Origin of the sequence: Conexibacter sp. W3-3-2 (genome assembly GCF_009707605.1) — a bacterium.
GTDB classification, from domain to species: domain Bacteria; phylum Actinomycetota; class Thermoleophilia; order Solirubrobacterales; family Solirubrobacteraceae; genus Paraconexibacter; species Paraconexibacter algicola.
On sequence record NZ_WLYW01000001.1, the window covers coordinates 3,423,171 to 3,536,952 of the forward strand.

The following is a 113,782-nucleotide window of genomic DNA, read 5'->3' on the forward strand; positions in this document are numbered from 1 at the left end:
ATGACCGTCCTGACGACGGCGGCCGCGGTCACCGAGCGGATCACGGTCGGCACCGCGATCCTCAACCCGACGCTGCGCCCGGTCACGCTGCTCGCCAAGCAGCTGGCCACGGTGCTGGCGCTCGCGCCCGACCGGCTGCTGCTCGGCGTCGGCCTCGGCGGCGAGTACGAGCCCGAGTTCCGCGCGGTCGGCATCGACCGCAAGGAGCGCGGCCGCCGGCTCGACGCGGCGCTGGACCTGCTGCCGCGCCTGCTGTCCGGCGAGGCGGTGAAGGCCGACGGGATCCTGCCGGTCGACTGCGACGGCCTCGCCCCCGTCCCCGCCTCCGGGATGCCGCCCGTGCTGGTCGGCGGCCGCTCCGAGGCGGCGCTGCGGCGCGCCGCGCGCGTCGGCGACGCCTACTTCCCGATGTGGATGGACCCCGCCGACGTCGCGACCGCGCGCGACCGGCTGGCCGAGCTCGCGGCCGAGCACGGCCGTCCCGCACCGGGGGTCTGCCTCGTCGCGTTCGTGAACGTCTGCGAGGACCCGGCGGTCGGCGCCGAGCAGGCCGCCGAGCACATCCGGCGCCAGTACGGCATGCCGTTCCACCTCGTCGAGCAGTGGGCGCTGATCGGCGGCGTGTCGCAGATCGCGCAGCGCGTGCAGGAGTACCGCGACGCCGGCGTCGACGGCTTCTCGCTCTCGCCCGCACACCCCCATCCCCTGACCCAGATCGACGGTGTCGCCGCCGTCCGGGAGGCCCTCGCGTGAAGCGCTCCGTCTACACCGCCGACCACGACGACCTGCGCGAGAGCTTCGGACGCTTCCTCGACGCCGAGGTGGTCCCCCACTACGACACGTGGGAGCGGGAGGGGCGCGTGCCGCGCGAGGTGCTCCGGCGCGTCGGCGAGCTCGGCTTCTACGGGCTCGCCGTGCCGGAGGAGTTCGGGGGCGCGGGCGCGGACGACTTCCGCTTCAACAGCGTCCTCAACGAGGAGGCGACCGTCCGCGGGCTGAACGCGTTCTCGCTGTGCATCACGATGCAGAACGACGTCGCGCTGCCGTACGTGCTGGAGCTGTGCAGCCCCGAGCAGCAGGCGCGGTGGCTGCCGGGGATCGTCTCCGGCGACCTCGTGCTGGGCATCGCGATGACCGAGCCGGGCACCGGCAGCGATCTCGCCGGGATGACGACGAAGGCGCGGATCGACCCGGACGACCCCGACCACTACGTCGTCGACGGGTCCAAGACGTTCATCACCAGCGGCCTCAACGCGGACCTCGTGATCACCGCCGTGCGCACCGGCACGACCGGCACGCACGCCGACATCAGCCTGCTGATGGTCGAGACCGGCGCGACGCCCGGGTTCAGCCGCGGGCGCAACCTCGAGAAGCTCGGCCAGCACGCGCAGGACACCGCCGAGCTGTTCTTCGACGGTGCCCGGGTGCCGCGCGAGAACCTCATCGGCGCCGAGGGCGACGGCTTCCGCCACCTCACGCACAACCTGCCGCAGGAGCGCCTGTCGATCGCGGTCGGCGCGGTCGGCGCCGCGCAGGGCGCGCTGGACCGCACGCTCGAGTACGTGCAGGACCGCACCGCGTTCGGCCGGCCGGTGGGCACGTTCCAGAACTCGCGCTTCACGCTCGCGCACTGCCGCACCGACCTCGACGTGACGCGCGCGTTCGTGGACCGCTGCCTGGAGGCGCACGTCGCCGGCGAGCTGACCGCCGTCGAGGCCGCGCAGGCGAAGTACTGGGCGTCGGAGATGCTCGGTCGCGTCACCGACGAGTGCCTGCAGCTGCACGGCGGCTACGGCTACATGACCGAGTACCCGATCTGCCGCGACTACGCCGACGCCCGCATCCTGCGGATCTACGGCGGCACGACCGAGATCATGAAGGAGATCATCGGCCGCGCGATGGGCCTGGGGGATCCGCGCCCCTGAGCCGCGGGCACATACCGAACGCCTGCTAGGTTCCTCGCGCGATGAGCCCGACGGCCCCGACCCTCGAGACGCCGGACGGCGTCGTCGCCACCCACGGCCTGCCGGAGGTGTCCGAGCTCGACCTGCTGTCGCGGGCGCTGCACGCCGGCTCCGTCGTCAGCGACGTGGCCCTGCGGACCGCGGTCGCCACCGCGGTCACCGCGGCGTCGATCCCCGGCGGCGCGCTCACCTGGGGGCGCAAGGAGCGCGCGAACCTCGCGTTCCACGCCGACCTCGCGCGCACCGCGACCGCCGAGGAGGTGTTCGTGCGGCCGCCGCGCGGCGTGCCGGTGGTCGAGCGGCTGAGCTCCAGCGGCCTGCCCGAGCTGCCCGGCGGGCGCGCGCGCAACCTCCAGTTCACGAGCCCGTACGTCGCGCGCAACCCGGCGATGCGCGCCGACTACGCCCGCCACCGGCGCAACGGCGTCGGCTGGGCGCAGCACTGGCGCCACGACGACGGCCCGCGCCCGACGCTCTGCGTGATCCACGGCTTCGGGGCGGCGCAGTACTGGTTCAACAGCGCGTTCTTCTCGCTGCCGCAGTTCTTCGCGCAGGGCTGGGACATCCTGCTCTACACGCTCCCGTTCCACGGTCCGCGCGGGGCGACGCGCCGCAACCTCATCAACGGCTCCGAGGTCTTCAGCCACGGCTTCGCGACGTTCAACGAGGCGATGATCCACGCGGTCCACGACTTCCGGATCCTCGTCGACCACCTCGAGGCGCTCGGCGCGCCGCGGATCGCGCTCACCGGGCTGTCGCTGGGCGGCTACACGAGCGCGATGGTCGCGACGGTGGAGGACCGCCTCGACGCGGTGATCCCCAACGCCCCGGTGACGAACCTGCCGGTGCTGCTGCGCGAGTGGGTCCCCGCCGGGGTCGGGATCGGCCTGCTCGGCGCGCTGCACGGGGCGGGCCGCGAGCAGCTCGACGCGGCGCTGGCGGTCCACTCGCCGCTGAGCTACCCGCCGGTGATCCCGCGCGAGCGGCTGATGATCATCGGCGGTCTCGGCGACCGGCTCGCCCCGCCGCAGCAGAGCGTCGACCTGTGGGAGCACTGGGGCCACCCGCGCCTGCACTGGTACCGCGGCAGCCACGTCATGCACTTCAGCCGCGGCGCCTACCTCGACGAGATGCGCGAGCTGCTCGGCCCGCCGCTCTCCGTGGCGGCCTGAGCCGGGCGTGCGCGCACGGCCCACCGGGTAGGTCTGCGGCATGTCCTGGACGGTCTACCTCTCCGGCGAGATCCACACCGACTGGCGCGAGCGCATCGAGCGCGGCTGCGCCGACGCCGGCCTCGAGCTCACCTTCTACGGCCCGGTCACCGACCACGCCGCCTCCGACGACTGCGGTGTCGCGATCCTCGGGCCGGAGGGCAAGCCGTTCTGGAAGGACCACCTGGGCGCGGGCGTCAACGCGATCCGCACCCGCTCGCTGCTGGAGGCCTCCGACGTGGTCGTCGTCCGCTTCGGCGAGCAGTACCGGCAGTGGATCGCGGCGTTCGACGCCGGCTACGCGGCCGCGCTGGGCAAGCCGCTGATCACGCTGCACCCGGAGGAGCACGACCACGCGCTCAAGGAGGTCGACCGGGCGGCGCTCGTCGTCGCGCGGGAGCCCGAGCAGGTCGTGGACGTGCTGCGCTACGTCCTGGACGGGACGCTGCCGGCGCGGCCCCAGGCCTAGGTCAGGTCGCCGGTCGCCCGGCGCATCGCGCGCAGCGACCCGGTCAGCTCGCCGACGGTGGTGTCGTCGACCGGGCCGAGGCCGAACCCGGCGGCCGCCGCGTCCTTCGTCGCGCGCTTCAGCAGTGCGCGCCCGCTCCGGGTGAGGACGGCGAGCGTCGTGCGGCGGTCGGTCGGGTGCGGCTCGCGCGTGACGAGCCCGCGCTGCTCGAACTGGTCGACGAGCTGGGTGATCGTCGTCTGGTGGACCATCAGGTAGCGGGACAGGTAGGAGAGCCGGCGGGCGCCGCCCGGTGACAGCTGCAGGGTGACGAGGACGAGGTACTGCGTCCGCGTCAGCTCGTGCGGGCGCAGCGCCGCCTCGAAGCCCTGGACGGCGACGGCGTGGGCGCGCATCAGGGAGGCGGCGGCGGCGAACCGCTCCGCCTCGGGGAGTCCCTGCTCCTCCCAGCGCTCGCGGACCCACTCGACGGGGTCGGGCTCGGGCTCACGCGCCATCGCGAGGGAAGATCGCCCGCAGGCGCTTCTTGTCGGCCTTGCCGGCGTCGGTCATGGGGAGCTCATCATCGCTCAGCCACCAGGCGCTCGGCACGCTGAACGACGCGAGCCGCTCGCGCGCGTACGCGGTGAGCGCCTCGACGTCGGCGGTCGCGCCCGGCCGCAGGCGCACGGCGGCGGCGACCTCCTCCCCGAGGTCGGGGTGCGGCAGGCCGACGACGGCGACGTCGGCGACGTCCGGGTGCTCGTGCAGGACGCTCTCCACGTGCGGGGCGGCGATGTTCTCTCCCCCGCGGATGACGATGTCCTTGGAACGGCCGGTGATCGAGAGGCGCCCGTCGACGAGCCGTCCGAGGTCGCCGGTGTGCACGAAGTGGTCGGCGTCGATGATGCCGGCGGTCGCCTCGTCGTCCCGCCAGTAGCCGAGCATCTGCCCGGGGGTGCGGGCGAGGACCTCGCCGACCCCGTCGGCGTCCGGCTCGGCGATCACGAGCTCCACGAGCGGCAGCGGCGCGCCCGTCGTGCCGGGGTGCTCGGCCATCAGGCGACCGGACGCGGCGGCGAGCGTGCCGCTGGTCTCCGTCATCCCGTACACGTTGGTCACGCGCCGTCGCGTGTTCGGGAACGCCTGCTGGATCCGCTCGAGCAGCTCGGGGGAGACCGGTGCGCCGCCGAGCGGCACCGACCGCATGCTCGACAGGTCGCGCTCGCCGATCGACGGATGCTCCAGGACGCGGATCGTCATCGTGGGGATCGCTCCCCACACCTCGACGCGGTGCCTCTCGATCACCTCGAGCACCTGGCCCGGGTCGAACCGCCCCTCCAGGAAGCAGAGCTTGCCGCCGCCGAGCAGCGCCAGGCCGAGCGCCTGCAGCCCCCCGATGTGGAAGAGGGGGCCGGTGAGCAGTGACACGAAGCCCGCGTCGTCGGGCAGCGTGTGCGGCAGCCGCCGGGACACGGCGAGCGACTGGTGCATCGTGGCGATCCAGGACCGGTGGGCGAGCGTGGCGCCCTTCGGCAGCCCGGTGGTGCCGGCGGTGAAGACGATCAGCGCCGGGTCGGTCTCGTCTCCCTCGAGGGCGAGCTCGCCGAGCGCGGCCGCCCCGCCCGTGGCGCCGTCGACGATCGGCCGCAGCGTCGCGACGTCGATCGTGGGCGTGCCGGCGGCGACCTTCTCGAGCCGGCGCGCGTCGCCGATCACGAGCGTCGGCTCGACCAGGCGCAGCGCGTGCTCGACCTCCTCCTCGCTCCACCAGCCGTTGCCGGGCGCGACGATCGCGCCGACGGCCAGCCCGGCCCACAGCGACACGACCCACTCGGGCGAGTTCGCGGCGAGGATCAGCACGCGGTCCCCCGGGCGCACGCCGTGGTCCTCGCGCAGGTGCCGGGCGACGGCGCCGATCGCCGCGAAGGTGTCGTCGAACGTCAGCTCCCGCTCGCCCTGCACGAGGTGGACCTTCCCGCCCCAGCGGGCGGCGTCGAGCAGCAGCTGCGGCAGCCGCCGACGGCGCTGCGCGTACACGAGGAACGGGTCCTCCCGGACGACCTCGTCGCCCCACTCGAAGCGGCTCATGGCAGAAAGTCTACATGTCATTGGTTGGGCACTAGAGTATTCTCGGGACATGGCCGCTGACACCGAAGCCCGGATGCCCGAAGCCCGCCTGACCGAGGAGCTCATCGAGCGGATGCGCGCCCGTGCCGGCACCGACCTGCGGATCGAGCACTCCACCAACAACGAGGAGGCGACCCGCATCGCGGTCGCGAAGTTCGCCGCCGGCATCGGCGACATCAACCCGCTGTGGACCGACGCGGACTACGCGCGGGCCTCGCCCTACGGCGCGCCCGTCGCCCCGCCGAGCTTCTTCATCGGCTGCTTCAGCGGGATCCAGTTCGGCTGGCCGGGCCTCGGCTCGTTCCACAACCTCACCCGGGTGACCTTCCGCAAGCCGGTCTACATCGGCGACACCGTGCACGCCACGTGCACCTACGAGGGCTTCACCGGCCCGCGACCGTCGAACTTCGCGGGCGACATGGTCACCGACCTCTTCACGAACCGCTACCGCAACCAGGACGGCGAGGAGCTCGCGCAGATCCACTGGGAGGTCGTGAACTTCGAGCGCGCGACCGCGAAGGAGAAGACCGCGGACAAGGCCTCGAAGGGCTCCGGCCCGACGCTGCCGCACGAGTGGGCGCCCGAGGACGTCGAGCGCATCGAGGCGCAGGTCCTCGCCGAGCGGCCCCGCGGCGCCACCCCGCGCTACGCCGAGGACGTCGCGGTCGGCGACCACGTCGACACGCTGACCAAGGGCCCGATCGGCCTCACCGACGAGATCGCGTTCGTCGTCGGCGGGGGCACCCCGATCCCGCGCCTCAGCGCCCACGCGGTCGCGCTGCACTCCTACGCCAAGCACCCCGCGTGGTCGTTCCGCGACCCGGAGACCCACGCGCAGGAGCCGATCTACTCCGTGCACTACAACAAGCACGCGGCCCGCGCGATGGGGGTCGGCTACCCGTACGACGTCGGCTTCCAGCGCCAGGCCTGGCAGATCCACCACCTCAGCCACTGGTGCGGCGACCACGGCTGGATCGTCAGCTGCGAGTCGCGCTACCGCCGCTTCGTGTTCCTCTCCGACGTCGTCGAGCTGTCCGGCACCGTCACGGGCAAGCGCGTCTCCGACGGGGGCGAGCACCTGATCGACATCGAGACCCGCGCGGTCAACCAGCGCGGGGAGGACGTCATGCCCGGGAAGGCCACCGTGGCCCTCCCGAGCCGGGGCGACGCGTCGTCGCCCGCGGCGCGCCGGGCGCGGTGAGTGGGTGGCAGCCCGATGGTAGGCTGCTGCCAGTGCAGACCACGATCGACTCCGCCGGCCGCATCGTCGTCCCGAAGGCCCTCCGGGACGAGCTCGGCCTGACGCCGGGCAGCACGGTGGACATCTCCCGCTACGGCGCCGGTCTGCAGCTCGTCCCGGGGGGACGGACCGCCAGGATCGTCGAGCGCGACGGCGTCCCGGTCGTCACGGGCGAGACGCGCCTGGACGACGAGACGCTGTTCGGCCTGATCGACGCCGGGCGACGCTGAACGTGCTGGCGCTCGACACGAGCGTCGCGATCGCCCTGCTCGTCGAGACCGGGGACGCGCACGCCAGCGCGATGCGGTGGCTCGACGGGCGCGAGGCGTGCCTCTGCGGACACGCCTGGGTGGAGACCTACTCGGTGCTCACCCGACTTCCGGGCGACCTGCGAGTGGCGCCCGCGGACGCCGCGGCACTGCTGCGCCGGCGCTTCGCGGCTCCGCTCACGCTCCGGGCGGCGACCGCGCGCCGCGTCCCCGACCTGCTGGCGCCGCTCGGCCTCGGCGGCGGAGCCGTCTACGACGCCCTCGTGGCGCTCGCGGCGAAGGAGCACGGGATCGTCCTCGCCACGCGTGACGCGCGTGCCCGCCCGACGTACGAGGCGGTCGGCGCCCGCGTGGAGATCGTCGTCTAGTCGAACGTCCCGCCGAGGTACCGCGAGATCGCCTCGGCGCGGTTGACCGCCCCGAGCTTGCGCAGGATGTGCTTGACGTGGGACTTCACGGTCCCCTCCTTGATCACCAGGCGCTCGGCGATCGCGCCGTTGGCCAGGCCGCGCACCATCAGCTGCAGGACCTCGCGCTCGCGCTCGGTCAGCAGCGCGTCGATCTCCGCGCGTGGGACCGGACCGTCCCCGTCCCCGGCGGCGGGCTGCTCCTCGCGGCTGCGGGTCGGGTCGCGGACGAGCTCGAGGTCGGCGGTGGCGAGCGAGGCCATCATCTCCTCGGCGAGGTCGAACGTCTCGTGGATCTGCGAGCGCTGCGCCTGCAGCCGCTCGATCAGCACGGCGCGCTCGTAGAGCCGCCCGAAGCCCTCCGCGAACGCCCAGAGCGCGTAGCGGTCGGTCTCGTCCACGGGGCGCTGGCTGGGCATGTGGTCGGCGTGGAGGAAGCCGACGACCCGACCGGCCGGGATGATCGGGGCGACCACGTAGGAGCGGGTCCGGCCGGCGGCCACGATGCCGGCGTGCACGCGCGGGTCGGCGGTCGCGTCGAGCACGAGCGCGGGGCGGCGCTGCTCGAGCACCTCGCGCTCCAGCGGCGCCTCGTCGAGGTCGATCCGCACGCCGTCCATCCAGGTCGCGAACGTGGCCTCGGCGTCGCGGTCCTCGTCGAAGCGGACCTGCCACGGCTGCCAGGTCGTGCCCTCGACGCGGCTGAGCATCGCGCGACGGAAGCCGCAGGAGCGCACGACCTGCTGGCAGGCGCGGTCCAGCAGCTCGTTCGGCGAGGTGATGCCGCGTAGCTCGGCGAGGCCGCGCTCGACGTCGGCGTCGAGCTGCGCGCGCAGGCCCACGACGCGGGCCTGGGCCTCCGCGGCGAGGTCCTGGGTGGCGAGCGCCGCGCGCAGCAGGCGCTCGGCGCGCTCGTCGAGCGCGGGCCGGTCGGCGAGCGCGGCGCGCAGTGCGGCGACCACCGGCGGGAGCCCGTTGGCGAGCGCCCCCGGGTTGGTGTCGTCGGGCAGCAGCGCGGCGGCGTCGGGGCCGAGCGCGCGGGTCACCAGCCGCCGGACGGTCTCCAGCCGGTCCGCGGCGGCCTGCTCGCCGCGGCTGCGCCCGTCGCGCTCCCGCCGTGTCGGGTCCTGGACGAGGGCCATCAGAGCCCGGCCCGCCGCTCGCGGTGGACCATGTGCAGGTAGCGCGAGACGGCCTCGGCGCGGTTGGCGACCCGCAGCTTGCGCAGGATGTGCTTCACGTGGGACTTCACCGTGCCCTCGCTGATCACGAGCCGTTGCGCGACGCCGGTGTTGGTCGCGCCCGAGGCCATGAGCTCGAGCACCTCGCGCTCGCGCGCGGTGAGCAGCCCGTCGATGCGGGTGGCGGGCCGGGCGGTCGCCGCGGCGCGGGCCCCGCCGGCGCCGGGCGCGGCGATCGGCTCGTGCCGGACCAGGTCGATGTCCTCCGTGCACATCTCGTCGATGCGGCGCGCCGCACGGGCGAGCGCCTCCTGCAGGCGGGTGCGCTGCTCCTCCAGGCGCTGCACGAGCACCGCGCGCTCGAACAGGAGCGCGAAGTTCTCGGTGAAGAGCCACAGCGCGTCGCGGTCCTCGGCGGTGAGCGCCCGGCCCTGGCCGAAGGCGTCGGCGTGGAAGAAGCCGATCACCCGGCGCGTGGAGAGGATCGGTGCGGCGACGTAGGACGGCGAGCGGGAGACGTCGACGATCGCCTTGAACGTGCGTTCGTCGGTGGGCGGGTCCTCGACGATCGTGGGCATCCGGCGGCGCACGAGCTCGGTCTCCATGAGCATGTGCGCGAGCGGGATCTCCGCCTGCTCGATGTAGCTGCGGAACGCGTCGCCGCCCTCGGGGTCCGAGCCCTCGGCGATGTGCAGCACCTCGGGCACCCACATCGATCCGCGTACGCGGGAGATCATCACGCGCGTGAAGCCGCACGCCTCCGCCACGGCGCGCGGCGCGTTCTCGATCAGCGCCTGCGGCGTGTTCGCCTCGTCGCGCAGCCGGCCGAGCGCACGGTGGGTGCGCAGCAGCGCGTCGAAGCGCGCCTCGATGCCCTCCCCGGCGGCGCGCCGCTCGGCCTCGTCGTGCGCCACGAGCGCGTCGAGGCGGGCCAGTGCGTCGGTGACGTCGACCGGCGCGGCGGCGTCGAACGACCCGCGTAGCTCCTCTCGACCCTGATTCCCGGCCGCGGCCGGAACGGCGATGCCCATCCGTCTCTCCCTCCCCGGAGGTACCTCCAGGGGAGCGTACCCGGACAGGCTGTCCGGGCGCCAGTGGGAACCGGCGGCCGCCGTCGCGGCGCGCTGCGCCGAGCCGGCGGCCGCCGCGCCGCTCAGCCGTACAGCCCGGCGATGACGTCCGCGTACTTCTCGTCGATGACCTTGCGCTTCATCTTCATCGTCGGGGTCAGCTCGTCGCCGCCGGGCACCCAGGCGACCGGCAGGACGGTGAACGCCTTGAGCTGCTCGACGCGCGCGAGCTTCGCGTTGCCGCGCTCGACCGCCGCCGCGATCTGCGCGTGGATGTCGGCGTGCTCGGCGAGCGCCGCGATGTCGGTGGTGTCGATGCCGCGGTTGGCCGCGTAGGGCACGACGGTCTCGGGGTCGAGCACGATCAGGGCCGTCACGTACTGGCGGGCGTCGCCGATCGCGACGACCTGGGCGATGAGGTTCGACTCGCCCTTGATCGTCATCTCGATGTGCGCCGGGCTCATGTTCTTGCCGGCAGCGTTGATGATCAGCTCCTTCTTGCGGTCGACGATCCGCAGGTAGCCGTCCTCGTCGGCCTCCGCGATGTCGCCCGAGTGCAGCCACCCGTCGGCGTCGACCGCGTCCGCCGTCTTCTCCGGGTCCTTCCGGTAGCCGCACATGACGTTCGGCCCCTTGACGAGGATCTCCCCGTCGTCGGCCAGCCGCACCTGCACGTTGGGCAGGTGGTAGCCGACGCTGCCGAGCTTGATGCGCCCGTTCGGCGGGTTGGACGTCGAGAGCACGCACTCCGACATGCCCCAGAGCTCGGCGACCCGGACGCCGATCGCGTGGAAGAACTCCAGCACGACGTAGGGGGTCGGGGCGGCGGCGACCGCCGACCACTCGAGCTGGTCCATGCCGAGCTTCGCGCGGAACTTCGACAGCACGAGCTCGTCGGCCTGCTCGAACGCCGCCTGCTGCTCGGCGGTCGGCTCCTCGCCCGCCTGCTCGGCCCGGACCTTCGCGAGTCCGGCGTCGAGCGCGCCCTGCATGCCGGCCTTGCGCCCCGGGTCCTGCTCGCCGTCGATCGCGGCGAGGATCGCGCCGCGCAGCTTCTCGTAGATCCGCGGGACGCCGAAGAACCGCGTCGGGCGGGTCATCGCCAGCGCCGCCGCCAGCTGCGTCGGGTCCGGCACGCACGTGATCGAGTACCCGTACGCCAGCGACGCGTAGTGGCTGATGTACCGCTCGGCGATGTGCGCCATCGGCAGGTACGAGACGACCCGGCCGGCCTCGCTGACCGGGCACAGCAGGTTCATCGAGTCGAGCCCGAACAGCAGGCCCGCGTGCGTGTGCTGCACGCCCTTCGGCGCGCCGGTGGTGCCCGACGTGTAGACGATCGTGCACACCGCGTCGCCGCCGACCGCGCGCCACGAGGCCTCGAAGTCGAAGCCGTCGGGGGCGTCGAGCGCCTCGAGCTCGGCGAGCGTGAGGTCCGCGTCGCCCCCGTCGACGGTGATCACCCGCTGCACGGTCGGCGCGCCCGCGACCGCCTCGCGGACCACCGGCAGGAACGCCTCCTCGGTGACGAACACCGTGGCGTCGGAGTTGTGCAGCAGGCCGGTCGTGACCGCCGCGGGGTTCGTGTTGTACACGGAGAACGGCGTCGCCCCGAGGTGCAGCACGGCGGTGTCGAGCAGGTGGAACTCGGGGCGGTTCGTCAGCTGCAGCGCGACTGTGTCGCCGGGGCCGACGCCGAGGGAGGCGAGGCCGGTGGCGATCGCCTGCACCCGCCGGCCGTAGTCGCCGTAGGTGAGGACGCCGCTGCCGTCGGGGAGCTGCAGGGCCGTGCGGTCCGGGTGTGCGCCGACGCGGTGCTGGAAGGCCGCGCAGAGCGAGTCGAAGCGCAGCGGGGACTCGACGAACGAGGTCGTCGGGGCATCGGTCATGGACATGACGCGACCGTACGTCCCGTCCGCGGCGGCGCGATATGCCTCGCCGGGGGATGCGCGCCCCTCCTTGGGGGGGACGACCGCCCTGCGGCCCGCTTCTAGCGTCCCGCCCGATGAGCACCGACACCGCCGCCGTCGTCCGCGCCACCGTCGAGGACCGGGTCCTCGAGATCGTGCTGGACCGCCCGCCCGCCAACGCGCTCGGCGCCCCGATCGTCGACGGCCTGACCGCCGCGATCGCGCGCCTGGCGGACGACGACGTGCGGGCCGTGCTCGTGCGCTCGGCGGTGCCGGGCTACTTCGCCGCCGGCGCCGACATCAAGCAGATGGGCACCCTGGACGGCCCGTCGTTCGCCGCCTACCGCGACGCGCTGCGCCACCCGCTCGAGGCGCTCGCCGCCTCCCGGGTCCCGTCGGTCGCGGCGATCGACGGGCTCGCGCTCGGCGGCGGGCTGGAGCTGGCGATGGCCTGCACGCTGCGCCTGGCGACGCCCGCGTCGACGCTCGGGCTACCGGAGGTGAAGCTCGGCCTCATCCCCGGCGCGGGCGGCACGCAGCGGCTCACGCGCGTCGCGGGCCGCGGCGTGGCGCTCGACCTCATGCTCACCGGCCGCAGCGTCGACGGGACCGAGGCGCACCGGCTCGGCATCGTCGACCGGCTCGTGGACGGCGATGTCGTCACCGAGGCCCGGGAGCTCGCGCGGGGCCTGGCAGCGTCGAGCGCCCCGGCGGTCGGCTCGATCATCGCCTGCGTCGACGCGGCCGCGGGCGACGCCGCCGCCGGCATGGCGTTCGAGGGCGAGGAGGTCGTGCGGATGATCACCGAGGGGGAGGCCCCCGAGGGCATCGCCGCGTTCCTCGAGAAGCGCCGCCCGGTCTGGGCCTGACGCCGCCCGCGCTCAGCGCAGCGTGATCGCGCGCGTGCTCGCGCGCCCGCCGACGACCACCCGGGCCGTCAGGCGCAGCGGCACGCGGGCCGCGCGGACGAGCCGGCGCCCGGCGGCGGTCAGCGCGAGCAGCCGCCGCCGCTCGCCGCCGCGCGCCAGGCGCACCGTCCCGCGCGCCACCACGGTGCGGCCGCGGCGCAGCGTCACGGTCGCGCGCGCCGCGCCGGGCGCGCGCAGCAGCACGGCGACGCCGCCGCGGGCGAGCACCTGCGCGCGGGTGCGCCGCGGGAAGCCGACGGTCGCCCCGCGCGGGACGGCCGCGACCGGCGCGGCGACCTGCGCCGGGAGGCCGAGCGCGCGGCGGGCGAGCGGCACGTCGTCGGTGATCAGCGCGTCGACGCCGACCGCGGCGGCGGCCCGCACCTGCGCCTCGGTGTTCAGCGTGTAGGGCACGACCTTCAGGCCCAGTGCGCGCGCCTGCGCCATGTAGGCGGCGGTCGGCACCGAGCCGGGGGACACCCAGTCGTAGCCGCGGGCCGCGGCGAGCGCGGGGCCGAGCGCGTCGGCGACCGCGAGCGTCAGCAGCGAGGTCTGCACGCCGGGCAGCACGCGCCGCGCGGTCTCGAGGTTCGACGGGTCGAAGCTCTGGACGATGAGCCGTTCGCCGGGCAGGTCGGCTGCGACGACGTCCGCCATCACCGCTTCGGCGAACGCCTCGCTGCCGGGCACGTAGCCGGGGTCGCCGGGGATGCGCTTGATCTCGAGGTTCACCGACCGTCCCGTCTCGCGCGCGAACGCGAGCACCGCGCGCAGGCGCGGCACCCGGATCGCGGGCGTCGCCGGGGCGGGCACGAGCGTCTCGCTCACCCCGAGCACGTCGACGCGGCACGCCTCGATCTCGACGGCGGTCCGGTCGGGCACGGCACCGGAGCAGTCGGTGGTGCGGTCGAGCGTCGAGTCGTGCAGCACGAACGGCACGCCGTCGCGGCTGACGACCGCGTCGAGCTCGAGCCACGCGTCGGGGTGCACGGCGGCGGTGTGACGGAAGGCCTCGAGCGTGTCCTCCGGGCGGACCGGCACGCCGAGGTCGAGCGCCCCGCCGCGGTGCGCGTGGATCGTCGGGGGCGCGGCGTCCGCGGCGGGCGGGCCGGCGGACCCGGCCCCGGCGAGGCCGAGCGCCAGCCCCGCGGCGAGCGCGGCGCGCCTCACGTGCCCGCCCCGCGCGTGAGCGCGCCGATCCAGATCTCGCCCGCGACGCGGCCGAGCGTCGCGATGTCCTCCTCGCCGGGCTCGCGCGCGGCGAGGCCGAGCCGCGTGTAGGCGAGCTGGTCGAGGACCGCGCCGAGCGCGTCGGCGAGCACGTCGACGTCGGTGGTCCGCAGCTCCCCGGCGGCCTGCAGGCGCCGCAGCCAGCCGGCGATCCGGTCGACGTACTCGCGGCGGCGCTGCAGCCAGATCTCGTCGAGGCCGTCCTCGTGGCTGACGGCGAGCTCGCGCAGCACCCGCAGCGTGCGGCGGTGCGCGGCGTAGACGCGGAAGAACTCGGTGTTGCGCGCGACGATCGCCTCGGGGTCGACGGTGCTGTGCTCGGTCAGCGGGCCGGTGGCGGCGAGCAGCGCGTCCAGCGGCCCGGCGAGCGCCTCCAGCAGGAGCGTGGTCTTGTCGGGGAAGTGCCGGTAGAAGCTCGCCGGTGACATGCCCGCCTCGGCGGTGATGTCGGCGATGCGGGTGGCCGCGTACCCGTCCCGCCCGAAGCAGGTCGCGGCGGCCTCGAGCAGCCGGGCGCGCGAGGCACGGCCGCGCGCGTTCTGCGTGCGGGCGGCAGGGGCGTCGGCGGGGCTCGGCATCGCGGCAGCTTGACAGACCCGCCCGGCTCCTGCGAATGTGACGTCGCATTCGCAAACCGGGGAGCGGGAGAGACGATGACGACGACGGCCAGCGCGATCGACCTGATGGACCTCGACCCGTTCGTGCGCGGCGAGGACGGCGAGCTGTTCCGCCGCCTGCGCGACGAGGACCCCTGCCATTGGAACGACGAGGAGGACGGTCCCGGCTTCTGGTCGCTCACCCGCTACGAGGACGTCAAGGCCGCCGGCTCGGACTGGCAGACGTTCTCCAGCGCGCAGGGCACGCAGATTCAGAGCCGCCGCGCCGAGGGCCACGGCAAGCCCTCGATCCACAACATGGACCCGCCGCGCCACAAGCTCCTGCGCGGCCTGCTCACCTCCGAGTTCGCGCGCCAGAGCGTCGAGCGGATGGAGCAGCGCGCCCGCGACGTCGTCGGCGAGCACCTCGACCGGCTCGTCGCGCACGGCACCGCCGACCTCGTCGAGACCGCCACCATGCAGATCCCGATCCTCGTCTTCGCGACGATGCTCGGCGCCCCGAACGAGGACGCCCACCGCCTCCTGGAGTGGACCAACGTGATGTCGGGACAGACCGACCCCGAGTACGTCGCCGACCCCGGGGTCGTCGAGCGCGTGCGCCACGAGGTCTTCGACTACTTCCACGCCCTCACCGAGGCGCGCCGCGCCGACCCGCAGGACGACCTCATCAGCGTCCTCGTCACCGCCGAGGTCGAGGGGCAGCGCCTCGAGCGCGACGAGCTCGACCCGTACTACCTCGTGCTGCTCGTCGCCGGCAACGAGACGACGCGCAACATGATGACCGGCAGCGTCCTGCTGCTCGACGAGAACCCCGGCGAGTGGGAGCGCCTGAAGTCCGGGCTCGTCCGCCCGCGCGAGGCGATCGAGGAGATCGTCCGGATGGTCTCCCCGATCGTCTGCATGCGCCGCACCGCCACCCGCGACGTCGAGCTGCACGGCCGCCAGGTGCGCGCCGGCGACAAGGTCGTCCTCTGGTTCACCTCCGCCAACCGCGACGAGCGGGTCTTCGACGACCCCGACGCCCTGCGCCTGGACCGCAGCCCCAACAAGCACCTCGGGTTCGGCTGGGGGCCCCACTTCTGCATCGGCTCGCACCTCGCCCGGCTCGAGGGCGAGATCCTGCTGGAGGAGCTCCTGCGCCGCGGCATCGAGATCGACGTCACCGGCGCGCCGACGCGGCTGCGCTCGAACTTCTTCCGCGGCATCAAGAAGCTGCCCGTCGCGGTGTCGGCGTGATCCCCGTCGTGGACCCGAGCACCGAGGAGGTGCTCGGCGAGGTCCCCGAGGCCGGGCCCGCCGGCGTCGACGCCGCCGTCGCGCGGGCGCGCGCCGCCTTCGGGCCGTGGGCGGCCACGCCGCTCCAGCAGCGCCTCGCCACGCTCGATGCGCTCGCCGCGGCGCTCGAGGAGCGCGCCGCGACGATCGGCCACACGCTCGCCCGCGAGATGGGCATGCCCCTCGCGCAGGCGACCGCCGTGCAGGCCGCGCTGCCCGTCGGCGTGCTGCGCGCCACCGTCGCCTCGGCCCGCCGCTTCCCGTTCGAGACCACCGAGGACGGGGCGCTCGTGCTGCGCGAGCCCGCCGGAGTCGTCGCGGCGATCACGCCGTGGAACTTCCCGCTGCACCAGATCGCCGCGAAGCTCGGTCCCGCGCTCGCCGTCGGCTGCACCGTGGTGCTCAAGCCGTCGGAGCTCGCGCCGCTGTGCGTCGGCGAGCTCGTCGCCGCCGCCCGCGACGCGGGCCTCCCCGACGGCGTCCTGGAGGTCGTGCACGGCACCGGCCCGGTCACCGGCCGCGCGCTCGTCGAGCACCCGGACGTCGACGTCGTCTCGTTCACCGGCTCGCTCGCCGCCGGCCGCGAGATCGGGGCCGCCGCGGGCCGCGCGATCCGTCGCGCGTGCCTGGAGCTCGGCGGCAAGTCCCCGCTCGTCGTGCTGCCGGACGCCGACGTCGAGGCCGCCGTGCGCCACGCGGTCACCCGCTGCTGCTTCAACAGCGGGCAGGCCTGCAACGCCCCGACCCGGCTGCTGCTCCCCGCCGAGCGGGCGGCCGACGCGACCGCGCTCGCGGGTGAGGTCGCGCGCGGCCTGCGCGTCGGCCCCGCGCTGCAGGACGGCGTCGACGTCGGCCCCGTGATCAGCGCCGCCGCGCGCGACCGCCTGCGTGGCGTGCTGCGCGCCACCGAGGCGACGCTCGTCGCCGGGGGCCCCGACGACCCGCCCGACGTGCCCGACCGCGGCTTCTGGGTCGCGCCGACCGTGCTCGCCGACGTGCGGCCCGGCATGCGCGTGCACGACGAGGAGCTGTTCGGCCCCATCCTGTCCGTCACGACCTACACCGACGAGGAGGACGCCGTGCGCCTCGCCAACGCCACTCCGTACGGCCTGTCGGCCGAGCTCTACGGGACCGACCCGGACGCGATCGACCGCGTCGCCCGCCGGCTGCGCGCCGGCCAGGTGAAGGTCGGGGGCGTGAGCGCCCGCGCGACGCTCGGCGCCCCGTTCGGCGGCTACGGCCTCTCCGGGCTCGGTCGCGAGCTCGGCACCTTCGGCCTGGAGGAGTTCACCGAGGTCAAGGCGGTGCTCGGTGTCTGAGCCCTACCTCGTCACCGGCTGCGCCTCGGGCATCGGCCGCGAGGTCACGACCGAGCTGCTCGCCGCCGGGCACGCCGTGATCGGCCTCGACGTCGCGGGCGAGGGACCCGACGGCGCCGACGTCCGCGCCTGCGACCTCAGCGACGCGGCCGCGGTCGACGCCGCGGTCGCCGCGCTGCCGGACCGGCTCGCGGGCGTCGCGTCGGTCGCCGGGGTCCCGGGCACGCACCCGCCTGCCCGCGTGCTCGCCGTCAACCTGCTCGCGCCGCGGCGGCTCGGCGCCGCCCTGCTGCCCCGCATCGCGGCCGACGGCGCGATCGTCCACGTCGCCTCCGTCGCGGCGGGCCGCAGCGACCGCGGCGACGACGACGTCCGCACCGTGCTCGGACTGCCGGACGAGGACGCGCAGGCGTGGCTGGCCCGCGAGGCGCTCGCCGGCAGCTCGACCTACGACTTCACGAAGAAGGCGCTCGTCGCGCTCGCCTGCATCCAGGCCCGCGACGGCCTCGCCCACGGGGTGCGGTCGCTGTCGGTCTCGCCCGGCCCGACGCACACGCCGATCCTCGCCGACTTCGAGGCGACGATGGGCGCCGACCGCATGAGCGCGGCCGCGCAGGTCGTCGGCCGTCACGGCCGCCCCGACGACATCGCCCCGCTGATCACGTTCCTGCTCTCGCCCCGCGCCCGCTGGGTCAACGCCGTCGACGTGCGCGCCGACGGCGGCCTGCTGGGCACTCGCAACCTCTGAGGAGATCCCGATGCTCACCGCCGCCGACGAGTGGCACGTCCACCAGACCCCCGAGCCGCTCGCGTCCTCGGGCACCGACCGCAACTTCTACGACCGCTCGTACTTCGGGGCGTTCCGTGCCGAGGACGGCCTGATCGTCGCCGCCGCGTTCGGCATGTACCCGAACCTCAACATCGCCGACGCGCACCTCACGGTCGTGCGCGACGGCGTGCAGCACTGCCTGCACGCGTCCAAGACGCTGCACTCCGACCGGGCGACGCTCGCGGTCGGCCCGGTGTCGATCGAGGTCGTCGAGCCGCTGCAGGAGCTGCGCCTGGTCGTCGACGACGGCACGCTCGCCGCCGATCTGCGCTTCCGCGGCCGCCACTTCCCGATCGAGGAGCCGCGCTTCATCCACCGCTTCGGGCCGCGCGCGTTCATGGACTACACGCGCATGAGCCAGGCCGCGGACGTCACCGGCACCGTGACCGTCGACGGCGAGACGCTGACGCTCGACGGCGTCGACGGGCTGCGCGACCGCTCGTGGGGGATCCGGCCGGTCGGCCTCCCGGACCCGACGCCGTTGATGCCCCCGCGCGACCCGCAGTTCTTCTGGCTGTGGACTCCGGTGCACCTGCCCGACCGCACCCTGTTCTTCCACGTCAACGCCGACGCGGAGGGCCGGGCGTGGAACACGCGCGCGGTGCTCGTCCCGCACGGCGCCGCGCCCGAGGACCACGTGCACGCCCACGGCCGCATGACGCTGGAGCTGCACCCGGGCACGCGGTGGGTCTCCGGGGCGCAGCTCGAGGTGCAGGCCGACGACGGCACCGACCTGCGACTCGCGTACACGCCGCGCGCGCACCTGGAGATGCAGGGCCTGGGCTACCGGCACCCGACCTGGACGCACGGCACCCCGCACGGGGAGTTCGAGCTCGGCCACGAGCGCATCGCGCTCGACCACGAGGAGCACGGCGCGCTGCACCGCTGGCATCGCCAGCTCCTGTGCGACGTCGCGGTCGACGGCCGGCAGGACGCCGCGTCCGGGGTGCTCGAGCACCTCGTCATCGGCCCGTACCGGCCGCTGGGACTGACCTGAGTCAGCGGGCGACCGCGTCGAGCGCGCCGAGCGCGTGCGCGACGAGGCGCTCGTGCGTGCCCGGGTCCTCGAGCAGCTTCGGCGGCCAGAGCACGACGGAGTGCAGCAGGCCGATCGCCGCCTGCACCGCGACCGCGACGTCGGTGGGGTCGGCGTGCGGGTGCACGCGCGCGACGACGTCCTCCCAGCGCTCCGCGTGCGCGCGGGTGCGGCCGGTGAACATCTTCCGCCAGGGCTCGACGAGCGAGCGGTGCTCGTGCGCGTAGATCGCGACGAGCTCGCGGTGGCCGACGACGAACCGCGCGTGGTGGCGCACGAGGAAGTCGAGCTCCTCCTGCGGGGTGTCGAACATCCCGGTGGTCTCGACCGCGACCTTGTCCATCGCGTCGTTGAAGAGGGTCGCGAGGATCTCGTCCTTGCCGGCGAAGTGGTGGTAGATCGCCGGGCCGCTGACACCGACGCGCTTGCCGATCTCGTCGACGCCGACGCCGTGGAAGCCCTTCTCCCGGAACAGCCCGGCGGCGGTGGTGAGGATCTCGGTGCGTCGGTCCATGCGCGCAGCAGTCTACCGCCGCCCCCACTGACCTGAACGATCGTTCAGGAGATCGGCTATGGTCGGGACATGGCCACCAGGGGCATCACCGTCCTGCGAGGGGGCGTCGAGTCGGTCGCCGCGACCGCCGCGGCGGCCGAGCGCGCCGGCTTCGCCACCGCCTGGACGCCGGAGTTCTACACGCGCTCCGCGATCGTCACGCTCGCCCGCATGGCGACCGTCACCGCCGACGTCCGACTCGGCACGTCGATCGCCTACGCGACCGGCCGCTCGCCGCTGATGCTCGCCACCGAGGCCCGGTCGCTCGACGAGCTCTGCGGCGGCCGGCTCGTCCTCGGGCTCGGCACCGGCACCAGGCGGATGATGGAGGACTGGCACGGCCTCGACGGCGCGGCCCCCGCCGTGCGGATGGAGGAGCTCGTCCCGCTGCTGCGCTCGATCTGGCGGCTGCACGAGGAGCCCGTCGCCCACGACGGCCGCTTCTACCGCACCCACCTCGTGCCGACCGCGGAGACCACCGCCCCGGTCCGCCCGGACATCCCGGTCTACACCGCCGGGGTCAACCCGCGCATGATCGAGGTGGCGGGCCGGGTCGGGGACGGCCTGCTCGGCCACCCGCTGTTCAGCCGTCCCTACCTCGAGGAGGTCGTGCGGCCCGCGATCGACCGCGGCCGCGAGAAGGGGGAGCGCCCCGACGCGCCGGTCGAGCTCTGCGGCGTGCTGATCTGCGCGGTGCACGACGACGCCGACCGCGCCCGGCGCGAGGCCGCGGCCCAGCTGGCGTTCTACTGCGCGCCGAAGACCTACGGCCCGCTGCTCGAGGCCAGCGGCTTCGGGGGCGTCGGCGAGCGGGTGCGTGCAGCGTTCGCCGCGAAGGACTTCGCCGCGATGGCCGCGGCGGTGCCCGACGAGATGGTCGACGCGATGGCCGCCGCGGGCACGGCCGCGGAGGTCCGCGCGCGCGTCGCGCAGGCCGAGGCCGAGTTCGACCACGTCATCACCTACCCGCCGAGCTTCGGACTGACCGAGGAGCGCTGCGACGAGCTCGCCGCCGCCCTCGTCGACGAGCTGGCTCCCGGCCGTGGCTGACGCGTCCCACATCGGCCTCGAGATCGACCGGTTCAGCTTCCCGGTCGAGGCGGGCAAGCTGCGCGAGTGGGCGGTCGCGGTCGGCGGGCAGGACGTCGAGACGGTCCCGCTGACGTTCGCCGCGGTCGCCTCGCACCACCGCGACCAGGCGGCGATGGTCGCCGCGCTGGACCTCGACATCCGCCGCGTGGTCGTCGGCAGCGTCGACTGGGAGTACCGCGCCCCGGTCCGCGTCGGTGACACGCTGACCGGCGCCCGGGTCGTCACCGGCGTGCGGACGAACGACCGCGGCATGACCTTCATCACGATCGAGACCGCCCTGCGCCGCGCCGACGGCGAGGTCGCGATCGTCCAGACCGACACGGTGATCGAGCTGCCATGAGCCCGACCTTCGAGGAGACCACGCCGCCCGTCACCCGCACGCAGATCGTGCGGTTCGCGGGGGCGGCCGGGGACTTCAACCCGATGCACCACGACGAGCCGTTCGCGCAGGCCGCCGGCGAGGAGACGGTCTTCGCGATGGGCCAGCTCACCGCGGCGATCCTCGGCGAGGCCGTCGCCCGGTGGCTCGGCCGCGACGCGATCACGGGCTACGGCGTGCGGTTCGTCGGCAAGGTCGTCCCCGGCGACGTCCTGGTCCTGCGCGGCACCCCGGCCGACCAGCCCGGCCGCTACGACCTGACGGTCACCCGCGAGTCCGACGCCACCGTCGTCCTCACCGGCTGGGCCACCCACTAACCCCGCCCCCGCCCCCCGCCCCTCGCCGCTGAACAGGGAGTTCTTCGCCCTGAGGGCGAACAACTCCCTGTTCGACCGCGGGCGGGGGGGCGGGGGTTAGGTGAGGGGGAGGGCGTCGGCGATGCGGTCGTCGTAGGTTCCGGCGTCGCCGAACAGGGGGGCCGTCGCTCTTCGCGCGCTTGAACAGCAGCTGCAGGTCGTGCTCCCAGGTGTAGCCGACCGCGCCGTGGAGGAAGAGGGCCTTGTCGGCGACGAACGCCGCGGACCGCGCCGCGCGCGTCTTGGCGACCCACGCGTCGGTGGCCGCACCCGGCTCGTCCTCGCCGACCGCCCAGGCCGCGTACTGGACGACGACCCGCGTGCCCTCGATCGCGGTGAGCATGTCGGCGGCCGTGTGCTTGACCGCCTGGAACGACCCGACGGGCACGCCGAACTGGACGCGGTCGGTCACGTAGGCGACGGTCAGGTCCAGCAGCCGCTGCGCGGCACCGAGCGCGTCGGCGGCGACGAGCACCGCCGCGTGCGCCGCGAGCCCGGTCGACGTCGCGCCCGCGTCGACACCGGCGACGTCGCCGAGCGCGCGGGTGCGGTCGGCCAGCGGCCGCGGCGTCACCGTCGTCGCGGATGCCTCGTGCGTGCGGCCGTCGGGCGCGACGAGCACGTCGGCGAGCGGGGCGCCGAGCACGCACGTGGCGGCCCCGGCGACGTCGGTCGGCCGGTCGCCGCCGACGAGCAGCGCGCCGGTCCGCTCGCCGCCCGCGAGCGCCGCGAGCAGGTCGGCGTCACCGTCGGTCTCGTGCAGGGCGAGGGCGGCGAGGATCGTCGCGTAGAGGCCGTCGGCGGGGACCGCGCCGCGGCCGAGCTCCTCGGCGAGGATCGACAGCTCGAGCAGGCCGCCGCCCTGGCCGCCCGCCTCCTCGGGCACCCCGATGCCGGTCCAGCCCTGGGCGACCGCCACGTCGTGCGCGGTCCGGTGGTCGACGTCGGGCAGGTCGGGGTCGAGCACCTGCTCCCGCACGCGGGGCAGGGCGAGCTCACGGTCGACGACGCCGCGGACGGCCTCGCGGAGGAACTGCTGCTCGTCGGAGTACGAGAGGTCCATGCCGGGACCGTAGCGCATCCGCCCTAACGATCGTTAAGCCAGTCTGGTACGGTCGCCGCCATGGAGGCACAGACCCACACGCGCGTCGCCCTGGTCACCGGCGGCGCCCGAGGCATCGGCCGCGCTTGCGTGGACGCCCTCGTCGAGGACGGCCACGCCGTCGTGATCGCCGACCTGCTCGCCGACGAGGCGACCCAGGCCGCGCAGGAGATCTCCGACGCCGGCGGCACCGCCCTCGGCGTCGCGATGAACGTCGCCGACTCGGCCAGCGTCGACGCCGGCGTCGCCGCCGCGCTCGAGCGCTTCGGCGCGGTCGACGCGCTCGTCAACTGCGCCGGCTGGGACGACCTCATGCCGTTCGTCAAGACCGACGAGGCCCTGTGGGACAAGGTCATCGAGATCAACTACAAGGGCGTCCTGCGCACCACCCACGCGCTGCTGCCGGGAATGATCGAGCGCGGCTACGGCCGCATCGTGAACATCGGCTCCGACGCCGGCCGCGTCGGCTCCTCGATGGAGGCCGTCTACGCCGGCGCCAAGGGCGGCGTCATCGCCTTCAGCAAGACCGTCGCCCGCGAGGCCGCCCGCAAGGGCGTCACCGCCAACGTCGTCTGCCCCGGCCCGACCGACACGCCGATGCTGCGCGGCGTCGTCGACGCCTCCCCCGACGGGGACAAGGTCATCGCCGCGATGACCTCCGGCGTCGCCATGAAGCGCCTCGGCCAGCCTGCCGAGGTCGCTGCCGCCGTCGCGTTCTTCGCCTCCGAGAAGGCGTCCTTCATCACCGGCCAGACGCTCTCCGTGAGCGGCGGCCTGACCATGGCCTAAGAGGAGATCCCCATGCCGATTTTCGAAGACCTCACCGACGTCGCCTACGAGATCGAGAACGGTCTCGCGACCATCACGATCAACCGCCCCGAGCGGTTCAACTCGTTCCGCGCCAAGACCTGCGACGAGCTCATCAAGTGCTTCAAGCACGCGTGGGCCTCCGGGGACGTCGGCGTCGTCTGCCTGACCGGCGCCGGCGACCGCGCGTTCTCCACCGGCGGCGACCAGAAGCAGCGCGCCGAGACCGGCGACTACGGCCCCTCCGAGACGGGCCTGTTCGAGATCGAGACGCTGCACCGCACGATCCGCGACATCCCCAAGCCGGTCATCGCCGCCGTCAACGGCTTCGCGATCGGCGGCGGCCACGTCCTGCACGTGCTGTGCGACCTCAGCATCGCCGCCGACACCGCGAAGTTCGGGCAGGTGGGACCGAAGGTCGGCTCGTTCGACGCCGGCCTGGGCACCGGCTACCTCGCCCGCGTCGTCGGCGAGAAGCGCATGCGCGAGATCTGGTTCCTGTGCCGTCAGTACACCGCCGAGCAGGCCCTCGAGTGGGGTCTCGTCAACAAGGTCGTCCCCGCCGCCGACCTCATGGCCGAGGTCCGGCAGTGGGCCGACGAGATCTGCAACCTCAGCCCGACCGCGCTGAAGGTCCTCAAGCAGTCGATGAACATCGACACCGAGCAGTTCATCGGCACCGGCCAGATGGCCCTGACGAGCCTGATGATGTTCACCGAGACCGACGAGGCCAAGGAGGGCATCACCGCGTTCAACGAGAAGCGGGCACCCGACTTCTCGCCCTACCGCGGCGCCTGAGCCGCACGGCGCCCGGCGGCCGCGCGCCGCCGGGTGTCGGATCGCGACACCCAGGGTGGGTCGTGCGCCCGGGCCCGGCGGGGCACCCTCGGCGCATGCCCCGCATCGCCACCCTGCTCCTCGCGTTCCTCGCCGCGCTCGCGCTCACGGCGGGCCCCGCCGCCGCCCGCGACAGCCACGCTCCCGCGGGCGCCCGCGGCGACTGGCTCCCGTCCGACGTCTGGGTCATGAGCAGCTGGCTGCCCTACGACGAGGCCCGCCTCGAGTCGCTGCTGCACGTCACCCGCCAGGACCTCGACGCCTGGCTCGACGACCACCGCTCGCTCGGCGCGCTCGCCGCCCGCCACGGCCACCGCGACCGGCGGCGCCTCGCCGCGCTGCTCGTCGCGCCGCGCGCCGCCGACCACCGCGGCACGCCGCTCGCGACGCTCCGCGCCCGCGCGCTGGACACGCTCACCCAGCCGCACCTCGCCCGCCACCTCCTGTTCCACGTGTACCACTCCCACCAGCTCCCGCGGCACGCCCGCCAGGTGTTCGGGGTCAGCACCGCCGGCTACCTGCGGCTGCGCGACCGCGGTCGCACGCCCCGCCGGATCGCCGCGGCCGGGGGCCTGTCGGGTCGCAGCCTCCACGGTCGCCTGCACGCGTTCTTCGCCGACCGCGCCCGCCGCGGCGTCGCCGCCGGGGCGATCAGCCCGCGCGAGGCCCGCGACCTGCTCGCGGTGCAGGACGCCGGGCTCGACGCCTACATCGACCGCCCGTACCGCACGAGCGCGCAGCAGGCCTGCTACGCCGGGCAGCACCACCACGACGGCGGGCATGACAGCCGCGAGTGCCCGGGAACCGGCGGGCAGATGGACATGTCCTGAGCGCGGCGGGACTACAGGTGCAGCAGGCGCCGCAGCTCGGCGACCGTCGCGTCCGCGTCGGTGTGGTGCACCGCCGTGATCCCGAGCGCGCGGGCGGGAGGGAGGTTGACCTCCTGGTCGTCGACGAACACGCAGTCCGACGCCGCGACGCCCGCCGCCTCGACCGCCATCGCGTAGATCTCCGGGGACGGCTTGCGGATCCCGACCCGCCCGCTGAGCACCTCCGCGTCGCAGAGCGCCCGGACCTCCGGGGCGTACATCGCCTCGCCCCAGGAGTTCGACAGCAGCACCGTCCGCACGCCCGCCGCGCGGGCGGCGGCGACGACCTCCACCATCCGCGGCTCGACCCCGAGGCCGCCGACGAGGCGCTGCACCAGGTCGGTGTGGTCGTCGAGTCCGAGGACCGCCGCCAGCCGCGGCTCGAAGTCCTCCACCGACACGCGGCCGCACTCCAGCTCGACCGACAGCTCGTAGAAGTCGGCGCCCGGCCGGTAGGCGCCGGCGAGCCGCTCGGGCGCGATGCCGTGGCGCACGCAGAACCCCCCGACGGAGGCCCACATGTCCTCGGTCATCACACCGGCGTAGTCGAGCAGCAGGGCGGTCGGGCGCATCGGCGCATCGTACGGCCCATCGGTTGCTCTCCCGGGGACAGACCGCCGCGCCCGTCCTGTCCGCCCGCGCGGGTGCATCGCGGCCGGGACGCGGCGAGCATCGGCCTCAGTCACCCGTCGAGGAGGAGCACGAATGGCCACTGCAGAGGAGTTCAAGACGATCGGTGCCGGGCGCGCCGTCTTCACCCGCCCGGAGCCCGTCGAGGGCCCGGTCGCGTGGCTCGACTCGCCCCAGGCGGTCATCCAGTTCGTGCAGCGCGACGACGTCGCCGACACGATCGTCCTCGCCCGCGGCGGCACCACGACGTTCCTCACCCCGGCGCTCACCGCGGGCGTCAAGGGCGTCATCACCCTGCAGGGCGCACCCGAGTCGCACCTCGGGATCCTCTCGCGCGAGTACGGCATCCCCTGCGTCATGGGCGTGCAGTTCGAGGACGGCGTGCGCTCCAGCCGCGGCGAGATCATCCCCGCCGACGGCGCCGTCGTGCGCCTGGACATCTCGACCCCCGAGGGCCGGGTCGCGATCGAGCCCGGCGCCCCGAGCGAGGGCGGTCGCGGCGAGCCGACCGCGGAGGAGCAGGCGCTCGCCGCCCAGATGGAGCAGGTCATCCCGCTCCTGCACCACTTCCGCGGCGAGGTCCCGCACGGCGCCGAGGGCGACCAGCAGCTGCGCGACCGGCTGAAGACCGACGTGTCGGTCCTGTCCGACGAGTCGCTGCGCCGCCGCCTGACCCCCGACGAGATCAACGACTTCAACGACTACGCCGCCTGGAACGTGTGGGACGCGCTGGCGCTGCGCTCCACCGAGGGCGAGTCCGGCCTGATCCCCCGCCAGGAGTACGAGGCGTTCGGCTGCATCAACCAGTACCTGCGCTTCCCGACCTTCGTCGACGTGATCACCGAGAAGCTCGGCGTCGACGGCGTGATCGAGCTCGGTGCCATCCCGCGCCGCGAGCCCGGCTCGAAGGTCAACCAGCTGCACCTCTGGTGCTCGGCGATCACGCCGCTGTTCGGCCGCGGCCTGCTGCACAAGCTCGGCCTCATCGACCTCGACCACGACACCGACGGCGTCGAGAAGCTCGTCCAGTTCCAGCGCCGCCTGATGGCGGGCTTCTGGGGCGACGGCGGCGAGCTGTTCTCCTCCTCGCGCGGCTACCGGGCGCCGGTCCTCGACCGGTCGTGGATCGACCGCTTCGCCGCCGACGTGCAGCCGTTCTCCGGTGACGACCAGCGCGGCCTGTACCAGCGCTTCAACGCGACGACCGAGATCACCGGCTTCCTGCTGCACTTCGACAACCGCTCGGGCCTGTGCGACAGCGGCCCGTACCCGCTGCCCGACGGCGGCTTCATGATCGTGCGCGACCACTTCCTGCACGACCCGGCCTACCACTGGCACGACGTCGCCGAGGACCTCCCGCACGCGCTGACGCAGGCGATGGTCTTCCATCCGAAGGACGACCTGCAGGTCAACGTCCTGGACATCGGCACCCTGTTCAGCGAGCCGTCGAACTACCTGGACAGCCTCACCGGCATGGCCGTCTACGCGCGGGACCGGTACGACACGCCGGTGGAGGAGCTGCGCCGCGTCGACGAGGACGAGATGCGCCTGATCCTCGAGCGCTGCGACACCACGACGACGAAGCTCTACAAGCGGATCGCCTCGATGTCGCCGCGCGACAAGATCATGTGCGGCGCGCAGGTCTACTACACGGAGTTCGTCGCGCCGATGGCCCGCCGCGCCGGCGTCTGGGAGCAGCTCGTGGAGGAGCACGACTTCTTCGAGATCGACCCGCTGGCGATGGAGGCGTACTACCCGCTGGTCCGCGACAAGCAGGCGGCGGCGATCGTGCCGCAGGCGTTCCTCATGGGCCTGCTGTCCCCGCCGGTCAGCCACGTCGGCGGCATCGACGCGTCCGCGCACGCCGAGCACTTCCCGCTCCTGCACCGCATCGCGCTGCGCGGCATGCTGCCCGACCCGCCGCAGGCGGTCGGCGCGCTCGCCGAGGCGGGCCTCGTCGCGACGACCGCCGCGGGCGCGCTGCTCAGCGAGGCGGGCACCGCGGTCCACCAGGCGCTGCTGGCCGCCGAGCGCGGCGGTGCGGACACCGAGCGGCTGCAGGCCGTCTACGACCGCTTCCTGCCGATCAACGGCGACTTCAAGGCCGCCTGCGCCCGCTGGCACGACGCCGACGAGGGTGCCCGCGCGGCGCTGCTGGCCGATCTCTCCGCGCTCGTCGATCGCGTCGAGCCCGCGCTGCGGCGCTCGGGCGAGGTCGTCGCGCGGTTCGCCGACTACGGGCCGCGCCTGCGCGCCGCCCTGTCCGCCGCGGAGGCCGGCGACCACGAGCAGGTCACCAGCCCGCAGACCGACTCGCTGCACACGGTCTGGATGGAGCTGCACGAGGACTACATCCAGATCCTCGAGATCGACCGCGAGCTCGAGGGGTCCTACTAGCCGTGCCCGCCACCTCGGTGACCGTCGTCCCCTTCGACGCCGAGGTGGCGGCCGACAAGGCGCTGCTGGGCGGCAAGGGGGCGGGACTCGTCGCGATGGTCGCGCTGGGCCTGCCGGTGCCGCCCGGCTTCGTCGTCGGCACCGACGCCGGCCGCGCCTACCTCGCCGACGGCGCGCTGACGGACGAGCTGCGCGCGGCCGTCGACGCGCAGCTCGACGCGCTCGAGCGGCGGCTCGACCGTCGCCTGGGCGACCCGTCAGCCCCGCTGTTCGTGTCGGTGCGCTCGGGCGCGCCGGTCTCGATGCCGGGCATGATGGACACGATCCTCAACGTCGGGCTCAACGACGAGCTCGTCGAGGCGCTCGCGCAGCAGACGCAGGACCCGGCGTTCGCGTGGACCTCGTACGTGCGGCTGCTGCACACGTTCGCCACGACCGTCCGCGGCCTGTCCGAGGCGACGGTCGAGGACGCGCTGTTCGACGCGCTGCCCGACGGCCCGGACGACGGGGCGCGCACCGCGCGCGGCGAGGCCGCGGTGCTGCGCGACCTGCTCGCCCGCGAGGGCGACCCGTTCCCCGCCGACCCGCGCGAGCAGGTCCGCGAGTGCCTCGGGGCCGTGTTCTCCTCGTGGCGGTCGCCGCGCGCGATCGCCTACCGCGAGCACCGCGGGATCGACGAGGCGATGGGCACCGCGTGCGTCGTGCAGGCGATGGTCTTCGGCAACCGGGGGGGAGGACTCCGGCAGCGGCGTGGCGTTCAGCCGCGATCCCGCGACCGGCGAGCCCGGCGTGTACGGGGACGTGCTGTTCGACGCGCAGGGCGAGGACGTCGTCGCGGGCGTCGCCGACCCGCTGCCGCTGACCGCGCTCGAGGACCGGCTCCCCGACGCGGCGCGCGCGGTCGCCGACGCGCTGGCGCTGCTGGAGCGCGAGGAGCGCGACCTCGTCGAGTGCGAGTTCACGATCGAGCAGGGCCGCCTGTGGATCCTGCAGTACCGTCGCGCGCAGCGGTCGGGCCGGGCCGCCGTGCGCGTCGCCGTCGACCTCGTCGACGAGGGCGTGCTCGAGGAGCGGGAGGCCGGGGAGCGGCTGACCGACGCGCAGCTCGCCGCGGCGCACGCGCCGCGGTTCGCGGACGCGGCGTCCGACGGCGACGTGCTCGCGCGCGGCTGCGCGGCCTCGCCGGGCGCGGGCGTCGGCACCGCGGTCTTCGACGCGCACCGGGCGGCCGCCCTGAAGGAGCAGGGGCGGGACGTGGTGCTCGTGCGGCCGACGACGTCCCCGTCGGACATCCACGGGTTCATCGCGAGCGTCGCGATCGTCACCGGTCGCGGCGGGCGCACCTCGCACGCGGCGGTCGTCGCGCGCGGGATGGACCGTCCGGCGGTCTGCGGCGTCGGGGAGGTCCGCATCTCCGGGGCGGGGGCCACGGTCGACGGGGTCGCGGTGCAGGAGGGGGACCTCCTCGCCGTCGACGGCGACCGCGGGATCGTCTCCCGGGTCGCCCCGGCGCTCGCGGACCCCGAGCAGGACGAGCGGCTGCAGCGCCTGCTCGCCTGGCGCGCCGCGGCCTGATCGCGCGGCGCCGCCGGAGCGTGGCTCAGCGCCGGCGGAAGCCGCGGTCGGGCGCCGGGTCCAGCGGGCTCGACGGCACGCCCGCGGGCACGTCGAGCAGGTTGAACGCGGGGGGGCGCGATGTCGTTCGGGGCGTCGGGGTGGAACAGCGCGGCGAGCAGCTGCGCCTGCCCGCGCCCGACCCCGAGCTCGCCCATGCCGCCGTTGTACATGCGGATGCCGTGGTCCTCGCAGTGCGCGTACAGCCGCGAGAGCTCCTCCAGGCGCCCGACGCGGCACGGCTTGACGTTGACGATCGACGGGGTGAGGGCGGTCTCCTGCAGCGACGCGACGCCGACGATCGGCGCGTCGTAGGAGACGCGATCGCGCACCGGGCCGAGCAGGTCGACGACCGCGGGACGGTCGTCGTGGGGGTCCTCGAACCAGACGTCGGTGAACGTCGCGATCGCGCGCTCGTACATGGCCAGGAGCGCGCCCTCGTCGGCGACGTCGAGGTCGTAGCGGCCCTTGAAGTCGATGACGGTCACGCCGGGCACGGCCGCGATCTCGTCCATGATCGCCTGGGTCCACGACGGCTCGACGTCGAGCTTGAAGCCCACGGTCGGGTTGGCCGCGCGGCGCGACGCGACCCGGGCGGCGTCCGGCGGGTCGCCGAGCCCGAACGAGTTGACGAAGGTCACCCGTCGCGGCGCGCGCCCGAGGACCTCGGGCAGCGTCGTGCGCGCCTGGCGCAGCGCGAGGTCCAGCGCGGCGGACTCGAAGGTCCAGCGCCGCCAGTGGCGCTCGAGCTCGTACTCGGGCGGGCCCGCGGGCCACAGCTCGAGCGTGTCGAGGTGGGCGAGGAACGCGGCGAGCGTCGGCCACGTCCCGGCGAGCGGCAGGTCGAGCGCGCGCAGGCCCGCCTGGGTGGTCGGGGTGCCGACCTGCTCGCCGAGGCCCCTCCTCGCCGCGGCCGTGCAGGCGCAGCTGCGTGGTCGAGGCGTCCTCGATGCCGGTCGGGCCGGCGGGCAGCAGCGGCTCGCAGGCCGACGACTCGATGGTGACCGGCAGGTCCTTGACGGCGTTCCAGAGGTCGGGCATGGGCGCCCGACCCTACGCGAGACGGCCGCGGTGCCCGGGCGGTCGGCCCGGGCACCGGTGCGCGGCTCAGGCCGTGGGGGCGACGGCGGCGCGCTGCGCGACCGCCTCGCCACGCCGGCGGGGGCGCTTCACGCGCACGTACTCGGCGGCGTAGTAGGAGCCGATCACGAACACCGCGGCGAGCGCCTGGGCGGCGAGCGTCTCCCAGTAGGAGTAGACCTCGAACCACGAGCCCATCCACTCGGGCACCGTGAACGGCGTGGCGTGGCCGGGGATCCAGCCGAGGTCGATGAACGACAGCGCGGTGCCGCCGACCATGACCACGAGCACGACGCCGATCAGCACGCCGGTGCTGATGAGCATCTTCTTGTAGGGGAGGCTGCGCTGCAGGCGGAACGTGACGAGCCCGACGAGCGCCGTGGCCGCGAGGCCCAGCGCGACGCCCTCGAGCACGACGCCGCTGCCCGCGGTGAGCTTCAGGTTCTGCAGGAACAGCACGACCTCGAAGCCCTCGCGGTACACGCTCGTGAAGCCGAGGGCGACGAGGCCGAAGGTCGCGGAGACGCCGACGCGTCCGAGCACCTTGCGGCGCTGGCGGTGGTGCTTGGCGATCCAGCCGGTCCAGTACACCTTGTGCACGAACCAGTTGAGGACGAGCAGCAGGACGACGATCGCGATGAAGCCCGTGATCGCCTCCAGCCGCGCGCCGAGCGGGGACGCGGCGTCGAGCAGCGCGCCGACCGCGAACCACGTCGCGATCGCCGCGAGGAACGACACGCCGGCGCCGAGGACCACGGGTCGCCGCCGGGTGGCGTTGGCGCCCTGGAAGCTCGCGATGATCGCGGCGAAGATGAGGATCGCCTCGAGGCCCTCGCGGAAGACGATCATCGACGCGTTGAAGATCACGGTGCCGCGGCTCTGCGGCGCGCTGGCCTCGGTCGGGTCGACCGGGCCGGTGCTCGCGGTCGCCATGAGGTACACGGCGCCGCCGAGGACGAGGAGTCCGAGCGCCCAGACGAGCAGGCGGCGGCCGGACCCGGCGCCCGCCTGCGGGCGGGCGGGGGTGGGGGTGTCGGCGGTGCGGTCGCCGACGGTGTGACTGACCATTAGGGCATCCTAACCCGAGTGGTCCGCCGGGCGGTCCCCGACCCCCGCACCGGGCACGTTGCCGCGCTCAGCGTCGCAGCTGCTCCACGTACGGCTGCGGCCAGCCGTGCTCGACGTGGGCGATCGCCGGCGCCCCGTCGATCGTGGCGTCCATCGCGTTCTCGTACAGCAGCAGGCCGCTGAACGGCAGCGCCACGCCCGCGCGGTAGGCGGCCGTGAAGACCGTCTCGCGTCCGGTCTCGTCGAGGATCGTCGCGGTCAGCGACCGGTGCACGAGCGCGTCGTCCAGCGACGACTCGACGCGCAGGTCGGTGATCACCGCGATCTCGCCGCCGCGGTTGACGTAGCCGAGCCGATGGCGCGCTCCCAGCGCGCTGGACTCCCAGGCGTGCAGCGACACCGACCCGTCCGGGGTCGCGGCGTTCATCCACTTCCAGTGCTGGATGACCCCCCCACTCGCGCGGGCCCCAGGAGTGGTCGCGGTGGCCGATCCCGTCGATCGCGATCTCGCGTCCGTCCACGCGCAGCGTCCCGGAGGTGCGCACCGACTGCTCGTAGCGGTCGGTCGCCGCCCACGCGGGGCAGCCGTCGGGGTTCTCGTGCCAGGACACGGGGCGGTGCAGCCCCTCGACGGTGACGTCGAGCGTCACCGCGTCGCTGGAGAACGACAACGACGCGCGGCGCAGCGGCTCGGGGTGGCGGATGTGCAGGCCCGCGATCTCGCAGTCGTCGAGGTCGTCGCCGACGAGGTCGACCCCGTCGACGATGTCGAACACTCGGGGCGCGCCGATGTCCTCGCCGCCGATCGCGACCAGCCGCCCGAACTGCCCGGTGGCCCCGGTCCGCCACGCGTAGACCATCGCGGCGATCCCCTCCGAGGGCAGCGGCAGCACGAAGAAGTACGACTCGCGCACGTGGGGTGCGGTGCCGATGTCGTGCAGCAGGTCGTCGGCGGCGGTGAAGCGCTCGATCGTGCTCATGGCGCGAGCCTCTGCGATGCGGGCGCGCCCGCATACCGCCGCGGGCGACAAGACCGGGGGACCGATGCCTCCGCGCGGGCTATGCTCGCCCGGAGGAGATGGGTCGCGCCCAGGACACCGGCACGCTGACGCCCCCGGTCGCGCTCGACGCGAGCGTCGATGCCGCGACGCGTGTCGCGCCCGAGGTCACCGCGAGGATCGCGGAGCTCGCCACCGAGCTGCTCCAGCACGCCGACGCGATCGCCGACGTCGTCAACCGCCGCGCGATCGCGACCGAGCCCGCGCTCGTGGATCCCGACGACCCGACGACCGCGGAGGCCACGCTGCACTCCACGCAGGCGAACGTCGGGGCGATCCTCGCGCTGCTCGCCTACGGCGTCCCGGGCCGGGCGACGATGCCGTCGGCCGGGGCGCTCGAGCTGTTCGAGCGGCTCGCCGACCACGAGGACGGGCTGACCACGGTCCTGCGCGGCTACCGCATCGGCATCGCCGAGCTGTGGCAGGTCTGGGCGGCGCACGTCGCCGAGCACGTCCACGACGCCGCGGAGCAGCACGCGGTCCTCGCCGCGAGCACCGCGAACATGCTCCAGGCGGTGGACCGGATCTCACAGGAGCTCGTCGACAGCTGGGCGGAGACCCGCCGGCGCCGCCGGCAGGGCCTCGACGTGTCACCGGAGGAGCTGGTGCGCGCCGCGCTGTTCGACACCGCCGGATCGGAGGACGCGCTCGCCCGGCTCGGGTACCCCCAGGAGGCGCTGCACCTCGCGATCGCGCTGCCCCCGGAGCTGAGCGAGCCGGCGGTCCGCCAGCTCGTCAGCCGCCTGCGGGTCGTCGGGGACGCCGCCGCGGTCTCGGCCCGCTGGGACGTCGCCTGGGTCGTGTGGCTGGCGTTCGAGCGCCCGCCCGTCCCGTCGGCGCTCGACGCGGTCGTCGCGGCCGTGTCACTCGAGGAGCCGGTGGGCCTCGGGGAGCTCGCGCCCGGCATCGCCGGGTTCCGCGCGGGCTACCGGGAGGCGCTCGACGCGCGCCGGATCGCCGTGCTGCGCGGTGGCGGCGGCGTCACCCACCACCGGGACGTCGCGCTGCTCGCCGTGCTGTGCGCCGACACGGAGCGCGCGCGGGCGCTGGCGGTCAGCGAGCTCGGGCCGCTCGCCGCGACCGACGACGACACGATGGAGCGGCTGCGCGAGACGCTGACCGCCTACCTCGCGTGCGGCGAGAGCCACGTCGGGGCGGCGCAGCGGCTGTTCGTCCACCAGAAGACCGTCGCCTACCGCATCCGCCAGGCGGAGGCGCTGCTGGGCCGTCGCGTCGGCGACCGGCGCGTCGAGCTCGAGGCCGCCCTGCTCGTGCACCGGGCGTTGCTACCGTCCAGGGCGTCATGAACACCGCTCCGGGACGCAAGAGCAAGGAAGAGCGCGACGCGGAGCTCGCCCGCGAGGGCACGGCCCGTCAGCGGATGGCCGACCTCATGGCCAACATCGGCAGCGTCGGCCTGATCGGGGTCTGCGTCATCGGGTTCGTGATCCCGGCGATCCTGGGCCTCACGATGATCAGCCGCCTCGGCAGCGCCGGCTGGTTCATGTACGCGATCGTCATCGGCACCTGGGGGCTCGTGTTCGGGCCGATCGTCGCGAGCGCCGTGACGATGCGGCAGAACGGCAGCAAGCGCCATCGCGACGCCAAGCGCCAGCGCATCGAGGAGCAGCGCCGCAAGTTCGGGCTGCACGCGCGCGCCCACGACGGCGAGCACGAGCAGCCCGGCGGCCCCGTCGGCTGACCGCCGCGGACCGGTCGCGTGGCGACCGGCCCGCGGGTGCGTGACCGTCAGTCGAAGACGATGACCGGCTTGACGACCGAGCCGTTGTGCGCGGCCTCGAAGGCCTCGTTGATCTCGCTGAACTTGTAGGTCTTGATCAGCTTGTCGAACGGGAACTCGCCGTCGGCGTAGTGCCGGGTCAGGGCGGGGATGAAGTCCTTCGGGTTGGCGTCGCCCTCGATGACGCCGCACAGCTCGCGGCCGAGCAGCAGGTGGCCCTGGTCGATCGTGATGTCGTGCTGCAGGCCCTGGAAGCCGACGGTGGCGATCCGGGCGGGGGAGCGGGTGACCTCGAGCGCCTGGCGGATCACCTCGTTGGTGCCGACCGCGTCGAGCGCGAAGTCGACGCCCGGGGCGGCGACGCCCATGATGTCCCAGACGAGGTCCTTGTGCTCCTTGGCGTTGAACGTGTGCGTCGCGCCGAGCGAGCGGGCGAGCGCGAGGCGCTCGTCGTTGATGTCGACCGCGATGATCTGCTCGCAGCCCGCGATCTTGGCGCCCATGACGCCGGAGAGCCCGACGCCGCCCATGCCGAAGATCGCGATGCTGTCGCCGGCGGACGGGTTGAGCGCGTTCAGCACGGTGCCCGACCCGGTCTGGATGCCGCAGCCGAGCGGGCCGAGCAGCTCGAGCGGCAGGTCCTTGTCGACCTTGATCGCGTTGGTCGCGAGCGCGATCGCGTAGGTGGAGAACGACGACTGGCTGAAGAAGCAGCCGTGGACGTCCTCGTCACCCTGGCTCATCGTGACGGTGCCGTCCATGCGGGTGCCGAAGTAGTTCAGCGGCGCGAACATCTCGCAGTAGGCGGGGCGGTCCTTGTTGCAGTACTTGCAGTCGCCGCAGTGCCCGAAGGTCAGGACGACGTGATCGCCCGGGGCCAGGTCGGTGACGCCCTCGCCGACGGCCTCGACGACGCCGGAGCCCTCGTGGCCGAGCACGCTGGGGAGCGGCAGCGGGATCGTGCCGTCGATGCCGGTGGCGTCGGTGTGGCAGATGCCCGCGCCGACCATCCTGACGAGCACCTCGCCCTCGGCCGGGTCGGCGACCTGGACCTCTTCCAGCGTGAGCGGTTCGTTGACCTCGCGCAGGATCGCGGCGGTGGCGGTGGTGGGCATGCGGCGGTACTCCTCCAGATTCGGGGTGACGGACCGAACCTAGTTCGGCGCGTCCCCGGAGTCCTGCCCACGCAGGGAGACTGTGCCCTCCCGGGAGAGGGATGGGGACGTGCGCACCGCCGCGCCGACGACGATGACCGCGAGGGCGAGCAGGGCCACGAACGGCCCGACCTTGCGGCTGACCTCGATCGTCAGGCCCGAGAGGGCGTCGTCCGGCGGGGAGACGAGCCGCGCGGTGGTGGCCGCCATCGCGACGATCGCGGCGACCGCGACGCCGCGGGCCCCGAGCTCGCCGAGCGCATCGGTCGCGAGCTGCGCGACCGCGGTCACCGCCACGACGGCGAGCAGCACGTCGAGCACCGACAGCCACTGCCAGCCGCTGGAGAGGTCCGCGACCTCGATCCCCGCCCGGTCGGCGCCGAACCACGGCAGGAACAGCGAGGCCATCAGCAGGATCGCGCCGACGGTCGTGAGGACGCGCGGCAGCTCCGGCGGGATCTCGACGGGCTCGAGGTCCTCCGGGCGCGCGGCCGGGGTGGGCGCCGCCTCCGGGGTGGCGGGGTCGCTGTCCCTCCTCGCACGCGCGCGCCCGCGCGTGCGCGTGAGGAAACCATCGGGGCGCGCGACGTCCGCGCTGCCGTCGGCGAGCGTGAGGCGCATCGTCGTGCCGGGCGCGGCGTCGGCGAGTTCCGGGCTGACGGCGATGCCCTCGGCCTCCAGCGCGCGCAGCACCGCACGCCGGTCGGCGGCGGTCGGATCGTCGTGGCCCCAGGTGCGCAGCAGGCGCAGCACCTCGACCTCGGTCGCGCCGCCGCGACGCTCCAGGTGCTCGCGGATGCGCTGCTCGGGTGCGGTGGTCACGGATCGCTCCTCTCGGGGCAGGGTCCCCGCCGGGGGCGGCGAACCTCGGTTGGATGGCGTGGGCGTTCGAGTTCGTGGAGGTGCGCCACCGCGTCGACGGCCGTCGGGTGCTCGACGGGGTGAGCTTCGGCGCGCGCGTCGGCGAGAGCGTCGCGCTGGTCGGCCCGCCGGGCGCGGGCAAGACCGTCGCGTTCCGCCTGCTCGTCGGGCTCGAGAAGGCCGACGAGGGTGCGGTCGTGGTCGCCGGAAAGGACGTCGGCCGGGGCGGCCGCCGGGCGCGCCGCCTGCTGCAGCGCCGCCTCGCGGTCGTCTTTCAAGGCGCGGCCGCCGACGACGGCGGCTACGGCATCTTCGACGGGGTCGACGTGCTCGAGAACGTCGCCTTCCCGATGCGCGAGGTGGGCCGGGTCCCGGACCGCCGGCGCGAGCAGGTCGCCCTGCAGGAGCTGGCGCGGTTCGGCCTCGACGGCGCCGCGCGCGCCCGGCCGGGGGAGCTGGACCGCGACGCGCGCAAGCGGCTCGCGCTCGCCCGCGCCCTGGCCCTGCGCTCGCCGCTGCTCGTCGTCGACGCGGTCGAGGACGGCCTCGCCGTGGACTCGCTGCCCACGGTCGTCGCGGCGCTGCGCGAGGCGCAGGCCGAGCGCGGCACGAGCGTGCTGCTCACCACGCGCGACGAGGAGCTCGCCCGCGCGGTCAGCGACCGCCTCGTGACGCTGCCCGCGCACTGACCCGTGCGCGTGCCGCCGGTCCGCGCGCGGACCCGGCCCGTCGGTCCCGTCCCTCGTGCTCACTGCTGGTCGCCGAGCGCGCTGATCCGCAGGTATCGCGAGACGGCCTCGGCCCGGTTCGCGGCACGGAGCTTGCGCAGGATGTGCTTGGCGTGGGACTTCACGGTGCCCTCGGAGATCACGAGGCGGCTGGCGATCCCGGCGTTCGTCTCCCCGGCGGCCATGAGCTTGATGACCTCGACCTCGCGGCGCGTCAGCAGCTGGTCCAGCCGCGACGGCCCGGACGCGAGCATCGCCGCCGCCCGCCCGACGCCGGCGGAGTCCTCGCCCTCGACGTGCGACACGGCGATCTCGGTGTCGCAGAGCTCGTTCATGAGCTGCTCGGTCGACTGCACCATGCTGCGGACCTGGTCGCGCTGCGCGCGCATCCGCTCGGTCAGCACGGTGCGCTCGAACGCGTAGCCGAACCCCTCCGCGAACGCCCAGAGCATCTCGCGGTCGAACTCGTCGACGTGGCGCTGCTGCAGGTAGCGGTCGGCGTGCAGGAAGCCGATGACCCGGCCCTCGGGCATGATCGGCGCCGCCACGTAGGAGTGCGTGTCGGCCGCGTCGGCGATCGTGCGGTGCACGCGCGGGTCGCCCTTGGCGTCGGCGACGAGCATCGGGATCCGGCGGCGGATCATCTCGGTCTCCAGCAGCATGTGCGTCAGGTCGGCCGGGTTCTCCCGCGCGACCTCCAGCAGCGTCGCGGCCCCGTCCGGGTCGTTCTCCCAGTGGACGGCCTCCGCGATCAGCTGGCTGTTCTGCACGCGGAAGAGGATCGCCCGGTCGAAGCCGCACGAGCGGCAGACCTCCTGCGGGGCGAGGTCGAGGATCGTCGAGACCGACGCGATCCCGCGCAGCCGCCCGAGCCCGGCCTGCACGCCGGTCAGCGCGCGCAGCCGCTCGTCGACCTCGTTGTCGCGCAGCTCGCGCCGCAGGTCCTCGAGCGTGACGAGCAGGTCGCAGAGCGCGACGAGGTGCTCGCGGTCGAGATCGGCGCCCGCGCGGATCCGCTCGGCGACGACCGAGCGCGCGACCTCCACGAGCGCGACGGCGTCCTCGTGCTCGCCGTCGTCCCCCTCCCAGAGGTCCCACTCGAGCAGACGCGCGGCCGCGTCGAGGGCGCCGACGACGCGGACGCCCAGCCGTGCGTCGTGCGCGGACCGCGGCACGCGCGGCGGCCAGGCGGCCGCCGGGGCGGCACGGTCGGAGGCGACGTCGGCCGGGATCCGAGTCGTCGACTCGTCCACGCTACGCCGCCCGCCGCTCCTAGGCCGTCGGGCCGCTGCCGTTGCCGTTGCCCTGGAACAGCTCGTCCCAGGTGCTGAAGTCGAGCGAGCGCATGATCGGCACGATCCGCAGGAACTTGCGGACCGGACCCTCGTAGGCCAGCTCGCCGCGCGTGATCGCCATCGCCATCTGCTTCTTGCGCTGGACCATCTCGATGAACAGCTCGGGCGTGCCGTACAGCTGGATCTCCGCCTGCCCGACGATGTCGGGCTCGGCGTGGATCGGCGCCTTCGTCAGGTCCAGCGTGACCCCGGCGGTCTCCGAGTAGTGGATGTGGACGGTGGTCTGCGCGAGAGCGAGCCGCTCACCGATGCGCTGATCGGTGGCTCCGCTGTTGAAGAAGTCGGCGGTCAGTTCCGCCATGCGCTGTGGATCGATGGGGCTCATCGTGGTGGTCTGCTCTCCGGCTGGCATCTCGGTCAACGTGCTCTCCTCCTCCACGGTCCCCGACGCCTCCCCGCGTCGGTGGCCGGTATGGTCGCTACAGGTGGTTCAGCTCTACGGGAGGAAGTCTGGTGGCGTCGACGGGTGTCGGTGAGTGGAGCGACGGACCGCCCCTCGACGCGCCTGGGCTCGCCGGGGCCGTGCTCGCGCTGTGGCGCGAGGCAGCCAGCCTCTCCGGCGAGGACCCTACCGCCGCGCAGGCCCCGACGGATGTGGGATCCGCACAACAGCTGCTCGACGAATCGGGTGCTTGGCTGGTAGCCGTCCTCGAGGACGAGGAGCGGGGCCCCGACGCCGACGCGGGCCGCGCGCTCGCCGGGACGCTCGTCCTGCGGCTCGCGACGCTGCGCGGCGACGTCCGCGAGGCGGCGCTCAACCGCCGCATCCGCGGCTTCGCGCAGGTCAACGCGGCGCTCAGCCGGCTGCGCAGCATGACGACGGTCGACCAGATGATGAGCCGCCTCGCCGGCGAGGTCGCGCGCTGCGGCTTCGACCGCGTGATGATCACGCGCGTGGACGGCTCCACCGGGCACGTCGCGGAGTTCCACAGCCCGCACGAGCCCGAGCTCGCGCGCGAGGTGCTGCGCGTCGGGCAGGCGGAGCCGCTGCAGCTCAACCACCTGCTGCTCGAGTCCGAGATGCTGCGGCGCCGCGGACCGGTCCTCGTCCCCGACGCGCACGCCGACCCGCGCGTGCACCAAAAGATCGCCGCCGCCGCGGGCGTCCGCTCCTACGTCGCCGCCCCGGTGATGCCGCAGGGCCGGGTCATCGCGCTGATCCACGCGGACTGCCAGCTGCAGCGCCGCACGGTCGACGAGGTCGACCGCGACCTGCTGTGGATGTTCGCCGAGGGGTTCGGTCACGCCTACGAGCGCGCGACCCTGCTGACGCGGCTGAACGCGCTGCGCCAGGAGGTCCGCCGGGCGAACTCCTCGATCCTCGCGGTCATGGACGAGTTCGTCGACGCGGACGTCGAGGTCGCCCGCTTCGACGGCGAGAACCAGGTCGTCGCCCGCTCGGCGGCCGCGATGTTCGTCGCCGCCGACAACCGGCTCGAGTCGCTGCTGACCCCGCGCGAGCTGGACGTCATCCGTCTGATGGCGCTGGGCGAGACCAACGGCGGGATCGCCAAGAAGCTCGTCGTCTCCGAGGGGACGGTGAAGTCCCACGTGAAGCACATCCTGCGCAAGCTGCGCGCGAGCAACCGCGCCGAGGCGGTCTCCCGCTACGTGCGGCTGTCCCAGCAGGGCGCGGGCAACACCCGCGCCTGACGGCCGCCCGCTCACCCGAGCTCCAGGCTCTCGACGATGTCGCGGTGGTCGGCGAGGACGCGCTTGAGCGCCTCGTCGGCGGTCCGCTCCCCGGGCAGCGTCGCCGCGGCCGCGGCGGCGGTCCGGGCCGCCTCCTGCGCGGCGGCGCCCCAGCGGGCGATCCAGCGCCGCAGCTCGGCGTGGTTGTGCGCGCCGTGGGTCGGGTCTGCGATCGCACCGCGCACGATCGCGCCGGTCCAGTCGCGCAGCCACGCCTGCTGGATCTGCGTCGCCTCGGCGACGACGGGCGTCACCGGGTCGCCGAGCTCGTGCGCGATCCGCGAGCCCCACTCGAACCGCATGAGCTGCGCGACGAGCGGCTCGAAGCAGAGGTTGATCGCGACGACGATCTCGGCCCAGTCGTCGCGGACGGCGAGCGTCTCGAGCATCCGCCGCGCGGGCTGCCAGGTCGCCGCGGCGCGCCACTGCGCGCGGGCGCGCTCCAGCGGCATGTCGCCCACGACGCGCTCGAGGTCGATGGCGTAGAGGACGACCGCCTGCGCCTGTCGGGTCTGCATCGAGGACTCGAGCGCGATGTTGCGCGCGACAGGCCCCCAGCTGCAGCGGTCCGCGGCGCGGTCGAGGATCCGTGCGCAGTCCTGGGCGATGAACGCCGCCACCTGGATGTGCTCGCGCAGGAACGCCAGCCAGCGCTCGTCGAGCCCGGCCATGCCGCCCTCGGCGGTCGCCCGCCGGATCGCGCGCTCCACGCGCGCGCTCGACACGCCCTCGCGCTCGATCGTCGTCCCCCAGCGCTCGTCGATCCCGTCGAGCGTGATGGCCGCGGTTCCGCGCAGGGACGTGTGCACCGGCGGACCGGCAGGGTGCAGCGTCCCTCGGCGCTCCTCCACAGCCATGGCGAGACCCTACGGGCGCGGTAGGGGCCGTGCATAGCCCTCGGGGCGGTTCCGCACCCCCCGGAAGGAGGATGCGGGCGGGCGACCCGCGGGCCCCGGGCGGGGAGCCGCGTCCGGAAAGGGGGTCCAGATCATCCGTGGGGGGGATGGCGGGACCGCGCGGCGCGTCTACGGTCGCAGTCATCTGCCGTGCCCCCGCGCGGCGGTCGATCCAAACCACCCGGGAGGAGAACCCCGTGCCCTACTTTGCCGACGCCGACGAGGTCTACAAGTACATCGGTGGCGTGTTCCGCGCCGCGCGCGAGAACGAGGTCGGTCCGAAGCTCGCCACCGCGGACATCGACCTGCAGGTCTACTACTCCGACCCCGAGGCGCCGATGCTCATCAAGATGCACGGCGACAACATCGAGGTCATCGACGGCGGCGACAACGAGGAGGCCGACGTCAAGCTCTTCATGCCGTCCGACATCGCCGACAAGTACTGGCGCGGCGAGTACAACCTCGCGGTCGGCCTCGCGAAGGGCCACGTCAAGGCGAAGGGCCCGGTCAACAAGATCCTGAAGCTCGTGCCGCTGACCAAGCCGCTCTTCCCGATGTACAAGGAGATGATCGCGGAGAAGGACGGCGTCACCGCCTAGTCCGACCCGCCAGTCCTGCCGTCCGGCGCACGGACGGCCGAGCGCACACGGCCGTGGATCCGAACAGGACCCGCGGCCGTCGTCGTTGCAGGGCTCCGCGGGGAGTCCGTGCGCGCCGCGATGATCCGATCGCCCGGAGCGCGAGTATGGTCGTCACATGGGCATCGGCTGGATGATCCTCATCTTCTTCGGCGGCCTCCTGGTCTTCTTCTTCCTCCTGGGCAAGCTGACCTGGGGGACCGGGGCCGACCTCGTCGACTGGGATCCGTCCGGCCGCCAGCAGGCGAAGATGGACCTCGAGGCGCAGGACTCCGCCGACCTCCTGGAGATCACGAACCGGCGCCGTCGCGCCGCCGGCCTGCAGGAGCTCGGGGAGCACGACGTGATCCACGAGATCGCGCGCAAGCGCCGCGGGGACAAGCCCGGGGCGGCGCCGCAGAAGCCCGCAGATCTGCGCGACGACCCCGACTGGTAGGCGTCTCCCCGCGGGAAACCGTCCAAAGGGGGGTGGATATCCCCCCCCGGGAACGCGCACCGCGTTTTTCGCCCGGGTTAGAGTGCCCCTCGGAGAGGACGGCAGTGGGCTGGGAGCGATCCCGCCTCCCGCCGACCGTCAAAGGGAGAGGGAGAACACTCGCATGGCTCGTTTTGGTGGCGACAAGGGCGCCTCCGCCGCGATGGACGCGCAGTTCAGCGGTGGCAAGCAGCTGGATCCGGAGGGCATGTCCCTGCTCGACCAGGCTGCGGACTTCACCGACGAGCACGCCCTGCACCAGGGCTCGGTCCTCCTCGAGGAGCGCGTGCCCGGTGAGTTCTGGTCCCTCGAGACCCGCAACGTCCACAAGAGCTTCGGCCGCTCGAAGATCCTCCAGGGTCTCGACCTCGGCATCCCCGAGGGCATGGTCACCGTCGTGCTCGGCCCGTCCGGCACCGGCAAGTCCGTGCTCATCAAGCACATCATCGGCCTGCTCTTCCCCGACAAGGGCGAGGTGCTCGTCCACGGCGAGTCGCTGAGCAAGATGACGATGAGCCGCCTGCTGGAGGTCCGCAAGAAGTTCGGGATCCTCTTCCAGGACGGCGCGCTCTTCGGCTCGATGTCCGTGTACGACAACGTCGCGTTCCCGCTGCGCCAGCACACCGACCTCGGTGAGGGCGAGATCGCGGAGATCGTCAACGCCCGCCTCGCCGACGTCGGCCTCACGCACGCGGGCGGCCGGCTCCCCAACGAGCTGTCCGGCGGCATGCGCAAGCGCGCGGGCTTCGCGCGCGCCCTGGTCCTCGAGCCCGAGATCGTCATGTTCGACGAGCCGGACTCCGGCCTGGACCCCGTCCGCACCGCGCTGCTGTGCGAGCTCGTCACGCAGATGCACGAGCAGCACGGCGGCACCTACATCATCATCACGCACGACATCGAGTCCGCGCGGCTCGCCGGCGAGTTCTTCGCGGTCCTCTGGAAGGGCCGCATCGTCCAGGCGGGCGAGCGGGACGAGATGTTCAACTCGGACAACCCGTTCGTGCAGCAGTTCCTGAACCGGAAGCTCAGCGGGCCGCTCGGCATGGAGTAGCGGCCTGGCCCGCGAATCCCGGGCGGTCACCGGGATCTTGGCACCGGGGGAGGCGCTTCTCCCCCATGGGGGGGATCCGTTCTCCCTCCAAGGGCGATTTTCGTCCTGCGGGTGGTCCGGGAGTCTGGATCCACCCATTCAGGACCGCGGTCAGGGGATCGGGTCCGGAGCTTCGGGAGGAGCTATGCGAGAGGTGAGCGTCACATGGCGTCAGTAGCGCAGAGAACAGTCGCACCACCGGTGCAGGCCCCGCCACGGGCGCCGAAGCGCGTGGGCGGCGGGAAGCTGGTCGAGGCCCCTCTCGGGGTGCTCGAGCAGGTCGCGGGCATGATGCTCCTCACCGGCAAGGCGGTCGTGGCGACGTTCACGCCCCCCTACAGCTGGAAGGACGAGTTCGTCGAGGAGTCATGGCTGATCCTCCGCCGGTGCCTCATCCCGATGATCATCTCCACGATCGCGTTCGGGTTCGGCGCCCCTGGTCTCCAGGCGGCCAACCTGACGCAGATCTTCGGAACGGTCGACCGCGAGGGAGCCTTCTTCGTGATGGCGTCCATCCGCGAGTTCGCCGGATGGATCAACGGCATGGTCATCGCCGGCGTCGCGGGAACCGCCATCTGCGCGGACCTCGGCGCCAGAAAGGTCCGCGAGGAGCTCGACGCTCTCGCGGTCCTCGGCCTCGACCCGGTCCGCACCATCGTCACCCCGCGCTTCCTGGCGCTGGGGATCATGACCCCGCTGATGAACATCCTCGCGCTCGCCTTCGGCGTGCTCGGCGGATGGATTGCGACGGTCGTCGTCTGGGGCGAGACCTCGGCCGGCTTCATCGCGACGTTCTCGTCGAACTTCACCTTCCCGGACCTGTTCGGGTCGGTCCTGAAGACGACAGGGTTCGGATTCATCATCGCGATCGCCTGCTGTTACAAGGGGCTGAACGTGAAGGGCGGCGCCCAGGGCGTCGGCCGCGCGGTCAACCAGGCCGTCGTCATCGCGTTCGCCGGCATCTGGGTGTTCAACTCGCTGTTCACGAACATCCTGCTGGCCGCGTTCCCCGAGACCGGCAACCTCCACTAGGCGCGGAAGGAGAGAACGATGGAAGCATCAACAGTTCGAGCTCCGCGACTGCGCGGAGACGTCGGCGGCCCGTCCGTCGGCACCCGGGTCGGAGCCGGCTTCGCCGGTCCCGTCCGAAACATCCTCACCGAGGCGGCCGAGATCGGCGCGTTCTTCGGCCGGACGTTCCGCGAGCTCGGTGGCGTGTGGCGCTACTCGGCGGAGATCATCCGCCAGGCCGGCATTCTGGTCACCGGGTCCGCGGCGATCATCTGCTTCATGCTGTTCATGATGGGCGTGGTCTGCGGTACCGAGGCCAACTACGTCCTCCGTGGCTACGGCGCCACCGTGTACTCGGGCGTGTTCACGTCCTACTGCGCGATCCGGGAGATGATCCCGTACATGTGGGGCTACATCCTGTCCGCCAAGGTCGGGTGCGGTCTCTGCGCGGAGATCGGCTCCATGCGGATCCAGGACGAGATCGACGCCATGGAGTCCATGGGCATCAACCCCATGCGCTATGTCGTTGCGACCCGCCTGGTGGCCGCGTGGCTCGTGTTCCCGTTCATCTGGATCCTCGGGACCGCGGTGCACTTCGTCGGCAACTACCTCGTGCTGATCCTGCAGATCGGCGAGGTGTCGCAGGGTGGCTGGGAGAACGTCCACTGGACCTTCTCCACGCCGATCGACTTCCTCTACTCGTTCCTGAAGATCTTCATCACCGGCACGGTGATCGTGATGCTCGGGATGTTCTACGGCTACAAGGCCTCGGGTGGGCCTGTCGGCGTGGGCAACGCGACGGCGAAGTCGATGATTCTGAATCTCATCCTGCTCCACGTGTTCGGTGCAGGCATGACCATGTTGTTCTGGGGCCTGGAGCCCAACGCGCCGGTCGGCGGCTAGCAGTTCCAGCAGTCCCAAGGGAGAGAGGCAAGACGTGGCGACAGCACAGGCGCCCCGGGTCGACATGGACCCGGGGCAGGGTGGAGGGTCGGGAGGGAAGGTCCGGAGGTTCTTCGGATTCTTCATCGACCATCCGTGGGTCATCGTGGGGCTCATCGGCTTCATCGTCTTCTCGATGTGGGTCTATGACACCCGCACGCAGAAGCACGAGGTCAGGGCCGTCTTCTCCGAGGCCGTAAGCCTGTACTCCGGACTTGACGTTCGCGTGGACGGCCTCGATGCAGGCAAGATCAAGAAGATCGAGAACGTCGATGGCCAGGCGATCGTCACCCTCGGCATCGACGACGACGACGTCTGGCCGCTGCGCCGCGGCGCGACGGCCACCCTCCGCTTCGGCACGACCATCGGCAACGGCACACGGATCATCGACCTCGAGAACGGGCCCGCCGACGCTCCCGAGATCCCGGACGGCGGCGTCATCCCGAACCAGGACACCGTGGAGAGCACCGAGTTCGATCAGGTGTTCGACACGCTCGATGCGAAGACGCGGAAGTCGTTGCAGAGCATGTTGCGAGGGACGGGCGACACGTTCGGTCCCCGGCAGAGAGAGGTCGGTGAGGCTGTCACCGAGACCGGCCCCGGCCTTGAGGCCATCGGTGGGTTCGCCGACGACCTCAGCCGTGACGAACCCGCGCTTCGTGCGTTCGTCGCGAACACGAACCGCGTCACCCGGACCCTCGCGGCCCGTAGGGACGACCTCTCCGGCCTCGTGAACGTCGCGGCCGCCACGTTCAACGAGTTCGCCAACAACACCGCCGGCATCCAGGGGTCGCTCGACAACTTCCCGTCCGCGCTCCGCGAGACGCGCACGACCCTCACGCGGCTCGACGGGACGGTCGGCCACCTCGACAACCTCATGCGGGACCTCAAGCCGGGCGCGAAGGAGCTCGGCGGCCTGGCCCAGGACCTGCGTCCGGCGCTCGCGTCACTTCGGGAGACCGTGCCGCTCGCGGTGTCGACGTTCCGGACCGGCCGCCAGGCGGCTCCCGCGATCACCAGCCTCCTGACGAAGGCGCAGCCGTTCTCGAAGGAGGCTGCGCCGGCACTCAGCGAACTCGGTCCCATGCTCGGATGCATCCGGCCCTACGCGCCGGAAGCCGTCGGACTCATGAGCGTCTGGGGGAGCATGTCGAGCAACTACGACGGGCTCAGCCACTACGCGCGGATCCAGCCCAACACGTCGGCGACCGCTTCGTCCTCGACGCCGCCGGTCGACTCCGGCCCGTTCACCGCGCTCACCGGGCAGGGTTACGCCCTGGTGCGGCCCCCGGGCTACCAGGCGGGCAAGCCGTGGTTCATCCCGGAGTGCGGCGTGACCCCTGATGGCATCGATCCCTACAAGGACCCGTCCGACCGATGATCTCCCGAATCCTCCCGGCGCTCCTGGGCCTTGCGGCGGTCGCCGCGGTCGCCATCGTGCTCTCGAGCAGCGGCGGCGACGACAAGTACGTCGCCTACGCGACCTTCGGTGATGCCGGCGGCATCCTGAAGAACTACAACGTGAAGATCGGCGGGGTGCCTGCGGGCAGCATCACCGACATCACGCTCGACGATCAGGACAACGCGGTCGTCAAGATGGAACTGGACGCCAGCGCGGCGCCCTTGGGCGAAGGCGCTACCGCCAAGGTCCGACCGGTCAACCTGCTGGGTGAGAAGTACATCGACCTCGACCCCGGCGATCTGTCGAAGCCGATGCCGGAGGGCTCGACCATCAAGAAGGACAAGACCGCGGTCCCCGTCGAGCTCGACGACGTCATCAACGTCCTGGACCCCGACACGCGGGGACGCCTGCGTCTGCTGATCAACGAAGCAGGCGTCGCGATGGCCGGCCGCGGGGCGGACTTCAACAAGACCCTCGACGAGCTCCCTCGCGCACTCGACAGCGCGGAGCGCGTCGTGACGGACATCGACGACGAGAACGACGCGCTCAAGCGCGCGATCGTGAGCGGCGACCGGGTGATCGGCGAGGTCAACGCCGGACGCGACGACCTCGCCGATCTCGTCGACAGCGCCGCGGACGCACTCGAGACCGTCGCGTCGCGCCGAGCGCGGCTCGGTGAGACCGTGCGAGGCGCCCCACAGGCGCTCGCCTCGCTGCGCACGACGCTCACCCGGTTGCAAGGAGCGTCGACGCAGCTGACTCCGGCAGCCCGCGATCTGCGAACCGCGTCCCCGGCGCTCGCACAGACGCTCCGGAGGGCGCCCCAGTTCGCCAAGGACGCCCAGGAGACGCTGCGGACCGCAACACGTGTCGCTCCCCGCCTGTCGAAGCTGGGACGCCGGAGCACGCCGAGCCTCAAGGCGCTGCGTCCGACCGCCAAGCGCCTCGCCACGTTCACCGGGGAGATCGATCCGTTCCTGGACGTGCTCGACGAGCAGCGTGGCCTGATCGACTTCCTCTCCTTCATGGACAGCTGGGCGGACGTGACGAACAACGCCGACGGCCTGGGGCACCACTTCCGGCTTCGGATCACCGTTGACGACGAGGCGCTGACGTCCGCGATCTCGAAGTTCATCCCGGACCTGCCGGTGAAGAAGGACGGGAAGACAAAGGGCAAGCCGTCGACCAAGAAGCCGGTCCTCCCGGCCCTCAAGCCGACGGCTCCGTCCGACGCAACCAGTCCGAAGCCACAGCAACCGCCTGTGACGGACGCGGTGAAGCCGGTGACCGACTCGCTCAGTCAGGGCCTGCAGGAGGTCGGCAAGACCGTGGAGGATGCGGTCGGAGACCTCGTCGGAGGTCTCGTCGGGCAGGGCAAGAAGGACCGCAGCGGTACTGCCGGGTCGGCGTCGTCCAACGACACGACGAAGCTCTTCAACTACCTCCTGGGCCCATGAGAACGCGCTTTGCAGAACGGCCGGCCTCGCAGCAGCGAGGACGGGGCTTCATGATCGTCCTCGGCCTGCTCGGCCTCGGGATGACGTTGGTGTTCACCTTCATCGGCTTCAACGCGCCGAACAGCATCCCCGGTCGCGGGTACTACAATCTCGAGGCCGAGTTCACCGACGCGGACAACGTCGCTCCGCACGCCCAGGTACGACTCGGCGGCAAGATCGTCGGCCAGGTTCTCCGCCCGCGGGTCGAGGACGGCAAGGCGATCGTGGATCTGCAGCTGGATCCGAAGTACAAGCCGCTGAAGTCGGACTCCATCGTCGAGGTGCGACCGCGCTCGGCCGTCGGCGTTCGATACGTCGACATCGTGCAGGGCTCCGCAGGCTCGCCGCTCGGCGAGGGTGACCGGATCCCGGCCCAGAACACGCGGGCCACGCGGGCGCTGGACGAGGTGCTCGGCACCTTCGACCCGGCGAGTCGGATCAGGACGCAGCAGCTCCTCCAGGAGCTCGGCCGGGGCTTCCAGGCGCGAGGTGAGGACCTGAACGACACCATCGGTGCGGCCCCCGAGCTGCTCCGCCGCACGGACTCCGTGCTCGGCACGATCGCCGATCGCACCGACTCCGCCGGCAACCTGGTCCGTGGCGCGGCGATCGCGGCGACTTCGGCGGATCCGGTGAAGGAGGAGATCCGCGCCGGATTCGCACCCGAGGCGAAGGCCCTCCGGCCGTTCAGCGACCAGGGCAACGACCTCAGGTCGACGTTGGACAAGGCGCCGCCGGCTCTCGCGACGCTGAGCGGCCGCCTTCCGACCGTGAACCGCTTCGTCACGGAGCTCGAAGGTCTCTCGCAGCGCGTCCGCCCGGTTCTGCGGGCGAGCCCGGCCGCGTTCAAGCAGACCAGCGCACTCCTGTCGGAAGCGCGGCCGGGCCTCCGCGATGCCAACGTGACGCTCCGGCGCGCGAACGCAGCCGTCCTCCCGACGTTGCGACTGCTCGATGCGGTGCGGCCCGTGCTTCCGCAGCTCGAGTCCACGCTCGACAACTCCGCCCCGACCGTCGACCGGCTCGGCCGTTACGGCTGCGACTTCATCGCCTGGGGTCGCCGCTGGACCGACGCGCTGACCTACGGCAACTCGCTGGGCGGATACCTGCGCTTCAACGTGATGACCCCGACGCCCGAGTCGGTCACCGGGCTCGAGGGCGGCCTTGCAGGGGTCGGCGCGGCCACGCTGAACCGCAGCCCCTACCCGCGACCGTGCGAGTCGCAGACGGAGACCGCCACCCCGAGCGGGGGCACCATCAACGGCGAGCCGGGGAACTGATCATGAACAGCCTCAAGAAGCGATTCGAGTTCATCCCGGGGTCGCACAAGCCGAAGCTCATGCGCAACGGCGCGATCTTCCTCGCGCTGTTCGGTTTCGTCACCATGTTCGCCTACCTCGGCGGGACGGTTCCGTTCTGGCCGAAGGGCGGCTACACCATCAAGGCCGAGTTCGAGACCGCCACGAACGTCTCGACCAAGACACCGGTGCGTCTGCGCGGCGTCAAGATCGGAAAGGTCGAGAAGGTCGAGCGGCGTGACGGCGCGAACGGCGTCGTCGTGACGATGCGGATCAACGACGACAACGGGAAGGCCGACCTCCGCAAGGACGCGAAGGCCCACATCTACTGGCGCACCCTTCTCGGGTTCGCGTTCTACATCGAGCTCGAGCCTGGGGCCGAGCAGGCCAAGCTCGAGAAGGGCGGCTTGATCCCGCTCGATCGCACGACCGCCCAGGTGGAGCTCGACCAGGTTCTCGCGGCGCTCGACAAGCCCAGCCGGTCGGGCATGCAGGCGATCTTCCGCGAGTTCGACGAGGGCTTCTCCACCGAGAAGCGCTCTCAGGCCGGTCAGACGATCGAGAACCTCGGACCCGCCATGCGGCAGGTCGGACCCGGACTGGACGCATTGCGCGGGACGCAGACCGGCGACCTCACCCGCGTCGTCCGGAACTCCAGCCGCCTGATGGGTGCCCTCGCGCGGAACGAGCTCGAGCTCGGCCAGGTGATCACCAACGGCAACACCACCCTCGGCGTGACCGCGGCCCGTCGCGCGGACCTCGGTCAGATCCTCCGCGAGGGACCGGCGACGCTCCGTGACACGCGGTCGACCATGGTCCGCCTGCGGACGACGCTCAGCGAGCTCGATCCGATCGCCGAGGACCTGCGTCCGGGGGCGCGGAAGCTGGACGACGCGTCCGTCGCGCTGCGGCCGGCACTCGACGAGCTGACGCCGCTCCTCAAGCGGGCCAACCCGCTCCTCAAGACGCTCCGTCCTGCGGTCCGCCGTCTGGGTGTCGCCTCGAAGTCCGGCGTCCCGCTGCTCGATCGGCTCGATCCAACCGTCGATCGACTCAACGACAAGCTGATCCCGGCGCTCAAGAAAAAGAGCGACATCACCGACATGCCGCTGTACCAGGAGATCGGCCCCACGTTGGCCGCCGTCCAGTCGAGCGCTCAGCAGTTCGACAGCCGCGGGCACGTCCAGCGCTTCCACACGCTGGAGGCCAGCGAGAACGCGGCCGGCTTCCTGCCGTGCAACACGAACCTGCTGCAGGGGTCGACCACGATCGACTGCTCGGACATCCAGGCGGTTGCGGGGGCCCTCCTCGGTCTACCGCCCGCTGCCGGGAAGCTCGCGGCGGCGCCGCAGCGCAGCTCCGGCGGGCAAACCGGGACACCGCCGAAGACCGCGCAGTCCAACGCGGGTGCCCTCGTCAAGAAGCTGGCCGACACCGTTGGAGGTGTGCTGTGAACTCCCGTCTCCTCCTCGAGGTGCGACGGTCGCTGCGACCGTTCCTCTATTTCACGGTCCTCGCGATCCTGGGCGTCGTGGCCTTCGTCGGCATCTTCCGCAACCTCACGTTCACCCGTCCGTGGGAGGACTACCGTGAGGTGCGGGCCGAGTTCGACGACGTGAAGGGCATCTTCCCCGGTGGGCATCAGGTGCGCATCAATGGCGTCAAGGTCGGGGTCGTCTCAGAGTCCAAGCTGGAGAACAACCGTGCCGTCCTGACCCTGAAGATCGAGGAGAAGTGGGGGAAGGTCTACAAGAACGCGAAGATGCGCATCCGGCCCGTGACCCCGCTGCAGGACCTCTACGTGAACATCATCGACCGCGGCGATGCGTCTGCCGGTGAGGCGACGAAGGACTTCGTCATCGCGGGGCAGCAGACGCAGACGCCGGTGGACATCTCGCGCGTGCTGGACACGTTCAACCTGGACACCCGCCAACAGATGCGGATCCTCCTCTCGGAGTTGAGTGTCGGCCTCGAAGACGGCGGGGTGAAGCTGAGGGAGAGCTTCGCGTCCCTCGCACCGTTCTTGAAGGTGGCCGAGCGGACGACGCGCACCCTTGCGGAGCGCGATCGGAACGTCCGGCGTCTGGTGCACAACTTCGGGACCCTGAGCGATGCGCTCGCGAAGAAGGACCAGGAGCTCAACACGTTCGTCACCGACGGCAACGCCACGCTCGGCGAGCTCGCGGCGAACGATCGGAAGCTCGCGGAGACGTTCACGGGACTGGCCGAGCTCATGCCCGTCATGCGCAGCTCGTTCGCGAGCGTGCGAGGGCTCTCTAGCGAGCTGGATCCCGCGCTTCGGGGTCTCAAGCCCGTGGCGGACGAGCTCGAGTCGGGACTCGAGGGTCTGCAGCAGTTCGGCAAGGACGCCCGACCGGCGCTCCGCGCGCTGCGGCCGGCGGTCGGGGACCTCAACACCATGGCCCGTCAGCTCTCGCCGACATCAGCCTCGCTGGTCACGGCGTTCGACAAGCTCGCCGAGCAAGCTCCGTCCTTCGATCGCCTGACCCAGCAGGTGGACACCTGCATGGACCAGGTCTCCCGCTTCTTCCCCAACACGATGTCGGTGCTGAAGTTCGAGGACGCCTACGGCTCGTTCCCGCGGGCACAGCTGACGTACGACACGGACACCGTCGGAAGCGTGTTGCCCGGAGTCAACCTCCGGCGCCTGCCGATCTGCACCGACCAATTGGGTGGCGTCGGCGCGCCCGTCGAGAGAGGGAAGTAGAGATGCGGGTCAACAACCTCCGCGGCAAGACGCTCGGCCTCATCGCCTTCGCGCTCTTGTGCGTCCTGATGTTCCTCTATCTGTACGTGTCGGCCGGCGGTCGCCTGCGGATCAACGACCCGTACAACGCCAAGGCGCTCCTCCCGGACACGTTCAACGTCGTCCCGAACTCCGACATCCGCCGGAACGGGGTCAAGATCGGTCGTGTCAACACCGTCGAACCCAAGGGCAGCCTGTCGGAGATCCGCTTCGAGATCGAGAAGAAGGGCCAGCAGCAGCTGTACCGCGACGCGACCGTCAAGGTCCGGACGAAGACGCTGGTCGGCGAGTCCTACATCGAGGTGGAGCCCGGGACGCCGTCGTCCGGCAAGCTGCCCTCGGGTTCCACGCTCCCGCTGGAGGCCAATCAGGAGTCGGTCCCGCTGGAGCGGATCCTCTCCACGATCGACCCGGCGACGCGCCGCCAGATCCGCCGCAACCTCCGCGGACTCGGCGGTGGGCTCGACGGCAAGGGCGACGAGCTCAACCGGACGTTCGGAGCGATGAAGCCCGCCGTGGCGAGCACCAGTCGGCTGATGGAGGTCCTCGAGCCGCAGCGCCGCGAGCTCGCGGCCCTGATCGACAACACCGGCGAGGTCCTTGAGGCCTTCGGGGAACGGGAGGTCGCCTTCCGCGGCCTCGTCACCGACGCGAAGTCCACAGCCGAGGTGGTCGCCCAGCGCGACGCACGGCTGCGTGAGTCGATCTCCGAGCTGCCGGAGACCCTCGACCGGGCCCGGACCAGCGTCGCGCGGCTGTCCTCGTTCGCCGGGCGTGCGACCCCGACCGTCCGCGACCTCAAGCTCGCGTCGGTCGACCTGGCCCCCGCCGTCCGTGACCTCGAGCCCACCGCCAAGTCCGCACGCGTCCTTTTCGACGAGCTCGAGCCGTTCCTCGACCGGTTCAACCCGTTGCTGTCGCAGCTGACGCCGGCGGCGAAGAGCCTCTCGACGTTGATCCGGCCGCTGGACACGGTGCTGCGCCAGGTGAACCCCACCGTCGCGTTCCTCAAGCCCTACGGCGGTGACATCACGGCGTTCTTCACGAACGTCCCGGCGATCTTCGACGCCAAGGACGCCGTCGGCCTGAAGGGCCGGGTCTTCCCGGTGGCCGGGCCGCAGGTCTTCGCCGGCCTGACGAAGGAGCAGCGTGAGCTCCTCGAGGCGCTCACGAAGGCGACCGGCGTGGATCAGCTGTACAACGTCCGGACCAACTCCTACCCGAAGCCCGGCGCGATCGGGAAGGAAGCGTCGTCCGACGGCTCGTACCAACGGGTCGAAGAAGACAAGTAGTCGGTGCGCGCGAGGCGGACGCTCTGCATAGCGGCGGCGGCTCTCGCCGTCGCGGTGGCGTTCGCCTCGCAGCTCGGCCAGGTCTCGTCGGCCGAGCTGTTGGTCGCCCCGACGTCGGAGGTCGGGCGCGCCCAGACCGCGCTCGATCGTGGCTTCGGCGCAGAGCCCATCGTCGTGTCCCTCCGGGCGGACCTGTCCCAGACGCTCTCCTCCAGGAACATCGGCAGGCTGCTCGAGCTCGAGGGAAAGATCGCCAGGGCGGACGGTGTGCGCGCGGTGTACGGGCCTGCCACCTTTCTGAACCAGACGATCGCCCGGAGCGAAGACGTGCTGCGCCGAGAGCTCGGCGACGCTGCCGGCACGGCAAAGACCGCAGCGGACCGCGCGCGACGCAAGGCTCGGAAGGCCGGCGCGTCGGCCGCCGTAGCGGAGCAGCGGGCCGACGAGGCCCGCGTCGCGTCGCTCGGTCCGAAGGCTGCGCAGTATCAGGAGTTGATGGTGCGCCTCGGAAGCGTCGGCTTCCCGTCTCTGGTGAACCAGAACTACATCAACACCGTGATCTTCGGCACCGGCGTCGAACCCAAGCTGCGATTCCGCTGGCTCTTTCCCGATACGTCCCACGCACTCGTAGTCGTGCGACCAGACCCAGGTCTCGGCGAGCAGGCTACGCTCGCCCTCGGCCGGGAGATCGGCTCGCTCATCAAAGCCGCCAAACTCGACGACGTCAGGGCGAACGTCGGAGGGTTCCCTCTGGTCGCCGCAGCGCTGGAACGCGAGACGCGCAGTGAGATCCTGCGGCTCGCCCCGATCGCCGTCGGCGCGATGATGATGCTGCTGCTCCTGACGCTGCGCCGACGGCGCGGACGGTTCGTTCCGCTCGGTCTGGCGCTTGGCAGCACCGCCCTCGCGACCGGACTGAGCTGGCCGCTCGGACTCGGACTCTCGGTGTCGACCGTCGCGGCGCTCCCGGTCGTCCTCGGCCTCGCCCTGGACTTCGCCGTGCAGCTGCAGGCGCGCTTCTGGCACGAGCGGCACGCTGGGCTCGCGGCGCCGGATGCGGCACTCGAGGCACGGGCTGCGGTGGGTCCGACACTGGCGCTGGCTGCTGGCGCGATGTCGATCGGCTTTCTCGTGCTCGTCGCCACGTCCGTCCCGCTGCTCGACCGTCTCGGCGTCTTCCTTGCCCTCGGCACGGTGTCGTCGGTCACGGTCGTCCTGCTGGTCGGTCCGGCGCTGCTGACGGCATTGGACAGGGGCCTGGTCGAACCCCTTGGCTTGCCGCGCCGCGCGCCCCTGGCCGGCGCCGCACTGCGCCCCGGCGCGCTGGCGGTGCTCGTCGGACTCTCGGCCGGAGGGCTCGCCCTCAGCGGGCAGACGCGGCTGGAATCTGACCTCCGCACCCTCTCCCCCGCGGGTATGGCCGAGCTCAAGGGCGTCGAGGACCTGCAGCGCGAGCTTGGGACAAGCGGACAGGTACGTCTGGCGGTACGCGGGCGGGACGTGACTGACCCTGCTGTGGTCACCTGGATGGGCGAGGTGCGGGACCGCGTGGTCGAGGCCGACCCGCGCCTCTCGCCGGGCCCCAATCTCGCCGATCTGGCCCAGGCGGGTGACACGACCACCACGCTCGACCGAAGGAGCGTCGACGGCGTGCTCAACCTGCTGCCGCGGTACTTCGTCGACGCGGTCATCACCCCGGACAGGAAGCTCGCCGAGCTCAGCTTCGGCATCCCCTTCGTGAGCGTCGAGGAGCAGGGACGGATCGTCGACCAGATCCGTGAGGCCGCCGACGGGGCTCCATCCGGTACCACCGTGACGGCGTCCGGCCTCGTCGCCGCAGCGGCGGCGAGCACGGATTCGCTGGAGTCGACCCGGCCAGGGCTGCTGCTGCTTGCGGCCGCGTTGATGGCCGGCGTCCTGTTCGGCTTCTGGCGCGACTGGCGCCGCGTCGCCATCGTGCTTGGTCCCGCGCTGCTCGCGGCGGGCATCGCAGCGTTGGTCCTGCTCGTCGTCGATCTGCAGCTGTCGCCGCTCGGGGCGGCACTCGAGCCGCTCGTACTCGCGGTCGGTCTCGAGTTCGGGATGCTCCTCGACATGCGCTACCGGCAGGCCCGTCAGGACGGACGCTCCCCGGTTCAGGCGCGCCGGGAGACCACGATTGAGATCGTCCCGGCGGTCATGCTCTCAGCGTCCACCGTCGCCGTCGGGTTCGCCGTCCTGATGGCAAGCCGTCTCCCGCTGCTCAGCCAGCTCGGCTGGCTCGTGGCGCTCGAGCTCGCCCTGTGCGTGGTCGCCGCGGTGCTGACCGTGCCCGCGCTTGCCGAGCGCTTCGACCGCGGCGTCCCCGCTGGTGAGCTGCGCCTGCCGGCCTTCGCCGATCGCGTGGCGCGTCGCCTCACCGTCCGAAAGGCGACCTCCTGATGGCCAAACTGACAATCCGCGACGACGCCGATGCTGACCCTCTCCGCGGGGCGGCGAACGGCACTGCGCGCGCGGCCGACATCCCGCCGGTGGACGTCGCGCGCGAGACGCGGCTCGGCCGCATCTTCGGAGGCGCGGCCATTCTGTCGGTCCTGCTCACGCTGGCGTCGCTGCTCGTCCAGGGATCGAGCATCCCCCGGCGGGAGGGCAACCAGGAACCGAACGACCGAACCCAGCTCTTCGACGTCGGTGGCGGCGGGGACGGCCTGCTCGTCTCCCAGTACCTGCGGGCGCTCAGCGTTCTCCTGATCATCGCCGTGGCCTGGTTCCTCTACGACGCGATAAGGGGCCGCAACCCGAGCTTCAGCGTCTGGGTCCCCCGGGCCGGGACGCTGGCGTTCGCCGCCACCGCGGTCGTCCTCATCCTCGGCTTCTACGAGGTCCGCGACGTCGCGGACGAGTTCCTCGGCAGCGGCCCACGCAGCCTCGAGCGGGCCGAGTCGCTGCTCGACGAGGCGCGGGACGGCACGCTCGGGACCATCAACCTCGTCACCGTGCTCGCGGGGCTCGTCAGCGGCATCTGGCTGTCCATCACCTCGCTGGAGGCGGGCCGCGTCGGGCTGCTCACGCGGTTCCTCAGCGTCTTCGGGATCGGCGCAGGCCTCGCGACCGCCATCCCCGGTCTCGGCATCGGTCCCTACCTGATGCTCGGCTGGCTCGGGAGTGTGGGTGCCATAGCGGTCGGGTACTGGCCAGGTGGGCGTCCTCCGGCCTGGGAGGCCGGGCGGGCGATGTCCTGGGACGAGATCGAGGCGCAGGAGCGCGGCGCCCGGATCGAGCGGCGCGAGCGCCGCAACGAGGGATGATCCAGTTGGATGTCCACCACGGAACACCGATGGGAGGAGCACCACGATGATCCGCACGACCGACCGAGACACGCAGAGCGGTGGCGACCGTCCGCCGCTGCCGCCGATCCTCGACCTGCCCGGGGTCGACGAGGGACCGATGCGTCGGGACCTCAAGCGGCAGATCCAGCAGCTCGAGCGGGACATCGCCGAGTTCCACATCGAGAACTGCCCGTACGAGGCGTTCAGCGCCTCGCCCGCGCGTGGCCCTGCGGTGCTCACGAACGAGCAGCTCGAGCAGGTTCGTGACGAGCTGACCGAGATCCGCGCCGAGCTGCACGAGCGCGTGACGCAGCGCGACGTCGACTCCATGCTCGCGGGGCTCGAGGCCGAGACCGCCCGGGCCGACGAGGTCGGCATCATCGAGAGGCTCAAGCGCCGCCTGCTCGGAAAGCGCTGAGCGACTTGGGCAAGCGCAGTCGCAAGCGGGGAGGGCTCGACGTCGCCGAGCGGCCGATGCCGCCGCGGGACGCCGCGGCGTCCGAGCCGGCGCAGGCGCGCCCGCCGCGCGGTGCCCGCCCGCCGAAGCAGTCGCAGTACGCCGACGCGCCCGCGACCGGGTTCTTCGGCCGCGTCGCCGAGTCCTGGCGGATGGCGGGCGAGCGCCCGTCCCAGACCGTCCCGAAGGACCAGCGGCGTGCCGCGCGCCCCGAGCGCCCGGAGGGCATCTTCGGCGGCGTGCCCGTCAGCGAGATCGCGATGCTCGCCGGCATCATCGGCCTGACGATCGGGTTCGCGCGGGGCTTCGACGAGGCCGAGCGCACCATCGTGATCAGCGCCGCCATCGTCGGCCTCGGCGCCTTCGAGGTCACCGCCCGAGAGCATTTCACGGGCTACCGCTCGCACTCCTTCTTCCTGGCGATGCTGATCACCGTGGCCTTCCACGGCGTGCTCGCGCTGGGCGTCGGCGGATCGGTGGGCAACAGCCCGCTGCTCATCCTCTTCGACATCGGTCTGTTCGCCGTCCTCGCGTGGACGCTGGGCGGGCGCTACAAGCGGGCGCGGCAGGGGCTGCGCGGAGGTGCGCGGTGAACCGGTTCCCGTTCGTCCAGTTCGAGTACACGCACTCGCTCGGACCGCCCGCCGGGCGGTACATCGTGCACCCCGAGGAGGAGGAGCCCGAGTCCTCAGGCGTCCTGGACGAGCTCGACCAGGCGTTCGACGAGATGTCCGCGGCCGGCGCCCCGGCGGGCGGGGCGACCGTCGCCCAGGCGGCTGCGCCTCCCGCCGCTCCCGCGACAGACTTCGACGACGACTACCTGCTCGGCTCGGCGGACGTCCTCGTGATCCGCGTGGTCGGCGCGCCGCCGCCGAAGGGCGGCCGGTTCGGCCGCGGCGGGGCCCCGGAGGTCGCCGACGGCGAGAAGCCCCGCGAGACCTCGCTGACGATCGCGACGATCGTCTTCGGGACGCGGCTGCTGCCCGACGACAAGATCGCCCGGCGGTTCTTCGAGTCCGTGCAGACGAAGGCCGACGAGCGCGACCAGTGGTCGCGCGCCGCACTGGAGACGCTGAACCGCGCGGTCGTCGCGTACCGCGCCTGCTCGGCCGACCCGTACGTCGCCGATGTCAGCCCGCTCGACGCCCGCGCCACCCGCATCGGGTACGGCATCGCCGAGCTCGTGTCCGCGGGGAAGTGGGAGAAGGCGATCGCCGTCCCGCCCCCGCCCACGGTGCGGCTGAGCCGGGACCAGAAGCTCATGCCGACCCAGGCGATGGGCATGGTCCTCACCGGCAACGGCAGGGTGCTCGAGAGCGAGGAGCTGGTCCTGCGGGCCGTCCTGGACCTCGAGCAGCACCGTCCGCGCGCCGCCGCCTCCGGGCTGCACGCCGGCTTCGAGCTGCTGCTCGGCGAGTTCGGCGGGCAGGTCATGGCCGGCGCGCTGCAGAGCCAGTTCGAGCGGCTCGTCGAGCAGCGCGGCGAGATCAAGGAGCTGGCCGCGACGTCGCGGCGCGGCTCGCTCTCGAGCCGCGAGATCGAGCGGCTCGCCGACCTCGCCGAAGCCACGGGTGCGCTGATCGACCGCTGGCGCTACGAGGCGCTCGGCTTCGCCTAGAACCAGAGTTCGCCGACGTAACCCGAAGGTGGGACGCATCTCCCCCTGGGGGCGGTGGTGCGGTTTCCGGCGCTCCGGGACGCTACGGGGGTTCATCCAGGAGCAGAGGAGAGACCCCAGTGGCGACCGTTGGCGTGAAGCACCACCAGATGTTCATCGACGGCCAGGACGTCGATTCCGACCAGGTCTTCGAGATCCGGCACCCGGCGACGAACGAGCTCGTCGTGACCATGGCCAAGGGCACGGTGGAGCACGCCGACCAGGCGGTCGAGTCCGCCAAGCGCGCCTTCGAGTCCGGCGTGTGGGCGAACAAGCCGCCGGAGGAGCGCGCGGCGATCATGAAGGAGATCGGCGAGCGGATCGCGATGGAGCTCGAGGAGTTCATCGAGGACGAGATCATCTGCAACGGCGCCACGGTCCGCCAGGCGACCGGCTTCCACGTCGGCCTCGCGTCCGGCCACTTCCTCTACTTCGCCGAGCAGGCCGAGCGGTACGAGTTCGAGCGCGACGTCCCCACCGTCGCCTATCCGACGATGTCGATGAACCGCGTTCGCCGGGAGCCGATCGGCGTCTGCGCCGCGATCGTCCCGTGGAACTTCCCGCTCGTCCTCGGCATCTGGAAGATCGGCCCGGCGCTCGCCGCGGGCAACTCGATCGTCGTCAAGGTCGACGAGAAGACCCCGCTGTCGCTCCTGCGGCTCGCGCGGCTCGCGCACGAGTGCGGCGTGCCGGCCGGCGTGTTCAACCTCGTCTCGGGCGAGGGCAAGGAGGTCGGCGCCCGCCTGGCCTCGCACCCGGACGTCGGCAAGGTCGGCTTCACCGGCTCGACCGCGGTCGGCCGCGAGATCATGAAGCTCGCCTCCGGCACCGTGAAGAAGGTGACGCTCGAGCTCGGCGGTAAGGCGCCGACGATCGTGCTCCCCGACGCGGACATGGACATCGCCCCCGAGGGCGCGCTGTTCGGCTGCATGCTCTACAGCGGCCAGATCTGCGAGTCGTCCACCCGCATCCTCGTCCACGAGTCGATCCACGACGAGTTCGTCGAGCGCATGGTCAAGCGCGCGTCGACGATCAAGCTCGGCGACCCGGCCGACTACGACACGGACATGGGTCCGGTCATCTCCGAGCGTCAGCGCGACCGCATCGTCGCCTACATGGAGAAGGCGAAGGAGGACGGCGCGACCGTCGCGCTCGGCGGCAACGCCGCGACGGTCGAGGGCTTCGAGGGCGGCTGGTGGATCGAGCCGACGATCTTCACCGACGTCACGAACGACATGCAGATCGCCCGCGAGGAGATCTTCGGCCCGGTCATGGTCGTCATCAAGTACTCGACGGTGAAGGAGGCGATCGCGATCGCGAACGACTCCTCCTACGGTCTCACGGCCGGCGTGTGGTCCACCGACTACGAGAACGCGGTCGAGATCGGCAACCAGCTGCAGGCCGGCACGATCTGGATCAACAACTGGCACCAGGTCGACCCGCAGCTGCCGTTCGGCGGCTACAAGCAGTCCGGCGCGGGCCGTGAGCTCGGCGGCGGCGCGCTCGACGAGTACACCGAGGCGAAGCACATGCACGTCGACCTCACGACGAAGCTCGACCGGCACATCTTCGACATCCTGCTGTCGACGCCGGCGGAGTAGCTTCTCCGGCCATGTGGCCGACGCTTCAGGACGCCCGCGGGGGACCCCTCGCGGGCGTTCGCGTGCTGGATCTGTCCCGCATCCTCGCGGGGCCGTTCAGCACGCAGATCCTCGCCGATCTCGGCGCCGACGTGATCAAGGTCGAGCGGCCGGAGGTCGGGGACGACAGCCGCCACTGGGGGCCGCCGTTCGCGCCGGACGGGAACGCCGCGTACTTCTACGTCTGCAACCGCGGGCGCCGGGCCGTGACCGCCGACCTGCGGACCGAGGACGGCCGCGCGCTCGTCCTCGCGCTCGCCGCGGACGCGCACATCCTCATGGAGAACTTCCTCCCGGGGACGATGGAGAAGATGGGACTGGACGACGCCGCGTTGGCCGCGGCGAATCCACGCCTGGTGCACGGGGTCATCTCCGGCTACGGCCACTCCTCCTCCCGCGGGTCCTGGCCGGCGCTCGACTTCGTGATCCAGGCGCACACGGGGATCCTGTCCGTGACCGGTCCGGACCCGACCACGCCCACGAAGGCCGGCGTCCCGATCGCCGACCTCAGCGCCGGCCTCTACGCGACCATCGGCGTGCTCGCCGCGTTGCGTCGCGCGGAGGAGTCCGGGGTCGGCGGACGGATCGAGGTGTCGCTCGCCGAGGCCTGCGGTTCGCTGCTCGCCAACCAGGCCTCCGGTCACCTGATCGGTGGGACGACCCCGCGGGCGATGGGCAACGAGCACCCGAACATCACGCCCTACGAGGTGCTGCGCACGCAGGACAAGGCGATCGCCATCGCGGCGACGTCGAACCTCCAGGTGGCGCGGCTGTTCGCGGTCATCGACGCGCCGGAGCTGGGCGACGATCCGCGGTTCGCGACCAACGCCGACCGGATGGCGCACCGTGCGGAGCTCGTCGCCGAGATCGGATCGCGGTTCGTGCGGCGGCCGTGCGCGGAGTGGGTCGTCGCGCTCAACGAGGCAGGCGTCGCGGCGGCGCCGCTCAACACCGTGCCCGAGATGCTCGCCGACCCGGACACGCAGGCCGGGCTCGTCACGCACGTCGTCGACGCCGCGGGCAACGAGGTACCGCAGCTGCGCACACCGATCCGGGTGGACGGTGTGCCGCTGGCTCCGTCGTCGCGGCCGCCGGGGCTGGGCGAACACGACGCCGAGGTGCGCGCGGCCGCCGACGTTCGGGGGCAACCTGAAGCACTAGTGTGCTAGTGGTTCGATGCTAGTATCGCTGAATGGCATCGCGTTCCACGGTTCAAGGCAACTTCCTCCTCCCCGTCGAGCAGGCCGAGTGGTTGCGCGAGTACGCGTTCAAGACACGGCGCAAACAGGCGGAGATCGTGCGGGAAGCGTTGGCGGACTACCGCCGCGCCGTCGAGCGGGACGATGTCACGCCGGACGACGAGCGTCGGCGTCGGATGACGGAGCGGTTCGCTCAAGGTCGGGGGATGGACCTCGACATCCTGCTGGAGGCCGACGGACGCATCTGGCAGCGCGAGTCGTGAGTTGGGGTTCGGGGCTTCCGCTCCTGGCGGACACCTCGGCATGGGCCCGCGTCGCGCATTACCCGGAACGGTGGTTGCAGGCCCTCGACAGGGGCCACATCGTGGGTTGCGGGGTGGTGCACCTCGAGCTGCTGTTCAGCGCGCGCGACCGGGAGGACGTGCTCGAACTCGATGCCGATCTCGGGACGCTCCGGGATCTCCCGGTGTCGCGCACCACCCTTGCCGCGGCGCGGCAGGCGGTGCTCGACCTCGCGGCACGCGGCTCCGCCGGCAACCATCGCGTTCCGCCGCAGGACGCGATCATCGCGGCCTGCGCGGCCGAGCACGGCTGCGCGGTCCTGCACTACGACGCGCACTACGACCGGCTCGCCGACGTTCTGGCCTTCGAGTCCGTGTGGGTCGCGCCTCGCGGCAGCCTCTGACCGGGTGAGCCCGGACACCCTGTCCGGCGGTACAGTCAGGGCGTCGTAGGAGAGGAGAGGGTCGTGCCGACGGTCGACAACTGGACCCCCAAGGGTCCGCCCATCACGGACGCCGGGATCCGCGAGCGCCTCGCCGCGTTGCTCGAGCGGGCGGTCGCGCTGCTGCCCGCGGTGGCGGAGGACGCGCCGGGCTTCCCCCGCGACATCGACGACGCGCTCTCGACGCTGGACGCGCTCATCATCCTCGTGCGCGAGCTGCCGGTGGACGTCGCCGAGCGTGGTGACCTGCTCGGCGACCTGCGCGAGGTCCACGGCGACCTGCGCGAGCACCGGGTGCTCCGCCGCTACGACGCGATGGCGGGGATCCAGAAGGCGCTGTCGCGGCTGCGCGGGATCACCTCCCCGGACGAGATGCTCCAGCGCGTCCCGGAGGAGCTCTGCAAGGGCCTCGGCTTCGACCGCGCGATCATCTCCCGCGTCGAGGACTCGATGTGGATCCCGGTGCAGGTCCACATCAACGGCGACCCGAGCTGGGCGAAGGAGATCCTCGACGCGGCGTCCGAGCCGCAGCCGCTGGACCATCTGCTCATCGAGTCCGAAATGGCCCGGCGCCGCGCGCCGCTGCTGGTCCGCGACGTGCAGGAGTCCGAGCACGTCCATCAGCCGATCGCGTCGGTGTCCGACAGCCGCTCCTATGTGGCGGCGCCGATCATGCCCGAGGGGCACGTGATCGGCTTCTTCCACGCCGACTACTACCTGTCCCAGCGGCACGCCGACGAGATCGATCGCGACGTCCTGTTCGCCTTCGCCGAGGCGTTCGGCTACGTCTTCCTGCGCGCGGTGCTCGCGACGCGGCTGAAGGCGCAGGGCGACCAGGTCCGCGCGATGGCGGCGTCGCTGGAGGCGGTCATCGACGAGATCCGCGAGTCCGAGGTGCGGATGGCCGGCGAGTCGCACCCGGCACCCGAGGGTGGTCCGCGCCTGGCCCCGCCGTCGCCCGGCGACCACCGGCTCCACTCGCTGCTCACCGCGCGCGAGCTCGAGGTGCTCGCGCTGCTCGCGGCGGGGGAGACGAACGCGGCGATCGGCACCCGGCTGGTCATCAGCGAGGGGACCGTGAAGTCCCACGTCAAGCACATCCTGCGCAAGCTGCGGGCGGCCAACCGGGCCGAGGCGGTGTCGAAGTACATGCGCCTGTCGGGACGCGCTGCGTGATCCCGGCCACACGACCGTGACATTTCATCTGTAACGGTCTATGGTGCGTGGCATGGCGACCACGCTGACCCGCCCGACCGTCACCGCCGCGCCGCACCTGCTCGGCACGGTCGACCCGTCACCCGCCGGCCCGACCGGCGGCGACGACACCGGCCTGCGCGAGGCGCCCGCCATGGACGGGCCCGCCGGGCTCCACGCGCTGCGCTTCTCCCGGCGTCCGATGCCGTTCCTGTTCGGTGGCCGGCGCACGCTCGGGCCGACCTTCAGCTTCTCCATCCCCGGCCGCGCGCGGCCGTTCACCGTCGTCACCCACCCGGACCACGCGAAGGCGCTCTTCACCGCGCCGCCGGAGTCCGTGCCGTCGATCACCGCCGACTCGCCGCTGCGCCCGATCTGCGGCGAGTCCGTCCTCACCGCCAACGGCAAGCGCCACATGCGCCAGCGCCGGCTGCTGCTCCCGCCGTTCCACGGGGAGGCGATCGCGAAGTACGCGGCCGGGATCGAGGAGATGATCCACCGCGAGCTCGACACCTGGACGGTCGGCTCGAGCTTCCCGCTCGCCGCCCGCATGCAGGCGGTCACGCTCGACGTGATCATGGCCGGCATCTTCGGCGTCGAGGGCGAGCCCGCCGAGGGCACCACCGAGCGCAAGCTCCGCGACGCGACCCGACGCGTGCTCGCGTTCAGCGAGACCCCGGCGTTCGCGCTCCTCGAGATCCGCAACGTCGGCCTGCTCGAGCCGCGCGGGATCATGAAGCGGATCCTCGACGCGGTCGACGTCCACTACTTCGGGATCATCCGCGAGCGCCGCGCGCTGCCCGAGTCCGCGCGCGGGACCGACGTCCTCTCGCTGCTGCTCAGCGCGACCGACGAGGACGGTCAGACGCTGACCGACCAGGAGATCCGCGACGAGCTGATCACCCTCGTGCTCGCCGGGCACGAGACGACCGCCAACCAGCTCGCCTGGACGTTCGAGCGACTCACGCGCACCCCCGACGTGCACGCGACGCTGAAGGACCTCGTCCGCTCCGACGACCCGATGGCCGCCGCCTACGTCGACGCCACCGTCTCCGAGTCGATGCGCGTCCGCCCCGTGATCTCGATGGTCGGCCGGATCGTGCAGGAGGACTGGCGCTTCGGCGACCACGTCGTCCGCGCCGGCGGCCCGGTCGCGGTCGGCAGCGTGCTGATCCACCACCGCGAGGACCTCTACCCGCAGCCCTTCCGGTTCGCGCCGGAGCGCTTCCTCAAGGAGGACGGGACCGCGGTGAAGCCCGGCACGTACACGTGGCTGCCGTTCGGCGGCGGCACGCGCCGGTGCCTCGGTGCAGCGCTCGCGCTGGCCGAGCAGCGGATCGTCATCAAGGCGATCGCTGAGCGCGTCGATCTCGAGGCGCCCGACCTCGAGCCCGAGCGCGAGTACCACCGCAACGTCACGACGATCCCGCGGGGCGGCGGGCGCGTTGTCGTGACGGCGCTGCGCTAGTTTCGTGAGTCATTAGTTTCTGTGCAGTAGCAGGATTCGGTGGTAACCATCGCCTCCAAAGAACCCGGGGCGATTCACGACGAGCTCTGGCACCTCGACATGACTGCGGTCTGGGTCGCGGAGCACAGCTGGTGCTACCTCAACGCCGTGATCGACTGCTGCGCCCGCGAGATCACCGCCTGGGCGCTCGATGTCCGCTGTCGCGCCGACGAGGCGATCGCCGTCATCGACGCCGCCGTCGCCGCGCGGGACGTTCCCGCGGGAACGCTCACGCTCGGCACGGACAACGGGACCGCGTTCACGAGCAAGCGGTTCCGCGCGCGGCTCGCGGCGCACGACATCACGCACCGTCGCGGCGGCTACCGCGACCCCGAGAGCCAGGCGTTCATCGAGTCCTGGTTCGGCGAGCTGAAGCTGCGCTGCGTCTGGCGCGAGGAGTTCGAGACCATCGACGAAGCCCGCCAGAAGATCGGCGCCTACATCACCAGCTACCACCACCGGCCTCACTCAGGGCTCGGCTACAAGACCCCGGCGCAGGTCGCCGGCACCTGGAAAGATCACAACGGACAGCTAATCCCAGCGGCCTGAGTGACAACACCCGCGGGATCCACGCCAGTGGGGGAACATCCGCTTGATCAGCGCCACCAGCGTGGCGGTGCCGATCTCCGTCGTGACCGTGGCCATACGACTCTCTCCCGACTCGTTGGGACTGGTCCGACCATAACGCTGGACTGCTGGTCTGACAAGCAGTAGGGTCGACGGCATGTCGTTCGCTCCGATTCCCCGGCGCCCCGTCTACCAGCAGGTCGCGGAGCAGCTGCGCGAGGCGATCCTCGACGGCCGGCTGGCTCCGGGTGCGGCGCTACCGTCCGAGCGCGAGCTGTGCGAGGCCTTCCAGGTCAGCCGGACGACGGTGCGCGAGGGCGCTGCGCGCGCTGCAGGCCCAGGGGCTCGCGATCGCGGGCGGTCCGACCGCCCCGCTGCGGGTCGTGGAGGTGTCCGCGCTCTCGACCGATCCGCTGCGCGACACGCTCGTTCACCTGCACCGCCTCGGGCGGGTCCCGCTCACCGACCTCGTGGGCCTGCGCCGCGCGCTGGAGAGCGCCGGGGCCCGGGAGGCGGCCCGGCGCAAGCCCGCGCCCGACCTGACCGCCGCGCGGGAGCAGATCGCCGCGATGCGCGCCGCCGGCACGGACATCCGCGCCTTCGACGAGGCCGACGTGCGGTTCCACCTCGAGATCCTGCGCGCCTCCGGCAACGAGGCGTTGTCCCTCGTGATGCTCGCCGTCCGCGACTCCATCGCCTCGCACCTGCACGAGCTGCTGAGCGCGCTCGAGGACCCGTCGCACACCCTGCGCCGGCTGATCCGCGAGCACGAGGCGATCGTCGAGGCGATCGCCGCGCGCGACGAGGACGCCTCGGCGCGGCTCTCCGACGAGCACATCGCCCGGTTCTACCGGCGCGCGATGCCGTGAGCACCACCGCGACGCTCATCACCGACCCGGACGTCCTGGCGTCCTACCGGCACGACCAGGCCGCGCCGGGGATGCTCCCGGCCGGCACGCCGGCGGCGCTCGCCCGGACGCGGACGACCGCCGAGGTCGCGGAAGCCGTCCGCTACGCCGCCGACCGCGACATGCCGATCGTCCCGCGCGGTGCGGGGTCCGGGCTCAGCGGCGGGGCGAACGCCATCGACGGCTGTCTGGTGATCTCGCTCGAGCAGATGACGCGGATCGTGGACGTCGACGCGGCGGCGCTGACCGCGACGGTCGAGGCCGGGGTCGTCAACAGCGCGCTGCGCGAGGCCGCGGCGGGGAGGGGCTGCTCTACGCGCCCGACCCGGCGAGCTACGAGTTCTCCACGATCGGCGGCAACGTCGCCACGAACGCCGGCGGGCTCTGCTGTGTGAAGTACGGCGTGACCCGCGACGCGCTGCTCGGGCTCGAGGTCGTCCTCGCCGACGGGCGTGTCGTCGAGGTCGGCCGACGGACCCGCAAGGGCGTGACCGGCTACGACCTCACGAGCCTGCTCTGCGGCTCGGAAGGGACGTTGGGCATCGTTACCTCCGCGACAGTCCGGCTGCTCCCGCTGCCGCCTCCCGCGCACTCGCTGGCCGCGTCGTTCCCGCGGCTCGACGCCGCGGGTGAGGCGATCGCGGCGATCTGCCGCAGACACCGGCCGTCACTGCTCGAGCTGATGGACCGCGCCACGATCGCCGCCGTCGAACGGATGCAGCCGATGGACCTCGACCTCGAGGCGGAGGCGATGCTGTTCGCCCAGTCCGACGCCGGGACCGGCGCGGCCGACGACATCGCCGGCATCGAACGGCTGTGCGAAGAGGCGGGCGCGAGCATCGTCGTCACCACCGACGAGGTCGCCGAGGGCCGCATGATCCTCGCCGCCCGGCGGCTCGCCTACACCGCGCTGGAGCGCTCCGGCGCGACCCTGCTCGACGACGTCGCGGTGCCGCTCCCCGCGATCCCGGCCTTCCTGCGCGGCGTCGCGGAGATCGCCGCGCGGACGGAGATGCTCATCGGCACGTTCGGCCACGCCGGTGACGGGAACATGCACCCCACGATCGTGTACGACGCCGCCGACAGCGACTCCGCCGCGCGCGCCCGCGACGCCTTCTCGGCGATCATCGCGCTCGCCCGCGACCTCGGTGGCACCGTCACGGGCGAGCACGGCGTCGGCCTGCTCAAGCGTGAGGCCGCCGCCGACGAGCTGCACGACACGCTCGACCTGCACCACGCCGTCAAGCACGTCTTCGACCCGGCCGGCCGGATGAACCCCGGCAAGGCCCTCTGACCATCGACCCCACCCGCCCGGAGATCCCCATGGCACTCACCCTCGTCCACACCTGTGTCCGCTCGCGCGACATCGACGCGTCCGTCCGCTTCTACGAAGCGCTCGGCTTCGAACGTCGCGGGCAGCTGAACTTCGACTCCGCTTACAACGTCTACATGGGCCTCCCGGGGGAGGGCGACCAGCTCGAGCTCACCGTGAACGTCGGTCGCGACGAGCCGTACGACCTCGGGGACGGCTACAACCACATCGCGCTGACCGTCGACGACATCCACGCGACGCTCGCGACGCTGTCCGAGGGGTTGGGCGTCGAGCCCGAGAAGCCGGCGTTCCACCCCGGTGGCCGCGAGGATCTCCCGCTGATCGCGTTCGTCGCCGACCCGGACGGCTACCGGATCGAGTTGATCGACGGCGGGGCGTTCGTCACGCCGCAGGACGGCGCGCACCCCTCGAGTCCGTCGTAGGCTTCAGTCGACCGGATCTTCCCCTGCGGCCGTCGGGCTAATGTGCGGGGGCGGCTCGGGTCCGTCGACAACCTGCTGGGTGATGTCCTCGCCGTTGAGCGTGACGCGGACCGTCCGGGTCTCGGCGGTGGCTTCCGCCGTCGAACCGTTGGGGAAGAGCCAACGGGGTCTCGCGCAGTACGACGTGTTGGCGCTCGTTGAGCGAGTTGCCGCTTCCATCGATGGTGAGCTCGACCTGACGCGTGGTCCCGTCGAGGTCCGTGACGTCCGAGATCCTCGGAATCAGGTGGGGCCCGTAGAAGTCCGGCCACGCATGGCTCGTCGCTTCCGGAGTAAAGCCCGGCCCGGGAGGCGGCGCGGTTTCGGTGTAGGTCCCGTCGAGTTCGAGAACCGGCTTCCACCCGCCGAGGGGGTGGTCGAACCGTTTGTCGAACAGGGCGCAGTCCCGCGGGAGAGCCAGCTCGCGGAGAATGGCCCGTCGGATGAGGCCGAAGGCGGTTTCCGCCGCAGCGTTTGCCCCGGCGCGGACCTTGTCGAAGCCGACGTGGCCATGCTCGAAACCGTCGCTCGCATCGCGCAAGAGGCGGTAGCACTCGTGGTCTCCGTCGAAGATGTGCTGGGTGCGAACCAGCGTGTCGAACTTCCCGAGATGCGACCGGTCCCCGGTCGAGCGAGGATGGATCCCGCTCGCGACGGCCAACCGATGCTTCCAGTCCTCAGCGTCCTCGAGTCCGGCCTCGCTTCGGAGTCGCTGAGCGACCACGCGCGCGAGATTCTCCGAGGCGATGTAGAGGTACTCGGCACACATCGTCCAGTTGTCGCCCGGAGTTAGATGGCTCAACGCCAGGTTGTAATGCGCGACCGCTCGATGGATGCGGTCGCTCCTTGGGTGGCTGTCCAGACACCCGCGGAGCTCGACGAACGCAGGCGCCGGCAGATCGCGGACTCTCGGTGCGGGAGAGCGCGGGTGCGACTGCCGTTGCACCGTGAACTCGCCGGGCTTGTCGTCAAGGGAGGCGTGAACGCGATGAGGTCCTGCGGGTCGTCCACGGCAGCGTTGGCGGCGAGTGCCGCCAGGGCGAAGTACGGCGCAGCGAGGTTGGCGAGGAGATCAACTGCCGCCGTGCCGTCGTCGGCCTCGCCCGCCGCCTCCGCAACAAGCGCCGCCGCGTATCCCGTCCCGTCGGGCCTGCGCATCCTGAGGTTGCGAACGCGGATGGCAGCGACGGCGACCGTCGACTCTGGGCTCGCCAGGATCTCGATCCAGGTTTTCACCCTGAGATCGTCCAGGCTCCCGCGGCTGTCCGCAACTGCGGCGTCCGAGGCCAGGCGAGCGGGCTGCCGACGATGGCGGTCCGGCCACGCTACCGGACCGCCGGTCAAGAAATTCGCCGCGACTACGCGACGGGAACACCTGCAGCGGCGCCCGGTGAGAACGCCCGCTCCATCATCTGTCGCTCTTGCGACCTTGGTGCGTAGTCGGCGTAGATGAGCGTGGTCTTGTAGTCGCGGTGGCCCATCCACTCCTGGAGCGTCCGGAGGGGGACACCGGCTGCGGCGGCCTGTGTGCCGAACGTGTGTCGGAGATCGTGGAAGCGGATCTCCCGGACACCCGCCTCCGCGAGGGCGTGTTTGAAGCGCTTACGCAGCTTGGAGGCGTCGAGCACAGGGCCGAGCTCGGGATGGCCGAAGACGAGATCGTCGTCCTCGCGATAGCGCGATCGCTGGTAGAGCTGATCCAGCGCTGCGAGCGTCCGGTCGATCATCGGCACGGCCCGGCTCGATCGCCGGGACTTCGGCGTACCTCACGTCCCGCCGCGTGTAGTTCCTCCGGACGCGGATCACGCCCGCGGTCCAGTCAACGTCGCGCCAACGCAGCGCGACCAGCTCGCCTTGGCGCAGTCCGCAGGTCCCGTTCGATCCGCAGGCCGCGAACCTGATGTTCATGCTGGTCTCCCGACGCTACGAGCGGGCCTCTCTGATCGTCACCAGCAACAAGCCGTTCTCCGCCTGGGGCGAGATCTTCGACGACGAAGTCACCGCCGCCGCGATGATCGACCGGCTCGTTCACCACGCCGAGATCCTCGCCCTCAAAGGCGACAGCTACCGGCTCAAAGACCGCGACCTCGCGCGAGCGCCCCCCACCGATTAGGGCTGTCCGCGGCGGGCGCCGCTGCGGCTCGCCCTCCGAGCTTCGCCTCCGCGACGCCCGCCGCGCTCCCACCCAAGGGGGTCAGTTTTCAACCGGCGCAACGGGGTCACATTTCAACCGGCCTTGACAGGAGCCCTTGAACACTGCTCACGAGCCTGAGATGACCTCGTAGATCACTCTCATAACCCGAAGGTCGCAGGTTCGAATCCTGCCCCCGCTACTCACGAAAGGCCCCTGTTCATGGGGCCTTTCGTCGTTGTGGCCGGTCGCCGAAGGTTGAGCGACTACGCAAGTTCTTCTCGATACCGCTGGAAACGGTACGCGGCGGGCGCACGGATGGCGAGAACCCGGTCAGTCGGATCGGCGTGCACCGATGTCTGCGTCGAGCCCTCGACGCGGCGTGGGGTCTGGTCGTCAGTGATCGTCAGCTCGATCTCAGCGGGACCGTCGTCGGACCCCGGCACAGTGGGTGTTCGATCGAGCAGCAGCGTGACGCTGACGTCTGCCTCGGGGACGTCGAAGCGGACGGTCGTGCCGGTGCGTCCAAGCCCGATGAGGCTTGGTGGCGCGGCGTCGACGAGGCGTTCCCCGACGAGGCGGCGCTTCAGGGCTTGCGGCGGTACTTTCGCAGCAGGGCGCGCAGGGTGGAGCCGTTGCGGTAGCCGATGTCCAGCGCGATTTGATCGATCGACTGTTCGGTCGTGGCGAGCAGGTGCTCGGCGCGCTCGGCGCGGATTCGTTGGACGAGCTCGAGCGGGGTCATGTTCGCGGTTGCGCGAACGCGACGCTCGAGCGTCCGGGGAGTGGTGCCGAGCGTGCGGGCGACGGTGGCGATCGGGAGTGGCGCCGCGAGATTGGCGCGGACGTGCCGCTCGAACAGGCGCACGAGCTGATCGTCGTGACTCACGTGGTCGAGTGGGACGTACATGCTCTGGGTCGCTCGTTCGTCGATCAGCAGGTGACGCGCGACACGGTCGGCGAGATCGACGGATATGCCGCGGACGAGCGTCAGAGCGAGATCGATGTGAGCGAACGCGGCACCCGCGGTGAGCAAGTCTCCGTCCTTGACGACCATGCGGTCCGCGTCGAGCTCGGTGTCCGGGTAGCGGCGGGCAAATAGGGAGTTCAGCCACCACGACGTCGTCGCGCGGCGCCCGCTCAACAGGCCAGCTTCGGCGAGGAGGAATGTCCCGGTACACGCTGCGGCGACGAGCCCGCTACTGCGGTCGAGGTCGGCGAGCGCGCTTGCCATGCGGCTCGTGGCCGGCGCGTCGAGCGCGTCGACCATGCCAGCCTCGTCGAGTGCTCCGAGCGCGGGAACCACGACGACATCAGCGTCGGCAAGGTCGTCGAGGCGGGCCGTTGTCGGGATGGCCAGCCCAGACCCGGTACGGACGAGCGGCTGCTCGCCGACGACCACGACGCGGATCTCCGGTACCGCAGGATCATGGGCGAGACGGAGGACCTCGGCGACGTTCAGGATGTCGTGAAGCAGCGTGAAACCGGAGGTGAAAACGCCGTCTGCGACGAGGATCGCGAACTCCATGTCGCAATCGGTATCAGGTAAGTCGTGGCTGCGGTAGTCGTTCGGGTCGACTCCAGGTACGGTGGGCCAACCCTAGAGCTACCGAGGAGAACCACCGTGAGCACGCCATTTGCATTCGTTGCCCGAATCGAAGCCAAGCCGGACAAGGCCGAGGACGTGGCGGCTCTGCTCGCCGGCGCGTTGCCGCTTGCCGAGGCCGAGGCGGGCACCGTCGCTTGGTACGCCGTGCGGACGTCGCCGACCACGTTCTGGATCTTCGACACGTTCGGCAGCGAGCAGGACCGCACAGCACACGCTGAGGGCGAGATCGTCGCGGCAGTGACGGCCAACGCCGACTTGCTTGCCACCGCGCCGGAGATTCTTCCCGCTGACGTACTCGCCGCCAAGTGACGGCCGCCGACATCCACCGCGGCAGCGGTCGACCGCTGCCCTCACTCTCCGAGAAGCGCATCGCGCTTTCTCGCGGCTAACCCGCAACGCAAGGGAGGCCCGCGTGGGAATCACGCTCGAGCAGGCAGAGGCAGTCGTCGCAGCCGGTCGTGCGGAGGCCGATTCGATCGGCGTTCCGATGAACATCGCCGTCGTTGACGCCGGCAACAACCTGACGGCCTTCGCGCGTCAGGATGGCGCGTGGCTGGGGTCGATCGACATCGCGCAGAACAAGGCCTACACGGCGCGCGCGTTCGACGCCGCCACGGGCGATCTCTACGACGAGACGCAGCCCGGCGGTTCGCTGTACGGCCTGTCGGCGTCCAACGACGGCAAGGTCATCACGTTCCCGGGCGGCATCCCGCTCAAGAACGGCGAGACGATCGTCGGCGCCGTGGGCGTCAGCGGCGGCACCGTCGACCAGGACCAGCAGGTCGCCGAGGCGGCCGTGAAGGGGCTGTCCTAGTGTCGTGAGTCATTAGTTTCTGTGCAGTAGTAGGATTCGGTGGCGCCGAGTCCTACTGCTGTGCCGATCGAGTTGACCGACGACGAGCGTCAGACGCTGGAGGCGTGGACGCGTCGGCGTACGTCGGCGGCGGCGCTGTCGCAGCGGGCGCGGATCGTGCTCGCGTGTGCGACGGGCGAGGGCAACACGGCGGTCGGTCGTCGTTTGGGCGTGCATCGCAACACGGTGCTGCTGTGGCGCCGGCGGTTTCTGGAGTTCCGGCTGGACGGCCTGCTGGACGAGCCGCGTCCGGGGCAGCCGCGGAAGATCACCGACGCGAAGGTCGAGGAGGTCATCACCAAGACCTTGGAGACCACACCAAAGAACGCGCCCCATTGGTCGACGCGGTCGATGGCCGCGGAGGTCGGTCTCAACCAGACCGCCGTGGCGCGGATCTGGCGGGCGTTCGGGTTGCAGCCCCACCGGCAGGAGACGTGGAAGCTGTCGAAGGATCCATTGTTCGTGGACAAGGTCCGCGACGTCGTCGGGCTCTATCTCAATCCGCCCGAGCGCGCGGTAGTTCTTTGCGTGGATGAGAAGTCGCAGATCCAGGCGCTGGATCGCACGGCGCCGATCTTGCCGATGCGCCCCGGGGTCCCCGAGCGGGCGACCCACGACTACAAGCGCCACGGCACCAGCAGTCTCTACGCCGCCCTGGATCTCTCGACCGGCAAGGTGATCGGTGCGCTGCACTCGCGCCACCGCGCGATCGAGTTCAAGAAGTTCCTGCAGACCATCGACCGCGAAGTCCCGCAACACCTCGCGGTTCACCTGGTGCTGGACAACAGCTCGACGCACAAGACGCCGGCGATCAAGAAATGGCTGCTCGCCCATCCGCGGTTCGAGTTGCACTTCACCCCGACCAGCAGTTCCTGGATGAACCTCGTCGAGCGCTGGTTCGGCGAGCTGACCAACAAGAAACGCAGGCGCGGCGCACACCGATCGGTCCGCACGTTGAACGCCGACATCCGCGCCTGGATCAAGGACTGGAACGACGACCCCAAGCCCTACGTCTGGACCAAGACCGCCGACCAGATCCTCGAATCCATCACCCGCTACTGCACAACAACTACCGACTCAGGACACTAGTCGGTTTCGGCCTCGGCCGGGAGGAGCTCCTCCAGCGCCGCCTCGCTGTGGCGCTGGAGCGCGAGGCGGAACGCGGCGTTGACCGCGCTCGTCGCCCACGGGCGCATCGTGTCGAGCGCGGCGCTCACCTGGGCGAGCGCCTGCGCCCGGTCGTCCGCCTCGGCGAGGGCCGGGCCGGAGACGTTGCGCTGGAACAGCTCCGCGAACGTCGCGGCCAGCGCGTCGAGATGCTCGTGGAGCGTCTCGAGGACGGTCACCGCCTCCTCGAAGCTGACGCCCAGCGCGGCCAGCTGCCGGCCGTGCGCGCGGAGCGTGGGGCTCATGACGACGAACCGGCCGTCGTCCTCCAGACGCAGGAAACCGGTGGCGATCGAGCGCTGCACGAGCTCGGGGGTGAGCTGGTCGCCCCAGACATCGCTGACCTCGCCGGGCTCGAGGACCATCGGGGACTCCTCGATGATCCCGTGCATGAGCGTGTCGGCGAAGGCGCGCAGCTCGCGCGGGTCGATCCCCTCGCCCCACTTCAGCAGCCGCTCGATGGCGGGGAGGCCGAAGCCCTGCTCGCGCAGGTCGCGCACGAGCTCCAGGCGGGCGACGTGCGTCTCGTCGTAGTGGGCGACGCGACCCGATCGCTCGGGCGCGTCGATCAGCCCCTGCGCCTGGTAGGCGCGGATGTTCCGCACGGTCACGCCGACCTGCGCGGACAGCTCCTCGATCGTGAGTGGGGGCGTGTCGCTCACGCCCCGCAGTATGTCGCGGTCAGGTCGGGAGGTCGGTGGCGAACTCGCCGCGGTCCTCGCTGCCGAGCACCCAGGGCTGGCGGCGGTCGACCCACAGCTCGAGCTCGGGCTCCAGCCACGAGGGGTCGTCCAGCGTGCCGGCCTTGATCGCGGCCATGCCGGGCATCTCCGCCAGCGTGGTGAGGATCGGGGAGCCGCAGTCGCCGCAGAACTTCCGCTCACGCGGCTGGCCCGTGCCGGTGCCGGTGGTGCCGTAGACCTTGACGTCCCCCTCGATGACGAGGGACGCATCCTCGATCAGGACGTTCAGCGAGAACGGCGCGCCGCTCTGGCGCTGGCAGTCCTTGCAGTGGCACAGGGCGACCGCGGCGGGGTCCGCGGTGGCGGTGTAGCGGACGGCGCCGCAGAGGCACCCGCCCACGATGTTGGGATCGCTCATGGGCCGACCCTCCCTCGCGCGCGGGCGCGCGTGCAACAGCTGATCCCCCGGTCGGGGGATGGAAACGGCCCGCTCGGGGACGTCGCTCATCCGCGCGGGGGAGGATTCGCGTCCGAGGGGATGATGCTCCTCGGACCGGTCCCCCATACCTTGTGTGCCATGTCGACCACCCTGCCCGCCTCCGGCGACGAGCTCACCGACGAGCAGCGCGAGATCCGCGACCTGGCCAAGCGGTTCACCGACGAGGTCGTCGCGCCGCAGGCCAAGCAGTGGGACCGCGACCACACGTTCCCCGCCGACGTCGTCAAGCAGCTCGGCGAGCTGGGCCTGATGGGCGTGAGCATCCCGGAGGAGCACGGCGGAGCCGGGTCGGACTACCTCTCCTACGCCCTGGTGCTCGAGGAGCTCTCGCGCGGCGACGCGGGCCTGGGCACGACGATGGCCGTCCACTCCGGCGCTGGCACGATGCCGATCCTGCTCAACGGGTCCGACGCGCAGATCGAGGAGTACGTCCGTCCGCTGGCCGAGGGCCGCGAGCTCGCCGCCTTCGCGCTGACCGAGGCGGAGTCCGGCTCCGACGCGGGCGCGATGCGGTCCAAGGTGGTCTCCGGCGGGGCGGACGAGATCGTCCGCATCGACGGCACGAAGCAGTGGATCACCAACGGCACCTACGCCCAGACGTTCACGGTGTTCGCCAAGGACCCGGAGGCGCGCGACAAGCCGAGCGCGTTCATCGTCCGCCACGACGCCGAGGGCTTCTCGATCTCGCGCGAGGAGGAGAAGCTCGGCCAGCACTCCTCCAACACCGCCGACCTCGTGCTGGAGAACACCCCGGCGGAGCGGCTCGGGCCTCCCGGCGCGGGCATGCGGATCGCGCTGTCCACGCTCGACGGCGGCCGGATCGGCATCGCGGCCCAGGCGGTCGGCATCGCGCAGGCGGCGCTGGACGTCGCCACGGCGTACGCGAAGGAGCGCCGCGCGTTCGGGGCGCCGATCGGGTCCTTCCAGGCGATCAGCCAGAAGCTCGCTGACATGCAGACCGAGATCGCCGCGGCCCGCGCGCTCGTCCACCGCGCGGCCCGGCTGAAGGATGCCGGCAAGCCGCACACGGTCGAGGGCGCCCAGGCCAAGCTCTTCGCATCGCGCGTCGCGCGGCACTGGACCGGGGAGGCGATCCAGGTCCTCGGCGGCTACGGCTACACCAAGGAGTTCCCGGTGGAGCGGTATTTTCGCGACGCGAAGATCACCGAGATCTACGAGGGGACGAGCGAGATCCAGCGTCTCGTGATCGCCCGGGCGCTGCTCGGCGACGTCGTCGGCACCACCTGAAATCCGCCCAGCGAGAGAGGTCACATGTTCAAGACACGGTTCACCGAGACGTTCGGCATCGAGCACCCGATCGTCCAGGGCGGCATGCAGTGGGTCGGCCGCGCCGAGCTCGTCGCCGCGGTCGCCAACGCGGGCGCGCTCGGCCACATCACGGCGCTGACGCAGCCGACGCCGGAGGATCTCGTCAAGGAGATCGAGCGCTGCCGCGAGCTGACCGACAAGCCGTTCGGGGTGAACCTGACGATCCTCCCGGCGATCAAGCCGCCGCCCTACATGGAGTACGCGCAGGCGATCGTCGACTCCGGCGTGAAGTACGTCGAGACCGCGGGCAACAACCCGGTCGAGTTCCTCGAGATCTTCAAGCCCGCCGGCATCAAGACGATCCACAAGGCCACGACGGTGCGCCACGCGATCAAGGCGCAGCAGATCGGGGTCGACGCGGTCTCGATCGACGGGTTCGACTGCGCCGGTCACCCGGGCGAGGACGACGTCACGAACCTCATCCTGATCCCGCGCGCCGCCGACGCGCTCGACATCCCGCTGATCGCCTCCGGCGGCATCAGCGACGCGCGCGGCATGGTGGCGGCGCTGGCGCTCGGAGCGGACGCGATCAACATGGGCACGCGCTTCATGTGCACCGCGGAGTCCCCGATCCACGAGAAGGTCAAGGACCACCTGATCCAGGCCGACGAGCGGATGACCGACCACATCTTCCGGTCCTTCCGCAACACGGCGCGCGTCGCGAAGAACTCCGTCTCCCAGGAGGTCATCAAGATCGAGAAGGAGGGCGGCGACTTCGAGGCCGTCCGCGAGCTCGTCTCCGGTGCGCGCGGCAAGACCGTCTACGAGTCCGGGGACGTCGAGGCCGGCATCTGGTCCGCGGGCCTCTCCCAGGCGCTGATCGACGACGCCCCGACGTGCCAGGAGCTCGTCGAGCGCATGATCACCGAGGCCGAGGCGATCATCAACGAGCGCCTGTCGGGCCTGCTCGCCACGCCGGTCGGCGCGTAACCGTTTGCGCCGTGCCTCAGCTCGCTTCCGGAGCGAGCTGAGGTCCGCCGGTGCAGAATCGGCACGGAGTCGACACAGAGTGCGGTAGCGCTGTCGCAGCGGACCGCGCCACCCTGGCCGCATGGCTCACCGCACCCCGCTTCAGGTCGACGCCGCGATCCGCGCCATGCTCGACGTCAGTGGCGGGATCGTCGGCGCGGCCGAGTTCCGTGCCGCCGGGATCGGCCGCGATGCCCTCCGCCGGCGCCTGCGTGAGGGCGCCCTGCAGGAGCCGTTCCCCGGGGTGTTCGCAACGGTGTCGACGCAGCTCGACGAGCCCACGCGACGCCGGGCCGCGGTCCTCTCGTGCGGCGCCGGGGCAGCGCTCACCGGCTGGTCCGCCGCGCAGCAGCTGGCGCTGGTGACCTTCCAGGAGGTGCCGGATGACGAGATCCACGTGGTCGTGCCGGCCGGCCGCCGCCCACGCCGCGCGGCCACGGGGATCCGCATCGTCCGCAGCGAGCTGCTCGTCCCCGACGACATCGTCGTCCACGACGAGGTCGCGTGCCTGCGCCTCTGCCCGCTGCTCCACGTGCTCTCGGCGACGTACCCGGTCCGCACCGTCGAACGGCTGCTCGACGAGGCCGCGTACCTCGGGCTCTGGAAGCCGTGGGAGATGGCCGAGTACCTGGACCGCGTCGCGGACCGCCGCGGGACCGCGGCACTCGCGGATCTCATCGAGCGCCACACCCCAGGGACGACGCGGACGACGAATCGGCTGGAGGAGACGTTCCTGGAGATCTGCGACGCCGAGGGCTGGCCGCGACCGATATGCCAGCAGCCCGAGCGTCTGGCCGACGGGCGTCGCATCTAGCACGACTTCCTGTGGCCTCGGTTGCGGTTCAGCGTCGAGACGGACGGAGGCCGCGGCCACGCCGGCCCTCGTCGGCGCGCACGGGACGCTCACGCGACCGGCTCCTGGCGCGACGTGGCCACGAGACCGTGCGGGTGACGCGCGACGAGGTCTTCCGGCGTCGGCGCGTGGTCGTCGCACGGGTCGGACCGCGGTTGTACGCCGCCATGTGCCGAGGCACGGCCGGAGCAGAGGGGGAGGGATCTCACCCGAAGTGACGATTGAGGCGCACGGTGCGACCGGCGTACGGTCGGGGCATGTCCTCCAAGGCGAAGCGCCGCAGCATCACGCAGACCCACGAGCGCATCGCGCAGCTCGGCTGGGAGCCGACGTACCACGAGCCGGTCCCGCGGTACCCCACCCGCTACCACATCCCTGCCAAGTCGAAGGACCCGATGAAGCAGATCATGCGGGAGTACCTCCCCATGGAGCTGGAGAAGGACGACCGGGTCTACGGCGGGCATGACGCGGCGGTCCGCGCCGGCATGACGGACAAGACCGAGGAGCGGTGGACCGAGATCCTCAAGCCGTTCCTCACCGTCACGAACTACGCCGAGATCGGCGCGGGCCGGTGCATGTCGATGCTCATCGACGCGATCCCGTCCAACGAGCTGCGAAACGGCTACCACGTGCAGTACGTCGACGAGGTCCGCCACACCGGGATGCAGATGTCGCTCGGCCGCTGGTACGCGAAGAACGTGCCGGACCCCAGCGGCTGGAACCAGATGATGAAGGCGATGCCGCGCGACATCTTCACGCTCGGCGGCATGAACTTCGCCAACCACTTCATGGTCGGCGACCCGATCCAGTGCGCGTTCGCCCTGCAGGTCGTCGCCGAGACGGCCTTCACCAACGTCGCGTTCGTCGCGCTGCCCGACGTGGCCGCGCGCAACGGTGACTTCACGCTGCCGACGACCTACCTGAGCGTGCAGTCAGACGAGGCGCGCCACATCTCCAACGGCTACGCGACGCTGCTGACCGTCCTCCAGGACGACCGCAACATCCCGTTCATCGAGCGCGACCTGCAGCAGGCCTGGTGGATCAACCACGCGTTCCTCGACGTCTTCACCGCGGTGGTCATGGAGTACTTCTCCCGCGACCGCTCCGACGACGAGTCGTTCCTGGACAAGTGGGACCGCTGGATCCGCGACGACTGGTACCGCGCTTACGTCGTGAAGCTCGGCCGGCTCGGCTTGGAGATGGACCCGCACATCTTCGACCGCGCCCGCGAGCGCATCGTCAAGGGCCTGCACCACAAGGTCGCCATGCTCGCGTTCGCGACGTGGCCGATGCACTTCTGGAAGTTCGACGGCATGGACGAGCGGGACTTCGAGTGGTTCGAGAGCAAGTACCCGGGCTGGTACGACGAGTACGGCTTCTTCTGGGAGGCCTACCGCGAGCTCGACGACCCGGCCGAGGCGTCGCTGCTGCTCTCGGGGCTGCTGCCGGAGGCGCCGCCGTTCTGCTGGACGTGCACGATGCCGTCGGTCATCGACGAGGACATGTGCCATCGGGTCGTCGACGACCGCACGCGCTTCTACTGCTCCAAGGAGTGCCGCTGGATCGACGAGTCCAACCCGGGCCGCTACGTCGGAGACCGCAACTACTTCGACCGCTTCCACGGCATGGACCTCGCGGACGTCGTCACCGGGCTGGAGTTCGTCCGCCCCGACGGCGAGACGCTGATGGGCCAGCCGCACCTGCGCGAGGACAAGAAGTGGACGCTCACCGATCTGCGCAAGGTCGCGATGACGATCGAGAGCCCGAACATCAACATGGCCAAGGCTATGGGGCTGCCCGACGGCGACCACTCCACCGCGTTCAAGGCCGGCATCAACACCGCAACGGGGCGCAACGGCGGCCCCGGGCCGGTGAAGGTCGAGGCGCTCGACATCCCGCTCCCGCTCACGCTCGACTGACGTGCCGCGCATCCTGATCGAGCCGATCGGCGAGGAGATCGACTGCGGTGACGACGAGACGATCCTCGACGCGTCGTTCCGCCAGGGCTACTCGCTCGTGCACGGGTGCCGTGAGGGGCAGTGCTCGGCCTGCAAGTGCTACCTGCTGGACGGCGACGTCTCGCTGAAGACGTACTCCTCCTTCGCGCTCTCGGAGAGCGAGGAGGACCAGGGCTACACCCTGCTGTGCCGCGCGATGCCCGACGACGACGAGGTCACCGTCGAGCTCCTGCACTACGACCCCGAGAACTACCGCGCCGAGCACGCGATCCGCGACGGACGCGCGACCGTCGAATCGGTCCGCGAGTTCACGCACGACATCAGCGAGGTCGTGCTGCGCGTCGAGGAGCCGGTCGACTTCGACTTCGCGCCCGGGCACTACGTGGATCTGCACGTGCCCGGGAGCGACGAGCGGCGATCGTTCTCGATGGCGAACCTGCCGGGCGACGGGCGCATCGCCCTGATCATCAAGCGGTACCCCGGAGGCCGGATCTCGGGCATGCTCGAGGAGGGGTCGCTCACCGCGGGCGTCGCGCTCGGGTTCACCGGGCCGTACGGCACGTTCCGCCTGCGGGACAACGACCGGCCCGTGCTCATGGTCGCCGGCGGGTCGGGCATGGCGCCGCAGCTCGCGCTGCTGCGCCAGATGGCCACGGAAGGCATGACGCGTCCGGTGCGGTTCTTCTACGGCGCCAGGACGCAGGCTGACCTTTTCCTCCTCGACGACATCGCGGCGCTCGGGGCCCAGCTTCCCGACTTCCGCTTCACGCCGGTGCTCTCCGACGAGGGTGAGGGCTTCGTCCACGACGCCGTCGGCCACTTCCTCGACACCGGCGAGATCGACACCGACGTCGAGGCGTACCTCTGCGGGCCGCCGCCGATGGTCGATGCCGCAACGGAGCTCCTCGTCGACGGCCGGGGCCTGGACCCCACGCAGGTCCACTTCGACAAGTTCACCACGTCGGTCGCCGCGGGCGACCAGGAGGCCACGACATGACCGAGCCCCCCCGTCAAGAAGCTCGACGACGGCGGCGCCCGCCGCGGCGACGAAGACGAGCGCGCGTTCAACTACTTCACCCCGGTGAAGCGCCGGGCGTCCGTCTACGAGGACGTCACGATCGACACGCAGCCGTCGATCCACCGGCACGTCGACCGTGGCTGGCAGCTCTCGTTCGACGGCGTCCACGGCGTGTGGAGCGACGACTCGACCCGCCTCGAGGTCGCCGACTGGTACGACTTCCGCGACCCGGCCGGCTGGTGGGAGCGGAACTTCTACCAGCTGGGCACGCAGCGGGAACGGGAGATCGACGGCGCCGTGAAGCAGGGCAACGCCGACGGGCTCTTCGCCGACTTCGACCCCGACTGGGTCGAGTTCCTGCGCGTGAACCTGCAGGTCCCCGCGTTCGTCCAGCACGGCCTGTGGCTGGCGACCGCCTCCTGCGGGCGCGACACGCTCTCGGACACGCTGACGCACGCGATGGTCATGCAGGCGGCGCTGAAGCAGCGGTTCGCGCAGTCCCTGGTCCTCTACGGGCTGGACCTCGAGCCGCATTTCGGGCCCTTCCCGATCGACACCGCCCGCGAGCGGTGGCTCGAACATCCGGCCTGGCAGCCGACGCGCAACTACATCGAGCGTCTGCGCACCGTGGTCGACTGGGGCGAGTCGATCGTGGCGATCAACCTCTGCTTCGAGCCGATCGTCGGCGTGCTGATCCAGCGCGAGCTCGGCATGCGGGCCGCGATCGCCAACGGCGACACGGTGACGCCCGCCCTCGGCCGCGTCGCGCAGCTCGAGTGGCAGTGGGTGCGTGACTGGACGTCGGCGTTCACCGATCTTGTCCTGGGGGACGAGACGCACGGCGAGCGCAACCGCGAGCTCGTCGCCGGGTGGATGGCCGACTGGTTGCCGCTCGCGTTCGACGCCGCCTCCGCGCTCAGTGGCATGGTCGACGAGCTGCCGGTGCAAATCGACTTCGCCTCCTCGCTCGACCGGACGGTCGGCGACGCCCAGAGCCTCTGGGAGAGCGCCGGCGTCGCGGACCTCGTCGTGGTGCCCGCATGAGCGGCGAGGCAACGAGTGCCGGGGGCACCTACGACTACGTGGGGATCGTGATGGCGCGTAGCGCCGAGGGCGATGCGGTCGCCGACGCGCTCCGGGGCAAGCCCGGCGTCGAGATCATCAAGCAGCCGTCGTTCTGGGACATCCGCTGTCCCGATCGGCTCGAGATCGACTACGACGAGGTCTCTGAGGAGCTCGGGACCGACGTCGACGCCTACACGATCCAGCACGAGATGTCGACGCACTACGGCCGCATGGTCACGACCGACGACAAGCTGATCCTCTTCGCCGACCCGGTCGAGGCGATGGAGTTCCTGGGCGGCTGACCGCCCCACCCGACCAGCAGGAGAACCATCTATGTACGACTACGTGATCGTCGGCGCAGGCTCGGCGGGATGCGTCCTGGCCGCGCGCCTCAGTGAAGACCCGGAGGTCCGCGTCTGCCTCGTCGAGGCCGGTGGCGAGGACACCGACATGGAGATCCACATCCCGGCCGGCTTCGGCGCGCTCTTCAAGAGCCGGCGCGACTGGGACTACTCCACCGAGCCGGAGGCAGCGCTCGGAGGACGGCGGATGTATCTGCCCCGGGGCAAGATGCTCGGCGGCTGCTCCTCGATGAACGCGATGATCTACATCCGGGGCAACCGGGTGGACTTCGACGAGTGGGCCGCCGCGGGTGCCGCGGGCTGGGGGTACGAGGACGTGCTCCCGTACTTCCTGCAGTCCGAGGACAACGAGCGCGGCGAGAGCATGCACCACGGCGCGGGCGGTGAGCTGTCCGTCATGGAGAGCCGCTCCATGCATCCGCTCGCGACGGCCTTCGTGGAAGCCGCCAAGCAGGCCGGCCATGAAGAGAACCCGGACTTCAACGGCGCCCGTCAGGAGGGTGTCGGCCGGTACCAGGTGACGCAGCGCGACGGCATGCGTGAGTCGGCCGCGGCGGCGTTCCTGCGCCCGGCCGAGGACCGGCCGAACCTGACGATCGTCACCGACGCGCTGGTCTCCGACGTGATCATCGAGAACGGTCGGGCGACCGGGGTCCGGGTCGACCACCCCGATCACGACCAGCTCCTCGCCGAGCGCGAGGTCATCCTCTCGGCCGGCGCGTACGGGTCCGCCCAGATCCTCATGCTCAGCGGGATCGGACCGGCCGCGCAACTCGAGGCGCTCGGCCTCGACGTGGTCGCGGACCTCCCGGTGGGCCAGAACCTCCAGGACCACTGCATGGTCCTGCTCAACTACGTGACCGAGGGCGTGGAGTCGCTGCTCACGGCAATGACCGACGAGAACGTCGAGCTGCTCGGCGCTGAGGGCACCGGGCCGCTGACCTCGAACATCGGCGAGGCCGGCGGGTTCATCCGCACGCGGGCGGGCCTGGACGGCCCGGACTGCCAGTTCCACTGCGCACCCGTTGCGTTTTTCGAGGAGGGCCTGGGGCTGACCGACAAGCACTGCGTCGCGTTCGGTCCCGGTGTGGTCAAGCCCACGAGCCGTGGCGAGCTGACGCTGCGCGGACCGAGCCCGTACGTGAAGCCGCGGATCGTCCACAACTTCCTCGGCTCGCCCGAGGACCGCGCGACGATCGTGGCCGGGCTCCGTGCGGCCCTGCAGATCGCCGAGCAGCCCGCGCTACGGGCGGTCATCACCGGCGAACTGGTGGTCCCCGCGGCGGACGCGTCCGACGAGGAGCTCCTCGAGTTCGCGAAGGACAACCTGCAGACGATCTACCACCCGACGTCGACCTGCGCGATCGGCGCCGTCGTCGACCCAGAGCTGAAGCTTCTCGGGATCGAGGGCCTGCGGGTGGCCGACGCCTCGATCATGCCGACGATCGTCCGTGGCAACACGAATGCGGCCTGCATCATGATCGGCGAGAAGGCCGCCGCGATGATCAAGCAGGACGCGCTGCGCGAAGCGCCGGCGGTGGCCTGACCGCATGCCGCCCTCGTTCGAAGGCACGTCCGGAGTCGCCGCGCCCGACGCGGTCGCCGACGCCTACCTGGCGCTCGTCGAGCAGATTGCCGCGGCGACCGCGGACCCGCGGGCGGCCGCCCGCCTCTCGGCGCCCGACACCGTCATGCGGCTCAGCGTGGCGGGGCGGCCGGACCTCGCCTGCACGCTGCACTTCACGCAGTCGCCGCACGTCGGTGCCGGCGACGACGACGCCGACGGGGAACTGATGCTCGAGGAGCCCGCGCTCGCCACCTTCTGGGAGGTCTCGCCCGCAGCTCAGGTGTTCCGGGGCCAGGCGCACTACAGCGGGCGGGTCCGCGGAGCGTTCGCGGTCTTGCCGATCGTGCGCGCGCACGCCCGTGGCCGTTTCGACTGACCCGATCACGGCGCTGGCCGGCGAGGACGGTCTACCGCGCGTCCTCGCCGCACTCGAAGCGAAGCTGGATGCGATGGTGGACGCTGCAGTCAAGGCGATCTTCGCCGACCTGCCCGCGTACCGCGGCAACCCGGATCCGGCGTTGCGCGAGGACGTCACCCATCACGTCGGTGAGCACTACCGGCGGATCCTGGACAGCTTCGGCCGGGAGCAGCCGATCTCCCGGGACGACCTCGATCTCACGCGCCGTCACGCCGCCCAGCGCGTCGGGCAGGTCACGGTCGCCGACTTCATCGGCGCGTTCCACATTGGTCAGCGCGTCCTGTGGAACGAGACCCATGCGGTCGCGGACGACGAGCCCTCGCGGCTCGCGGCACTCCGACTCGTCGAGCCGATCACACGGTACTTCGAGGTCGCCACCACGCACGCCGCCGAGGTCTATCTCGAGGCGCAGCTTCTGCTGGCGGCCACCGGGGAACGTCGGCGTCGAGACGCACTGGAGGACCTCCTCACGCGGGCGCTGGGGGCGGTCCAGCGCCACGATGACACCCTTCATGCGGTCGGGCTCGGCGCGCGCGGTGACTGCATCGTCGTGACCGCCATGCCGATCGACACGCAGGTCGACGACGACGAGCACGCGATCCGTGGTGCCGCCGCCGCTCTGTCGCGGGCACTGAAGCTGCGGCTCGCCCCGCTCGTGGTCCTGCGCCATCGCGAGATCGTGATCGTGGCACCGGCTCCGTCGCCCGAGGACGTCGGAGAGGTCGTGGAGCGGCTGCGCGGTGTGCAGCAGCGCCAGGCCGCGGACGGGATCGTCCTGGCCGTCGCCATGAGTACGGTGCACCACGGTGTCGCCCGGACCGCGGACGCCTACGAGGAAGCCGCTGCGACCCGTGACCTGCTCCTCGTGGAGGGAGGCCTGGCCGCGCTGCCGGCGATGTCGGCGTTCGACTACCTCACCATCCGCAACGACCCGACGGCCCGCCGGCTCGTCCCCGAGGCCGTCGCGCGGTTCGTCCGCGAGGACCTGGCCGGCGGCGGGACCTCCGTGGCGACCCTGCGCGCGTACGTCGCGGCGAACCTCAACGTCAAGCAGGCGGCCGCCGACCTGCACGTCCACGTGAACACCGCGCACTACCGACTGGGACGCATCGCCGAGCGGACCGGCGCGGATCCGCGCCGGATCGACGACGTGATCGAGCTGGTCATCGCCTCGCGCCTGGTCGCGGACGACCCAGGGCCGGGCGCGCTGTGATCGGCTCACAGGCGCGTGGTCGGCAACCTTGGGTGTGAGGACCATGGGCCGGATACGGGTGCCCGACGTAGCGTCGACCCATGTCCACACAGCACGATTCGCACACCTCGATCAACGTCCGCGCCCGGATGCTCCCGGCGGCCAGAGACGCAGCAAGCCTCGTCCCGGACGCGTCGTCCAGCCCGATGGCCCGGGTGACGTTCTTCCTGGTGGCAGCCGCCGTGGTGGTCCCGGCGACGGCCGGGACCTTCTTGTTCTTCCGCATGTTGATCGACTACTTCTTCTTCAACTTCTAGTCCCTGCGCGAGGGGCGGGCAGGACATGTACGGTCGTGGCAGCGCTTGGGCACCGCGGACGGCGGGAGAGGCGATGACGCGACGACGATCAGACGGACACGAGGCGGAGGTCTCCGCCGACGCCGCGCGCGAGCTGTTGGCTCGCGTCGACGCCCTGCTCGACGGGGACGAGAGCGACGCGCGCGCCGAGCTCGGTGTCGAGCAGGCGCTGCAGCTCGCCGAAGGTCGGCTCCTCGCCGCCGTCCGGGCGACGAGCGCCAACGCGAGGACCGACGACCTGGCGTCGGTCCTCTCCGAGGTCTTCGAGGCGCGAGACACGGTCCGTCAGGCGTCGGTACAACGCCGCCTGGAGGCGAGCGACCGTGTCCGGCGCGCGTTGAGCGAGCTGCGCTCGGCACCGACCGCGGCGGCGGTCATGGACCGGGCGGTCAAGGTGCTCTGCACGCACTGCGGGTTCGACCGGGCGTTCCTGTTCCGCGTGGAGGACGCGGAGATGGTGTGCGAGAGCATCCACTACGTCGAGCGGCCCGAGTGGGCGCAGGAGTTCTTCGACCTGGCGCAGGTCGAACGCCCACAGTTGACCCACCAGCTCCTGGAGACCGAGATGATCCGCCGCCGCGCGCCGGTCATCATCCAGAGCCCGGCCACCGACCCCCGCACCTTCAAGCCGCTGGTCCTCCCGGTCCAGACGACGTCCTACGTCGCCGCACCGGTCATGCCGGACGACAAGGTGATCGGCTTCCTGCATGCGGACTGCTTCTTCCAGGGGCGCGAGGTCGACGAGGTCGACCGCGACACCTTGTGGGCCTTCGCGGAGGGGTTCGGCTTCGCGGTCGACCGGGCGCTGCTGCTGGAGCGCCTGAACGCACAGCGCGAGGAGGTCTCCCGCCTGGTCACCACGACGCACCAGGTCCTCAACGCGCTCACGGATGCCGAACTGCGGATCACGCGGGCCGCGCCCGACTCGGTGCGCCTGTCGGGAGCAGCGGCCTCCGCGCTCCTGCCGCTGACGCCCGCACCCACCGGGTCCCTGTTGACACCGCGGGAGCACGAGGTCGTGGCCCTCATGGCGGAGGGGGCGACGAATGCGGCCATCGCGCGGAGGCTGGTCGTGTCGGAGGCCACCGTGAAGTCGCACGTCAAGAACGTGTTCGGCAAGCTGCGGGCCAGCAACCGCGCCGAGGCGGTGGCGAAGTACCGCCGGATCCACGGTGAGGCGGTCGGATGAGGATTTCCACGAACGTCCGGACGGTCGCTTAGCGCGTTGATGCTTGACCCCCGCTCGCGCTGCCCGGTAGACACTGGACTCCAGCGCGCACCGCTGCCGTCTTTCCACCCCTGAGGGAGCTGTCCAGATGCTCGAAGGTCTCGTCCAGAACGATCACCCGCTGACCGTGGGGATGATCCTGCGCCGCATGAGGACGGTGAACGGGGACTCCGAGGTCGTGACGCTCCGCGCCCCGGGGCAGATCGACCGGGCGACCTACCGCGAGGTCGGTGACCGGTGCGACCTCCTCGCGGACGCGCTCTCCAAGCTCGGCGTCGGCGAGGGCGACCGCGTAGGCACGTTCATGTGGAACAACCAGGAGCACCTCGAGGCCTACTACGCCATCCCGGCGATGGGCGCGGTCCTCCACACGCTGAACCTGCGGCTCTTCCCCGAGCAGCTCGTCTACATCGTGAACCACGCGAAGGACAAGGTCATCATCGTCAACGACTCGGTGATCCCGCTCCTCGCGCCGCACACCGACAAGTTCGAGACGGTCGAGAAGTACATCGTGGTCGGCGACGGAGATGCGAGCGCGCTCCCGGCCGACAAGGTCATCAAGTACGAGGACCTCCTCGCGAGCGCGGAGCCGGGCTTCCAGTACCCGGACATCGACGACCGCAGCGCCTCCGGCCTCTGCTACACGTCCGGCACCACGGGCGACCCCAAGGGCGTCCTCTACTCCAACCGCTCGACGTTCCTGCACGCCATCGCGTCCGGCATGACCGACTCGCTCGGCGTGTCGGGCAACGACATCGTCCTTCCGGTCGTCCCGATGTTCCACGCGCAGGCGTGGGGTCTCGCGTACGCGGCGCCGCTGGTCGGCGCCAACCTGGTGATGCCGGACAAGTTCCTGCAGGGCGAGCCGCTGGCGAAGCTCATCGAGGGCGAGAAGGTCACCGTGGCCGGCGCGGTCCCCACACTGTGGATGGACCTCCTGCGGTACGCCGACGAGAACAAGCCGGACCTCTCGTCCCTGCGCTGCGTGCCCTGTGGTGGCGCCGCGGTCCCGAAGTCCCTCATGGAGGCCTTCCAGGAGCGCCACGGCGTCCTCATCGTCCAGGCCTGGGGCATGACCGAGACCTCGCCGCTGGGATCGGTGGCCCGGCCGCCGCGCGGCGTTTCCGACGAGGAGGCGTGGTCCTACCGCACGACCGCGGGCCGGATCGCCCCCGGCGTCGAGGCGCGGATCACCGATGACGAGGGAGGCGAGGTCGCGTGGGACGGCGAGTCCACCGGCGAGCTCGAGGTCCGCGGGCCGTGGATCGCGAGCGCGTACTACGAGACCGACGCACCGGAGAAGTTCCACGACGGCTGGCTGCGCACCGGTGACGTCGCCGCGATCAACCCGCAGGGCTACATCCGCATCACCGACCGGGCGAAGGACGTCATCAAGTCCGGCGGCGAGTGGATCTCCTCCGTCGACCTCGAGAACGAGCTGATGTCGCACCCGGCGGTGCGCGAGGCGGCGGTCATCGCCAAGCCCGACGAGCGCTACACCGAGCGCCCGCTCGCCTGCGTCGTGCTCGACGAGGGCAAGGAGGTGCAGGCCGGGGAGCTCGCGTCGTTCCTGCTCGACCGCGTCGCCAAGTGGTGGATCCCGGACGAGTACGCGTTCATCGAGGAGGTCCCGAAGACCTCCGTCGGCAAATTCGACAAGAAGGTCCTGCGCGCCCGCCTGGAGGACGGCGAGCTGACCGACCGCCAGACGGTCGAGAAGATCGGGGCCTGACGGCGCCGCTCAGCGGACGCGGACGGTGCGCGCGAGCGTGCGCGCCGTCCCCCGCGGCGCCCGCACGGTCACCCGCAGGGTGACCCGCGCGCCGCGCCGCAGCACCCGCCGTGCGAGCGCACCGCGCGCCCGCACGGTGACCGACCGCGTCGCCGCCGCGCGCAGCATCAGCCGCGCCGGGGCGACCAGGTCGCGGGCGCGGCCACCGCGCCGGACGCGCAGCAGCACGGTCGCTCGGACGGTGAACGGCTCGCGGTTGCGGACGGTCACGCGCAGCCGGCCGCCCGTGCGGCGCACGACGGTCGCCGGGAGCGTGATGCGCGGGGTGCGGCCGAACGTCGTGCGCACGGGCGCGGGGGCGTTCCCGGGACCCGTCCCGGGCGCCGGCGTGCCGGGCGTCGGGGTCGGCGTGGTGGCGGGCGGCACGACGGTCGTCGGGATCTGGGCGAGCACGATCCGCCGGGTCGCCGGGGCGCCCTGCGCGAACAGCACCGCGGTGGACCCGTCCTGCTGCGCGGCGGCCGTCAGCGTCTCGGTGTCGTTGGACACGACCGGGCCCGCGCCGGGCACCGACAGGGTCTCCGGCGCGCCGAGCGTCGCGCCCGTCCCGGAGGCGACCATCGCGACCGGGTCCTGACCGGCCGGCGTGTCCTTCCAGGCGACCGCCCCGAACCCGGAGGCCCCGACCGCCGCGACCGGCGTCGACGCCGCGGTCGGCGTCCCGGTGTCCGCGCGCGTCCCGGTCAGCCAGGAGCCCGCCTCCAGGCGCGAGGCGAACGTGGCGAAGGTCAGCTGCCGGGGGCTGGCGACGAGGCCCTGCGCCCCGTCGGGGCTGATCGCGATGGACGGGAACTCGGCGCCCTCCGGCGGGTCGGCGGGGAGGCCGTCCGCGACCTGGGGCGCGGCGACGGTGCCGTCGGGCGCGATGCGGCGCACGAGCACGCGCGGCCGGTCCGTCGCCCCGTAGGTGAAGAGCTCGCGGAACGCCACGTGCGCGGTGCCGTCCGCGGTCGCGGCGACGTCGGTCATGTCCGAGAGCGTCGCGCGGGGCCTGCCGTCGAGCGTCGGGACCGACAGCTCGGTCACCGGGCCCGCGGTCGTGCCCGTGAGGCGGCGGGCGAGCACGTCGAAGCTGCCCATGTCCGTCTCGGTCCACGTCATCACCGCGCCGCCCGGGTAGGCGGCGACGTCGGACTCGGTCTGCCCGCCGGGTCCGGCGGCCTCCTCGGCCGCGGTCCGGTCGAGGATCCCCGACGGGTCGATCGCCGTGCCGCCGCCGACGAGGCTCCAGTCGCCGGCGGGCGAGGCGAGGTGCGCCGCCCGCACGTTCGGGTTCGCCCCCTGCGTGAAGGTGATGTACGCGCTGCCGTCGGAGGCGGCGTCGAGGTCGAACGCGCGCACGACGTTCAGCGGCACGACGTCCTTCGTCGTGAACGGCTGGCCGGCGGCGGGCGAGACGGCCGCGCGCAGGAGCCCGTCGCCCGGCCCGACACGCCACGCGACGACCGCCCCGCCGGTGCCGAACGCGGCGACCTTCGGCTCGGAGACCGCGGCCGCCGCGCCGGTGCCCGCCGAGAGCTGCACGGGCGCCGACCAGGTCCCGCCGGCACGGCGGCTGACGAACACGTGGTCGGTGCCGCCGACGGCCTTGGTGTAGGCGAGGATCCCGGTCCCATCGGGCGCGAGGTCGATCCCGCCACCGACGCGCACGTCGGCACTCGGGCCGTCCACGGTCGTGACGACGGGGGCGGCCGTGGCCGCAGCGGGGAGCGCGGCGAGCGCGGCGGCGGCGAGGACGGTGGCGGCGGGGAGGGTCGGGCGCACGGAGCGATCCTGTCGGTCGGGGGTCGATCGGACAACGCGCCTTCCCCCGGGAAATGCCGGAGCGCACCGCGCCTTGGCGCGTCGGCGCTATCTGGTGTGGTGGGGCGTAGACTCGCGCCGGTGGAGGTGGCCGGCGTCGACGTCCTGGACCTGCCCGGCGATCCCGCTCGCCGGCCGCTCGTCCTGCTGCACGAAGGGCTCGGCTCGATCGGCCTGTGGCGCGACACGCCGCGGACCCTCGCGGGCGCCACCGGGCGTCGCGTCGTCGCCTACTCGCGACCGGGGCACGGGCGCAGCGCCCCGCCGCCCGGCGGTGCCCGCACCGCCGCCTTCTTCGACCGCGAGGCTGACGTCGTGCTCCCCGCCCTCCTCGACGGGCTCGGGATCACCGCGCCGCTGCTCGTCGGGCACTCCGACGGGGCGACGATCGCGCTCCTGCACGCGGCGCGCCACCCGGTCGGCGGCGTCGTCGCGATCGCGCCGCACGTGTTCGTCGAGACCGACGCGGTCGGTGGGATCGAGGACGCCGTCAGGGCCTTCGAGGAGGGCGACCTGCGCGCCCGCATGACCAAGCACCACGACGACCCCGACCACGTCTTCCGCTCCTGGAGCGACCTCTGGCTGGACCCGCGCTTCTGGAGCTGGACGATCGAGGACGAGATCGCGCCGCTGGCCGCACCGCTGCTGCTCGTGCACGGCGCCCGGGACCACTACGGCACCCTCGCGCAGCTCGACCGCATCGAGGCCGCGGTCTCGGCGAGCCGCGTCCAGCGGCTCGTCGTCGACGCCGGGCACAGCCCGCACCTCGACCGGCCCGAGGTCCTGCGCGACGCGATCGCGGGCTTCGCGGCCGGACTGCCGTGAGAACGGGCTGATCGACTCCCCGTCGGAGGGACGATCTTCCCCCCGACGGGTGTCGGTTCGGGTGGCGCCGGACGTCCGCAGCGTGCGAAACTCTTGTGTGTCGGCGCGCACACGTTGACCGAGCACCCCGTTCGACTTCCATCCGACGCACACCTCTGAGGAGAGCTGCATGTCCCTGTCCGAAGCGCCCGGCGCGGCATCCATCGACGACGTCCTCGCGAACGCGAACACGCTGTGCGAGCTGTTCCAGGGCACCGCTGCCCGCGCAGGTGACGACGTCGCCCTGCGCACCGTCGGCGGCGCCACCGAGCTGACCTGGCGCCAGTACGCGGAGCGCGTCGAGGCGATCGCCGCCGGCCTCGCCAAGCTCGGCGTCGGTCGTGGCGACACCGTCGCGATCATGATGACCAACCGTCCCGAGTTCTCGCTCGTGGACTGTGCCGCCATGCACCTCGGCGCCACCCCGTTCAGCGTCTACAACACGCTGCCCGCGGAGGACGTCGCGTACCTCTTCTCCAACGCCGGCAACAACGTCGTCGTCTTCCAGGAGGCGTTCGCGGGGGTCGTCCGCGAGGCCGCCGCGAAGAACGGCGTCGAGCACCTCGTCTGCATCGACGCGGAGCTCGAGGGCACGATCAGCCTCGCCGACCTCGAGGCCGCCCCGGCCGACGGCTTCGACTTCGAGGCCGCGTGGCGCGCCGTCGAGCCCGACGACGTGCTCACGCTCATCTACACGTCCGGCACGACCGGCCCCTCGAAGGGCGTCGAGCTGACCCACAAGAGCATGATGGCCGAGCTGCGCGGCATGGCCGAGGTGCTGCCGCTGCAGCCGAAGGACCGCACGATCTCCTTCCTGCCGCACGCGCACATCGCCGACCGCTGGGCGACCTACTACTCGCACATGGTCCACGGCGGCTCGGTCACGAGCATCAGCGACCCGACGCAGCTGCTGCCCGCGCTGCACGAGGTCCGCCCGACGATCTGGGGTGCGGTCCCGCGCATCTGGGAGAAGTTCAAGGCGGCGCTCGACGCGGGCATCGCCGCCGAGGAGGACCCGCAGAAGAAGGCGGGCATCGAGAAGGCGCTGGAGGTCGGGCACCAGTACCAGGCGCTCAAGCGCGCCGGTCAGCCGGTCCCGGCGGAGCTCGAGGCCGCGCACGCCAAGCTCGACGAGCTCGTCCTGTCGCAGCTGCGCGCGAAGCTCGGCCTCGACCAGGTCCGCTGGATCGTCGTCGGCGCCGCCCCGTCCCCGGCTGCGCTGCTCGAGTTCTTCGGGGCGATCGGCCTGCCGCTGCTCGAGCTCTGGGGCATGTCGGAGATCTCCTGCTGCGCGATCGTCAACCCGCCCGAGGGCAACCGCATCGGGACCGTCGGCAAGCCGATCCCGGGCGTCGAGGTCCGCGCCGGCGAGGACGGGGAGCTGCAGGTCCGCGGCGACATCCTCATGAAGGGCTACCGCAACCAGCCCGAGAAGACCGCCGAGACGATCACCGAGGACGGCTGGCTGCTCACCGGTGACATCGTCGAGATCAGCGACGACGGCTACGTGAAGATCGTCGACCGCAAGAAGGAGCTGATCATCAACGCGGCCGGCAAGAACATGTCGCCGTCGAACATCGAGGCCCAGCTCAAGAGCGCGCACGCGCTCATCGGTCAGGCGATCGCCATCGGCGACGGCCGCCCGTACAACGTCGCGCTGCTCGTGCTCGACCCGGACGCCGTCGCGGTGTTCGCGCAGAAGCTCGGCCTCAGCGGGGACGACGCGACGCCCGCCGCGGTCGCCCAGCGCGACGACGTCAAGGCGGCCATCGCCGCCGCGGTCGAGTCGGCCAACGAGCACCTCGCGCGCGTCGAGCAGATCAAGCGCTACGCGATCCTCGGGGACGAGTGGCAGCCGGGTGGCGTCGAGCTGACCCCGACGATGAAGCTCAAGCGCAAGCCGATCAACGAGAAGTACGCCGCGGAGATCGAGGCGCTCTACGCCTGACCTGACGGCCGGCGGGGTCGCGATCACGTCATCGCGACCCCGCCGCGCTCAGCGGACCGAGACCAGCGAGACCTGCGTCTGGGTGGACACGCGGCCGGCGTCGTCGGTCGTGCGGGCGATCACGTCGAGGTACACCGGGTCGCCCCCGCGGAGCCTCGCGAGGCGGCGGCGCTCCGGCGCCGACAGGCGGAACACGCGCGTCGTGCGCTGCTGGCGCTGCAGCGAGAACGACTGGCGGGCCAGGCGGCGCCGCGTGTTCTTCGGCGAGCCGGGGAGGACCAGGTCGACCGTTCCGCGGCAGCCCGTGGCGGTGCCCATGGTGCAGCTCAGCGGCACCCGCACCTGTCCGCGGCGCGTCGCGGGCCGACTCCCGACCGCGACGAACGTCTGCGGGCACGTGCCCTTCGGGGCGTGCGTGGCGGTGGTGCTCCAGGGGGAACGAGGCGGCGTAGACGCACGTGGGCGTGCTGACCGACAGGACGTCGCCGTCGAGATCGGCCAGCACCGGCGGGGCGAGCGGGAACGACACCGTCGAGGTGCTGCCCGCGAGGCCGGTGACCGCGAGGACCACCGCGCCCGCCGCGGTGACGCGCGCGCTCGGCCGGGCCAGGTGCAGGACCCGCCCGGACGAGATCGCGACGACCGCGCCGGTCACGTCCTGGCGCAGCACCCGGGGCGCCGTCGCCTGCGGGGACGCGACGAGCAGGTCGAGCCGCTCGGTCGCGGACGTCGAGGAGGACGAGCGGCCGATCGCGACGATCGTGCCGTCGGCGTCGACGTCGAACGGGACCGTGGCGGCGCCGCCGCCGTCGGGGGCGACGCTCCGCGGGACGGCGACGGCGTAGCGCTGCTCGCCGGAGGCGAGGTCGTAGACGGTGATCGTGGTGGCCGGGGCCGACGGCGACGTCTCGGTGGCGATCGCGACGTTCGTGCCGGCGACGCGCGCCTCGATCACGGCGTCGGGGCCGATCTGCCGGCCGGCGGTCCCGGCGGCAGGGTCTCGGGCGACGATCCGCCCGGCCCCGAACTCGCGCTCGGCCTCGAAGGTCACGAGGGTCTCGCCGCCGTAGCCGACGACGGTCGAGAACGGCCGCGCGAGCCCCGGTCCGCCCGCGGTCACGGCGAACGGCCCGCCGAGCGGTCCGCTGAACGTCTCGCCGGCCAGCGCGGTCGGCTCCTCGTCGTCGAGCGCGGTGCGCAGCCGCGTGACGCCGAAGGCCAGGCGGGTGAAGGAGCGCGCGACACCGGCGGCGAGGCCGTACTCGCGGCGGCCGGCGGGACGGGAGGTCGAGACCGTGCGGGTCGGGCCGCCCGGGCTGCCGACGCGCGTGCGCACGCGGTTGGACGGGAGGTCGCGGACGGTGAAGGCGAACCCGCCGCCGCCGGCGGCGAGGGCGTCGGCGGCGCCGGCGGCGGCGGGCGCCAGGTCGGCGGCGAGGGCCGGCGACGGGAGGGCCAGGAGGGCGAGGGCGGGGAGCAGGGGACGGAGGCGCACGGGCGTGGCTTTCTGGACCGGGGGTCGTGGGGCGCGGGGATCGCGCTCGTAGGTGGAACCGGGCAGCGGCGAGGAACTTACGCGAGCCGTCGGAGTCGATCCAGCGGCCGTCCGCGTGCCCGCGTGGGGCGGGCGGCGGGGCGTCCTTCACGGGAACGCCACAGGCCGAGGGTGGCGTAGTTGTATGGTCAAGTACATGCCCTACCCGAACCTCTTCTCCCCCTACACGCACGGCGACCTCTCGGTCCCGCACCGGATCGCCCTCGCGCCGCTGACCCGCAACCGCGCCGTCGGCACCGTCCCCGGCCCCCTCAACGCCGAGTACTACGCGCAGCGCGCCAGCGCCGCGATCCTCGTCACCGAGGGCACGCAGCCCGCCGCCGACGGGCAGGGCTACCTCGACACGCCGGGCCTGCACTCCGACGAGCAGCAGGCGGGCTGGAAGCTCGTCGCCGACGCGGTCGCCGAGGCGGGCGACGGCAAGCTCGTCGTCCAGCTGATGCACTGCGGTCGCGTCGCGCACTCCTTCTACACCGGTGAGCAGCCCGTCGCCCCGTCCGCGATCGCGGCCGCCGGCGAGGTCTTCACGCCCGAGGGCATGAAGCCCTACGAGGAGCCCCGCGAGCTGCCGACCGACGAGCTCGCCCGCATCCGCGACGCGTACGTCGACGCCGCCCGCCGCGCCCGCGCCGCCGGCGCCTACGGCGTCGAGCTGCACGCCGCCAACGGCTACCTGCTGCACCAGTTCCTCGCCTCCGGGACCAACCAGCGCACCGACGGCTACGGCACCGACGTCGCCGGCCGCGTCCGCTTCGTCGTCGAGGTCGTCAAGGCCGTCGTCGCCGAGATCGGGGAGCGCCACGTCGGCATCCGCGTCTCGCCCGGGCACCAGTTCAACGACATGAGCGAGGCCGACGCGCGCGAGACCTACGACGCGCTCTACGCGGAGCTCGCCGCGCTCGACCTCCTCTACGTGCACGTGCTCGACACGTCCTCGATCGTCGGCTACGACGTCCTCGAGCAGGCCCGCAAGGCCTACCCGGGCACGCTGATGGTCAACGAGGGCTTCACCCAGGAGTGGGACGTCGACGGCGCCGACGCGCTGATCGCCGACGGCAAGGCCGACCTCGTCGCCTACGGGCGCCGCTTCCTCGCCAACCCCGACCTGCCCGCCCGTCTCGAGGCCGGCGCCGAGCTCAACGAGCCCGACGACTCGACCTTCTACCAGGGCGGCCCGAAGGGCTACACCGACTACCCGACGCTCGCGAACGCCTGAGCGCGTTCCGCCGGCGCCCGGCCACCGACGCGGTGGCCGGTGCGGGCGGGGCTACATCCGGTACAGCGGCCGCGTGGGCTCCGGTACCGGCGCGCCGGCACAGGCGCTGAGCGCGAGCGCCACGACGCGGCGGGTGTCGCGCGGGTCGATGATCCCGTCGTCCCACAGCCGCGCCGACGAGTAGTAGGGGTGGCCCTGCGTCTCGAACTGCTCCTCGATCCCGGCGCGCAGCTGCTGCTCCTCCTCCGCCGGCCACTCGACGCCGCGGGCGGCCAGCTGGTCGCGGCGCACGGTCGCGAGGACGGTGGCGGCCTGCTCGCCGCCCATCACGCTGATCCGCGCGTTGGGCCACATGAACAGGAACCGCGGGTCGTAGGCGCGGCCGCACATGCCGTAGTTGCCGGCGCCGAACGAGCCGCCGACCACGACCGTGATCTTCGGGACGCGCGCGGTGGCGACCGCCGTGACCATCTTCGCGCCGTCGCGGGCGATGCCGCCCGCCTCGTACTCGCGGCCGACCATGAAGCCCGAGATGTTCTGCAGGAACAGCAGCGGGATGCCGCGCTGGTCGCACAGCTCGACGAAGTGCGCGGCCTTCCGCGCGCTCTCCCCGAACAGCACGCCGTTGTTGCCGACGATCCCGACCGGGTGGCCGTGCACGTGCGCGAACCCGGTGACGACCGTCTCGCCGTAGTGCTCCTTGAACTCGTGGAAGCGGCTGCCGTCGACGACGCGGGCGATGACCTCGCGCACGTCGTACGGGGTGCGCGGCGACGGGGGGACGACGTCCAGCAGCGTGTCCGGGTCCAGCGCCGGCGCCTGCGGGTCGCGGGTCGTCCACGGCGGGGCGGGCGCGTCGTTCAGCGTCGCGACGATCGAGCGCACGCGGTGCAACGCGTCCGCGTCGTCGGCGGCGAGGTGGTCGGTCACCCCGGAGGTGCGGGAGTGCAGGTCGCCGCCGCCGAGGTCCTCCGCGGAGACCTCCTCGCCGGTCGCCGCCTTCACCAGCGGCGGGCCGCCGAGGAAGATCGTGCCCTGCTCCTTGACGATGACGGTCTCGTCGCTCATCGCCGGGACGTACGCGCCGCCCGCCGTGCACGAGCCCATCACGCACGCGATCTGCGGGATCCCCTTCGCGGACATCTGTGCCTGGTTGAAGAAGATCCGGCCGAAGTCGTCCTTGTCGGGGAAGACCTCGTCCTGCTGGGGCAGGAACGCGCCGCCGGAGTCGACGAGGTAGATCGCGGGCAGGTGGTTGCGCTCGGCGATCTCCTGCGCGCGCAGGTGCTTCTTGACGGTGATCGGGTAGTAGGTGCCGCCCTTGACGGTCGCGTCGTTGGCGACGATCACGCACGGCCGGCCGGACACCATGCCGATCCCGGTGACGATCCCGGCGCCCGGGGCGGCGCCGTCGTACATGCCGTGGGCGGCGAGGGGGGAGAGCTCCAGGAACGCGCTGCCGCGGTCGCACAGCCGCTCGACGCGGTCGCGCGCGAGCAGCTTGCCGCGCTTCAGGTGCCGCTCGACGGCGACCTCTCCCCCGCCGGCATGTACTCGCGCGAGTTGGTCGCGGAGGTCCTCGAGCAGCGCCTCGTGGGCGGTGCGGTTGGCCTCGTCGGGCCGGGCGGTGCTGCGCAGGACACGGCTCACTCGTCGTTCTCCTTCTCGGGCTCGACACTGGCGACGAGGTCGCCGACGGCCACCCGGTCCCCCCTGCGCGACGCGGACCTCGGCCACGACGCCGTCCATCGGCGCGGCGAGCACGATCTCCATCTTCATCGACTCCAGCACGACGATGGGGTCGCCCTCCTTGACGCTCGTCCCCTCGGGCGCCCGGACGTCCAGGATCAGGCCCGGCATCGGCGCCGCCAGCGACCCGGTGGACGTGGCGCTGCCGTCGGCGGCTCCGGTGAGCTGACGGACGGGGAGGGCCCAGCCGTCGCGACCCACCCAGATCGTCCCGTCCGGCGCGATCGCGTAGCGGACCGCGTGCCGCAGGCCGTCGAGCGTCACGGCGACGGTGTCGGCGTCGACCCGGGCCACGGCGGCCCCGGTCCACGTCCGGGTCTCGTCGTCCAGCGTGATCTCCGCGGCGTCGGGCGACCCGGTCAGGACCACCTCGCGCTCGGCGCTGTCGTCCCCCACGACGAGCCGCCACCGCAGGCGACCGGAGCTCCCGACGCGCCAGCCGTCCCGGGCCGCGAGCGGGTCGCCGTCGGCGGTCGTCTCGCGCGCGAGCAGGGTCCACAGCAGTGCCGTCGTGGCGAGTGCCTCGTCGGCCGGCGGCGCGGGAAAGGTCAGCCGCTCGACCTGCGCGGTGTCCATCTTCGCCGCGCGAACGTCGTCGTCACGCAGCAGCGCGCGCAGCGGGAAGGCGTTGGTCTCCAGTCCCAGGACGGCGGTGCGGGCGAGCGCGCGGTCCAGCCGCGCGAGCGCGGTCGCGCGGTCCGGCCCGTGCGCGATGACCTTTGCGAGCATCGGGTCGTAGTCGGTCCCGATCGTCATGCCGCCCTCGAGCGCGCCGTCGATCCGGACCCCCGGATCACCGAACGGGAAGTGCGCGGCGAGCACGTCGCCCGCGCTGGGGAGGAACGCGGCGGTCTCCGCGTACAGGCGCGCCTCGACGGCGTGACCGCTGACACCGATGTCCTCCTGGGTGACGGGCAGCTCCTCCCCCGCGGCGACGCGCAGCTGCAGCTCGACGAGGTCGACGCCGGTGATCAGCTCGGTCACCGGGTGCTCGACCTGCAGCCGGGTGTTCATCTCCAGGAAGAAGTGCTCCGCCGGGTCGGCGGCGTCGGCGATGAACTCGATCGTGCCTGCGCCGACGTAGCCGCAGGCCTTCGCGAGGGCGACGGACTCGGCACCGAGCTGCGCGCGGAGCTCCGGCGACACGACCGGGGACGGCGCCTCCTCGATGACCTTCTGGTGGCGACGCTGCAGCGAGCACTCACGCTCGTTCAGGTGGACGACGTTGCCGTGGGTGTCGGCCATGACCTGCACCTCGATGTGGCGCGCGGTCTCGACGTAGCGCTCGATCAGCAGCTGGTCGTCGCCGAAGGCGGACTGCGCCTCGCGGCGCGCGGCCTGCAGGGCGTCGGGGAGCTTCGTCGCCTCGTCGACGACGCGCATCCCGCGTCCGCCGCCACCCGCCGCCGCCTTCACGAGCAGCGGGTACTTCTGACCCTCGGCCCAGGCGAGGAGGTCCTCGTCGGTCAACCCGTCCCGGTGGATGCCGGGGACGACCGGCACACCCGCGTCCTCGGCCGCGCGCTTGGCGGCGGTCTTCGAGCCCATCAGCTCGATCGCGCTCGCCGGCGGGCCGATCCAGGTGAGGCCGGCGTCGGCGACCGCCTGCGCGAACGCCGCGTTCTCCGACAGGAAGCCGAAGCCGGGGTGGATCGCCTGGGCGCCCGTCCGCTTCGCGGCGTCCAGGAGCAGGTCGGCCTTCAGGTACGACTCGCCGGGCGTCCTCCCCCCGATCGCGACGGCGACGTCCGCCGCCTTCACGTGCGGCGCCTCGCGGTCGGCGTCGGAGAAGACCGCGACGGACTCGATCCCCATCGCGCGCAGCGTGCGAGCGATGCGGACCGCGATCTCGCCGCGGTTGGCGATGAGGACGCGCTCGAACATCTTTCAGGCGCCGAGGGCGCGGGAGATGACCATGTGCTGCACCTCGTCGGTGCCCTCGCCGATCGTGAGGATCTTCGCGTCGCGGTAGTGGCGGCAGACGGGGTACTCCTCGATGTAGCCGTAGCCGCCGTGGATCTGCACGGCCTCCCCGGCACAGCGCACCGCGAGGCGGCCCGTCTTGAGCTTCGCCTGCGCGGCGGTCAGTGAGAAGTCGCGGCCCTGGTCCTTCAGCCACGCGGCCTTGTAGGTCAGCAGGCGCGCGGCCTCGATCTCCGTCGCCATGTCGGCGAGCTTCGTCTGGATCGCCTGGAACTTGCTGATCGACTTGCCGAACGCGACGCGCTCCTTGGAGTACGCGAGCGCCTCGTCGAGGCAGCCCTGCGCCAGGCCGACGCCCATCGCGGCGACGCCGATGCGGCCGATGTCGAGGATCCGCAGGAACTGCTTGAAGCCCTGGCCGCGCGGACCGAGCATGTTCTCGTCGGGGACCTCGACGTCGGTGAACGTCAGCGGCCGCGTGTCGGACGCGTTCCAGCCCATCTTGCGGTACGGCTCGCCCTGCTCGTAGCCGGGGGTGCCGTTGGGGACGATGAAGTTCGTGATCTCGTCGTCGCCCGTGCGGGCGGTGATCGCGACGTGGCCGGTGATGTCGGTGCCGGCGTTGGTGATGAACTGCTTGGCGCCGTTGATCGTCCAGGTGCCGCCGTTCTCGGTGGCGCGGGTACGCGCGTTGCCCGCGTCGCTGCCCGCCTCGGGCTCGGTCAGGCCGAAGGCCCCGAGCGTGCGGCCGGCGCAGAGGTCGGGCAGGAGCTCCTGCTTCTGCGCGTCGTTGCCGAAGAGGTAGATCGGCTGGGTGCCCAGCGAGGTGTGGGCGCACATGGTGATCGCCACGGACGAGTCGATCCGGGTGAGCTCCTCGACGGCGATCGCGTACTGCAGCGAGGTGCCGCCCGCTCCGCCGACCTCCTCCGGGAAGGGGATGCCCATCCAGCCCAGCTCGCCCATCTTGGCGACGAGCTCGTACGGGAACGACTTCGTCCGGTCGAGGTGCTCGGCCACGGGGCGGACCTCGCCCTCGGCGAACTCGCGCACGGTGCGGCGCAGCAGCTCGGTCTCGTCGTCCAGGTCGAAGAACATGCCCCGACCATAACCGAATGATCGTTCGAAGTTCTAGTAGTCGTTCGGTAAACTGGCGCGCGACGTGCGTGAGCCGCCCACAAGACCCGCCCTGCGCGCGAAGTACGACCGCAAGCAGCAGGAGCTCGTCGACGCCGCCGCGCGGCTCTTCGCACAGCAGGGCTACGCAGCGACGTCGATGGCCGACCTCGTTGCCGCCACCGGCATGACGGCGGGCGGCATCTACCACTACATCGACGGCAAGGAGGCGCTGCTCGTCCGCATCTGCGACGAGCTGCTCGACCCGCTCCTGGAGCGCGCGTCCACGCTCGTGGGGGAGTTCGACGGGCCGCCCGACGCCGAGCTCCGCGCGCTGGTGCGTGCGTGGGTGGAGCACGTCGAAGGCCACCTCGACCACATGGTCGTCTTCCTCCAGGAGCGCCGCGTCCTCGAGGGCGACCCGCAGTGGAAGCGCGTGCGCGACGCCCGCAAGCGGTTCGAGCGGCTGCTCGACGACGTGCTCGCCCGCTGCGCCGACACCGGGCTGCTCGCGGTCGAGGACCGGTCGATCGCGCTGCGCGCCCTGCTCGGCGCGGTCAACCACACGCCGCAGTGGTACCGGCGCGGCGGCCGGCTGGACGCGGCCGCGATCGCCGACGGGTACTGCGCGCTCGTGCTGCGCGGCTGAGCCTGCGCCGGCGGCTCAGCCCACCGGCGCCGGCAGGCTGTAGGTGACGTTGGTCGCCCGCCGCCCGGGCCGGCTGGGGACCTTCAGCACGACGCGGACGACCCGGACGTCGGCGAGGGCCGCCCGCGGGACGCGGATGCTGAACCGGCCGGAGCTGGACAGCCGGCCCGTGGCGAGCGTCCGGTTCTTCACGCAGCCGGTCCGCGTGATCACCGAAACCGGGACGCTCGCGCGGAACGGCGCGGAGACGCGGCCGGCGACCGTCACCGTGTCCGCGCCGCGCGCGACCGACAGGGTCGGGATGCGGCGCAGGAGCAGCAGCGGGACGGTGCCGGACGAGGCGGGCGCGGTCGCCGTGGTGCGCGCGTCGTAGGTCGCGCGTCGGCGGGCCTTCGCCGACGTCGGGGCCGGCACGGTCGCGGAGAACAGGCCATCGGCGCCGACGAGGGCGCGGCCCACGACCCGGCCGTCGCGGCGCAGCACGACGCGGCGCCCGACGAAGGGCGTCCGGGCGGCCCCGCTCACCCGCGCGCGGTTGCGGCCGACCGGCCGGACGTCGTAGACGACGAGCGGCCGGGGCGTGCAGGCGAGCAGCTCGTCGGCGACCGTCGGGGCAGGTGCGGGCGCCACCGGCGTGGCGGGCGGCGTCGGAGGCGCAGGCGCCGCCGCGCGTCTGGTGCTCGTGACCGTGCACGTCCCGGCGAGGCTGAAGCTCGCGGTCAGCTGCGGCCCCGCGACCGGTCCGGCGCCGCAGTCGATCACCGACGCGTAGTCGGCGAGGGACGTGCCCGGTCCGGCCGCCACACCGACGGGGACCTGCGTGCCGGGTTCGACCGGCGTCGTCGCGGTGGCGCCGTCGCCGGCACCGGTCAGCACCGCGGTCCCGTAGGTCAGCACGTCGAACCGCCCCGGATCGCCCGGCGGGTCGAGCACGGTGCGGAGCGTGAGCGGGACGCTCGCCTCCACCGCGCCGATGTCGGTGGCGGGTCCGATGCGCCGCGGGAACCCGGGGCCGCGCTGGTCGAGGGTGAGTGCGCTCGTGGCGGGACCGGCGCCGATCGCCGGCGAGCCGACCGCGGGCGCGAGCGTCGCCGTGGGGCCACCGGCCGCGACGGGGGACGTGCCGACGAGCAGCGGATCGGCGACGAGCCCGTCCGCGAGATCGCGCGTGCACCCCACCGCGTCCTCGAGCAGGTTGGCGCCACCGGTGATGGTGCCCCGGCACTCGCTCAGCGGTGCGGAGGCGCCGGATGCGGTGTTGGCGAGGATCGAGGCGGTGACCGTCACGGTGCCGGCCGCGACGAGGGCCCCGCTGCCGAGGCCGCCGGCGCCGCCGGGCTGATCGCCCGCCGGGTCGGGGTCGGCCGGCGCGCCGCCGCCGCCACCGCCGAGCGTGCCGGCGGTCGGGAGGATCCGGCCGATGCCGCCGTTCCCGAAGCCGCCGCCGTTGCCGCCGAAGGGTGCGAGTCCTGGCGCGACCGTCGTCGAGAACGCGGCGCCCTGGCCGCCACCGCCACCGCCGAAGCCACCGCCTCCGCCGGCGCCGGTCGTCGAGAACTCCACGTTGGCGCCGCCCGCGCCTGCGCCGCCGCCTCCCCGGCCCTCCGAGCCGCCGATGGGGCTGCCGCCGTGGCCGTTGCTGCCCCCTCCTCCGCCCCCGGCCGGTCCGCCGTCCCGACCGGTGCGACTCGCGTTGCCGGCGCCGCCGCCGCCGGCTCCGACGCCCGCCTGAGCGGTGACGATGGCCGGCGTGCTGGCGCCGCCGGCGCCGCCGCGGTTGGCCAGCTCGAGCGGCGATCCGGTCGTCGCCGGCCCGGCGCCGCCGTTCCCGGGCGTGCCGCGGTCGTTCAGCGGGATGCCACCGCCGCCACCCCCGCCGGTTCCGCCCCCGCCTCCGCCGGAGTTCTGGCACGACAGCAGGCCGCCGAGCCGGTCACCGCCGTCCCCTCCCGGGACGGCGACGCTCCCCGACACGGTGACGTGCTCGAGCACCGTCGAGGACCCGCCGGCGGCGATGATCGCCGCGCCGGCCGCGCCCCCGCCACCACCGGCACCTCGAACCGACGAACCTCCAGGGCCGCCGGCGCCGCCGCGGTTGGCGCTCAGCGTGCTGTTGCGCACGGTCAGCTGCCCGGTCGCCGTCGGGGCGACGTTGACGATCGCGCCGCCGCCCGCGCCACCCCCGCCGGCGGCGCAGCCACCCTGGTCCGGGGCCGTTCCGGTCGAGCCGGCCCCGCCGGTCCCGCCGTCACCGCCGGAGTTCGCGATCAGCGTCGACGCGAGGATCGTGAGCGTGCCGCCGCTGTGCAGGGCGCCAGCTCCTCCGCCGGCACCGCCGCCGAGCCGTCCGCCGTCGCCCCCGTCGCCGCCGTGCAGGTTCGTCACGGTCGACGACTCGATCGTCAGAGCACCGCCGGGATGGACGGTGATCGCCGCCCGGCCGCCGCTTCCCCCGTCGCCCCCGATGAAGGAGTTGGTGCCGTCGGGGATGGAGTTGCCGTCGGCGCCGTCCGCGCCGTCGGCCCCGACGGCGTCGGCGAGGGTCACCCGCGAGATGCGGACCGTCGCGCCCGTCCCGACGTCCAGCAGCGCCGCGGTCCCGCCGCCGCTGACGGTGACCGGGATCGCCGTACTGCCACCGTCGATCGTGGTGGTCCCGGTCGTCGCCGCGAACGGGAGCGGAGTCAGGAGCGTGATCGTCTGACCGGAGAGCGACGGGTCCAGCGCGATCGTGTCGTCGCCGGAGGCCGCGGCCGCCGCGAGGACCGCGGCGCGCAGCGTGCCCGCTCCGGCGTCCCCGGTCGACGACACCGTGAAGGTCGCGGCACCGGCAGCGCCGGGTGCGAGCAGCAGCCCGGTCGCGGCCAGCGCCAGGGCGACGGCGCGCGAGCGCCGACCGGCCACGCGAACGACAGGACCGGCCCCCGGGGTACGCACGTGATCACCGTACCGGTATGACGGAGGGTTGGGCGCGGGCCGAGTCGTTTGGCGTAGGTGACCGGCCGATCGTTGCCCTCAGTCCTGCTGTGCGCGCAGCCACATGCTCGCGGCCTCGACGCGGTTGGCGGCGCCGAGCTTGCGCAGGATCCGCTTGACGTGCGTCTTGGCGGTCTCGTCGGCGATGACGAGCTGGGCGGCGATCTGGGCGTTCGAGGCGCCCTGCGCGACGAGCGCGAGCACCTCGCGCTCCCGCCGCGAGAGCGTCACCTCGACCTCGTTGGCCGGCTCCCCGCCGGCCAGCAACGCCTCCGCGGTGCGGGTCGCCGCGCCCGCGGCGCCGTCGGCGCTGACGATCTCGATCTCCGCGTCGAGGTAGTCCCCCACGACCGCGGAGGCGCGGCGCAGCAGCTGCTGCAGCTCGTCGCCCTGGGCGCGCAGCCGCTCGGTCAGCCGGACGCGCTCGATCGCGAACCCGAGGCCCTCCGCGAACGCCCAGAGCGCGTCGCGGTCGAACTCGTCCACGCGCCGGGGCTTCATCCGGTGGTCGGCGTGCACGAACCCGATCACGCGCCCCTCCGGCATGATCGGCGCCGCCGCGTAGGAGTGCACGTCGTACACCTCCGCCTGGGGGTGGAAGCTGTGCGGGTTGGTCATCGCGTCGTGCACGCACATCGGGATGCGGCGGCGGATCATCTCCCGCTCGCGGCTCTCCTGCTCGAGCTTCAGCGGCAGGTCGCGGCTGAACTCCAGCAGCAGCGCCGACGCCTCCGGGTCACCGGTGACGTGGAAGCTCTCCGCGATCAGCTCCGCCCCCCGGACCCGGTACACGACCGCGCGGTCGAAGCCGCACGCCCCGCACGCCTCCGCGGAGGCGCGCGCGATGATCGCGTCGACCGTCCGCAGCTCACGCAGGCGCGTCAGCGCCTCGTGCACCGCCGCCAGCGTGTCGAGCCGCCGGCGCATCCGCCGCGTGGCGCCCTGCTGCTGGCGCGCGACGAGATCGCTCAGCCGGTGGCAGGCCTCGGCGAGCGCCGGGTCCACGTCGGCCCCGAGCCGCTCGAGCTCCGCCTCCACCGCCGCGAGCCCGTCGTCCAGGGCGCGGGCCTCCGCGTCCTGCTCGCCCTCCTGCGGGCGCCACGGCGGCAGGCGCCGCCGCGCCGCGTCGAGCTCCGGGGACTCCGGCAGCGTCACGACCCTCTCCGTCATGCCTGCCGACGCTACCGGCCCGCGAGCACCTCGGTGGCCGCCTCCGCGGGAACGTGGTCGGGCAGGTCGGTCCCGGGCGTCCAGCGGTGACGGCCCAGCCGCGACTTGATCGCGTACGAGGCGCGGCCGTGCGCGTTGCCCGCCAGCCACACGACGTGCGCCGACAGCGGGAACTCGCTGTTCCAGAACGTGCGGGGGAGCGGGTCGCGCGGGCGCGGCTGCTCCTCCAGCTCGATGTCCGCGCACACGTAGCCCTCGCCGTCCCCGTAGTCGAGGTACGCGAGGCGCTGCCCGTCCGCGTCGGTGATCTGCGTCTGGCCGATCGTGTGCGAGCGCCACTTCAGGCCCGGCACCATCGGGGTCTCCATCTCGAACTCGCCGACGTGCGAGGGGTGGATGGCCGGCACGCCGAGGAACCGCGCGACGCGACCGGGCAGCTCGCGCCCGTACTGCGTGAACAGCTCCTGGTCGCGCTCGATGAACCACTTCCGCGTCAGCGCCCAGTCCGGGTAGGACGGGAAGTGCATCCCGCCGCCCAGCAGCTGCACGCGGCCCATCAGTCGCTCGCAGGTCTGCGTGCGACCCCACTCCCAGCCGTTGGCGAGCCCCATCACCCCGGCCGCGGTCGGCGCGACGCCGTCGTCCTTCCCCGGCCGGTAGTAGCTGTTCTCCCAGAAGCTCGGCAGGTCCTTGTCGTGCAGGTGGAACGCCCCGTCGGGCTCGCACAGCGCGTACGTGCCGCGGGTCTCCGCGCCGCGGATCGCGATGAAGCCGCCCCCGACGATGCAGCCGTGCTCGCGTGCGAGCCGCCGCAGCAGCTGCAGCGGGTCCCCGTCGACCGGCCGCGCGACGTCGCGCATCCGCCGGTCGAACGCGTTCGGGGACGAGGCCGCCTCCGGCAGCATGATCACGTCCGGGGAGTGCTCGCGCGCGGCCTGCGTGACGAGGTCCGCGCAGCGGCGCAGGTTGCCGTCGACGTCGCCGATGCGCAGGGTCGGCTGGATCGCGACCGCGCGCAGCGTGCGAGCGACGAACGCCACCGCTCAGTCCTCCGTGCCCGTCGCGCGCGAGACGATCGCCTCGACGTCCAGCCCGGTCGGGAGCGCGCCGAAGACGCCGCCCCCGGCGGAGCCGTCCAGCCGCGTCGCGCAGAACGCGTCGGCGACGAAGTCGGGGGCGTGACGGACCATCTGCGCCGCCTGGATCGCGCGCGCGACCCGGCCGGTCACCTCGCGCGCCCGCGCCTCGCCGATGCCCGCCGCGCCGCCGGCGAGGTCCGCGCGCAGCGCGTCGGCCTCCGCGTCGAGGCGGCGGTTCGCGCCGCGCGCGCCGTCGAGCTCGTCCATCACGGCCTCCGCGCAGCCGGGGTCGGTCTGCAGGGCGCGCAGCACGTCGAGCGCCTGCACGTTGCCCGAGCCCTCCCAGACGCTCATCAGCGGCGCCTCGCGGTAGGCGCGGGCGACGCGCGACTCCTCCGTGTAGCCGTAGCCGCCGAGGCACTCCAGCGCCTCGCCGAGCTGCGCGGGGGCGCGCTTGCAGACCCAGTACTTCAGCGTCGGCAGCGCGAGGCGACGGAACGCGGCGGCGTGCGTGTCACCGGCGGCCTGGTCCTCGACCGCGCGGGCGAGCCGCAGGCCCGACCACATCGCCGCCTCGCTCTCGAGCGCGAGGTCGGCGAGGACCGCGGTCATCGCGGGCTGGACGACGAGCCGGCGGCCGAACGCGATGCGGTGGCGCGACCAGTGGATCGCCTCCGTCGTGCCGACGCGCATGACCGCGGCCGAGCCGAGGATGCAGTCCAGGCGCGTGCCCTGGATCATCGCCATGATCGCCCGCACGCCGCGGCCCTGCTCGCCGACGAGGTGGCCGACGGCCCCGTCGAACGTCACCTCCGCGGTCGGGTTGGACCGGTTGCCGAGCTTGTCCTTCAGCCGGTCGACGCGCATGCCGTTGCGGCTGCCGTCGGGGTTGCGGCACGGCACCAGCAGCGTGCTCAGACCGTCCGCGGTCTGCGCGAGCACGAACATCGCGTCGGACTGGATCGCCGACACGAACCACTTCTCGCCGGTCACGCGCCAGGTGCCGTCCTCGAGCGGGACCGCCACGGTCGTGGAGCGGCGGACGTCCGAGCCGCCCGAGCGCTCGGTCAGGGCCATGCCGACGAGCGCGCCGGTCTTGTCCTGCGGGCCGATCGGCCGCGGGTCGTAGCTGCCGCTGGTGACGAGCGGCTCCCAGACCGCGGCGACCGACGGCTCGAGCCGCAGCGCCGGCACCGACGAGTGGGTCATCGCGAGCGGGCAGCCGACCCCGGCCTCCGCCTGGTTGATCGCGATGAACCCGGCGGCGCGCGCGACGTGCGCGCCCGGGCGTTCGTCGGTCCACGCCGCCCCGGAAACCCCGGCGCGCACGGCGGCGCCGAGCACCTCGTGCCAGCCCGGGTGCAGCGCGATCGCGTCGGTGCGCGCACCACCCCGGTCGTAGGGGACGAGCTGCGGCGGGTGCTCGTTGGCGGCGAAGCCGGCGTCGAGCAGCGCGGTGCTGCCGGCGACGCGACCGAAGGCGCGGGTCTCGTCGACGAGCGCGTCGGCGCCGTAGGCGCGGAGCGCGTCGAGCATCGCGCGGTCGGTGCCGACGAGGTCGACGTCGGCGAAGCGCGGCGGCTGCTCGGGGGTCGTGGTGGGCTGTTCGACGGCGAGGGCCATGACCCCATCCAACCCGACCCGGCACCGCGCGCGAAAGGGGAATTCCCCCGAGGGGGTCCAAGGTGTCCCCCCAGTGGTGACGCACGCGGCGCCAGGTCCCGCGGACCTCAGGCCAGAGCGGGCTGGCGGTCGTCCGCAGGGGCAGGCGAGGCGGGTGCCGGAGCGGCCCGGAAGGCGGCGGCGGACGCCGCCTTGCGGCGGGCGAACCGCCGCTCCTCGACGAGCCGGGCACCCTCGCGGCGCACGTCGCGCTTCAGCGTCGTCCACAGCCGGCGGTTGTCGATCTTCGGGTCGCGGACCGCGCCCGCCAGCCACCGCACGAGCCGCGACGGGGTGAAGACCTCGCCCGGCAGCCGCTTGCGCGAGAAGACGTCGAGCACCTCCGTCGGCCCGTCAGGGCGGGCGGCCAGCCACGCGTACGCGGTCGCCTCGATCGGCGACACGTCGTCGGCGAGCCCGAGTCCGTTGGCCCACTGGTACATCGGCAGGCACTGGGCGTCGCGGTCGTCCTCCCACGCGGCGAGCGCGCGGTCGAGCGCCGCCGGGTCGTCCAGCGCGGGCGCCGCCGCCTCGCCGAGCAGGCGGCCGAAGCGCAGCGCGTCGCGGATGCCCTGCGCGGTCACCGGGTCCTTGAAGTGCCCGGCGTCGCCGGTGAGCGCCCAGCCCGGTCCGTGGGAGTGGCGGAAGTACGCGGGGTGCTTGTAGGAGACGCGGATCTTCGACGCGCGGGTGCAGCCCTCCAGGCGCCGCGCCAGCGGCCCGACCTGGGCGACGGTGCGGTCGAAGGCGGCCTCCTTGTCGTCCTGGTACTCGTCCTCGCGCCGCTTGGGCGACATGAGCAGGACGACCGACTGCCCGCCGTCGCAGGGGAAGACGGTGACGAGCTCGTCCTCGTCGCGCCACTGGGAGGCGATGTGGCGCAGCTCGTCGCGCGGATCGTCGTAGTAGGCGAACGCCATCAGGCGGCGGTTCTGCCACTCGTGGTGCGCGCGGGTGCCCACGAGCCGGGCGATCGTCGAGTTGCGGCCGTCGGCGCCGATGACGAGCTTCGCGTGGATCTCGCCCTCCTCGCCGTCGCGGTCGCGCCAGCGCACGCCGGTGACGCGGCCGGTCGCGTCGCGCAGCAGGCCGGTGACGCGGGTGCGCTCGCGGATCTCGGCGCCGGCCTCGCGCGCGGTCTCGACCAGCGCGTTGTCGAGCCCGGGGCGGCGCACGCACGAGCCGTGGGCGAAGCCCTCGTAGGAGCTGAACGGGCCGGTGGCGTCGACCGTCTCGGTCCCGAGCCCGGCGGCGGTGTGGAGCGGCGGGTCGAGCGCCATGACGCGGTCGCGCGCGCCCAGCCGCTCGAGCTCGGCCCAGTGGTTGGGGAAGAAGAGGTGGGTGGAGAGCGTGTCGCTGGGGAACGACGCGCCGTCCAGCGCGATCACGGCGCGTCCGCGGCGGGCGAGGGCGATCGCGGCGGCGCTCCCGGCGCAGCGCGCGCCGACGACGAGGACATCGGTGGTCTCGGGCATGCGTCGACGATGCCACGTCCCGGAGTGTTTTGCAAGTCCGTTCATTTCGTGAACGGACTTGCAGAGACGGTAGGGTGGGGCGCGATGGCCGACACGCTCGACACCTCCGCGGCCGCCCGCGGCGAGCGCCGGCGCGCACGCACGCGCACGGCGATCATGGACGCGGCCGAGGAGGTCTTCCGCCGCGACGGCTACGAGCCCGCCCGCATCGAGGAGATCGCCGAACGCGCCGACGTCTCGGTCGGCTCGATCTACACGCACTTCGAGAACAAGCGCGGCCTGTACCTGACCCTCGTCGAGCGCTCGCTCGTCCTGTTCGGCGAGTACATGCTCCGCAGCGAGGACCCGTCCTTCACCCCGCTGCAGCGCGTCCTGGCCGGCGGCGACGCGTACCTGCGCTTCCACCAGGAGCACCCCGGCGCCTTCCAGTTCCTCGCCTTCCGCGCGCCCGGGGTCGCCGGGCTCACCGACGACGACGCGCTCGAGGCCCGCATCCGCGACCAGGTCGGCGGCCTGCTGGAGCGGTTCGCGCAGAACATCGACGCAGCGATCGCGGCCGGCGAGGCCCGGCCCGTCGACAGCGCCCGACTGGCCCGCTACCTCTGGGGCGCGTGGAACGGCGTGATCGGCCTGCGGCTGCAGCCCGACGGGCTGCGCCTCTCCGACGCCGAGATCACCGAGACGCTCGAGCTCGCCCGCTGGCTCCTGCGCGAGGGCCTCGCGACGGGCGCCCTGCGCGGGCCCGACGGTGCGGTCGACGACCGCGTGCCGCTCCCCCGGATCCGCTGACGTCCCCGCCCGGTGGCCCGCAGCACGCCCGCGCCCCGTACCCCCGGCATGACGCCGATCTCCGGACTCCGCGCCGCGCTCGCCGGTGGCCGCCTCGCCGCCGGCGTCCTCGCCCTCGGCGCGCCCGCCACCGTCGCCCGCGCGGTCGGGACCACGCCCGCGGACAACCCCGACGGCGACTACCTGCTGCGCCTGTTCGGCTCGCGCGAGCTCGTGGTCGGCGCGATCGCCGCCGGGGCGCTCGGCCCCGGGACCGCCTCGCGCGCGTTCCTCCTCGGCGCAGGGGTCGACGCGCTCGACGCGGCCGCCGTGCTGCGCGCCGGACGCGACGGACGGTTCGCGCCGCACCGGGCCCGCGCCATCGCCTCGGGCTGCCTGGCGATCGCCGCGCTCGGCGTCGTCGCGGCCGCCGTCCCGGGCGGCTGACCGATCGACCGCGACGGCAACTTCACCCCGGAGGGGGCAAGAGTGTCCCCCGAGTGGTGATGGCGCGCACGCGCCCGCCGCCTACGGTCGTCCCGTGACCTCCTCGCCCCACTACGACGCGCTCGTCGTCGGTGCGCGGTGCGCGGGCTCGGCCGCCGCCATCGCCCTGGCGCGCGCCGGACGCCGCGTCCTGCTCGTCGACCGCACCGCGTTCCCCTCCGACACGCTGTCCACGCACGTGAACTTCCCGAGCGCCGTCGCGGAGATCGACAAGCTCGGTGCGCTCGAGCGCGTCATGGCGTGCGACCCGCCGAAGGCCACGCACGGCATGGTGCAGGCCGACGGCGTGCGCTGCCTGGAGCGGTTCGCGTCGGTCGACGGGATCGACTACGGCATCTGCGTGCCGCGCCCGCACTTCGACGACGCGCTGGTGCGCACCGCGATCGACGCCGGCGCCGAGCTGCGCGAGCGGACCTCGTGCGAGCGGCTGGTCTGGGCGGGCGGCCGGGTCACCGGCGCGGTGCTCCGCGGCCCCGACGGCGAGGAGTACGCGGTGTCCTGCTCGCTGCTCGTCGGCGCCGACGGCCGCCGGTCGAGCGTCGCGCGCATGGTCGGCAGCGAGCGGCCCTACCGCGGTTCGGACAACAACCGCGCCTGCGCCTTCTTCTACATGGACGACCCGCAGGTCGGAACCGTCTGGCGGGAGCGGCTCATCCAGCTGCGCCAGGGCGCCACCCACGCGCTCATCTTCCCCTGCCCCGACGACCGTGTCCTCTGCCTCTTCATGGGTCCGCGCGAGGACATCCCCGCCTGGCGCAAGGACCCGATGGGCATGTGGGAGCGGATGCTCGACGAGAACCCCGCCGTGCGCGAGCGGCTCGGCGGCGCGACGAACTTCACGAAGCTCCGCTCCACCGCGGAGAACCCCGCGTTCTTCCGCCGCTCCTCCGGCCCGGGCTGGTGCCTGGCCGGCGACGCCGGCCACTTCAAGGATCCGATCATCGGGCAGGGCATGCGCGACGCGATGCGCTTCGGCCGCCTCTGGGGCGAGGCCGCCGCCCCGGTCCTCGAGGACCCCGCCGCGCTCGACGCCGCGCTGCGCGCGGTCGAGGAGCGCCGCGACCGCGAGTGCATGGCCACCTACCACTGGGGCAACCGCGAGTCGCGGATCTTCGACGTCAGCCCGCTGCACCGCGAGGTCCTCGCGGCCTGGGACGGCGCCGACCCGCCGCGGCTGCTGCACATGTTCGACCGCATCCAGTCCCCCCATCGGGTCCTCAACCCGCTCGTGGGGGCGCGCTTCGCCACGCGCGCGATGCTCCGCCGCGGGGCCGACCGGCGCGCGATCCTCCGCGAGGCCGTCGAGGAGCTGCGGATCGACGCCGGCATCTGGCGGGAGGAGCTCTTCCCGCGCTTCCGCAGCACCCGCCAGTCGCGCAGCGAGCGCACCGACTGGCAGTGGCCGCCGCGACGGCCCGCCCGCGCGACGGGCGCGGCGCCCGCCGCCGCCCCCGCCGCCGTCGCGGTCGATCCGCTCGACATCGGGGAGTCCGTCCCCGCCGGCGCCGAGCGGGTGGCGGCATGAGCGAGACCCGACGCGTCGTCGCCGTCCAGCTGCGCGTGGAGCGCGGCGAGGTCGCGCGCAACCTGCGCC

104 protein-coding genes and 7 pseudogenes (2 of these 111 only partly in view) are annotated in these 113,782 nt (G+C 72.4%); 78 read left to right on the forward strand and 33 right to left on the reverse strand.

The genetic code is table 11. The annotated features are described in order from the left end of the window. The 4 genes in view from GKE82_RS16565 to GKE82_RS16580 are tightly spaced (at most 41 nt apart) and all read left to right on the forward strand, a layout consistent with a single transcriptional unit that may run on beyond the window. A protein-coding gene (locus GKE82_RS16565; RefSeq protein ID WP_154734045.1) for an LLM class flavin-dependent oxidoreductase crosses the window boundary here: on the forward strand, positions 1-753 show its 3' portion. Its footprint begins 180 nt before the window's first position; 753 of the gene's 933 nt are visible here — the last part of the coding sequence; the start codon falls outside the window, past its left edge; its stop codon occupies positions 751-753. Next, on the forward strand, positions 750-1,925 hold the full coding sequence (locus tag GKE82_RS16570) for an acyl-CoA dehydrogenase family protein (protein WP_107568154.1): 1,176 nt from the start codon (positions 750-752) through the stop codon (positions 1,923-1,925). Before GKE82_RS16565 ends, GKE82_RS16570 begins: the two co-directional genes overlap by 4 nt. A 41-nt stretch (positions 1,926-1,966) precedes the next feature. Next, entirely contained in the window at positions 1,967-3,136 is a 1,170-nt protein-coding gene (locus GKE82_RS16575) for a S9 family peptidase (protein ID WP_154734046.1), read from the forward strand. 40 nt (positions 3,137-3,176) lie between these two features. Continuing rightward, positions 3,177-3,644 (forward strand): YtoQ family protein, encoded by a 468-nt coding sequence (locus GKE82_RS16580; protein WP_154734047.1) that lies wholly within the window; start codon positions 3,177-3,179, stop codon positions 3,642-3,644. Here the strand turns inward: GKE82_RS16580 and GKE82_RS16585 are convergent. Then, the gene (locus tag GKE82_RS16585) at positions 3,641-4,141 is read right to left on the reverse strand and encodes a MarR family winged helix-turn-helix transcriptional regulator (protein WP_107568157.1); all 501 of its coding nucleotides are present in this window, start codon (positions 4,139-4,141) and stop codon (positions 3,641-3,643) included. The two genes, GKE82_RS16580 and GKE82_RS16585, sit on opposite strands and share 4 nt — an antisense overlap. Continuing rightward, on the reverse strand, positions 4,131-5,714 hold the full coding sequence (locus GKE82_RS16590; RefSeq protein WP_196189269.1) for a class I adenylate-forming enzyme family protein: 1,584 nt from the start codon (positions 5,712-5,714) through the stop codon (positions 4,131-4,133). The genes GKE82_RS16585 and GKE82_RS16590 overlap by 11 nt, the downstream gene beginning before the upstream one ends. Before the next feature lie 49 nt (positions 5,715-5,763). Here GKE82_RS16590 and GKE82_RS16595 point away from each other — a divergent pair, with 49 nt between their 5' ends. The 3 genes from GKE82_RS16595 to GKE82_RS16605 are packed head-to-tail and all read left to right on the forward strand — an operon-like array spanning position 5,764 to position 7,630. Further along, on the forward strand, positions 5,764-6,954 hold the full coding sequence (locus GKE82_RS16595) for a MaoC family dehydratase N-terminal domain-containing protein (protein WP_230316193.1): 1,191 nt from the start codon (positions 5,764-5,766) through the stop codon (positions 6,952-6,954). Between the two features lie 32 nt (positions 6,955-6,986). Then, positions 6,987-7,223 (forward strand): AbrB/MazE/SpoVT family DNA-binding domain-containing protein, encoded by a 237-nt coding sequence (locus GKE82_RS16600; RefSeq protein ID WP_309233657.1) that lies wholly within the window; start codon positions 6,987-6,989, stop codon positions 7,221-7,223. Continuing rightward, the gene (locus GKE82_RS16605) at positions 7,220-7,630 is read left to right on the forward strand and encodes a PIN domain-containing protein (RefSeq protein ID WP_154734049.1); all 411 of its coding nucleotides are present in this window, start codon (positions 7,220-7,222) and stop codon (positions 7,628-7,630) included. The genes GKE82_RS16600 and GKE82_RS16605 overlap by 4 nt, the downstream gene beginning before the upstream one ends. Here GKE82_RS16605 and GKE82_RS16610 read toward each other — a convergent pair. From GKE82_RS16610 to GKE82_RS16620, 3 genes are all read right to left on the reverse strand, one after another. After that, positions 7,627-8,811 (reverse strand): LuxR C-terminal-related transcriptional regulator, encoded by a 1,185-nt coding sequence (locus tag GKE82_RS16610; RefSeq protein ID WP_154734050.1) that lies wholly within the window; start codon positions 8,809-8,811, stop codon positions 7,627-7,629. The genes GKE82_RS16605 and GKE82_RS16610 overlap by 4 nt on opposite strands. Beyond that, positions 8,811-9,881 carry a LuxR C-terminal-related transcriptional regulator gene (locus tag GKE82_RS28750; RefSeq protein ID WP_230316194.1) on the reverse strand — a complete coding sequence of 357 codons (1,071 nt, stop codon included), beginning with the start codon at positions 9,879-9,881 and terminating at the stop codon, positions 8,811-8,813. The genes GKE82_RS16610 and GKE82_RS28750 overlap by 1 nt, the downstream gene beginning before the upstream one ends. A 122-nt stretch (positions 9,882-10,003) precedes the next feature. Beyond that, on the reverse strand, positions 10,004-11,815 hold the full coding sequence (locus tag GKE82_RS16620; RefSeq protein ID WP_154734051.1) for a long-chain fatty acid--CoA ligase: 1,812 nt from the start codon (positions 11,813-11,815) through the stop codon (positions 10,004-10,006). A 110-nt stretch (positions 11,816-11,925) separates the two neighbouring features. Here GKE82_RS16620 and GKE82_RS16625 point away from each other — a divergent pair, with 110 nt between their 5' ends. Beyond that, positions 11,926-12,699 (forward strand): enoyl-CoA hydratase/isomerase family protein, encoded by a 774-nt coding sequence (locus tag GKE82_RS16625; RefSeq protein WP_154734052.1) that lies wholly within the window; start codon positions 11,926-11,928, stop codon positions 12,697-12,699. A gap of 12 nt (positions 12,700-12,711) precedes the next feature. Here the strand turns inward: GKE82_RS16625 and GKE82_RS16630 are convergent, their stop codons facing one another. After that, the gene (locus tag GKE82_RS16630; protein ID WP_196189270.1) at positions 12,712-13,908 is read right to left on the reverse strand and encodes a glycerophosphodiester phosphodiesterase family protein; all 1,197 of its coding nucleotides are present in this window, start codon (positions 13,906-13,908) and stop codon (positions 12,712-12,714) included. Next, positions 13,905-14,546, reverse strand: a complete 642-nt coding sequence (locus GKE82_RS16635; protein ID WP_107568166.1) for a TetR/AcrR family transcriptional regulator — start codon at positions 14,544-14,546, stop codon at positions 13,905-13,907. Before GKE82_RS16635 ends, GKE82_RS16630 begins: the two co-directional genes overlap by 4 nt. A 75-nt stretch (positions 14,547-14,621) precedes the next feature. On the opposite strand from GKE82_RS16635, the gene GKE82_RS16640 reads away from it, so the two are divergent. The 4 genes from GKE82_RS16640 to GKE82_RS16655 are packed head-to-tail and all read left to right on the forward strand — an operon-like array spanning position 14,622 to position 19,005. Then, entirely contained in the window at positions 14,622-15,821 is a 1,200-nt protein-coding gene (locus GKE82_RS16640; protein WP_154734054.1) for a cytochrome P450, read from the forward strand. After that, complete coding sequence (locus tag GKE82_RS16645; RefSeq protein WP_309233659.1) at positions 15,818-17,179, forward strand: aldehyde dehydrogenase family protein; 1,362 nt, start codon at positions 15,818-15,820, stop codon at positions 17,177-17,179. Before GKE82_RS16640 ends, GKE82_RS16645 begins: the two co-directional genes overlap by 4 nt. Further along, positions 17,172-17,927: an SDR family oxidoreductase gene (locus GKE82_RS30890; RefSeq protein WP_154734055.1), complete on the forward strand. Its 756-nt coding sequence runs from the start codon at positions 17,172-17,174 to the stop codon at positions 17,925-17,927. Before GKE82_RS16645 ends, GKE82_RS30890 begins: the two co-directional genes overlap by 8 nt. A gap of 10 nt (positions 17,928-17,937) precedes the next feature. Beyond that, a complete protein-coding gene (locus GKE82_RS16655) occupies positions 17,938-19,005 on the forward strand; it encodes a hypothetical protein (RefSeq protein WP_154734056.1) in 1,068 nt (355 codons plus the stop codon). 1 nt (position 19,006) lies between these two features. Here the strand turns inward: GKE82_RS16655 and GKE82_RS16660 are convergent, their stop codons facing one another. After that, a complete protein-coding gene (locus GKE82_RS16660; protein WP_154734057.1) occupies positions 19,007-19,558 on the reverse strand; it encodes a TetR/AcrR family transcriptional regulator in 552 nt (183 codons plus the stop codon). Between the two features lie 69 nt (positions 19,559-19,627). Here GKE82_RS16660 and GKE82_RS16665 point away from each other — a divergent pair, with 69 nt between their 5' ends. The 3 genes from GKE82_RS16665 to GKE82_RS16675 are packed head-to-tail and all read left to right on the forward strand — an operon-like array spanning position 19,628 to position 21,385. Then, the gene (locus GKE82_RS16665; RefSeq protein ID WP_154734058.1) at positions 19,628-20,647 is read left to right on the forward strand and encodes an LLM class flavin-dependent oxidoreductase; all 1,020 of its coding nucleotides are present in this window, start codon (positions 19,628-19,630) and stop codon (positions 20,645-20,647) included. Next, positions 20,640-21,029: a MaoC family dehydratase N-terminal domain-containing protein gene (locus GKE82_RS16670; protein WP_107568173.1), complete on the forward strand. Its 390-nt coding sequence runs from the start codon at positions 20,640-20,642 to the stop codon at positions 21,027-21,029. Before GKE82_RS16665 ends, GKE82_RS16670 begins: the two co-directional genes overlap by 8 nt. Continuing rightward, on the forward strand, positions 21,026-21,385 hold the full coding sequence (locus tag GKE82_RS16675; protein ID WP_107568174.1) for a MaoC/PaaZ C-terminal domain-containing protein: 360 nt from the start codon (positions 21,026-21,028) through the stop codon (positions 21,383-21,385). Before GKE82_RS16670 ends, GKE82_RS16675 begins: the two co-directional genes overlap by 4 nt. Here the strand turns inward: GKE82_RS16675 and GKE82_RS16680 are convergent. Then, a complete protein-coding gene (locus GKE82_RS16680) occupies positions 21,363-22,505 on the reverse strand; it encodes an acyl-CoA dehydrogenase family protein (RefSeq protein ID WP_154734059.1) in 1,143 nt (380 codons plus the stop codon). The genes GKE82_RS16675 and GKE82_RS16680 overlap by 23 nt on opposite strands. Positions 22,506-22,547: 42 nt before the next feature. On the opposite strand from GKE82_RS16680, the gene GKE82_RS16685 reads away from it, so the two are divergent. From GKE82_RS16685 to GKE82_RS16695, 3 genes are all read left to right on the forward strand, one after another. Then, complete coding sequence (locus GKE82_RS16685) at positions 22,548-23,315, forward strand: SDR family NAD(P)-dependent oxidoreductase (protein ID WP_107568176.1); 768 nt, start codon at positions 22,548-22,550, stop codon at positions 23,313-23,315. 12 nt (positions 23,316-23,327) lie between these two features. Beyond that, on the forward strand, positions 23,328-24,131 hold the full coding sequence (locus GKE82_RS16690) for an enoyl-CoA hydratase-related protein (protein WP_107568177.1): 804 nt from the start codon (positions 23,328-23,330) through the stop codon (positions 24,129-24,131). 95 nt (positions 24,132-24,226) lie between these two features. Next, positions 24,227-25,000 (forward strand): hypothetical protein, encoded by a 774-nt coding sequence (locus GKE82_RS16695; RefSeq protein ID WP_154734060.1) that lies wholly within the window; start codon positions 24,227-24,229, stop codon positions 24,998-25,000. Positions 25,001-25,011: 11 nt separating this feature from the next. Here GKE82_RS16695 and GKE82_RS16700 read toward each other — a convergent pair whose 3' ends face one another. After that, entirely contained in the window at positions 25,012-25,611 is a 600-nt protein-coding gene (locus GKE82_RS16700) for an HAD-IA family hydrolase (RefSeq protein ID WP_196189271.1), read from the reverse strand. 133 nt (positions 25,612-25,744) lie between these two features. On the opposite strand from GKE82_RS16700, the gene GKE82_RS28755 reads away from it, so the two are divergent. The 3 genes and pseudogenes from GKE82_RS28755 to GKE82_RS16715 all read left to right on the forward strand — a co-directional run bounded on the left by GKE82_RS28755 (position 25,745) and on the right by GKE82_RS16715 (position 29,641). Beyond that, entirely contained in the window at positions 25,745-28,066 is a 2,322-nt protein-coding gene (locus GKE82_RS28755) for a PEP-utilizing enzyme (protein WP_230316195.1), read from the forward strand. A gap of 44 nt (positions 28,067-28,110) precedes the next feature. Continuing rightward, positions 28,111-28,785 (forward strand): annotated as a pseudogene (locus tag GKE82_RS31540) (PEP/pyruvate-binding domain-containing protein); the annotation flags it as partial. A 31-nt stretch (positions 28,786-28,816) separates the two neighbouring features. Then, a complete protein-coding gene (locus GKE82_RS16715; RefSeq protein ID WP_154734062.1) occupies positions 28,817-29,641 on the forward strand; it encodes a PEP-utilizing enzyme in 825 nt (274 codons plus the stop codon). Between the two features lie 1,146 nt (positions 29,642-30,787). Here the strand turns inward: GKE82_RS16715 and GKE82_RS16720 are convergent. After that, positions 30,788-31,828 (reverse strand): FTR1 family protein, encoded by a 1,041-nt coding sequence (locus tag GKE82_RS16720; RefSeq protein WP_154734063.1) that lies wholly within the window; start codon positions 31,826-31,828, stop codon positions 30,788-30,790. Between the two features lie 67 nt (positions 31,829-31,895). Then, positions 31,896-32,255 (reverse strand): hypothetical protein, encoded by a 360-nt coding sequence (locus GKE82_RS16725; RefSeq protein ID WP_154734064.1) that lies wholly within the window; start codon positions 32,253-32,255, stop codon positions 31,896-31,898. Between the two features lie 190 nt (positions 32,256-32,445). Here GKE82_RS16725 and GKE82_RS16730 point away from each other — a divergent pair, with 190 nt between their 5' ends. The 3 genes from GKE82_RS16730 to GKE82_RS16740 are packed head-to-tail and all read left to right on the forward strand — an operon-like array spanning position 32,446 to position 34,588. Beyond that, positions 32,446-32,937 (forward strand): hypothetical protein, encoded by a 492-nt coding sequence (locus GKE82_RS16730; RefSeq protein ID WP_154734065.1) that lies wholly within the window; start codon positions 32,446-32,448, stop codon positions 32,935-32,937. Then, a complete protein-coding gene (locus GKE82_RS16735; protein ID WP_154734066.1) occupies positions 32,907-34,193 on the forward strand; it encodes a CdaR family transcriptional regulator in 1,287 nt (428 codons plus the stop codon). The genes GKE82_RS16730 and GKE82_RS16735 overlap by 31 nt, the downstream gene beginning before the upstream one ends. Further along, on the forward strand, positions 34,190-34,588 hold the full coding sequence (locus GKE82_RS16740) for a hypothetical protein (protein WP_107568183.1): 399 nt from the start codon (positions 34,190-34,192) through the stop codon (positions 34,586-34,588). The genes GKE82_RS16735 and GKE82_RS16740 overlap by 4 nt, the downstream gene beginning before the upstream one ends. A gap of 47 nt (positions 34,589-34,635) precedes the next feature. On the opposite strand, the gene GKE82_RS16745 is transcribed toward GKE82_RS16740, so the two are convergent. Continuing rightward, entirely contained in the window at positions 34,636-35,742 is a 1,107-nt protein-coding gene (locus GKE82_RS16745; RefSeq protein ID WP_154734067.1) for an NAD(P)-dependent alcohol dehydrogenase, read from the reverse strand. Between the two features lie 39 nt (positions 35,743-35,781). Beyond that, entirely contained in the window at positions 35,782-36,603 is an 822-nt protein-coding gene (locus GKE82_RS16750; RefSeq protein ID WP_154734068.1) for a hypothetical protein, read from the reverse strand. 53 nt (positions 36,604-36,656) lie between these two features. Between GKE82_RS16750 and GKE82_RS16755 the strand changes: the two genes are divergently transcribed. Next, positions 36,657-37,331 (forward strand): ATP-binding cassette domain-containing protein, encoded by a 675-nt coding sequence (locus GKE82_RS16755; RefSeq protein ID WP_154734069.1) that lies wholly within the window; start codon positions 36,657-36,659, stop codon positions 37,329-37,331. A gap of 59 nt (positions 37,332-37,390) precedes the next feature. On the opposite strand, the gene GKE82_RS16760 is transcribed toward GKE82_RS16755, so the two are convergent. After that, positions 37,391-38,623: a LuxR C-terminal-related transcriptional regulator gene (locus GKE82_RS16760; RefSeq protein WP_154734070.1), complete on the reverse strand. Its 1,233-nt coding sequence runs from the start codon at positions 38,621-38,623 to the stop codon at positions 37,391-37,393. 19 nt (positions 38,624-38,642) lie between these two features. Beyond that, entirely contained in the window at positions 38,643-39,050 is a 408-nt protein-coding gene (locus GKE82_RS16765) for an SCP2 sterol-binding domain-containing protein (RefSeq protein ID WP_230316196.1), read from the reverse strand. Positions 39,051-39,178: 128 nt separating this feature from the next. Between GKE82_RS16765 and GKE82_RS16770 the strand changes: the two genes are divergently transcribed. Beyond that, the gene (locus GKE82_RS16770; protein ID WP_154734072.1) at positions 39,179-40,378 is read left to right on the forward strand and encodes a LuxR C-terminal-related transcriptional regulator; all 1,200 of its coding nucleotides are present in this window, start codon (positions 39,179-39,181) and stop codon (positions 40,376-40,378) included. Between the two features lie 11 nt (positions 40,379-40,389). Here the strand turns inward: GKE82_RS16770 and GKE82_RS16775 are convergent, their stop codons facing one another. After that, complete coding sequence (locus tag GKE82_RS16775; protein WP_154734073.1) at positions 40,390-41,274, reverse strand: hypothetical protein; 885 nt, start codon at positions 41,272-41,274, stop codon at positions 40,390-40,392. 236 nt (positions 41,275-41,510) lie between these two features. On the opposite strand from GKE82_RS16775, the gene GKE82_RS16780 reads away from it, so the two are divergent. The 27 genes and pseudogenes from GKE82_RS16780 (at position 41,511) to GKE82_RS16905 (ending at position 68,640) form a co-directional block, all read left to right on the forward strand. Next, the gene (locus GKE82_RS16780; protein WP_107569695.1) at positions 41,511-41,912 is read left to right on the forward strand and encodes a hypothetical protein; all 402 of its coding nucleotides are present in this window, start codon (positions 41,511-41,513) and stop codon (positions 41,910-41,912) included. 157 nt (positions 41,913-42,069) lie between these two features. Beyond that, on the forward strand, positions 42,070-42,387 hold the full coding sequence (locus GKE82_RS16785) for a hypothetical protein (RefSeq protein WP_154734074.1): 318 nt from the start codon (positions 42,070-42,072) through the stop codon (positions 42,385-42,387). A gap of 163 nt (positions 42,388-42,550) precedes the next feature. Beyond that, on the forward strand, positions 42,551-43,477 hold the full coding sequence (locus tag GKE82_RS16790) for an ABC transporter ATP-binding protein (protein ID WP_230316197.1): 927 nt from the start codon (positions 42,551-42,553) through the stop codon (positions 43,475-43,477). A 306-nt stretch (positions 43,478-43,783) separates the two neighbouring features. Then, entirely contained in the window at positions 43,784-44,548 is a 765-nt protein-coding gene (locus tag GKE82_RS16795) for an ABC transporter permease (RefSeq protein ID WP_309233663.1), read from the forward strand. A gap of 18 nt (positions 44,549-44,566) precedes the next feature. Beyond that, positions 44,567-45,430, forward strand: coding sequence for an ABC transporter permease (locus GKE82_RS16800; protein ID WP_154734075.1), 864 nt, complete (start codon positions 44,567-44,569; stop codon positions 45,428-45,430). 145 nt (positions 45,431-45,575) lie between these two features. Then, positions 45,576-46,850, forward strand: a complete 1,275-nt coding sequence (locus GKE82_RS16805) for an MlaD family protein (RefSeq protein WP_196189272.1) — start codon at positions 45,576-45,578, stop codon at positions 46,848-46,850. Beyond that, positions 46,847-48,328 (forward strand): MlaD family protein, encoded by a 1,482-nt coding sequence (locus tag GKE82_RS16810; protein WP_154734077.1) that lies wholly within the window; start codon positions 46,847-46,849, stop codon positions 48,326-48,328. Before GKE82_RS16805 ends, GKE82_RS16810 begins: the two co-directional genes overlap by 4 nt. A 50-nt stretch (positions 48,329-48,378) precedes the next feature. Continuing rightward, positions 48,379-49,647, forward strand: coding sequence for an MlaD family protein (locus GKE82_RS16815; protein WP_196189273.1), 1,269 nt, complete (start codon positions 48,379-48,381; stop codon positions 49,645-49,647). A gap of 2 nt (positions 49,648-49,649) precedes the next feature. After that, positions 49,650-51,119, forward strand: a complete 1,470-nt coding sequence (locus GKE82_RS16820; protein ID WP_154734079.1) for an MlaD family protein — start codon at positions 49,650-49,652, stop codon at positions 51,117-51,119. Positions 51,120-51,139: 20 nt separating this feature from the next. Beyond that, a complete protein-coding gene (locus GKE82_RS16825) occupies positions 51,140-52,393 on the forward strand; it encodes an MlaD family protein (RefSeq protein ID WP_196189274.1) in 1,254 nt (417 codons plus the stop codon). 2 nt (positions 52,394-52,395) lie between these two features. Further along, positions 52,396-53,724 (forward strand): MlaD family protein, encoded by a 1,329-nt coding sequence (locus GKE82_RS16830; protein WP_154734081.1) that lies wholly within the window; start codon positions 52,396-52,398, stop codon positions 53,722-53,724. Between the two features lie 54 nt (positions 53,725-53,778). After that, positions 53,779-56,145: an MMPL family transporter gene (locus tag GKE82_RS16835; protein ID WP_154734082.1), complete on the forward strand. Its 2,367-nt coding sequence runs from the start codon at positions 53,779-53,781 to the stop codon at positions 56,143-56,145. Continuing rightward, a complete protein-coding gene (locus GKE82_RS16840) occupies positions 56,145-57,011 on the forward strand; it encodes a hypothetical protein (RefSeq protein WP_154734083.1) in 867 nt (288 codons plus the stop codon). The genes GKE82_RS16835 and GKE82_RS16840 overlap by 1 nt, the downstream gene beginning before the upstream one ends. 46 nt (positions 57,012-57,057) lie before the next feature. Then, a complete protein-coding gene (locus GKE82_RS16845; protein WP_154734084.1) occupies positions 57,058-57,450 on the forward strand; it encodes a hypothetical protein in 393 nt (130 codons plus the stop codon). 5 nt (positions 57,451-57,455) lie between these two features. Next, on the forward strand, positions 57,456-58,082 hold the full coding sequence (locus GKE82_RS16850; protein WP_154734085.1) for a hypothetical protein: 627 nt from the start codon (positions 57,456-57,458) through the stop codon (positions 58,080-58,082). Further along, positions 58,079-59,107: a hypothetical protein gene (locus GKE82_RS16855; RefSeq protein WP_154734086.1), complete on the forward strand. Its 1,029-nt coding sequence runs from the start codon at positions 58,079-58,081 to the stop codon at positions 59,105-59,107. The genes GKE82_RS16850 and GKE82_RS16855 overlap by 4 nt, the downstream gene beginning before the upstream one ends. A 149-nt stretch (positions 59,108-59,256) precedes the next feature. Continuing rightward, complete coding sequence (locus tag GKE82_RS16860; protein WP_154735222.1) at positions 59,257-60,747, forward strand: aldehyde dehydrogenase family protein; 1,491 nt, start codon at positions 59,257-59,259, stop codon at positions 60,745-60,747. A gap of 11 nt (positions 60,748-60,758) precedes the next feature. Beyond that, positions 60,759-61,955 carry a CaiB/BaiF CoA-transferase family protein gene (locus GKE82_RS16865; RefSeq protein ID WP_154734087.1) on the forward strand — a complete coding sequence of 399 codons (1,197 nt, stop codon included), beginning with the start codon at positions 60,759-60,761 and terminating at the stop codon, positions 61,953-61,955. 23 nt (positions 61,956-61,978) lie between these two features. Beyond that, on the forward strand, positions 61,979-62,248 hold the full coding sequence (locus tag GKE82_RS27195; protein ID WP_196189275.1) for a hypothetical protein: 270 nt from the start codon (positions 61,979-61,981) through the stop codon (positions 62,246-62,248). Then, positions 62,245-62,670 carry a PIN domain-containing protein gene (locus tag GKE82_RS27200; protein WP_196189276.1) on the forward strand — a complete coding sequence of 142 codons (426 nt, stop codon included), beginning with the start codon at positions 62,245-62,247 and terminating at the stop codon, positions 62,668-62,670. Before GKE82_RS27195 ends, GKE82_RS27200 begins: the two co-directional genes overlap by 4 nt. A 63-nt stretch (positions 62,671-62,733) precedes the next feature. After that, positions 62,734-63,885 carry a LuxR C-terminal-related transcriptional regulator gene (locus GKE82_RS16875; RefSeq protein ID WP_154734089.1) on the forward strand — a complete coding sequence of 384 codons (1,152 nt, stop codon included), beginning with the start codon at positions 62,734-62,736 and terminating at the stop codon, positions 63,883-63,885. A gap of 52 nt (positions 63,886-63,937) precedes the next feature. Further along, the gene (locus GKE82_RS16880) at positions 63,938-65,371 is read left to right on the forward strand and encodes a cytochrome P450 (RefSeq protein WP_154734090.1); all 1,434 of its coding nucleotides are present in this window, start codon (positions 63,938-63,940) and stop codon (positions 65,369-65,371) included. Positions 65,372-65,410: 39 nt separating this feature from the next. Continuing rightward, positions 65,411-65,959, forward strand: a complete 549-nt coding sequence (locus GKE82_RS16885) for a DDE-type integrase/transposase/recombinase (protein WP_154734091.1) — start codon at positions 65,411-65,413, stop codon at positions 65,957-65,959. Between the two features lie 175 nt (positions 65,960-66,134). Further along, a pseudogene (locus tag GKE82_RS31545) lies at positions 66,135-66,293 on the forward strand (winged helix-turn-helix domain-containing protein); the annotation flags it as partial. A 73-nt stretch (positions 66,294-66,366) separates the two neighbouring features. After that, positions 66,367-66,846, forward strand: coding sequence for a FadR/GntR family transcriptional regulator (locus GKE82_RS16895; RefSeq protein ID WP_196189277.1), 480 nt, complete (start codon positions 66,367-66,369; stop codon positions 66,844-66,846). A 149-nt stretch (positions 66,847-66,995) separates the two neighbouring features. Beyond that, positions 66,996-68,179: pseudogene (locus GKE82_RS28765) on the forward strand (FAD-binding oxidoreductase); the annotation flags it as partial. A gap of 29 nt (positions 68,180-68,208) precedes the next feature. After that, a complete protein-coding gene (locus tag GKE82_RS16905; protein WP_154734093.1) occupies positions 68,209-68,640 on the forward strand; it encodes a VOC family protein in 432 nt (143 codons plus the stop codon). A gap of 37 nt (positions 68,641-68,677) precedes the next feature. Here GKE82_RS16905 and GKE82_RS16910 read toward each other — a convergent pair whose 3' ends face one another. The 3 genes and pseudogenes from GKE82_RS16910 to GKE82_RS16920 form a co-directional block, all read right to left on the reverse strand. Next, positions 68,678-69,448, reverse strand: coding sequence for a hypothetical protein (locus GKE82_RS16910; protein ID WP_154734094.1), 771 nt, complete (start codon positions 69,446-69,448; stop codon positions 68,678-68,680). A 29-nt stretch (positions 69,449-69,477) separates the two neighbouring features. After that, positions 69,478-69,915, reverse strand: a complete 438-nt coding sequence (locus GKE82_RS16915; RefSeq protein ID WP_154734095.1) for a hypothetical protein — start codon at positions 69,913-69,915, stop codon at positions 69,478-69,480. Between the two features lie 122 nt (positions 69,916-70,037). Then, positions 70,038-70,415: pseudogene (locus tag GKE82_RS16920) on the reverse strand (tyrosine-type recombinase/integrase); the annotation flags it as partial. 134 nt (positions 70,416-70,549) lie between these two features. Here GKE82_RS16920 and GKE82_RS16925 point away from each other — a divergent pair. Further along, a pseudogene (locus GKE82_RS16925) lies at positions 70,550-70,792 on the forward strand (ATP-binding protein); the annotation flags it as partial. Between the two features lie 604 nt (positions 70,793-71,396). Here the strand turns inward: GKE82_RS16925 and GKE82_RS16930 are convergent. After that, a complete protein-coding gene (locus GKE82_RS16930) occupies positions 71,397-72,338 on the reverse strand; it encodes a GlxA family transcriptional regulator (RefSeq protein WP_154734097.1) in 942 nt (313 codons plus the stop codon). 96 nt (positions 72,339-72,434) lie between these two features. On the opposite strand from GKE82_RS16930, the gene GKE82_RS16935 reads away from it, so the two are divergent. The 3 genes from GKE82_RS16935 (at position 72,435) to GKE82_RS16945 (ending at position 74,361) form a co-directional block, all read left to right on the forward strand. Continuing rightward, entirely contained in the window at positions 72,435-72,728 is a 294-nt protein-coding gene (locus GKE82_RS16935) for an antibiotic biosynthesis monooxygenase (RefSeq protein ID WP_309233665.1), read from the forward strand. A gap of 103 nt (positions 72,729-72,831) precedes the next feature. Then, positions 72,832-73,233, forward strand: coding sequence for a heme-binding protein (locus GKE82_RS16940; RefSeq protein WP_309233666.1), 402 nt, complete (start codon positions 72,832-72,834; stop codon positions 73,231-73,233). A gap of 39 nt (positions 73,234-73,272) precedes the next feature. Next, positions 73,273-74,361 carry an IS630 family transposase gene (locus GKE82_RS16945; protein ID WP_309233667.1) on the forward strand — a complete coding sequence of 363 codons (1,089 nt, stop codon included), beginning with the start codon at positions 73,273-73,275 and terminating at the stop codon, positions 74,359-74,361. On the opposite strand, the gene GKE82_RS16950 is transcribed toward GKE82_RS16945, so the two are convergent. Together GKE82_RS16950 and GKE82_RS16955 are read right to left on the reverse strand one after the other, a co-directional pair. After that, the gene (locus GKE82_RS16950) at positions 74,358-75,101 is read right to left on the reverse strand and encodes a MerR family transcriptional regulator (RefSeq protein ID WP_196189278.1); all 744 of its coding nucleotides are present in this window, start codon (positions 75,099-75,101) and stop codon (positions 74,358-74,360) included. The genes GKE82_RS16945 and GKE82_RS16950 overlap by 4 nt on opposite strands. 19 nt (positions 75,102-75,120) lie before the next feature. Continuing rightward, positions 75,121-75,540: a GFA family protein gene (locus GKE82_RS16955; protein ID WP_154734100.1), complete on the reverse strand. Its 420-nt coding sequence runs from the start codon at positions 75,538-75,540 to the stop codon at positions 75,121-75,123. Between the two features lie 159 nt (positions 75,541-75,699). Between GKE82_RS16955 and GKE82_RS16960 the strand changes: the two genes are divergently transcribed. From GKE82_RS16960 to GKE82_RS17020, 13 genes are all read left to right on the forward strand, one after another. Beyond that, positions 75,700-76,869: an acyl-CoA dehydrogenase family protein gene (locus GKE82_RS16960; RefSeq protein ID WP_154734101.1), complete on the forward strand. Its 1,170-nt coding sequence runs from the start codon at positions 75,700-75,702 to the stop codon at positions 76,867-76,869. Between the two features lie 24 nt (positions 76,870-76,893). Continuing rightward, positions 76,894-77,880 carry a nitronate monooxygenase family protein gene (locus GKE82_RS16965; protein WP_154734102.1) on the forward strand — a complete coding sequence of 329 codons (987 nt, stop codon included), beginning with the start codon at positions 76,894-76,896 and terminating at the stop codon, positions 77,878-77,880. A gap of 121 nt (positions 77,881-78,001) precedes the next feature. After that, the gene (locus GKE82_RS16970) at positions 78,002-78,733 is read left to right on the forward strand and encodes a type IV toxin-antitoxin system AbiEi family antitoxin domain-containing protein (RefSeq protein ID WP_154734103.1); all 732 of its coding nucleotides are present in this window, start codon (positions 78,002-78,004) and stop codon (positions 78,731-78,733) included. A 296-nt stretch (positions 78,734-79,029) separates the two neighbouring features. After that, the gene (locus tag GKE82_RS16975; protein WP_154734104.1) at positions 79,030-80,691 is read left to right on the forward strand and encodes a methane monooxygenase; all 1,662 of its coding nucleotides are present in this window, start codon (positions 79,030-79,032) and stop codon (positions 80,689-80,691) included. Between the two features lies 1 nt (position 80,692). After that, positions 80,693-81,727: a 2Fe-2S iron-sulfur cluster binding domain-containing protein gene (locus GKE82_RS16980; protein ID WP_309233668.1), complete on the forward strand. Its 1,035-nt coding sequence runs from the start codon at positions 80,693-80,695 to the stop codon at positions 81,725-81,727. A gap of 84 nt (positions 81,728-81,811) precedes the next feature. Further along, a complete protein-coding gene (locus GKE82_RS16985; RefSeq protein WP_154734105.1) occupies positions 81,812-82,792 on the forward strand; it encodes a hypothetical protein in 981 nt (326 codons plus the stop codon). Continuing rightward, positions 82,789-83,115: an MmoB/DmpM family protein gene (locus GKE82_RS16990; protein ID WP_154734106.1), complete on the forward strand. Its 327-nt coding sequence runs from the start codon at positions 82,789-82,791 to the stop codon at positions 83,113-83,115. The genes GKE82_RS16985 and GKE82_RS16990 overlap by 4 nt, the downstream gene beginning before the upstream one ends. A 31-nt stretch (positions 83,116-83,146) precedes the next feature. Beyond that, a complete protein-coding gene (locus GKE82_RS16995; protein ID WP_154734107.1) occupies positions 83,147-84,721 on the forward strand; it encodes a GMC family oxidoreductase in 1,575 nt (524 codons plus the stop codon). A gap of 4 nt (positions 84,722-84,725) precedes the next feature. Further along, positions 84,726-85,118: a hypothetical protein gene (locus tag GKE82_RS17000; RefSeq protein ID WP_154734108.1), complete on the forward strand. Its 393-nt coding sequence runs from the start codon at positions 84,726-84,728 to the stop codon at positions 85,116-85,118. 73 nt (positions 85,119-85,191) lie between these two features. Next, complete coding sequence (locus tag GKE82_RS17005) at positions 85,192-86,373, forward strand: CdaR family transcriptional regulator (protein WP_154734109.1); 1,182 nt, start codon at positions 85,192-85,194, stop codon at positions 86,371-86,373. Positions 86,374-86,453: 80 nt separating this feature from the next. Beyond that, complete coding sequence (locus GKE82_RS17010; RefSeq protein WP_154734110.1) at positions 86,454-86,669, forward strand: hypothetical protein; 216 nt, start codon at positions 86,454-86,456, stop codon at positions 86,667-86,669. A 73-nt stretch (positions 86,670-86,742) separates the two neighbouring features. Then, complete coding sequence (locus tag GKE82_RS17015) at positions 86,743-87,897, forward strand: LuxR C-terminal-related transcriptional regulator (protein ID WP_154734111.1); 1,155 nt, start codon at positions 86,743-86,745, stop codon at positions 87,895-87,897. 127 nt (positions 87,898-88,024) lie between these two features. Next, entirely contained in the window at positions 88,025-89,668 is a 1,644-nt protein-coding gene (locus GKE82_RS17020) for a long-chain fatty acid--CoA ligase (protein WP_154734112.1), read from the forward strand. Between the two features lie 9 nt (positions 89,669-89,677). Here the strand turns inward: GKE82_RS17020 and GKE82_RS17025 are convergent, their stop codons facing one another. After that, entirely contained in the window at positions 89,678-91,492 is a 1,815-nt protein-coding gene (locus tag GKE82_RS17025) for a hypothetical protein (RefSeq protein ID WP_154734113.1), read from the reverse strand. A gap of 120 nt (positions 91,493-91,612) precedes the next feature. Here GKE82_RS17025 and GKE82_RS17030 point away from each other — a divergent pair, with 120 nt between their 5' ends. Then, complete coding sequence (locus GKE82_RS17030; protein WP_309233669.1) at positions 91,613-92,356, forward strand: alpha/beta fold hydrolase; 744 nt, start codon at positions 91,613-91,615, stop codon at positions 92,354-92,356. A 169-nt stretch (positions 92,357-92,525) separates the two neighbouring features. Beyond that, positions 92,526-94,343: an AMP-binding protein gene (locus GKE82_RS17035; protein WP_154734114.1), complete on the forward strand. Its 1,818-nt coding sequence runs from the start codon at positions 92,526-92,528 to the stop codon at positions 94,341-94,343. Positions 94,344-94,371: 28 nt separating this feature from the next. Here the strand turns inward: GKE82_RS17035 and GKE82_RS17040 are convergent, their stop codons facing one another. Further along, entirely contained in the window at positions 94,372-95,838 is a 1,467-nt protein-coding gene (locus GKE82_RS17040) for a hypothetical protein (protein WP_154734115.1), read from the reverse strand. Positions 95,839-96,034: 196 nt separating this feature from the next. On the opposite strand from GKE82_RS17040, the gene GKE82_RS17045 reads away from it, so the two are divergent. Continuing rightward, positions 96,035-97,114, forward strand: coding sequence for an alkene reductase (locus GKE82_RS17045; RefSeq protein ID WP_154734116.1), 1,080 nt, complete (start codon positions 96,035-96,037; stop codon positions 97,112-97,114). A gap of 51 nt (positions 97,115-97,165) precedes the next feature. On the opposite strand, the gene GKE82_RS31550 is transcribed toward GKE82_RS17045, so the two are convergent. The 3 genes and pseudogenes from GKE82_RS31550 to GKE82_RS17055 all read right to left on the reverse strand — a co-directional run bounded on the left by GKE82_RS31550 (position 97,166) and on the right by GKE82_RS17055 (position 101,884). Beyond that, positions 97,166-99,439: a carboxyl transferase domain-containing protein gene (locus GKE82_RS31550; RefSeq protein WP_375337048.1), complete on the reverse strand. Its 2,274-nt coding sequence runs from the start codon at positions 99,437-99,439 to the stop codon at positions 97,166-97,168. Continuing rightward, positions 99,431-100,747, reverse strand: a pseudogene (locus tag GKE82_RS31555) (acetyl/propionyl/methylcrotonyl-CoA carboxylase subunit alpha); the annotation flags it as partial. The pseudogene GKE82_RS31555 and the gene GKE82_RS31550, both read right to left, overlap by 9 nt. A 3-nt stretch (positions 100,748-100,750) precedes the next feature. Next, complete coding sequence (locus GKE82_RS17055; protein ID WP_154734118.1) at positions 100,751-101,884, reverse strand: acyl-CoA dehydrogenase family protein; 1,134 nt, start codon at positions 101,882-101,884, stop codon at positions 100,751-100,753. Between the two features lie 64 nt (positions 101,885-101,948). Between GKE82_RS17055 and GKE82_RS17060 the strand changes: the two genes are divergently transcribed. Then, on the forward strand, positions 101,949-102,551 hold the full coding sequence (locus GKE82_RS17060; protein ID WP_154734119.1) for a TetR/AcrR family transcriptional regulator: 603 nt from the start codon (positions 101,949-101,951) through the stop codon (positions 102,549-102,551). Positions 102,552-102,566: 15 nt separating this feature from the next. Here the strand turns inward: GKE82_RS17060 and GKE82_RS30895 are convergent, their stop codons facing one another. From GKE82_RS30895 to GKE82_RS17085, 5 genes are all read right to left on the reverse strand, one after another. Beyond that, positions 102,567-105,455 (reverse strand): choice-of-anchor Q domain-containing protein, encoded by a 2,889-nt coding sequence (locus tag GKE82_RS30895; protein WP_154734120.1) that lies wholly within the window; start codon positions 105,453-105,455, stop codon positions 102,567-102,569. Between the two features lie 111 nt (positions 105,456-105,566). Further along, on the reverse strand, positions 105,567-106,697 hold the full coding sequence (locus tag GKE82_RS17070; protein WP_107568254.1) for a LuxR C-terminal-related transcriptional regulator: 1,131 nt from the start codon (positions 106,695-106,697) through the stop codon (positions 105,567-105,569). An 11-nt stretch (positions 106,698-106,708) separates the two neighbouring features. Continuing rightward, on the reverse strand, positions 106,709-107,737 hold the full coding sequence (locus GKE82_RS17075; RefSeq protein WP_309233670.1) for a carbon-nitrogen hydrolase family protein: 1,029 nt from the start codon (positions 107,735-107,737) through the stop codon (positions 106,709-106,711). A 3-nt stretch (positions 107,738-107,740) separates the two neighbouring features. After that, a complete protein-coding gene (locus tag GKE82_RS17080) occupies positions 107,741-109,399 on the reverse strand; it encodes an acyl-CoA dehydrogenase family protein (protein ID WP_154734121.1) in 1,659 nt (552 codons plus the stop codon). Between the two features lie 107 nt (positions 109,400-109,506). Further along, on the reverse strand, positions 109,507-110,913 hold the full coding sequence (locus GKE82_RS17085; RefSeq protein ID WP_154734122.1) for an NAD(P)/FAD-dependent oxidoreductase: 1,407 nt from the start codon (positions 110,911-110,913) through the stop codon (positions 109,507-109,509). Positions 110,914-110,997: 84 nt separating this feature from the next. On the opposite strand from GKE82_RS17085, the gene GKE82_RS17090 reads away from it, so the two are divergent. The 4 genes and pseudogenes from GKE82_RS17090 to GKE82_RS31560 all read left to right on the forward strand — a co-directional run. Beyond that, the gene (locus tag GKE82_RS17090; RefSeq protein ID WP_154734123.1) at positions 110,998-111,702 is read left to right on the forward strand and encodes a TetR/AcrR family transcriptional regulator; all 705 of its coding nucleotides are present in this window, start codon (positions 110,998-111,000) and stop codon (positions 111,700-111,702) included. 48 nt (positions 111,703-111,750) lie between these two features. Then, positions 111,751-112,128 (forward strand): hypothetical protein, encoded by a 378-nt coding sequence (locus GKE82_RS17095; RefSeq protein WP_154734124.1) that lies wholly within the window; start codon positions 111,751-111,753, stop codon positions 112,126-112,128. A 94-nt stretch (positions 112,129-112,222) separates the two neighbouring features. Further along, positions 112,223-113,713 carry an FAD-dependent monooxygenase gene (locus tag GKE82_RS17100; RefSeq protein ID WP_154734125.1) on the forward strand — a complete coding sequence of 497 codons (1,491 nt, stop codon included), beginning with the start codon at positions 112,223-112,225 and terminating at the stop codon, positions 113,711-113,713. Further along, positions 113,710-113,782: pseudogene (locus GKE82_RS31560) on the forward strand (nitrilase-related carbon-nitrogen hydrolase) (its annotated part continues 302 nt past the right edge of the window); the annotation flags it as partial. The gene GKE82_RS17100 and the pseudogene GKE82_RS31560, both read left to right, overlap by 4 nt.

Coding starts and splice junctions, on each gene's coding strand:
- GKE82_RS16575 (WP_154734046.1), top strand. CDS start 1,967: ATGAGCCCGACGGCCCCGACCCTCGAGACGCCGGACGGCGTCGTCGCC.
- GKE82_RS16580 (WP_154734047.1), top strand. CDS start 3,177: ATGTCCTGGACGGTCTACCTCTCCGGCGAGATCCACACCGACTGGCGC.
- GKE82_RS16585 (WP_107568157.1), bottom strand. CDS start 4,141: ATGGCGCGTGAGCCCGAGCCCGACCCCGTCGAGTGGGTCCGCGAGCGC.
- GKE82_RS16590 (WP_196189269.1), bottom strand. CDS start 5,714: ATGAGCCGCTTCGAGTGGGGCGACGAGGTCGTCCGGGAGGACCCGTTC.
- GKE82_RS16595 (WP_230316193.1), top strand. CDS start 5,764: ATGGCCGCTGACACCGAAGCCCGGATGCCCGAAGCCCGCCTGACCGAG.
- GKE82_RS16610 (WP_154734050.1), bottom strand. CDS start 8,811: ATGGCCCTCGTCCAGGACCCGACACGGCGGGAGCGCGACGGGCGCAGC.
- GKE82_RS28750 (WP_230316194.1), bottom strand. CDS start 9,881: ATGGGCATCGCCGTTCCGGCCGCGGCCGGGAATCAGGGTCGAGAGGAG.
- GKE82_RS16620 (WP_154734051.1), bottom strand. CDS start 11,815: ATGTCCATGACCGATGCCCCGACGACCTCGTTCGTCGAGTCCCCGCTG.
- GKE82_RS16625 (WP_154734052.1), top strand. CDS start 11,926: ATGAGCACCGACACCGCCGCCGTCGTCCGCGCCACCGTCGAGGACCGG.
- GKE82_RS16635 (WP_107568166.1), bottom strand. CDS start 14,546: ATGCCGAGCCCCGCCGACGCCCCTGCCGCCCGCACGCAGAACGCGCGC.
- GKE82_RS16640 (WP_154734054.1), top strand. CDS start 14,622: ATGACGACGACGGCCAGCGCGATCGACCTGATGGACCTCGACCCGTTC.
- GKE82_RS16655 (WP_154734056.1), top strand. CDS start 17,938: ATGCTCACCGCCGCCGACGAGTGGCACGTCCACCAGACCCCCGAGCCG.
- GKE82_RS16660 (WP_154734057.1), bottom strand. CDS start 19,558: ATGGACCGACGCACCGAGATCCTCACCACCGCCGCCGGGCTGTTCCGG.
- GKE82_RS16665 (WP_154734058.1), top strand. CDS start 19,628: ATGGCCACCAGGGGCATCACCGTCCTGCGAGGGGGCGTCGAGTCGGTC.
- GKE82_RS16675 (WP_107568174.1), top strand. CDS start 21,026: ATGAGCCCGACCTTCGAGGAGACCACGCCGCCCGTCACCCGCACGCAG.
- GKE82_RS16680 (WP_154734059.1), bottom strand. CDS start 22,505: ATGCGCTACGGTCCCGGCATGGACCTCTCGTACTCCGACGAGCAGCAG.
- GKE82_RS16685 (WP_107568176.1), top strand. CDS start 22,548: ATGGAGGCACAGACCCACACGCGCGTCGCCCTGGTCACCGGCGGCGCC.
- GKE82_RS16690 (WP_107568177.1), top strand. CDS start 23,328: ATGCCGATTTTCGAAGACCTCACCGACGTCGCCTACGAGATCGAGAAC.
- GKE82_RS16695 (WP_154734060.1), top strand. CDS start 24,227: ATGCCCCGCATCGCCACCCTGCTCCTCGCGTTCCTCGCCGCGCTCGCG.
- GKE82_RS16700 (WP_196189271.1), bottom strand. CDS start 25,611: ATGCGCCCGACCGCCCTGCTGCTCGACTACGCCGGTGTGATGACCGAG.
- GKE82_RS28755 (WP_230316195.1), top strand. CDS start 25,745: ATGGCCACTGCAGAGGAGTTCAAGACGATCGGTGCCGGGCGCGCCGTC.
- GKE82_RS16720 (WP_154734063.1), bottom strand. CDS start 31,828: ATGGTCAGTCACACCGTCGGCGACCGCACCGCCGACACCCCCACCCCC.
- GKE82_RS16725 (WP_154734064.1), bottom strand. CDS start 32,255: ATGAACGCCGCGACCCCGGACGGGTCGGTGTCGCTGCACGCCTGGGAG.
- GKE82_RS16735 (WP_154734066.1), top strand. CDS start 32,907: ATGGGTCGCGCCCAGGACACCGGCACGCTGACGCCCCCGGTCGCGCTC.
- GKE82_RS16740 (WP_107568183.1), top strand. CDS start 34,190: ATGAACACCGCTCCGGGACGCAAGAGCAAGGAAGAGCGCGACGCGGAG.
- GKE82_RS16745 (WP_154734067.1), bottom strand. CDS start 35,742: ATGCCCACCACCGCCACCGCCGCGATCCTGCGCGAGGTCAACGAACCG.
- GKE82_RS16755 (WP_154734069.1), top strand. CDS start 36,657: ATGGCGTGGGCGTTCGAGTTCGTGGAGGTGCGCCACCGCGTCGACGGC.
- GKE82_RS16765 (WP_230316196.1), bottom strand. CDS start 39,050: ATGAGCCCCATCGATCCACAGCGCATGGCGGAACTGACCGCCGACTTC.
- GKE82_RS16775 (WP_154734073.1), bottom strand. CDS start 41,274: ATGGCTGTGGAGGAGCGCCGAGGGACGCTGCACCCTGCCGGTCCGCCG.
- GKE82_RS16785 (WP_154734074.1), top strand. CDS start 42,070: ATGGGCATCGGCTGGATGATCCTCATCTTCTTCGGCGGCCTCCTGGTC.
- GKE82_RS16790 (WP_230316197.1), top strand. CDS start 42,551: ATGGCTCGTTTTGGTGGCGACAAGGGCGCCTCCGCCGCGATGGACGCG.
- GKE82_RS16800 (WP_154734075.1), top strand. CDS start 44,567: ATGGAAGCATCAACAGTTCGAGCTCCGCGACTGCGCGGAGACGTCGGC.
- GKE82_RS16810 (WP_154734077.1), top strand. CDS start 46,847: ATGATCTCCCGAATCCTCCCGGCGCTCCTGGGCCTTGCGGCGGTCGCC.
- GKE82_RS16815 (WP_196189273.1), top strand. CDS start 48,379: ATGATCGTCCTCGGCCTGCTCGGCCTCGGGATGACGTTGGTGTTCACC.
- GKE82_RS16820 (WP_154734079.1), top strand. CDS start 49,650: ATGAACAGCCTCAAGAAGCGATTCGAGTTCATCCCGGGGTCGCACAAG.
- GKE82_RS16830 (WP_154734081.1), top strand. CDS start 52,396: ATGCGGGTCAACAACCTCCGCGGCAAGACGCTCGGCCTCATCGCCTTC.
- GKE82_RS16840 (WP_154734083.1), top strand. CDS start 56,145: ATGGCCAAACTGACAATCCGCGACGACGCCGATGCTGACCCTCTCCGC.
- GKE82_RS16845 (WP_154734084.1), top strand. CDS start 57,058: ATGATCCGCACGACCGACCGAGACACGCAGAGCGGTGGCGACCGTCCG.
- GKE82_RS16860 (WP_154735222.1), top strand. CDS start 59,257: ATGTTCATCGACGGCCAGGACGTCGATTCCGACCAGGTCTTCGAGATC.
- GKE82_RS16865 (WP_154734087.1), top strand. CDS start 60,759: ATGTGGCCGACGCTTCAGGACGCCCGCGGGGGACCCCTCGCGGGCGTT.
- GKE82_RS27195 (WP_196189275.1), top strand. CDS start 61,979: ATGGCATCGCGTTCCACGGTTCAAGGCAACTTCCTCCTCCCCGTCGAG.
- GKE82_RS16880 (WP_154734090.1), top strand. CDS start 63,938: ATGGCGACCACGCTGACCCGCCCGACCGTCACCGCCGCGCCGCACCTG.
- GKE82_RS16905 (WP_154734093.1), top strand. CDS start 68,209: ATGGCACTCACCCTCGTCCACACCTGTGTCCGCTCGCGCGACATCGAC.
- GKE82_RS16910 (WP_154734094.1), bottom strand. CDS start 69,448: ATGTGTGCCGAGTACCTCTACATCGCCTCGGAGAATCTCGCGCGCGTG.
- GKE82_RS16930 (WP_154734097.1), bottom strand. CDS start 72,338: ATGGAGTTCGCGATCCTCGTCGCAGACGGCGTTTTCACCTCCGGTTTC.
- GKE82_RS16955 (WP_154734100.1), bottom strand. CDS start 75,540: ATGAGCGATCCCAACATCGTGGGCGGGTGCCTCTGCGGCGCCGTCCGC.
- GKE82_RS16960 (WP_154734101.1), top strand. CDS start 75,700: ATGTCGACCACCCTGCCCGCCTCCGGCGACGAGCTCACCGACGAGCAG.
- GKE82_RS16965 (WP_154734102.1), top strand. CDS start 76,894: ATGTTCAAGACACGGTTCACCGAGACGTTCGGCATCGAGCACCCGATC.
- GKE82_RS16970 (WP_154734103.1), top strand. CDS start 78,002: ATGGCTCACCGCACCCCGCTTCAGGTCGACGCCGCGATCCGCGCCATG.
- GKE82_RS16975 (WP_154734104.1), top strand. CDS start 79,030: ATGTCCTCCAAGGCGAAGCGCCGCAGCATCACGCAGACCCACGAGCGC.
- GKE82_RS16990 (WP_154734106.1), top strand. CDS start 82,789: ATGAGCGGCGAGGCAACGAGTGCCGGGGGCACCTACGACTACGTGGGG.
- GKE82_RS16995 (WP_154734107.1), top strand. CDS start 83,147: ATGTACGACTACGTGATCGTCGGCGCAGGCTCGGCGGGATGCGTCCTG.
- GKE82_RS17000 (WP_154734108.1), top strand. CDS start 84,726: ATGCCGCCCTCGTTCGAAGGCACGTCCGGAGTCGCCGCGCCCGACGCG.
- GKE82_RS17005 (WP_154734109.1), top strand. CDS start 85,192: ATGGTGGACGCTGCAGTCAAGGCGATCTTCGCCGACCTGCCCGCGTAC.
- GKE82_RS17010 (WP_154734110.1), top strand. CDS start 86,454: ATGTCCACACAGCACGATTCGCACACCTCGATCAACGTCCGCGCCCGG.
- GKE82_RS17015 (WP_154734111.1), top strand. CDS start 86,743: ATGACGCGACGACGATCAGACGGACACGAGGCGGAGGTCTCCGCCGAC.
- GKE82_RS17020 (WP_154734112.1), top strand. CDS start 88,025: ATGCTCGAAGGTCTCGTCCAGAACGATCACCCGCTGACCGTGGGGATG.
- GKE82_RS17035 (WP_154734114.1), top strand. CDS start 92,526: ATGTCCCTGTCCGAAGCGCCCGGCGCGGCATCCATCGACGACGTCCTC.
- GKE82_RS17045 (WP_154734116.1), top strand. CDS start 96,035: ATGCCCTACCCGAACCTCTTCTCCCCCTACACGCACGGCGACCTCTCG.
- GKE82_RS31550 (WP_375337048.1), bottom strand. CDS start 99,439: ATGGACACCGCGCAGGTCGAGCGGCTGACCTTTCCCGCGCCGCCGGCC.
- GKE82_RS17055 (WP_154734118.1), bottom strand. CDS start 101,884: ATGTTCTTCGACCTGGACGACGAGACCGAGCTGCTGCGCCGCACCGTG.
- GKE82_RS17070 (WP_107568254.1), bottom strand. CDS start 106,697: ATGACGGAGAGGGTCGTGACGCTGCCGGAGTCCCCGGAGCTCGACGCG.
- GKE82_RS17080 (WP_154734121.1), bottom strand. CDS start 109,399: ATGGCCCTCGCCGTCGAACAGCCCACCACGACCCCCGAGCAGCCGCCG.
- GKE82_RS17085 (WP_154734122.1), bottom strand. CDS start 110,913: ATGCCCGAGACCACCGATGTCCTCGTCGTCGGCGCGCGCTGCGCCGGG.
- GKE82_RS17090 (WP_154734123.1), top strand. CDS start 110,998: ATGGCCGACACGCTCGACACCTCCGCGGCCGCCCGCGGCGAGCGCCGG.
- GKE82_RS17095 (WP_154734124.1), top strand. CDS start 111,751: ATGACGCCGATCTCCGGACTCCGCGCCGCGCTCGCCGGTGGCCGCCTC.